Source organism: Hymenobacter sp. HSC-4F20, from assembly GCF_019599275.1.
Taxonomy (GTDB): domain Bacteria; phylum Bacteroidota; class Bacteroidia; order Cytophagales; family Hymenobacteraceae; genus Hymenobacter.
In genome coordinates this window covers 57,672-173,014 of sequence record NZ_JAHZTD010000001.1, presented here as the reverse complement: position 1 = coordinate 173,014, position 115,343 = coordinate 57,672, and the positions used below count along the sequence as shown (strand labels likewise).

General features: G+C 60.0%; 102 protein-coding genes (2 of these 102 cut by a window edge). 68 read left to right on the top strand and 34 right to left on the bottom strand.

What is annotated here, in order from left to right; translation table 11 throughout:
- From ychF to K3G63_RS00740, 3 genes are all read left to right on the top strand, one after another.
- Positions 1-145: the end of a redox-regulated ATPase YchF gene (ychF, locus tag K3G63_RS00750; protein WP_220612193.1), read on the top strand. It extends 953 nt beyond the left edge of the window; the window shows 145 of its 1,098 coding nt (coding positions 954-1,098); its start codon lies beyond the left edge, outside the window; it ends in the stop codon at positions 143-145.
- Positions 146-167: 22 nt separating this feature from the next.
- A complete protein-coding gene (locus tag K3G63_RS00745; RefSeq protein ID WP_220612192.1) occupies positions 168-377 on the top strand; it encodes an alkylphosphonate utilization protein in 210 nt (69 codons plus the stop codon).
- Between the two features lie 81 nt (positions 378-458).
- A complete protein-coding gene (locus K3G63_RS00740; RefSeq protein WP_220612191.1) occupies positions 459-917 on the top strand; it encodes a hypothetical protein in 459 nt (152 codons plus the stop codon).
- A 24-nt stretch (positions 918-941) separates the two neighbouring features.
- Here the strand turns inward: K3G63_RS00740 and K3G63_RS00735 are convergent, their stop codons facing one another.
- Together K3G63_RS00735 and K3G63_RS00730 are read right to left on the bottom strand one after the other, a co-directional pair.
- Positions 942-2,393 carry a M48 family metalloprotease gene (locus K3G63_RS00735; protein ID WP_220612190.1) on the bottom strand — a complete coding sequence of 484 codons (1,452 nt, stop codon included), beginning with the start codon at positions 2,391-2,393 and terminating at the stop codon, positions 942-944.
- Between the two features lie 138 nt (positions 2,394-2,531).
- Positions 2,532-3,812: a sodium:proton antiporter gene (locus K3G63_RS00730; protein ID WP_220612189.1), complete on the bottom strand. Its 1,281-nt coding sequence runs from the start codon at positions 3,810-3,812 to the stop codon at positions 2,532-2,534.
- 184 nt (positions 3,813-3,996) lie between these two features.
- On the opposite strand from K3G63_RS00730, the gene K3G63_RS00725 reads away from it, so the two are divergent.
- A complete protein-coding gene (locus K3G63_RS00725) occupies positions 3,997-4,947 on the top strand; it encodes a hypothetical protein (protein WP_220612188.1) in 951 nt (316 codons plus the stop codon).
- A 78-nt stretch (positions 4,948-5,025) separates the two neighbouring features.
- On the opposite strand, the gene K3G63_RS00720 is transcribed toward K3G63_RS00725, so the two are convergent.
- Positions 5,026-6,372: a DUF5103 domain-containing protein gene (locus tag K3G63_RS00720; RefSeq protein WP_220612187.1), complete on the bottom strand. Its 1,347-nt coding sequence runs from the start codon at positions 6,370-6,372 to the stop codon at positions 5,026-5,028.
- A 250-nt stretch (positions 6,373-6,622) separates the two neighbouring features.
- On the opposite strand from K3G63_RS00720, the gene K3G63_RS00715 reads away from it, so the two are divergent.
- The 3 genes from K3G63_RS00715 to K3G63_RS00705 are packed head-to-tail and all read left to right on the top strand — an operon-like array spanning position 6,623 to position 11,045.
- Positions 6,623-8,302, top strand: coding sequence for an alkaline phosphatase PhoX (locus tag K3G63_RS00715; protein WP_220612186.1), 1,680 nt, complete (start codon positions 6,623-6,625; stop codon positions 8,300-8,302).
- Positions 8,303-8,331: 29 nt separating this feature from the next.
- The gene (locus tag K3G63_RS00710) at positions 8,332-9,225 is read left to right on the top strand and encodes a leucine-rich repeat domain-containing protein (RefSeq protein ID WP_220612185.1); all 894 of its coding nucleotides are present in this window, start codon (positions 8,332-8,334) and stop codon (positions 9,223-9,225) included.
- Positions 9,222-11,045, top strand: a complete 1,824-nt coding sequence (locus tag K3G63_RS00705; protein ID WP_220612184.1) for a cytochrome-c peroxidase — start codon at positions 9,222-9,224, stop codon at positions 11,043-11,045. Before K3G63_RS00710 ends, K3G63_RS00705 begins: the two co-directional genes overlap by 4 nt.
- A 95-nt stretch (positions 11,046-11,140) precedes the next feature.
- Here K3G63_RS00705 and K3G63_RS00700 read toward each other — a convergent pair whose 3' ends face one another.
- A complete protein-coding gene (locus tag K3G63_RS00700) occupies positions 11,141-13,072 on the bottom strand; it encodes an ABC-F family ATP-binding cassette domain-containing protein (protein WP_220612183.1) in 1,932 nt (643 codons plus the stop codon).
- Between the two features lie 247 nt (positions 13,073-13,319).
- On the opposite strand from K3G63_RS00700, the gene K3G63_RS00695 reads away from it, so the two are divergent.
- The 6 genes from K3G63_RS00695 to K3G63_RS00670 all read left to right on the top strand — a co-directional run bounded on the left by K3G63_RS00695 (position 13,320) and on the right by K3G63_RS00670 (position 21,440).
- On the top strand, positions 13,320-14,039 hold the full coding sequence (locus tag K3G63_RS00695; protein WP_220612182.1) for a hypothetical protein: 720 nt from the start codon (positions 13,320-13,322) through the stop codon (positions 14,037-14,039).
- Positions 14,040-14,057: 18 nt separating this feature from the next.
- The gene (locus tag K3G63_RS00690; RefSeq protein ID WP_220612181.1) at positions 14,058-16,832 is read left to right on the top strand and encodes a TonB-dependent receptor; all 2,775 of its coding nucleotides are present in this window, start codon (positions 14,058-14,060) and stop codon (positions 16,830-16,832) included.
- 1 nt (position 16,833) lies between these two features.
- Entirely contained in the window at positions 16,834-17,988 is a 1,155-nt protein-coding gene (locus K3G63_RS00685; RefSeq protein ID WP_220612180.1) for a DUF4249 domain-containing protein, read from the top strand.
- A 100-nt stretch (positions 17,989-18,088) separates the two neighbouring features.
- Positions 18,089-20,482 (top strand): hypothetical protein, encoded by a 2,394-nt coding sequence (locus K3G63_RS00680; protein ID WP_220612179.1) that lies wholly within the window; start codon positions 18,089-18,091, stop codon positions 20,480-20,482.
- A gap of 68 nt (positions 20,483-20,550) precedes the next feature.
- Entirely contained in the window at positions 20,551-21,096 is a 546-nt protein-coding gene (locus K3G63_RS00675; RefSeq protein ID WP_220612178.1) for a hypothetical protein, read from the top strand.
- Between the two features lie 104 nt (positions 21,097-21,200).
- Positions 21,201-21,440 (top strand): hypothetical protein, encoded by a 240-nt coding sequence (locus tag K3G63_RS00670; RefSeq protein ID WP_220612177.1) that lies wholly within the window; start codon positions 21,201-21,203, stop codon positions 21,438-21,440.
- Positions 21,441-21,580: 140 nt separating this feature from the next.
- On the opposite strand, the gene K3G63_RS00665 is transcribed toward K3G63_RS00670, so the two are convergent.
- From K3G63_RS00665 to K3G63_RS00650, 4 genes are all read right to left on the bottom strand, one after another.
- The gene (locus K3G63_RS00665; protein WP_220612176.1) at positions 21,581-23,590 is read right to left on the bottom strand and encodes a carbohydrate-binding protein; all 2,010 of its coding nucleotides are present in this window, start codon (positions 23,588-23,590) and stop codon (positions 21,581-21,583) included.
- Between the two features lie 89 nt (positions 23,591-23,679).
- Positions 23,680-25,215, bottom strand: coding sequence for a glycosyl hydrolase (locus K3G63_RS00660; RefSeq protein WP_220612175.1), 1,536 nt, complete (start codon positions 25,213-25,215; stop codon positions 23,680-23,682).
- A gap of 57 nt (positions 25,216-25,272) precedes the next feature.
- The gene (locus K3G63_RS00655; RefSeq protein ID WP_220612174.1) at positions 25,273-28,149 is read right to left on the bottom strand and encodes an RICIN domain-containing protein; all 2,877 of its coding nucleotides are present in this window, start codon (positions 28,147-28,149) and stop codon (positions 25,273-25,275) included.
- 513 nt (positions 28,150-28,662) lie between these two features.
- Positions 28,663-30,300: an amidase gene (locus K3G63_RS00650; protein WP_220612173.1), complete on the bottom strand. Its 1,638-nt coding sequence runs from the start codon at positions 30,298-30,300 to the stop codon at positions 28,663-28,665.
- A gap of 312 nt (positions 30,301-30,612) precedes the next feature.
- Between K3G63_RS00650 and K3G63_RS00645 the strand changes: the two genes are divergently transcribed.
- Together K3G63_RS00645 and K3G63_RS00640 are read left to right on the top strand one after the other, a co-directional pair.
- Positions 30,613-31,014, top strand: coding sequence for a hypothetical protein (locus K3G63_RS00645; protein WP_220612172.1), 402 nt, complete (start codon positions 30,613-30,615; stop codon positions 31,012-31,014).
- A 99-nt stretch (positions 31,015-31,113) separates the two neighbouring features.
- Positions 31,114-32,121: a gluconolaconase gene (locus K3G63_RS00640; RefSeq protein WP_220612171.1), complete on the top strand. Its 1,008-nt coding sequence runs from the start codon at positions 31,114-31,116 to the stop codon at positions 32,119-32,121.
- An 88-nt stretch (positions 32,122-32,209) separates the two neighbouring features.
- On the opposite strand, the gene K3G63_RS00635 is transcribed toward K3G63_RS00640, so the two are convergent.
- Positions 32,210-34,345 carry a DUF748 domain-containing protein gene (locus K3G63_RS00635; RefSeq protein WP_220612170.1) on the bottom strand — a complete coding sequence of 712 codons (2,136 nt, stop codon included), beginning with the start codon at positions 34,343-34,345 and terminating at the stop codon, positions 32,210-32,212.
- Positions 34,346-34,617: 272 nt separating this feature from the next.
- Between K3G63_RS00635 and K3G63_RS00630 the strand changes: the two genes are divergently transcribed.
- Both K3G63_RS00630 and K3G63_RS00625 read left to right on the top strand, forming a co-directional pair.
- The gene (locus K3G63_RS00630; protein WP_220612169.1) at positions 34,618-35,196 is read left to right on the top strand and encodes a 2'-5' RNA ligase family protein; all 579 of its coding nucleotides are present in this window, start codon (positions 34,618-34,620) and stop codon (positions 35,194-35,196) included.
- Positions 35,197-35,316: 120 nt separating this feature from the next.
- Positions 35,317-35,790 carry a hypothetical protein gene (locus tag K3G63_RS00625; RefSeq protein WP_220612168.1) on the top strand — a complete coding sequence of 158 codons (474 nt, stop codon included), beginning with the start codon at positions 35,317-35,319 and terminating at the stop codon, positions 35,788-35,790.
- A gap of 80 nt (positions 35,791-35,870) precedes the next feature.
- On the opposite strand, the gene K3G63_RS00620 is transcribed toward K3G63_RS00625, so the two are convergent.
- Entirely contained in the window at positions 35,871-36,632 is a 762-nt protein-coding gene (locus tag K3G63_RS00620; RefSeq protein ID WP_220612167.1) for an SDR family oxidoreductase, read from the bottom strand.
- A 72-nt stretch (positions 36,633-36,704) separates the two neighbouring features.
- On the bottom strand, positions 36,705-37,130 hold the full coding sequence (locus K3G63_RS00615; protein ID WP_220612166.1) for an AraC family transcriptional regulator: 426 nt from the start codon (positions 37,128-37,130) through the stop codon (positions 36,705-36,707).
- Between the two features lie 197 nt (positions 37,131-37,327).
- Here K3G63_RS00615 and K3G63_RS00610 point away from each other — a divergent pair, with 197 nt between their 5' ends.
- From K3G63_RS00610 to K3G63_RS00595, 4 genes are all read left to right on the top strand, one after another.
- Complete coding sequence (locus K3G63_RS00610; RefSeq protein ID WP_220612165.1) at positions 37,328-38,227, top strand: AraC family transcriptional regulator; 900 nt, start codon at positions 37,328-37,330, stop codon at positions 38,225-38,227.
- 82 nt (positions 38,228-38,309) lie between these two features.
- A complete protein-coding gene (locus tag K3G63_RS00605; RefSeq protein ID WP_220612164.1) occupies positions 38,310-39,149 on the top strand; it encodes an oxidoreductase in 840 nt (279 codons plus the stop codon).
- Positions 39,150-39,302: 153 nt separating this feature from the next.
- Positions 39,303-40,160 carry an SDR family NAD(P)-dependent oxidoreductase gene (locus K3G63_RS00600; protein WP_310794545.1) on the top strand — a complete coding sequence of 286 codons (858 nt, stop codon included), beginning with the start codon at positions 39,303-39,305 and terminating at the stop codon, positions 40,158-40,160.
- A gap of 209 nt (positions 40,161-40,369) precedes the next feature.
- On the top strand, positions 40,370-41,431 hold the full coding sequence (locus K3G63_RS00595) for an N-acetylmuramoyl-L-alanine amidase (protein ID WP_259404223.1): 1,062 nt from the start codon (positions 40,370-40,372) through the stop codon (positions 41,429-41,431).
- Between the two features lie 69 nt (positions 41,432-41,500).
- Here the strand turns inward: K3G63_RS00595 and K3G63_RS00590 are convergent, their stop codons facing one another.
- Positions 41,501-41,830 (bottom strand): hypothetical protein, encoded by a 330-nt coding sequence (locus tag K3G63_RS00590; RefSeq protein WP_220612162.1) that lies wholly within the window; start codon positions 41,828-41,830, stop codon positions 41,501-41,503.
- Positions 41,831-42,340: 510 nt separating this feature from the next.
- On the opposite strand from K3G63_RS00590, the gene K3G63_RS00585 reads away from it, so the two are divergent.
- A complete protein-coding gene (locus K3G63_RS00585) occupies positions 42,341-43,285 on the top strand; it encodes a DUF3667 domain-containing protein (protein WP_220612161.1) in 945 nt (314 codons plus the stop codon).
- A gap of 114 nt (positions 43,286-43,399) precedes the next feature.
- Here K3G63_RS00585 and K3G63_RS00580 read toward each other — a convergent pair whose 3' ends face one another.
- The 6 genes from K3G63_RS00580 to K3G63_RS00555 all read right to left on the bottom strand — a co-directional run bounded on the left by K3G63_RS00580 (position 43,400) and on the right by K3G63_RS00555 (position 51,993).
- Entirely contained in the window at positions 43,400-44,371 is a 972-nt protein-coding gene (locus K3G63_RS00580) for a deoxyhypusine synthase family protein (protein ID WP_220612160.1), read from the bottom strand.
- A gap of 133 nt (positions 44,372-44,504) precedes the next feature.
- Positions 44,505-45,041 carry an ATP-dependent protease subunit HslV gene (gene hslV, locus K3G63_RS00575; RefSeq protein WP_220612159.1) on the bottom strand — a complete coding sequence of 179 codons (537 nt, stop codon included), beginning with the start codon at positions 45,039-45,041 and terminating at the stop codon, positions 44,505-44,507.
- A 161-nt stretch (positions 45,042-45,202) separates the two neighbouring features.
- Complete coding sequence (locus tag K3G63_RS00570; RefSeq protein WP_220612158.1) at positions 45,203-47,758, bottom strand: TonB-dependent receptor; 2,556 nt, start codon at positions 47,756-47,758, stop codon at positions 45,203-45,205.
- A gap of 263 nt (positions 47,759-48,021) precedes the next feature.
- Complete coding sequence (locus K3G63_RS00565) at positions 48,022-48,885, bottom strand: methylated-DNA--[protein]-cysteine S-methyltransferase (RefSeq protein ID WP_220612157.1); 864 nt, start codon at positions 48,883-48,885, stop codon at positions 48,022-48,024.
- A 373-nt stretch (positions 48,886-49,258) separates the two neighbouring features.
- Entirely contained in the window at positions 49,259-51,016 is a 1,758-nt protein-coding gene (locus K3G63_RS00560; protein WP_220612156.1) for a pyruvate dehydrogenase complex dihydrolipoamide acetyltransferase, read from the bottom strand.
- A 353-nt stretch (positions 51,017-51,369) separates the two neighbouring features.
- Positions 51,370-51,993 carry a histidine phosphatase family protein gene (locus tag K3G63_RS00555; RefSeq protein ID WP_220612155.1) on the bottom strand — a complete coding sequence of 208 codons (624 nt, stop codon included), beginning with the start codon at positions 51,991-51,993 and terminating at the stop codon, positions 51,370-51,372.
- 202 nt (positions 51,994-52,195) lie between these two features.
- On the opposite strand from K3G63_RS00555, the gene K3G63_RS00550 reads away from it, so the two are divergent.
- The 8 genes from K3G63_RS00550 to K3G63_RS00515 all read left to right on the top strand — a co-directional run bounded on the left by K3G63_RS00550 (position 52,196) and on the right by K3G63_RS00515 (position 58,988).
- Positions 52,196-52,627, top strand: a complete 432-nt coding sequence (locus K3G63_RS00550; RefSeq protein ID WP_220612154.1) for a hotdog fold thioesterase — start codon at positions 52,196-52,198, stop codon at positions 52,625-52,627.
- On the top strand, positions 52,624-53,865 hold the full coding sequence (locus K3G63_RS00545) for a chorismate-binding protein (protein ID WP_220612153.1): 1,242 nt from the start codon (positions 52,624-52,626) through the stop codon (positions 53,863-53,865). The genes K3G63_RS00550 and K3G63_RS00545 overlap by 4 nt, the downstream gene beginning before the upstream one ends.
- Before the next feature lie 32 nt (positions 53,866-53,897).
- Entirely contained in the window at positions 53,898-54,224 is a 327-nt protein-coding gene (locus tag K3G63_RS00540; RefSeq protein ID WP_220612152.1) for a hypothetical protein, read from the top strand.
- Between the two features lie 74 nt (positions 54,225-54,298).
- Complete coding sequence (menD, locus tag K3G63_RS00535) at positions 54,299-56,254, top strand: 2-succinyl-5-enolpyruvyl-6-hydroxy-3-cyclohexene-1-carboxylic-acid synthase (protein WP_220612151.1); 1,956 nt, start codon at positions 54,299-54,301, stop codon at positions 56,252-56,254.
- Between the two features lie 14 nt (positions 56,255-56,268).
- Positions 56,269-57,093 carry a 1,4-dihydroxy-2-naphthoyl-CoA synthase gene (gene menB / locus K3G63_RS00530; protein WP_110977904.1) on the top strand — a complete coding sequence of 275 codons (825 nt, stop codon included), beginning with the start codon at positions 56,269-56,271 and terminating at the stop codon, positions 57,091-57,093.
- 191 nt (positions 57,094-57,284) lie between these two features.
- A complete protein-coding gene (locus K3G63_RS00525) occupies positions 57,285-57,803 on the top strand; it encodes a hypothetical protein (RefSeq protein ID WP_220612150.1) in 519 nt (172 codons plus the stop codon).
- A gap of 37 nt (positions 57,804-57,840) precedes the next feature.
- Positions 57,841-58,194, top strand: a complete 354-nt coding sequence (locus K3G63_RS00520; RefSeq protein WP_220612149.1) for a DUF6370 family protein — start codon at positions 57,841-57,843, stop codon at positions 58,192-58,194.
- A gap of 122 nt (positions 58,195-58,316) precedes the next feature.
- On the top strand, positions 58,317-58,988 hold the full coding sequence (locus K3G63_RS00515) for a DUF1266 domain-containing protein (RefSeq protein WP_220612148.1): 672 nt from the start codon (positions 58,317-58,319) through the stop codon (positions 58,986-58,988).
- Between the two features lie 66 nt (positions 58,989-59,054).
- On the opposite strand, the gene K3G63_RS00510 is transcribed toward K3G63_RS00515, so the two are convergent.
- Entirely contained in the window at positions 59,055-59,294 is a 240-nt protein-coding gene (locus tag K3G63_RS00510; RefSeq protein WP_220612147.1) for a hypothetical protein, read from the bottom strand.
- A gap of 162 nt (positions 59,295-59,456) precedes the next feature.
- Between K3G63_RS00510 and K3G63_RS00505 the strand changes: the two genes are divergently transcribed.
- From K3G63_RS00505 to K3G63_RS00495, 3 genes are all read left to right on the top strand, one after another.
- Positions 59,457-60,173 carry a DUF1266 domain-containing protein gene (locus tag K3G63_RS00505; protein WP_220612146.1) on the top strand — a complete coding sequence of 239 codons (717 nt, stop codon included), beginning with the start codon at positions 59,457-59,459 and terminating at the stop codon, positions 60,171-60,173.
- A gap of 215 nt (positions 60,174-60,388) precedes the next feature.
- Positions 60,389-61,504 carry an AMP-binding protein gene (locus K3G63_RS00500; protein ID WP_220612145.1) on the top strand — a complete coding sequence of 372 codons (1,116 nt, stop codon included), beginning with the start codon at positions 60,389-60,391 and terminating at the stop codon, positions 61,502-61,504.
- A gap of 284 nt (positions 61,505-61,788) precedes the next feature.
- Complete coding sequence (locus K3G63_RS00495) at positions 61,789-62,214, top strand: hypothetical protein (protein WP_220612144.1); 426 nt, start codon at positions 61,789-61,791, stop codon at positions 62,212-62,214.
- A 143-nt stretch (positions 62,215-62,357) separates the two neighbouring features.
- Here K3G63_RS00495 and K3G63_RS00490 read toward each other — a convergent pair whose 3' ends face one another.
- Entirely contained in the window at positions 62,358-63,017 is a 660-nt protein-coding gene (locus tag K3G63_RS00490; protein ID WP_220612143.1) for a hypothetical protein, read from the bottom strand.
- Positions 63,018-63,224: 207 nt separating this feature from the next.
- Between K3G63_RS00490 and K3G63_RS00485 the strand changes: the two genes are divergently transcribed.
- The 3 genes from K3G63_RS00485 to K3G63_RS00475 are packed head-to-tail and all read left to right on the top strand — an operon-like array spanning position 63,225 to position 66,087.
- The gene (locus K3G63_RS00485) at positions 63,225-63,686 is read left to right on the top strand and encodes an ABA4-like family protein (protein ID WP_220612142.1); all 462 of its coding nucleotides are present in this window, start codon (positions 63,225-63,227) and stop codon (positions 63,684-63,686) included.
- A gap of 12 nt (positions 63,687-63,698) precedes the next feature.
- Complete coding sequence (locus tag K3G63_RS00480; RefSeq protein ID WP_220612141.1) at positions 63,699-64,565, top strand: hypothetical protein; 867 nt, start codon at positions 63,699-63,701, stop codon at positions 64,563-64,565.
- Positions 64,566-64,623: 58 nt separating this feature from the next.
- A complete protein-coding gene (locus K3G63_RS00475) occupies positions 64,624-66,087 on the top strand; it encodes a carbon-nitrogen hydrolase family protein (protein ID WP_220612140.1) in 1,464 nt (487 codons plus the stop codon).
- Here K3G63_RS00475 and K3G63_RS00470 read toward each other — a convergent pair.
- Entirely contained in the window at positions 66,071-67,615 is a 1,545-nt protein-coding gene (locus K3G63_RS00470) for a hypothetical protein (RefSeq protein ID WP_220612139.1), read from the bottom strand. The two genes, K3G63_RS00475 and K3G63_RS00470, sit on opposite strands and share 17 nt — an antisense overlap.
- Positions 67,616-68,126: 511 nt before the next feature.
- Here K3G63_RS00470 and K3G63_RS00465 point away from each other — a divergent pair.
- The 10 genes from K3G63_RS00465 to leuB all read left to right on the top strand — a co-directional run bounded on the left by K3G63_RS00465 (position 68,127) and on the right by leuB (position 80,977).
- On the top strand, positions 68,127-69,032 hold the full coding sequence (locus tag K3G63_RS00465; protein WP_220612138.1) for a branched-chain amino acid transaminase: 906 nt from the start codon (positions 68,127-68,129) through the stop codon (positions 69,030-69,032).
- Positions 69,033-69,231: 199 nt separating this feature from the next.
- Positions 69,232-70,956: a dihydroxy-acid dehydratase gene (gene ilvD, locus K3G63_RS00460; protein ID WP_220612137.1), complete on the top strand. Its 1,725-nt coding sequence runs from the start codon at positions 69,232-69,234 to the stop codon at positions 70,954-70,956.
- Positions 70,913-72,676, top strand: a complete 1,764-nt coding sequence (gene ilvB, locus K3G63_RS00455; protein ID WP_220612136.1) for a biosynthetic-type acetolactate synthase large subunit — start codon at positions 70,913-70,915, stop codon at positions 72,674-72,676. Before ilvD ends, ilvB begins: the two co-directional genes overlap by 44 nt.
- A gap of 205 nt (positions 72,677-72,881) precedes the next feature.
- Complete coding sequence (ilvN, locus tag K3G63_RS00450; protein WP_220612135.1) at positions 72,882-73,487, top strand: acetolactate synthase small subunit; 606 nt, start codon at positions 72,882-72,884, stop codon at positions 73,485-73,487.
- Between the two features lie 55 nt (positions 73,488-73,542).
- Positions 73,543-74,631 (top strand): ketol-acid reductoisomerase, encoded by a 1,089-nt coding sequence (gene ilvC / locus K3G63_RS00445; RefSeq protein ID WP_220612134.1) that lies wholly within the window; start codon positions 73,543-73,545, stop codon positions 74,629-74,631.
- Positions 74,632-74,783: 152 nt separating this feature from the next.
- Positions 74,784-76,055: a threonine ammonia-lyase IlvA gene (ilvA, locus tag K3G63_RS00440; RefSeq protein ID WP_220612133.1), complete on the top strand. Its 1,272-nt coding sequence runs from the start codon at positions 74,784-74,786 to the stop codon at positions 76,053-76,055.
- A gap of 352 nt (positions 76,056-76,407) precedes the next feature.
- The gene (locus K3G63_RS00435; RefSeq protein ID WP_220612132.1) at positions 76,408-77,574 is read left to right on the top strand and encodes a 2-isopropylmalate synthase; all 1,167 of its coding nucleotides are present in this window, start codon (positions 76,408-76,410) and stop codon (positions 77,572-77,574) included.
- Positions 77,575-77,724: 150 nt separating this feature from the next.
- The gene (gene leuC, locus K3G63_RS00430; RefSeq protein WP_220612131.1) at positions 77,725-79,122 is read left to right on the top strand and encodes a 3-isopropylmalate dehydratase large subunit; all 1,398 of its coding nucleotides are present in this window, start codon (positions 77,725-77,727) and stop codon (positions 79,120-79,122) included.
- 143 nt (positions 79,123-79,265) lie between these two features.
- Positions 79,266-79,865 (top strand): 3-isopropylmalate dehydratase small subunit, encoded by a 600-nt coding sequence (leuD, locus tag K3G63_RS00425; protein ID WP_220612130.1) that lies wholly within the window; start codon positions 79,266-79,268, stop codon positions 79,863-79,865.
- Positions 79,853-80,977 carry a 3-isopropylmalate dehydrogenase gene (gene leuB, locus K3G63_RS00420; RefSeq protein WP_220612129.1) on the top strand — a complete coding sequence of 375 codons (1,125 nt, stop codon included), beginning with the start codon at positions 79,853-79,855 and terminating at the stop codon, positions 80,975-80,977. The genes leuD and leuB overlap by 13 nt, the downstream gene beginning before the upstream one ends.
- Before the next feature lie 28 nt (positions 80,978-81,005).
- Here leuB and K3G63_RS22665 read toward each other — a convergent pair whose 3' ends face one another.
- On the bottom strand, positions 81,006-81,128 hold the full coding sequence (locus tag K3G63_RS22665) for a hypothetical protein (RefSeq protein ID WP_259404222.1): 123 nt from the start codon (positions 81,126-81,128) through the stop codon (positions 81,006-81,008).
- Between the two features lie 177 nt (positions 81,129-81,305).
- On the opposite strand from K3G63_RS22665, the gene K3G63_RS00415 reads away from it, so the two are divergent.
- The 5 genes from K3G63_RS00415 to K3G63_RS00395 are packed head-to-tail and all read left to right on the top strand — an operon-like array spanning position 81,306 to position 85,199.
- Positions 81,306-82,262 carry an alpha/beta fold hydrolase gene (locus K3G63_RS00415; protein WP_220612128.1) on the top strand — a complete coding sequence of 319 codons (957 nt, stop codon included), beginning with the start codon at positions 81,306-81,308 and terminating at the stop codon, positions 82,260-82,262.
- Between the two features lie 3 nt (positions 82,263-82,265).
- Positions 82,266-83,321 carry a sensor histidine kinase gene (locus K3G63_RS00410; RefSeq protein WP_220612127.1) on the top strand — a complete coding sequence of 352 codons (1,056 nt, stop codon included), beginning with the start codon at positions 82,266-82,268 and terminating at the stop codon, positions 83,319-83,321.
- Between the two features lie 24 nt (positions 83,322-83,345).
- Positions 83,346-83,810 carry a DoxX family protein gene (locus K3G63_RS00405; protein ID WP_220612126.1) on the top strand — a complete coding sequence of 155 codons (465 nt, stop codon included), beginning with the start codon at positions 83,346-83,348 and terminating at the stop codon, positions 83,808-83,810.
- A gap of 36 nt (positions 83,811-83,846) precedes the next feature.
- A complete protein-coding gene (locus K3G63_RS00400) occupies positions 83,847-84,374 on the top strand; it encodes a flavodoxin family protein (protein ID WP_220612125.1) in 528 nt (175 codons plus the stop codon).
- A gap of 54 nt (positions 84,375-84,428) precedes the next feature.
- Positions 84,429-85,199 carry a LytTR family DNA-binding domain-containing protein gene (locus tag K3G63_RS00395; RefSeq protein ID WP_220612124.1) on the top strand — a complete coding sequence of 257 codons (771 nt, stop codon included), beginning with the start codon at positions 84,429-84,431 and terminating at the stop codon, positions 85,197-85,199.
- A gap of 170 nt (positions 85,200-85,369) precedes the next feature.
- On the opposite strand, the gene K3G63_RS00390 is transcribed toward K3G63_RS00395, so the two are convergent.
- The 5 genes from K3G63_RS00390 to K3G63_RS00370 form a co-directional block, all read right to left on the bottom strand.
- Entirely contained in the window at positions 85,370-86,164 is a 795-nt protein-coding gene (locus tag K3G63_RS00390) for a LytTR family DNA-binding domain-containing protein (protein WP_220612123.1), read from the bottom strand.
- Between the two features lie 194 nt (positions 86,165-86,358).
- A complete protein-coding gene (locus K3G63_RS00385) occupies positions 86,359-87,480 on the bottom strand; it encodes a sensor histidine kinase (RefSeq protein WP_220612122.1) in 1,122 nt (373 codons plus the stop codon).
- 414 nt (positions 87,481-87,894) lie between these two features.
- Entirely contained in the window at positions 87,895-88,584 is a 690-nt protein-coding gene (locus tag K3G63_RS00380; protein WP_220612121.1) for a hypothetical protein, read from the bottom strand.
- Positions 88,585-88,827: 243 nt separating this feature from the next.
- A complete protein-coding gene (locus K3G63_RS00375) occupies positions 88,828-89,601 on the bottom strand; it encodes a phosphodiester glycosidase family protein (protein ID WP_220612120.1) in 774 nt (257 codons plus the stop codon).
- 94 nt (positions 89,602-89,695) lie between these two features.
- Positions 89,696-91,894: a TonB-dependent receptor gene (locus tag K3G63_RS00370; RefSeq protein ID WP_220612119.1), complete on the bottom strand. Its 2,199-nt coding sequence runs from the start codon at positions 91,892-91,894 to the stop codon at positions 89,696-89,698.
- Positions 91,895-92,038: 144 nt separating this feature from the next.
- On the opposite strand from K3G63_RS00370, the gene K3G63_RS00365 reads away from it, so the two are divergent.
- The 7 genes from K3G63_RS00365 (at position 92,039) to K3G63_RS00335 (ending at position 99,385) form a co-directional block, all read left to right on the top strand.
- Positions 92,039-92,887: an HNH endonuclease gene (locus K3G63_RS00365; RefSeq protein ID WP_220612118.1), complete on the top strand. Its 849-nt coding sequence runs from the start codon at positions 92,039-92,041 to the stop codon at positions 92,885-92,887.
- Positions 92,888-93,011: 124 nt separating this feature from the next.
- The gene (locus K3G63_RS00360; protein ID WP_220612117.1) at positions 93,012-93,662 is read left to right on the top strand and encodes an HAD family phosphatase; all 651 of its coding nucleotides are present in this window, start codon (positions 93,012-93,014) and stop codon (positions 93,660-93,662) included.
- A 128-nt stretch (positions 93,663-93,790) separates the two neighbouring features.
- Positions 93,791-94,672: a pirin family protein gene (locus K3G63_RS00355; protein WP_220612116.1), complete on the top strand. Its 882-nt coding sequence runs from the start codon at positions 93,791-93,793 to the stop codon at positions 94,670-94,672.
- 87 nt (positions 94,673-94,759) lie between these two features.
- Positions 94,760-95,134 carry a hypothetical protein gene (locus K3G63_RS00350; RefSeq protein WP_220612115.1) on the top strand — a complete coding sequence of 125 codons (375 nt, stop codon included), beginning with the start codon at positions 94,760-94,762 and terminating at the stop codon, positions 95,132-95,134.
- Positions 95,135-95,295: 161 nt separating this feature from the next.
- Positions 95,296-97,023: a PQQ-dependent sugar dehydrogenase gene (locus K3G63_RS00345; RefSeq protein ID WP_220612114.1), complete on the top strand. Its 1,728-nt coding sequence runs from the start codon at positions 95,296-95,298 to the stop codon at positions 97,021-97,023.
- A 186-nt stretch (positions 97,024-97,209) separates the two neighbouring features.
- On the top strand, positions 97,210-98,031 hold the full coding sequence (locus K3G63_RS00340; RefSeq protein ID WP_220612113.1) for an aldo/keto reductase: 822 nt from the start codon (positions 97,210-97,212) through the stop codon (positions 98,029-98,031).
- A 154-nt stretch (positions 98,032-98,185) separates the two neighbouring features.
- Positions 98,186-99,385 (top strand): Gfo/Idh/MocA family protein, encoded by a 1,200-nt coding sequence (locus K3G63_RS00335; RefSeq protein ID WP_220612112.1) that lies wholly within the window; start codon positions 98,186-98,188, stop codon positions 99,383-99,385.
- Positions 99,386-99,544: 159 nt separating this feature from the next.
- Here K3G63_RS00335 and K3G63_RS00330 read toward each other — a convergent pair whose 3' ends face one another.
- The 3 genes from K3G63_RS00330 to K3G63_RS00320 form a co-directional block, all read right to left on the bottom strand.
- Complete coding sequence (locus K3G63_RS00330) at positions 99,545-100,501, bottom strand: glycoside hydrolase family 43 protein (RefSeq protein ID WP_409070862.1); 957 nt, start codon at positions 100,499-100,501, stop codon at positions 99,545-99,547.
- Between the two features lie 512 nt (positions 100,502-101,013).
- Positions 101,014-101,313 carry a hypothetical protein gene (locus tag K3G63_RS00325; protein ID WP_220612111.1) on the bottom strand — a complete coding sequence of 100 codons (300 nt, stop codon included), beginning with the start codon at positions 101,311-101,313 and terminating at the stop codon, positions 101,014-101,016.
- A 118-nt stretch (positions 101,314-101,431) separates the two neighbouring features.
- On the bottom strand, positions 101,432-101,986 hold the full coding sequence (locus K3G63_RS00320; protein ID WP_220612110.1) for a DUF4136 domain-containing protein: 555 nt from the start codon (positions 101,984-101,986) through the stop codon (positions 101,432-101,434).
- A gap of 331 nt (positions 101,987-102,317) precedes the next feature.
- On the opposite strand from K3G63_RS00320, the gene K3G63_RS23000 reads away from it, so the two are divergent.
- Positions 102,318-103,190, top strand: coding sequence for a DMT family transporter (locus tag K3G63_RS23000; RefSeq protein WP_220612109.1), 873 nt, complete (start codon positions 102,318-102,320; stop codon positions 103,188-103,190).
- A 12-nt stretch (positions 103,191-103,202) separates the two neighbouring features.
- Here the strand turns inward: K3G63_RS23000 and K3G63_RS00310 are convergent, their stop codons facing one another.
- Positions 103,203-104,183, bottom strand: coding sequence for an aldo/keto reductase (locus tag K3G63_RS00310; RefSeq protein WP_220612108.1), 981 nt, complete (start codon positions 104,181-104,183; stop codon positions 103,203-103,205).
- A 163-nt stretch (positions 104,184-104,346) separates the two neighbouring features.
- Between K3G63_RS00310 and K3G63_RS00305 the strand changes: the two genes are divergently transcribed.
- From K3G63_RS00305 to K3G63_RS00280, 6 genes are all read left to right on the top strand, one after another.
- Positions 104,347-104,796: a GNAT family N-acetyltransferase gene (locus tag K3G63_RS00305; RefSeq protein ID WP_220612107.1), complete on the top strand. Its 450-nt coding sequence runs from the start codon at positions 104,347-104,349 to the stop codon at positions 104,794-104,796.
- Between the two features lie 232 nt (positions 104,797-105,028).
- Complete coding sequence (locus tag K3G63_RS00300) at positions 105,029-106,324, top strand: PAS domain-containing protein (RefSeq protein ID WP_220612106.1); 1,296 nt, start codon at positions 105,029-105,031, stop codon at positions 106,322-106,324.
- 42 nt (positions 106,325-106,366) lie between these two features.
- Positions 106,367-106,726: a hypothetical protein gene (locus K3G63_RS00295; protein ID WP_220612105.1), complete on the top strand. Its 360-nt coding sequence runs from the start codon at positions 106,367-106,369 to the stop codon at positions 106,724-106,726.
- Positions 106,727-106,844: 118 nt separating this feature from the next.
- Positions 106,845-107,600, top strand: a complete 756-nt coding sequence (locus K3G63_RS00290; RefSeq protein ID WP_220612104.1) for a hypothetical protein — start codon at positions 106,845-106,847, stop codon at positions 107,598-107,600.
- A 41-nt stretch (positions 107,601-107,641) separates the two neighbouring features.
- On the top strand, positions 107,642-109,303 hold the full coding sequence (locus K3G63_RS00285; protein WP_220612103.1) for a M28 family peptidase: 1,662 nt from the start codon (positions 107,642-107,644) through the stop codon (positions 109,301-109,303).
- 180 nt (positions 109,304-109,483) lie between these two features.
- The gene (locus tag K3G63_RS00280; protein WP_220612102.1) at positions 109,484-110,098 is read left to right on the top strand and encodes a hypothetical protein; all 615 of its coding nucleotides are present in this window, start codon (positions 109,484-109,486) and stop codon (positions 110,096-110,098) included.
- 54 nt (positions 110,099-110,152) lie between these two features.
- Here the strand turns inward: K3G63_RS00280 and K3G63_RS00275 are convergent, their stop codons facing one another.
- On the bottom strand, positions 110,153-111,694 hold the full coding sequence (locus tag K3G63_RS00275; RefSeq protein WP_220612101.1) for a glycosyltransferase family 39 protein: 1,542 nt from the start codon (positions 111,692-111,694) through the stop codon (positions 110,153-110,155).
- Positions 111,695-111,768: 74 nt separating this feature from the next.
- Positions 111,769-112,014 carry a hypothetical protein gene (locus K3G63_RS00270; RefSeq protein ID WP_220612100.1) on the bottom strand — a complete coding sequence of 82 codons (246 nt, stop codon included), beginning with the start codon at positions 112,012-112,014 and terminating at the stop codon, positions 111,769-111,771.
- 271 nt (positions 112,015-112,285) lie between these two features.
- On the opposite strand from K3G63_RS00270, the gene K3G63_RS00265 reads away from it, so the two are divergent.
- Entirely contained in the window at positions 112,286-113,797 is a 1,512-nt protein-coding gene (locus tag K3G63_RS00265) for a YfcC family protein (protein ID WP_220612099.1), read from the top strand.
- 107 nt (positions 113,798-113,904) lie between these two features.
- Here the strand turns inward: K3G63_RS00265 and K3G63_RS00260 are convergent, their stop codons facing one another.
- Entirely contained in the window at positions 113,905-114,306 is a 402-nt protein-coding gene (locus K3G63_RS00260) for a DUF6960 family protein (protein ID WP_220612098.1), read from the bottom strand.
- Positions 114,307-114,555: 249 nt separating this feature from the next.
- Here K3G63_RS00260 and K3G63_RS00255 point away from each other — a divergent pair, with 249 nt between their 5' ends.
- Together K3G63_RS00255 and K3G63_RS00250 are read left to right on the top strand one after the other, a co-directional pair.
- On the top strand, positions 114,556-115,248 hold the full coding sequence (locus K3G63_RS00255) for a YetF domain-containing protein (protein ID WP_220612097.1): 693 nt from the start codon (positions 114,556-114,558) through the stop codon (positions 115,246-115,248).
- A gap of 92 nt (positions 115,249-115,340) precedes the next feature.
- Positions 115,341-115,343, top strand: partial view of a DUF421 domain-containing protein gene (locus K3G63_RS00250; protein ID WP_220612096.1) — the 5' portion only. Its footprint extends 702 nt past the window's final position; the window shows 3 of its 705 coding nt (coding positions 1-3); it begins with the start codon at positions 115,341-115,343; the stop codon falls past the right edge of the window.

The window sequence follows — 115,343 nt, the reverse complement described above, 5'->3', positions numbered from 1 at the left end:
CATCCGGGCCGAGGTAATCAAGCTGGCCGACTACCAGGAGTACAAGACCGAGGTAAAGATCAAGGAAGCCGGCAAAATGGCCGTGGAAGGCAAAGACTACGTGGTGCAGGACGGCGACATTATGCACTTCCGCTTCAACGTCTAGTCACGCATTTCTTGCCTCTCTCATGGAAGTAAAAGATAGCAACGGCAACCTGCTTGCGGAGGGCGACTCGGTTACCATCACCAAGGACCTGAAGGTGAAAGGTATGGCCCAGGCCCTGAAGCGCGGTACCGTGGTCAAGAACATTCGCCTCACCAGCAGCCCCGCCGAGATTGAGGGCAAAGCCGCGGGTAGCCTGCTGGTGATTAAAACGGAGTTCGTGAAGAAAGCCTAGCTCTGCATCTGCAGCCGCTTAGTACCTTAAGCGCCCCGGTCGAATGGTTCGGCCGGGGCGCTTTGTTATATACGCTTGATTATGGGGTTCAACGTGGCTGTGCTCAGGGCAATTGATTCGGAATATGAAGACAGTGGCGTCTTCATAAACAGATCATACTACAACTTCGTCGCCAGCTATGATTTGTTCGGGGAAGAGTCTGTAATTATAAGTGTTGGCAACTACTTAGGACTTGATCTGCATCCTCTAGTTAAGCTAACTTATCTGGATAGCCTGGAAGAAGAATCTGAAGAAGATGAAATTGTCGTTAAACAAAATGTAGATGAACTGCTGACGCTTGTCAAGACTGTTGCCGAAAAGATGCAGAGTCAACCGAACATGCTTAATGAAGTTACCTACAAGGCGAAGCCCTTTCAGTATAGCATGTGGGAAGATTACTTCAAATCAGGACAAATAACAGAAGATCTTGAGGCCGTCATTGAAAGTCTTACTCATCATAAGAAAGCCGGAGCAACTGATGTAGTGTTTGGAGTTCTTTAATTGTCTTTTACATCAATTGACATTCTACTTCCCTACCACCTTAAACAGTTGACCGGCCGTTAGCTTATCCGTGGTTTTCATACCGTTCACGATGGCCAGCTCCTCGTGGCGCTTGGCGGGCACGCCATTGGCAGCAAGGGCCTGGGCCAGCGTCTGACCGGCTTTGGCGGTTTTGATGCGGATACGCTCGGGCTGCTTGTTGAGCTTGCTGGCATCGGTGAGGCGACGGTAGCCCTGGGCCGTGCGCTGGAACTGCGGGGCGTAGGTGCTGAAAGCCGAGGGCGAGGTCAGGCCCACGAAGGCGTACAGGCTCTGGCCATCCTGGATGATGTAGGTCAGGGTGCGGGCCGTGATGCCCTGCTGGCCAGTTTGCTGGTCCTGCCCTACCTGGTCGCCCTGGATGGCTACGGCCGGGAAACCGTTGATGGTAGTACGGCTGGCCTGGGCGTTTTGCAGCTTTAGCTGCTCGGCGAGGCTTTGGGCCGTGGCATCGAGTGCCCCGCTGCCGGCCGGCAGCAGCACAATAACGGCTTTGCCGCTGGGCTCGGCCATCTGGAACTGGCTAGGCGAGTTCTGCGACTTCCAGCCCGAGGGCACTGGAAACTGGAATTTCAGGTCAGGGTGATAGAACATGCTACTTTCCACGTAGCCCTCGCGCGGGTTGTCGCCGTAGGGCAGGCCCTCAATCAGGCGCAGGTACTGGTCGCGGTTGACGGCCAGCTGGCGGCCGGCCTGCTGCTCGGCCTGCTGGGCCAGCTTTTTCACGTTGGTGTAGCGGTCGGCGGAGTTAGGGTGCGAGGACAGGAAGGTGGGCACGGTGGCCGCGCCGCTGCTCTGCTCGGTGCGCGCAAGGGTCAGGAAGAAATCGGCCATGGAAGCCGGGTCGTAGCCGATTTTACTGGAGTATTTCACCCCCAGCTTGTCGGATTCATTCTCATCGTCGCGGCCGTATTTGAGCAGGCCCAAGCCCACTACCTGCGAGGCGGGCTGCGCAATAGAGGCTACCCGCTTCGAGAGAATGGAACCCAGGATAAGCGCCCCGTTGGCAATGGTGGAGCGGGTCTGCTGCTTCTGGCCGTGGCGGGCCGTGATGTGGCCGATTTCGTGGCCGAGTACCCCGCTGAATTGGGCCTCGTTGTTGAAATGCGCCAGAATGCCGCGCGTAAAGTACACGTGGCCGTCGGGGGTAGCAAAGGCATTGATGATGGGCGAATCGACGATGGTAAAGCCCTTTACGTCGGCTGGCCGGTCAGAAATGCGCCCCATTTGCATGCCTTTCTCGTCGATGTAGCTCTGGAGCTTGGCGTTATCGAGCAGGCCAAACTGGGCAATTACCTGAGGGTCGGGCTGAGCGCCTTGCACGGGCAGAACGGGGCGAGGAGCCGGGGTGGGCACAGCTGGCTGCGAGCCGCTTAGGGGAAGTAGTAAGGCCAGCGTGGCACTGGCGTGCAGAACAGAGGTGAGTGTGGGAGACATAGGGAGAGGGAGCTAGGTACAGCTGCCGAGGCAGAATAGGCCTGCAACGAGGCGCAAGGGCCCGAAGGTTACAGGGGTCCAGTGCCACAGACCAATTCTGTGCCGAATTTACGGCCTACCTCCCGGCGGGGGCTTGCGCTACCCCTCGGCTTCTTCTCGCAACTGCTCTTCCAGCTCCACGGCCGTCGGGCGGCCGTGGCGGCGGTCCAGCCAGTCCATGACGGGGGTAGCCAGCACGCCATGCAGGATGATAGAGGTGAGTACCGTGAAGCCCGTAATAGCCCACAACTGGCGGCCATCGGCCAGTGGGGTGGCGTGCATGGCATAGGCCAGGTAGAAGAACGAGCCGATGCCGCGGATACCGAAAAAGGAAATGACCAGCCGCTCAGGCCAGGTTACGCGGCTGCGCCCCAGGGTAAGAATACCGCCCAGCGGCCGCAGCACCAGCAGCAGAAACAGGCCCAGCGCCGCCCCGCCCCAGGTGAGGGGGGCCAGCAGCCCACGCGCCAGGGCTCCGCCAAACAAAATCAGAATCACGACAATGAACAGGCGCTCCAGCTGGTCGGTGAATTCGTGCATTTCGGTGTGGTACTCGTGGCTACGCTCGTGGGCGCGCAGGGTAACGGCAGCCACAAACACGGCCAGAAAGCCGTAGCCGTGCAGTAGCTCCGTTACTCCGTAGGCCGTGAGCGTAACGGCCAGGGCCACGAAGCCATACGCCTCGGGGTTGATGCGGACGCGGTGGGGCAGATCAAAAATCAGGAAGGACAGCACCCGGCCCGCCAGCCAGCCGGCCAGCACGCCCATGCCCGTGCGGTAGAGCACGTCCATCCAGGCCCAGTGCAGCAGCCGCTCAGACACGGGCAAGGCAGCCGCGGGGAGCAGGGCCAGGGCCAGATATACGAAGGGAAACGCCAGTCCGTCGTTGAGGCCGGCCTCGCCGGTGAGGGCAAAGCGCACGGTATCTTCCCTACCCTCGCCGGGCTTGCCCACCTGCACGTCGCCGGCCAGCACGGGGTCGGTGGGGGCGAGCGTGGCGGCTAGCAGCAAGGCCGAGGCCGGGAGCAGGCCGCCCAGACGCCACGCTACCACCGCAAAAATGCCAATGGTAATACTCATCAGCACCAGCACCAGCTGCAGTGGGGCTCGCCAGCGAATAAGGGAAAAGCGCCGGTCAATCTTGAGGCCCGTGCCCGTCAGGGCCACCGTGACGCAGATTTCCGTCAGGTGCATGGTGAAGGCGGAGTGTTCCACCGGATCGGGCGTGGGCAGGCCCAGGGGCAGGCTAAACACCAGCGCGCCCAGCCCCACGAACAGAATGGGGTAGGACAACGGGTACTTTCTCAGCAGAGACGGCAGCCAAGCAACGCCCAAAATGGCGACGCCCAGCACGACCAGGATAAGGTTGTAAAGCGACATGGCTACAGCGGAGGGCAGATCAGAAGCCTACGAGAAGTAGCACCGTTTCGCTGTTAAAGGGAGTCAAGACGCTCAGGCAAAACACGGAAATCACCTACGTCCTCACACATAGCAAATATTATTATTTATATAATAAATATAATTCATTATATAGCATTATCAATTCACCTCTCACCTCTCTTCTATGAAAACAGTACGTATACCCATGGCCTGCGCCCTGATGGTGCTGCTGGGGACGGGCGCGGCCCGGGCTCAGAACAACCGCGCCACCGTGCAGCAGGTCGGCAATGAGCACACGGCCACCGACACGCAGATCGGCAGCCGCAACGTTATTGACGTTAGTCAGGCCGGCACCTCCAACGAAGCTACCGCCACCCAGGCGGGCAACCGCAACAGTACCAGCCAAACCCAAAACGACCGGAATGCGCAAGCTACCGCCTACCAGGTTGGCAACCGCAACATCATCAGCCAGTCGCAGGAAGGCCGGGGTACCTTCACCACCAGCGACGCTACCGCCATCCAGATCGGCAACGACAACCTGATTTCGCAAGCCCAGGTAGGAAATGCCGTGGCTACGGCCACCCAGGCCGGCAGTCGCAACTCCGCCCAGCAGAGCCAAACCGGTCGTTTTCTACAGGCTACTGTTACCCAAGTTGGCAATAACAACACGGCCCAGCAGGAGCAGATTTCCAATTCTCATCAGGCTCTCCTGACTTCCGTCGGTAACCGGAACGAGTCCTTGCAGCGCCAGACCGACATCGGCAATACGGCGGTGGGCCAGCAAACCGGCAACGACAACCAGCTGACTCAGATTCAGACGGGGTCAAGCAGTGTAGCCTCTGCCGCGCAGGTTGGTAACCGCAACCTAGCCGATCAGCGCCAGAACAGCTCTTCCAACCAAGCCGTCATCGAGCAGTCGGGTAACGACAACCGCGCTTACCAGGTACAGGCCGCGGGCCTTTCGGCCGGCAACCAGGCCCTCATCGACCAGGATAGCCAGAACAGTTTCGCCAGTCAAAGCCAGAGCGGTTTCCTGAACCAGGCCCGCACCTACCAGGGCCTGTCCGACCAAAGCAGCACGGTGGTTCAGGAAGGTAACTCCAACGTAACAACAGTGCACCAAAATCATCCATAGCACTCCCCTCCGCGACCTACCAACAACGGCGCTCTAGCAGTAGAGCGCCGTTGTTGGTACAAGAAACCACGGATAGAGTTAGGGCTGGCGGCCGTTCACGTCGATGGTCTGGTAGCCAACGAGCAGGTCGGTGCGGGTGCCGGGCGGACGGTAGTACACCAGCAGGTCGTAGCGGTTTTCGGTTTCCTGGTGGCTGCCTTCCCAGTACACGCTGTTGGGGCCCTGCGGGGTCTGCACGGCGTAGAGGTAGTTGTAGTAGCCTTGCTTGAGCAGGGCATGGCCGGTATACTGCTGGGCGGCAGCATCGTAGGTGAGCTTGAACTCGTCCTGGAACTGCCAATCGGTGAGGGCCCCGAGGACGTAGACCGGGCCGGGGGCAGGCTGCGCGGCCCGGAGCTGGAAGGTCACGTCGAGGTAGTCGGCGTTGGTGGCGCCGTTGCCGTACTCGCGGCTTTCAATCACACGCTGCCCGTTGATGTCGTCGTACTGGGAGTAGCTCTGGCCGTTGCGGGTAGCTTCGGGCTGAAGCAGGGCGGCGCGGGGGGTAGCTTCGGCCTCAATGCGGGCCACGCCCACGCCCAGGGAGCGGAAGGTGCGCAAATCGAAGAAGCGGAATTCGCTTAGGGCCGGAAAGGCGTTTTCAAAGTTGAAGTACTGGTAGTCGAGCTGGCGCTCGGCGTCGCGCACGAAGGTAGGGCGCAGGTTGTAGTGGGCGTTATCCCAGCGGTAGTTCTGGCGCAGCACCACTTTCACTTCCTGGGCCGGGTTTACCAGCTGCATGGTGTAGCGGATGCCGAAGTCAAGCTGCTGCAGCGTGTAGCGCTCCTGCCCGGCCACCGGAATGCCCTGGCGCAGGTACACCTGCACGCCGCCTTCCTCGAACACCAGCACCCGCCGGCTCAGCAGCGGCGTGCCGCCCGGCCCCTGCACTACCCAGAGGTAGTTGCCCGAGAGCTTCACCCGCGGCATTTGCAGGCGGTAGTGGTAGTAGGGCACCTTGGTACTCACAGAGGCCTGGTAGTCGGTAATGGTCTGCTCATTGATTTCTGAGAGGAACTGCATATCCGTCAGCACGGAAGGCTGCCAGTTCAGGTCGCAGTGAACCAGTTTGGCCGTAAGGCGCTGGCCTTGCCCGCCCAACACATCAAACTCCAGCACCGGCGACTGGCCCTGAGCCAGGGGCACAATGGGCGGGTTGAACACCTCATTGGCCTGCCCGGTGGGCACGTAGCACTGCACGGTGCGCACGTTGGGATTGTAAATGGCGTCTTCGTAGCGCAGGGTTTTATTGGCGTAATACTCGGGTGCCTGCTGGCCAGGAGTGGCGGGCCGGCGGGCGGCGTTGGGGTCGGTGATGGGCGTGCCCAGCGGCACGCAGGCGGTGGCCGTCAGCAACAGTACAGCGGGAAGAAGAAGGTAGCGCATAAAAGCGAATGTAGGCGATACAAGGCACTTGTGGCTTAGTGAGGCCCGTTGGCGGTATACCAGCAGGCCACCCGAAGCCGGGAAGATGAGGTAGGCCTCCTTGCTGCGGCCCGCTAAGGCGGGAGCAGCAGCGGTAGCCACCAGGGCGGACGTAACACTACGTTCATCATGGCTTTACGAACTCTTAACTTGGACGTAAACCACACGCAATAGTGAATTTCGTACTTGCGGCGCAATTCAACCCCTACCTATGAAACCTACTTCTACCACCCTTCTAACGGCCGTTTTGCTGAGCGGCAGCGCCGCTGCTTTGGCCCAGACGCCCTGCCCTACCTTGCCCCAGGACCACATTAGCCGGTTCACGTCGGTGCAGCCTTCCAACCAGCCGCAAGACCTGCGCATTCCGGCTACCCACACGTTCCAGATGCTGGTGCAGGGCGGCGAGGCCTACTCCACCGCCGCCGATGGCAATCTGAAAGAAGCCTTTGACTTTACGGGCTACGTGCCCATCAGCGGCAGCAGCGCCAACGGCTACCTCTCCATCAACCACGAAGGCTCCTCTGACGCCACCTCGGGCGTGAGCATGCTCAACCTCAGCTTCGACGCCACGACCAAGCTCTGGAAAGTAAACGCCAAGAACCCGGTTAACTTCCAGCCCGTGGTAGGCACCTTCAACAACTGCTCGGGCGGCGTAACTCCGTGGAGCACCATTATTACCTGCGAGGAGAACACGCCCACCGCCCCCACCGACAGCAACAACGACGGCTACCTCGACTATGGCTGGAACGTGGAGCTGGACCCGGCTACCCACACGGTGAAAGACCAGAACGGCGACGGCACGCCCGATAAGCTCTGGCGTATGGGCCGCTTCAAGCACGAAAACGTGGTAGTAGCCCCCGACCGCCGCACGGTGTACGAAGGTGCCGACGAAGGCTCGACCCTGAGCTTTGTGTACAAGTACGTAGCCAACACGGCCGGCCAGCTGGCCAACGGCACCCTGTATGCCCTGAAGCTGGACGGCGCCATCGGTACGGCCACCACCGGCACCTGGATTCAGATTCCGAACACTACCCCCGCTGAGTGCAGCAACACGGCCGCCGCGGCGCTGGCCCTGGGCGCCACCAGCTTCAACGGCGTCGAGGACCTTGACATCAGCCCCGTAACCGGTCAGATTTACTTTACAGCCAAGGGTCCCGGCACCACCTACCGCTTCACCGATGCGGCCACCACGGTTAGCGCCTTTGAGGTGTTCGTGGGCAACTCGCCGGGCGTTACCAACCGCACCTACCCCATCAACTACGGCACTACTACGGTGCAGGAGGCCTGGGGTACCGGCAACGACAACCTGACCTTCGACTCGCACGGCAACCTGTACGTGCTGCAAGACGGCGGCCGTAATCACGTATGGGTGGTGCGCCCCTGCCACACCCAGGCTAACCCGGCCGTGGAGGTATTCGCCGTGACGCCCGCCGGCTGCGAGCCCACGGGCATGACGTTCTCGCCCGACGAGAAATTCATGTTCATCTCCATGCAAAGCCCCGACAGCAAGAACACCCTTGCTACCACCGACGCGGCTGGCAACCCGGTGGTGTTTAACAAATCAACGGCCCTCGTAATTGGCCGCAAGGGTACGCTGGGTACGGCTACGGCTCTGGCCACAACCAAAGGCAAGCCTGAACTCAGCAAAGTGGAGCTGTACCCGAACCCGGTGGAAGGTGCGGAACTGACCCTCACCCTGGCTCACACCCTGCGCGAATCGGCCACTGTGGAAGTGTTCAACAGCGTAGGTGCCCGCGTACTGGGCGTGCCCGCTACCCTAACGCCCGGCGCGAACACCCTGAAAGTGCCCGTAGGCAAGCTGCACGCTGGTTACTACCGCCTGGTTATTAAGACAGCCACCACTACCACCACGCGCGCCTTCGTTAAGTAGTGAGAGTACGCTTCTTTTTCCTGATAGGATTGTGTGTTGCTCTGCAGGCGGTTGCCCTGCAGAGCAACATTTGTTGGGCCCAGTGCGCCTCAACGGTAGCCTTTGCCCTGCCGGAAGCCCTGAGTCGCCCTACCTGCGTGCGCGAGCTGAACCTGCGCGACCAAGACCTGGAGCAACTGCCGGCCAGCGTGGCCCAACTGCCGCGGCTGCGCTACCTCTACGCCCATGAAAACCACCTGCGCCACTTGCCCGAAGAAATTACCCGGCTCGACAGTCTGCGGGTGCTTTTCGTGAACAAGAACAGTTTGCTGGATTTGCCCCCTACCCTGGGCAACCTGCGCCACCTCCAACAGCTCCAAATCGACCAGAACTCCCTCTCGGAGCTGCCGCCCAGCATTGGCCGCCTCGACAGCCTGCGCTTCCTGCTCACGGCCTGGAACAACTTCACCTCCCTGCCTGAGCAACTCGGCCAGCTCACGCGGCTGGAACACTTCGACAGCTCGCACAATCAGCTGCTATTTTTGCCCGAAGGCATCGGGGGGATGCGCGCCCTGCGCTACGCGTACCTCAACGACAATAAGCTGCAGCGCCTGCCCGCCCGCCTGGGCCAACTCACGCGGCTGCAGGAGCTGAACGTTTCCAACAACCAGCTGGAACACTTGCCGGAAAGCCTCGGCAAGTGTCAGCAGCTCAAGGTGCTGATTTTATCCGGTAATCAGCTAAAAGCGCTGCCCAACAGCCTGGGCAAGCTGCAGAACCTGGAAATGCTTATTGCCAACGACAATCAGCTAACGGCCCTACCCAAGAGCCTGGGCAAGATGAAAAAGCTGAAAACCGTCATCGTGCGCAACAACGCCTTTTCTCCGGAGGCCCGCCGCGAGGCCGAAGCCCGCCTGCCTGGAGCCAAATTCTATTTCCAATGAACGCCCGTTCACTCCACCTTTCGGCCCGCTGGGCGCGCACCCTGCTCCTGGGGCTGGCAGGCCTGCTTTTCTCGTTTGCTGTGCTGCACCAGCCACCGGGCGCCAAGGTGAAAGAGTACTATACCCTTCACTTGCAGCAGTTGCACACTACCCTGCAACGCTTTCAGGAAACTGCCTACACGGCCGACATTACCAACCTGCGCCAGCAGTTTGCCGCCTGCCGCGCGGAGTACAAGTGCCTGGAGTTTGCGGTGGAATACTACTACCCCCACGCGGCCCAGCGCATCAACGGGGCAGCCCTGCCCGAAACGGAGCCAGGCGAACCGGGCGAAGTAATTCCGCCTTCCGGCTTTCAGGTGCTGGAAGAGTACCTGTTTGCTACCCCCGACACGCACGCCAACCGGGATTTGGTGTACCAGGAAATCGACAATCTGCTTTATCAGATGCGTTACCTGGAGCAGCAAACGCCCCTGCTGCTTTTCCCCCAGGAAGAGGTATACGATGCCCTACGCCTGAACCTGTACCGGCTGGCGGCCAAAGGCATTTCGGGCTTCGACTCGCCGGCGGCCCACGCCTCGCTCCCCGAAGCAGCCGTAACGCTCCGGGCTACCAAGGAAGTACTTACCCTGTGTAGCGCCCCGGCTTCCCTTCCGCAACTGCTGGAACGGTGCGCCACCGCTGTGGCCCGTCCTGGTTTGGACTTCAATAGCTTCGACCGGGCTCACTTTCTCGTGCGTTACTTCAACCCCGCGCTAGCCGCCCTGCGCCAGGCACAGGTAGAGCAGCATATTCCTTTCGTGACCACGCGCCGCGCCGTACGGCCCGATGCCGCCAGCTTCTTCGTGGCAGATGCTTTCGACGCCGGCTTCTTTGCCCCCGCCGATGCTGCTCCCACTACGCCGGCTGTACTGGCCTTGGGCGAAGCCCTGTTTTATGAGTCGGCCCTGTCCGGCAGCGGTGGCCGCTCCTGCGCCAGCTGCCACATTCCGGCCCGGGGCTACACCGATGGTCTGCGCGTGAATAGCTCCTTGCTGGCTTCTGCCGCGCTGGAGCGCAATACGCCTACCCTGCTCAACGCCGCCCTCCAGCCCGACCAGTTCTACGACAGCCGGGTCCATTTTCTGGAAGATCAGGTGCACGCCGTCGTGACAAACAAAGCCGAAATGGGTGGACAGCTTAGCCAGGCCCCGGCTCTATTGCGCCGCAAGGGCTCTTACTCCAAGCTGTTCGCCCAGGCCTTCACCGCCGAGAAGCAGCCCGTTACGGAGCGTAACATTCGCCGCTCCATTGCCACCTACGTCCGCTCCCTGGTGCGCCTCAACAGCCGTTTCGACCAGTTTCTGCGCGGCGACACGGCCATTCTGAGCAACCGGGAAATTCTGGGATTCAACCTGTTTATGGGGAAGGCTCAGTGCGGTACCTGCCACTACATGCCCTTGTTCAACGGCACCGTGCCGCCCCTCTACGACAAAACCGAAAGTGAAGTGCTGGGCGTACCGGCTACCGCTGATGCTGCGGCGCTGAAGCTGGATGCCGACCCGGGCAAGTTTCTGCTCTATGGCATCGCCCACCAGCAGCACGCCTTCAAAACGCCTACGGTGCGCAACGCTGCTCTCACCGCCCCCTACATGCACAACGGGGTGTACCAAACGCTGGAAGAGGTGCTGGATTTCTATAACAAGGGGGGCGGTGCCGGCATGGGCCTTCCCGTACCTACCCAGACTCTGGCCGAAGACAAGCTGGATTTGACCACCGCTGAGCAGCAGGCTATTATTGCCTTTATTAAGTCCCTCAGCGATACGCCAACGGCTATTTACTAACGACCTTTCCTATCACACCGAAGCCGTGGGGAAACAGCGCCAATTAAGTTGGTACTGTTTCCCCACGGCTTCGGTGTGATTCAGGGGGTAGGGCCTTACGCTTCGAGTTCCTCTACCCGCTCGGCCAGCTTTTCCCACTGGTCGTTTACGCGGTTGAGTTCCTTTTTCACCTGCTCAAACTTCACCGTGGCGTCTTTCAGCTGGGCGGCGTTGTTGTAAATGTTGGGGTCGGCCAGTTGCTTTTCGTACACGGCCAGCTCCTGCTCCAGGGTAGTAACACGGGCCTCAATTTCCTTGAGTTCCTTGCTGGCTTTGCGCAACTCCTGCTGGTTGGCATCGCGCTCCGCGTTAGAAAGCGGCTTTTTCTCCTCTTTCGGGGCGGGCTTGGGGGTAGTTGGCGAGGCCAGGCCCGCCTTCTTGGCAGCCTTTTCCCGATCTTCCTGCCACTGCTCGTACTCGTTGTAGGTGCCAGGGTACTCCTTCAGCTGGTAGTCCTCGATGTACCAGATTTTGTTGGCCACGTTCTCCACGAAGTACCGGTCGTGGCTAATCACGATGTAGGTACCTTCGTACTGGTCCAGAGCCTGAATCAGGATGTTCACCGACTGCATGTCCAAGTGGTTGGTCGGTTCGTCGAGGAGCAGGAAGTTGGCTTCCGAAATCAGGGTTTTGGCCAGGGCCACGCGGCTCTTTTCGCCCCCGGATAGCACCTTGATTTTCTTGTACACATCGTCGCCCGTGAACAGGAAGGACCCCAGCACGGTGCGCAGCTCCATTTCATTGCGCTTGGAGCCGGCCTCTACCATTTCCTGCAGAATCTCGTTGTCCACGTTCAGGCTTTCGAGCTGGTGCTGGGCGTAGAAGGCCATAATCACGTTGTGGCCGAGCTGGTGGTTGCCGGTGGTAGGCGCTTCGGTGCCGGCTACCAGGCGCATCAGCGTGGATTTACCCTTACCGTTGGCTCCAATCAGGGCAATTTTGTCGCCACGCTCAATGTGCACGTGGGTGTCGCGGAAGATGAGCTTCTCGCCGTACTTCTTGCCCACGTGCTCCATGCGCAGGATGTGGCGGCCGGGCGTAACGGTGAAGTTGAACTTGATGTTCACGCGGGCATCGTCCTGGGCTACGTCGTCGATGCGCTCCAACTTGTCGAGCATCTTCACGCGGCTCTGGGCCTGCTTGGCCTTCGAGGCCTTGGCCTTGAACCGCTCAATAAAGCGCTCGGCCTGCCGAATCTGGGCCTGCTGGTTTTCAAAAGCGCCTTTCTGGATGGCGTTGCGTTCCTCCTTTTCTTCGAGGTAGAACGAGTAGTTGCCGGCGTAGGGCACCAGCTTGCCGCCCGTCACTTCCACCGTGGTATTGGTGGTGCGGTCCAGGAACTCCCGGTCGTGCGAGACGATGATAACGGCGCCTTCGTAGCCAGCGAGGTAGTTTTCAATCCACTTAATGGAGGGCAAGTCCAAGTGGTTGGTTGGTTCGTCGAGGAGGAGCAGGGAAGGCTGCTGAAGCAGGATTTTGGCCAGCATCACGCGCATGCGCCAGCCCCCCGAGAACAGCTTGAGGGGGCGCTGCAGCTCCTCGGTAGTAAAACCGAGGCCTTCCAGAATTTCTTCGGCGCGGGCCTGCATGGTGTAGCCGCCCAGCGCCTCGAAGCGCTCCTGCAGGTTGGCCAGCTTTTCTACCAGGTCGTCGGTGTAGTTGGTTTCGAACTCCAGCAGCACCTCGTCAATCTTCTTCTGAATCTCCAGCGCTTCCGAAAAAGCCTGCATGGCCACTACCAGGATGGACTCGTGGGAGTCGTAGCTGAGCAAATCCTGGTTCAGGAAGCCCAGACTTACATCTTTGCTCATGGAGATGCTGCCGCCATCAGGCTTGTACTCGCCCACCAGAATGCGCAGCAACGTGGACTTGCCCCGACCGTTCAGCCCAATGAGGCCGATCTTATCCTTGGGCTTGATATGTAGGTTGGCCTTGTCGTAAAGGGTACGGGAGCCGAAATGAAAGTCGAGGTCGGTAATGGAAATCATCCTACTTTGCGGGCGTTGAAGCTGCAAAGGTACGGGTTTGAGCGCCACGATGGTGTGCGAACTGATCATGCCGAGGCTGTTACCTTTTACCTCAGCAGTAAAATTCAGCAAGGCGCAACGTTCTCCGCTAAATGAACAGCGGTAATAGCTCCGCCGTCATGATGCAACTTTCAACTCGTGCAACTACCCATCTATAGGCTGCATTGGCATAACTTACTCCGAATTACTTTTTTATCTCCGCCGTAGGATGAAAAATATCATATTGCGTCTGGCAATACTGTGTAGCTTGCTCGGGGCCAGAGTCTGCTTCAGCCAGAATGCGTCTTCTGACTCAACTACAAACGACCATTTAACCGCTATAAGGCGAGTAAACTCTCAACTTTATAACGGCCCTGAGTATGCGAATATGCTTGCTGCCAGCATGCAAGGGCATCCCTTTTTTCTAAGCAACCAGGAGCAGATCGGAAGCATCCGGTACAATGACGGCACTTACTCGCAGGTGCCGCTGCAGTACGATATTTACCACGACCAAGTAGTTATTACGCATCCCACTTCCTCGCTAAAAATAAAATTGATTAATGAGAAGATAGACAGTTTCACAATTGCAAATCATCCATTTATTCGAATTACACATGATTCTAGCCAAAGCTCTGCTTTACAGGCGGGTTTTTATGAAATCTTACTTCGCAATCAGCTCACAATAGTGGCTAAGAGAAGCAAGCATCTGCGCGAAACCCACCACCAACGGGCAGTAATCAAGACGTTCGATTCTGTAAGTAGCTTGTACCTGTACGACGGTCACTCTTACCACGAAATAACAGGTGAAAGATCTTTTACTGCTTCGTTCAAGCAGCACAAATCTGCATTACATAAATACGCTGCAACACATAAGCTAAAATTCACCAGAGCCAGCCGCGAACAGGATACTATAGAGTTAGCCCGCTACTATCTCACCCTTATTCACTAAGCCCTTGCCTACGCGAGCATGAAACAGTTGTACCGCAGCGCCTACCTCCTATTCTTTCTATTTACATTTTCTAGGGCCGCCAATGCGCAGCAGGTAGCTACGCCTACGGTGGATGTTACGCTTAAGCAAGTACCCCTGCCTGCTTTTATTCAGGAGCTAGCGCGGCAAACTACCTACTCGTTTTTCTATAATCCCGCCGACGCCGATAGCGTGGTGGTTACCGTAGCGGCTACGCAACAACCCCTGGACACGGTGCTACGGCGAGCCCTGGCACCTACTCGCATCCGGTTTGCTATTGATCCTGAACGCCGGGTGTATTTAACTAAAAATCAGCCTATTCAAACTCAACTACCCTTCGGAGCCAGCGCCGCTCCCCTCGCCGATGCCACCATCAGCGCGCCTAGTAGCACTAAGCTGGTTGGGACGGGCAAACCTGGGGCCGCTGGCCAATCGGTGCTGAAGCGGCAGGAAATCGGCGAGCGGGGCGCCCCGGCGGCCACCCGGCTTACCCTGGCGGGCCACGTTCGGAATCTTGCATCGGGCGAGCCGGTGCCGGGGGCTACCGTATTCGTGGATGCCCTATCCGTGGGAACGGCCACCGACCAATTTGGCTACTACTCCCTAACCCTACCCAGTGGGCAACATACGCTGGGCATACGGGGCGTGGGTATCAAAACAGCCAAGCGCCACGTGTTGCTGCACAGCAGCGGGCAACTGGAAATAGAGGTAGAAGAAGGCGTAACCTCGCTGCGGGAAGTGGTGATTTCGGCCGGCAAGGACCGCAATGTGGCCGGCATGCAGATGGGCCTGGAAAGGCTTGATATCCGCACAATGCGCCAGATTCCGACGGCTTTCGGCGAGACGGACGTGTTGCGGGTGGTGCTCACGCTGCCGGGCGTGAAATCGGTGGGTGAGGGTAGTACGGGCCTGAACGTGCGCGGGGGTGGGACAGACCAGAATCTGATTCTCTTTAATGACGCCACGGTGTATAACCCCTCCCACCTATTTGGCTTCTTCTCGGCGTTCAACCCCGACGTTATCAAGTCGGTAGAGCTGTATAAAAGCGCCATTCCGGCCAAGTACGGCGGGCGCTTGTCGTCGGTGCTGGACATTACCACCCGCGACGGCAACAAGAAGAAATTCTCCGGCTCGGGGGGCATTGGACTGCTGACCAGCCGGCTTAGCGTAGAAGGGCCTATTCTGAAAGACAAGGCTTCCTTTCTGGTGGCCGGGCGCAGCTCCTACTCCGACTGGCTTCTGCAACGCATACCCAACAAAGGCTTTCGGGAAAGCTCGGCCTCGTTTTACGACCTGAATGCGCACCTGAGCGCCGACGTCACCCCGCATAACAGCGTGTATGCCACCGGCTACCTCAGTCGCGACAAATTCCGCTTGTCGGCGGATACCGTGTATCAGTACCAGAACCTGAACGCCTCCCTGAAGTGGAAGCACATTTTCAGCAACAACCTATACTCGGTGGTTACCGGGGCAGTTAGCCGCTACCAGTACAACATCACAAACACTAAAAACCCGGTTAATGCTGCCCAGCTAGCTTACGATATCAACCAGGCGACCCTAAACGCCGACTTTTCTTACTTCCGCAGCAATAAGCACACGCTGGAATTTGGCGTCAATTCTTCCTTATATAACATTCAGCCGGGCAGTTTGCGGCCGGTGGGCCCGGAGTCGTTGATCAAGCCGGAAGTACTGAGCCGGGAGCAAGGGCTGGAAAGTGCGCTTTACCTTGCCGACCGCTACGACATAACCGCCCGCCTCTCGTTGTCGGTAGGGCTGCGCTACTCGCTTTACTACAGCCTGGGGCCGCGCACGATAAACCAATACCAGCCGGGCCAGCCTAAAACCGAGGGCACGGTCACCGACACGCTCAGCTACCGCGCCGGGCAAGTGGCCGCTACCTACCACGGCCCCGAGTACCGGGCCACCCTTAAGTACGCCCTCACCGACCGCGCCTCGGTAAAGGCCAGCTACAACCGCACGCGTCAGTACATCCATATGCTGTCCAACACCACGGCCATATCGCCCACGGACATCTGGAAGCTGAGCGACCCGAACGTACGCCCTCAGGTGGGCGACCAATACGCTCTGGGGTACTACCGTAACCTGAAGAACAATACAATTGAGTCGTCGGTGGAGGTGTACTACAAATCGATGCGGGACTTTGTGGATTACAAGGGCGGGGCCGTGCTGCTGCTGAACCGCCACATCGAAACGGATATTATCAACGCCTACGGAAAGGCCTACGGCGTGGAGGTAATGCTCAAGAAAACCACCGGTAAGCTGAACGGGTGGGTGAGCTATACCTATTCCCGCTCGCTGGTCCGGGTGAACACGGGTACGCCCAGCCAGCAAATCAACAACGGCCGTTACTACCCCAGCAACTTCGACAAGCCCCACGACGCGACCCTGATTGGGAACTACCGGTTTAGCCACCGCTTCAGCACCTCGCTGAACATAACCTACAGCACGGGCCGCCCCATCACGCTGCCGCTGGCCCGCTACTTCACCGATGGCGCCATGCGCGTGTATTACTCGGAGCGCAACGCCTACCGCGTACCCGACTATTACCGGGCCGATTTTGCCATGAACATCGAAGGCGGGCACAAAGCGAAAAAACTTGCCCACAGCTCCTGGAGCATTGCGGTATACAACCTCACGGGCCGCCGCAACCCGTACTCGGTTTACTACAAAGTGGAAAACGGGCAGATCAGGGGGTATAAGCTGTCGATTTTCGGTAGCCCTATTCCTTCCGTCACTTATAACTTCAAGTTTTAGGATGAAACGTGCACTCCGACTTCTGCGGGCGGGAGGACTAAGTAGCCTGCTGGCACTGGCAGGCTGTATTGATACCTTTGAACCAGATATCAGCACTACGCCCCCGGCGTACCTGGTGGTAAGTGGGTTCATTAACAGCAAGGGTAGCACAACCATTACGCTTTCCCGGGCCATCAGCCTAGGGCAGGCCGCCACCGTACCGGCCGAGCAAAGGGCTAAAGTATACGTGGAGGATGAGCAGAACACACGCTACCCTTTGGTAGAGGGCGAGCCTGGCACGTACTCGTCCGCGGCTCTTACACTACTGCCCGGCCGCAACTACCGGCTTCACTTGTACACCGCGGCGGGCCGGGAGTATACCTCGGATTACACCCCCGTGAAAAGTACGCCGCCGGTAGATTCCGTAGCCTGGGCCACTACAACGGAAGGTGTGCAACTCAGCGTTTCGACCCACGACGACCGAAGCCAAACTCGCTACTACCGTTGGCAGTACGAGGAAACCTGGGAGTTTACATCTGCCTTTCGCTCCTACATAGAATACAAAGGAGGCGGTAAATTTGCACCACGTACCCAGGATATTTACCAGTGCTGGCAATCCGAAAAGTCGACGGCCATTAAGCTGGGCAACTCTGTCCGCCTTAGCCAGGATATTATTGCCGACTATCCTTTGCTAAGCGTTCCGGCCTCTTCGCCCAAGCTTCGCCGCAAGTACAGTCTACTAGTAAAGCAGCAGGCCCTAACGCAGGAGGAATACGACTACCTCGACCTACTGCGCAAGAACACTGAAAACATAGGAAGCCTGTATGATCCGCTCCCCAGCCAGCTTACGGGTAATATCCATTGCGTGAACAGCCCCGAGGAAGTAGTAATTGGGTTTATCGGAGCGCACTCGGTGGAAGAGAAAAGGATTTTTATTCGCTACGACGAGTTGCCTACTACCTGGCGCCCAAGCTCTGGCTACGAGGGGTGCGGCTTCGAGCCCGACACACTGCTGCCAGACAGAATATCACTTCTCGACGCCAAGCCGCCATTATACATTCCTCTGGAACCCCAGGTAAACGGACGGCAGGACACGGTATCCTTCACCTATTTCACCATCGACTGCGTGGATTGCCGCCTGCGCGGTACTAATATTCGGCCGCCTTTCTGGCGGTAGTAGCCGCTATTTGTGTGTTTGCGTTATGAAAATCAGGTGTTTCTCCGCGGCAATACGGGCGTGTAGCTGTGCAGCTCAGCGCTACGCGTTGCGGCTTAGTATGCTGTTGATTTATGGGGTAAGCGTAGCAGCCCCCTCCCGCTCGTTGGGTCAGGCGGCGCCTCTGCCACTTCCAGAGCAACTAAAGGCATATGCCCGGCAGAACGTTACCGAAAAGCTTTTTCTCCACCTCGATCAGCCTACTTATCTGAGCGGCGAAACGCTGTGGTTCAAGGTGTACGCGGTGGAAGGCACTCGCCACACTCCAGCGGCCCTAAGCAAGGTAGCCTACGTGGAGCTGCTGAATGAGCGTCACCAGCCGGTGGCTCAGGTCAAAGTTGCCTTGCACCATGGCGCGGGCCAGGGGTCAGTTCTGCTACCCAGGACCCTGGCTTCGGGCACTTACACAGTGCGGGCCTACACCAACTGGATGCGAAACGCCGGGCCCGCCTTCTATTTTCAGCAGCCCGTCACTGTTATTACTCCCAGCCGGCTCCCTGTTTCGGCGGCCTCAGCTGCTGGTCCAGACCGCTATGACGTACAATTCTTCCCGGAAGGCGGCAGCTTAGTGCAAGGTGTACGCAGCACAGTTGGCTTTATGGTAACTGACCCCACCGGCCGGGGCCTGGACGCCAAGGGCGTGGTACTAGACCAGCAGGGCCACCCGGTGGGGTCGCTCAGTACGTTGCGCTGCGGTATCGGAAGCTTCACCATGCTGCCGGCGGTAGGGGCCGGGCCGTATTCTGCAGTTATTACCCTGCCTACCGGTCTCAGCCTTACCCGGCAGCTGCCGGCAGCTTTATCCGCGGGCTACTCCTTGCACCTAGCAGATACCAGTGCTACTGCGCTTACCATTACGGTGACAGCCAAGGGCCCCGATACCGATACGGTACCCGTAACGCTGCTAGGCCACGCCCGGCAGCACCCTTTCGTGTTTACGACAACGTCTCTGCTCCACGGCCAAGCGGTCTTCACGATACCAAAGCCGATGCTACCCGAGGGCATTACGCACTTTACGGTGTTTAATCAGCGGCGGCAGCCGGTAGCAGAGCGGCTATACTTTCGCCCTCCGGCCCGTCACCTTGGCCTAGTAGCCCGGACCAGCCAACCTCGGTATGGCACCCGCCAGAAAGTAACCCTTCACCTCAGCACTACTGCTTCCGGGCAGCGGACCGCCCCAGTTCAGGCATCGGTGGCAGTGTACCGGCTCGATTCCTTGAGTGCGTCCGTTGGCCCGGATATCAACAGCGTATTCTGGCTCACCTCAGACCTGAAGGGCACCGTGGAGCAGCCCGCCTACTACTTAGGCAACAGCCCTGCGGCGGCCGCGGCGGCGGATAATCTGATGCTCACCCACGGCTGGAGTCGCTTTCGATGGACTGATGTGCTGACGGGCACGCCACTCGGCCCGGCCTACGCGGCCGAAACAAACGGGCTCTTGGTACGGGGGCGGGTAACCCACCGCCTGACCGGGGCCGCGGCGCCGGGCATCATAACTTATCTATCGGTGCCGGGGCGGCAGATTCGGCTGTACGTGGACCAAAGCGCGGCCGACGGCTCAGTGGAATTTGAGGTGCCAGCGCACTACGGCCCCAAGGATATAGTGCTGCAAACCAATACCCAGACCGACAGCCTATACCAGGTAGAACTGCTCCCGGCATTTGCCCCTGCTGCTGCTGCCCACCCTTCCCCGCTTTCCCCGCTGGCGGCAGCCCTGCTCCCTTCCCTAACCCGGCGCTACATCCAAGCGCAGGTCCGGCAGGCCTACTTTCAGCCCCTGACGGAAGGTCGGCTCGCCGCCCGCCCTACCTCCGCCGATAGCGTAGCATTTTATGGGCAGCCCAATGAGCGGTATCTGCTAGACTCCTATACCCGGTTTCCGACCATGGAAGAAGTGCTGCGCGAATATGTACCGGGCGTGCAGGTACGCGGCCGCAAAGATGGCTTTCACCTGAGGGTGCTGGATAAAGTGAATGGCACCGTTTTCAACGAAAATCCGCTGGTGCTGCTGGATGGAGTGCCTGTATTCAACATGAATCAGGTAATGGCCCTTGATCCGCTTAAAGTTCAGCGGTTGGATGTGGTAACCAGCCGCTACGCCCTGGGGCCGTTGCTGGCGAAAGGCCTGGTCAGCCTTACTACTTACCGGGGCAACCTCGATGGGCTGCAGCTGCCAGCCCAAACGCTGTTACAGGAGTATGAAACGTTGCAGTGGGAGCGAGAATTTTATGCGCCCCGCTACGATTTGCCCCAGGAAAAACAAAGCCCCTTGGCTGACCTGCGGCAACTGCTGCACTGGCAACCCACGGTCCGTATCGACGCCACCGGCCAAGCGCAGTTGGAGTTTTACACTTCTGATCAAACTGGCCGCTACCGCGTAGAGGCTCATGGTTTGGCTTCGGACGGAACAGCGGGCAGCAGTTCTTTCACCTTTGATGTACTGCCGGCCCAGTAGCCTGTCTCGTACTCGCAGCTTAGGCACAACGCCGTCAACCGCCCTCTTCCTACCTCGTACACGCCTGCATGAACTCTCGCTCCCTCCTACCCTTCGCTGTTCTTTTACTCCTAACCGCCGCCTGCCGCTCCTCGGAGCAGGAAGGTACCGTAGCGGAAGCCCGCGACAACGTGCCATCCACCATTGAAGGCGAGCAGTCGACGACGGAGAAGGTGGGCGCTACGGGCCGCAACCACGGCTACATCCGGCGCTTCTACCAGCAGAAGGGCCAGTACTACGTGGCCGTGGACTACATCCAGTTTCTGAAGGGAGCCGATGCCGTAGCCGCCGCCCAGCGCAAAGGCGATGCGGCCATGGACGTGCAAAACGGCGACACCATTTACTCCGTGTTCAACGATTACTACATCGTGAACGACAACCCGCAGCAGCGTACCTTACGCGTCAGCCCCACGGCCGTAGTCACGCTCTGGGACAAAACTGCCGAGCTGCGCCAGTACCGCACTACGCCCGCCGAGGTGCTGGCTAAAGGTACCGAAGTGTTTCGCTACGCCCCTTTCGTGGTTGAATCCCGCCAGGGTACGGTTACCAGCCTTACCGAGCAGTTCGTGCCCTAGCTGGCAGCCAAGCCGTTCGGGCAGTTTTCCGGCCGAAAGTTGGCTGTATACGATGCAGTAGCCGTATACAACAGCATCTGTTCATGTAACTAACCCTTACTACCATGGCAACCAACGCCTCTAACGATAACGTAACCGAAAACGACAACTTCGCAGAACGCGCCGCCCAAGGCCGCCAAGACGGCAGCCCGGTAGGCCAGTCCTCGGGACGCCCAACCTACGGTGTAGGCGGCTATGAACTGAACCTGGATGCTGAAGCCGGCGACGAAGGCGGCTCAGGCTCCGCTACCTCGGCCAACGAGCGTACCAGCCGCGGCCGCAACGAGGAAGACGAACAGCGCTAAGCGGCTACCCCGCTTCTTAACCCAAAGCCGCCCCGCAACCAGTCATAACGACTAGTTGTGGGGCGGCTTTTTTTGAGTATTTAGGGCCGCATTGAAAGCACCCCACTGGGGATGTGTTTCGGAGGTGGCCGCAGCGGAGCTTATTCCACTACCAGTTTCTGCCTCAGGCTGGTCTGCTCATTGGCAACCTGAATCAGGTAAAGACCCGGAGTTAAGCGGGCAGTTGGGGGTAGCACCACAGTGTGTTGCGAAGTAGTCTGGCGGAACACTTCCCGGCCGCTCGCATCCGTAACGAGTACCTGAAGGGGTGAAGTGCTGCTACCTCCTGCCAAACGCAACGTTAGCGCCTGGCCGCGAGGGTGCGGGTTAGGATACACCTCTACTGCCAGTGGCCCGGCGGCACCCGCAGCAGCACTAGCCACCGTAGCCGCCGGGCGGGCTGCGGCGGCTTTGGTAATGCGCACCCAGTTGAAGTTCCAGCCCCCGGTTTGGGCAAACACCCCGAAGCTATAGGTGCCCGCGTTAATGGTCACGGTTTTCGATACGGTCGTCCAGTTTTGCCAGCCGCCGGTAGCCGGAATGGTGGTGTTGCCCAACTGAATGGAACCCGCGTTGAGGTCCGAGGACAAGGTGCCACCCGAGGGGCTGGCCACGCGGTACTCAATGGTATAGGCGCCCGTAGTGGGGAAGGTAACGTTGCTGTAGGCCATCCAGTCGCCGGCATCAAGGTAGCCCACGTTCTGGCCGCCGCCCGTGTCGGTGGTGGTTTCCACCTGCACCCCGTTCATGGAGCTGTAGCTTTCGGCCTGGAGAAGGGTAGTGAAGGAAGAGGATGCCGTGCTAAAGTTGAGCCAGTTGACGTTGCAGCCGGTAGAGGCCGCCGCGTACAAGCGCAGGGTTTGGCGGCCGGCGGGCAAGCTCACCGTGGTGTTGATGGTTTGCCAGCTCTGCCAGCCGCCCGTGTTGCCCACATTGATACTGCCCAGCACGGCGCCCCCGCTGTTGCGCAGTTGCAGGGTAGCGCCGCCATTGGCGCTGGCCACGCGGAAGCCTACCGTGTAGCTGCCCGCTGTTGCTACGTTTACGCTGTAGTCCAGCCAATCACCGGTTTCAAACCAATCCACGTTCACGCCCCCGCCGGTATCAGTGGTGGGCTCCGTTTGCGTGCCCGATTGGGCCGCAAAGCTCTCGGCCTCCAGCTTGCCCGGTACCGCCTGCGCAGGCGTGGTGCTTCCGCCCCGTTGCAGTACTACCTGGTTGATAGCGGTAAGCAAGGAGTTAGCCCCCGTAGCATCCTGCGACAACTCCCAGATCATGATGCCGCTGGCTTGGTCGAAAGCCAGGTTGGTTTTGCTTTTGATGGTCGGAATGCCGTTGTAGCCTACTCCGTTAAACACATCGGCGTTGGGGCTGGCGCCGCGGGCCAGTAGCTGCGCGTATGATTCCCAGCTGGGGCGGCCATAGAACGGAACGCCCAGCACGGTTTTGCTGGCGGGCAGCCCGCGCCCCTTCCAGTAGTTAATCGACTGCACGGCATAGTCGTAGGTGGAGTGGTCGAAGTTGTTGGCGTCGTAGGCCATCAGGTTCAGGAAGTCGACGTAGCCGAACACGCTGTTGAGTACGCCAGCGCCACCCGTTGCTACCACGGCCGCCGTGAGCAGCTTGCCGCGGTTATGCATTTCGGTGGAAAGCTGCTGCATGAGGGCCGCATAGTTGGTAGCCGAAGCGCCGGCATCAGGGTACTCCCAGTCAATGTCTACCCCATCGAGGTTGTACTGATTGGCGAAGCTCACCAGGTTGGCCACGAAGGTGTTGCGGTAGGTGGCGTTGCCCCCAATGGTTTCAAAGGCGCTGTCGTCGCCGTTGTTCCAGCCGCCCACCGAAATCAGTACTTTCACCCCGTTGGCGTGGGCGGCAGAAACCAGGCTTTGCAGCTTCGCGGGGTTTTCAATGGGCTGCAGTCCGCCCGTGGCGGTGGGCAGCAGAAAGGCATAATTAATATGCGTGAGCTTGCTGTACTGCACGGCATTCACGTCGCCGGCCCAGGAGGGCACGTACCCAATCACCCGAAACTGGGCAAATACGGGGGCCGAAGCCAGCAGCAACAGCAGAGCCACCAGGGCCCTTTTCAGTAAAAAGTTGGTTTTCATAGGGTAGGAATTAGTGATGGAAACGAACAGGTGAACCGTATGCGAAGCACAGGAATACCAGCGCCTGGCAGGGCGGCAGCTCCTCCCACTCAGCGCTTAGTGAAGCGTTGCGTAAGCGTTTGCTGGTCGGAGGTAGTGGCGCGAAGTAGGTAGATACCGGCAGGCAACTGGGCAATGTTGAGGGTACCGGCGGGGCGGACAGCCGACAGCACCGTGCGCCCGAGGGCATCGAGCACGGCCACCTGCTGAAGCGGCACGTTACTGGCCGTGGCGAGGCGCAACTGGGCTTCGGCGGGGTTGGGGTAGAGAAGCAACGCCGGGGAAGTATCAGCAGCAGCTCGCGCCCCCAGCGGAGCCGCCATGGGCCGGCCAAACACCTCCAGCTCGTACAGCGAGTAGCCATAGGTAGTAGCGCGGCGCGTGCCGTACAGCCGTAGGTAGCGCCCCTGCCCGCTGAGCCCCGTGAGGTTGTCCAGGCCCCCATCGGAGTTGGTTACCGCCCGGATGGTTGTCCAGGTGCTTCCGTCAGCAGAGGTTTGCAGCTGGTAGTCGCGGGCGTAGGCGGTTTCCCAGCTCAGCTGCACCCGCGAGAAGCTTTGCACGCTACCGAAGTCGAGCATAAGGAATTGGGGGTCGGTGAAGGTGCTGGCCCAGCGGGTGTTGATGTTCTCATCCGTGGCGTTTTCGGGGCCGGTGGCGCTGCTTTCCCGAGACGAAGCCGTTACCGCTTGGGGTCGAATACGCCCTGGCTCCCACCCTCCGGGCAAACCTACATACTGCTGGCCCAGGGCCGTTAGCTGGCCCGAGTTACCCAGCAAGTTGATGTTAGGAATTTCAGCATTGCGCCCCGAAAACCAGGAGTAGCGGAACACGGCCGGTTCCTTTTCGAGGTAGTTCACCGCGTCCAGCATATATTTCTGCTGCACGGCGGCAGTAATCTGGCTGGCAGGCATGTCGCCGCAGGCAAACTCCGTCAGCCAGATGGGTTTGTTGTACTTCTTCAGCTCCGCAATCTTCCCGCGCAGCCACTGCTCCTCACACACGTAGGTGTGCACGGCAATGTAATCGACCTGGCAGTTGGGGCAGGCGGCAAAAAACGCATCCAGGTACTGGGTGGGCGTGTAGTAGGTCGTGCCGTTTTCAGCCACGCAGTCGCCACAGTAATTCACGGCGGGCGCTACCAGCTTGAGGTTTTTGCGCCGAGCTACGTCTTCCAGAACTGGCCAGAGGGCCGCGGCCTGGCGGGGCGTCAGGTTGGCCTGGCTGCGGAAGTTGGGTTCATTGAACCCCAGCAGGTAGCGCGCGTTGTTCGGAATGTTGCCTGCCAGTTGGGCGGCCGTTACGGGTCCGCCGTCCAGGTTTGCGCCCCACTGCATGGGCACGTACTCCACGTTCAGACCCGAATACACCCCCGCGGCGCCGGCATCGGGCTTGGAGTACCAGTTGTACCACCAGCTGATGCCCGGGGCCAGCACCTGCATATCGGCCGCCGAGTGGTAGCCGTACGCTACCCCGCGTTTGGCGCTCTTGGTCTGGGCCTGCGCGGGCCCGAGGGCTGCGGCTGCCCAGACCAATACGGCCCAACCAAGCGGTGCTAAATGGCTTCTTCTACTGATGCGTACCATATGCGAGGGGTAGTAAAGCAGAAGGCGGAACCACTTGGCTCCGCCTTCTGGCAAGATTTATTTCACAAACCGACCCGTCGTCCGGGCTTTGCCATCGGCGGCCGTAAGCTCCAGCAGATACACACCCGAGGTTAAGGCAGATACATCGATACTCCCCGCTGCTCCTGAGCCCGTAGCTACTGTGCGGCCTACCCCGTCCAGAATCCGGTAGTGGCTGCCGGCCAGGCTGTGCGCAGCCCGTACTTGCAGGCGGTCGGTTACGGGGTTGGGGTAGAGTTCGAGGGTAGTAGTTGAAGCTGCTATAGCTGCCGTCTGCGCTACGCCGGCGCCGGCGGCTTTGCTAATGCGCAGCCAGTTGAGGTTCCAGCCACCAGCCTGAGCAAACACCCCTAGGTTATAGGTCCCGGCGCTTAGGCTGACGGTGTGGGAGATGGTCGTCCAGTTTTGCCAGCCGCCCGTGCTTGGCACATCCAGCATACCCAGCACGGTAGCGCCAGCATTCAGGTCAGAAGAAAGCCGGCCTCCTCCGCTCAGGCTGGCTACCCGGTATTCGATGGTATAGCTGCCCGAGCTGGGAATGGTGATGCTGTTGTAGGTCAACCAGTCGCCGGCATCCAGGGAGCCTACGTTCTGGCCCCCACCGGCATCAGTAGTCGTTTCGGTTATTACTCCGTTCATGGCACTGTAGCTTTCAGCCTGAATAAGGCTGCTGAAAGCTGAGGTGGCCGGCGTTAGGCGCCACTGCTGGGTAGCCGAGTTGTTGTCGGTCCATTGCTGTATGGCGGCCGAGCCAGCGGTAGACGAGCCAGCCACTTCCAGCAGCTTGCTGCTGTGTTTGGCAATGAGCTTGTAGTACCCGTCCCCGGTGCTTTGGGCAATAAACTGTTGGTTGGCACCACCTGAGTAGGTCCATTGCTGCACTACCGCTCCATCGGCCGTGCTCACGTCCCGGATGTCCAAAGACTTGCCGCTGTGCACGGCCGTAATCTGGTATACGCCGCCGCCCAGATGGGTAAACTGGAACTGCTGGCAGGTGCAGCCATTGCCGGTCCACTGAATCAGGGCCGTACCATCGGCGGTGCTGGCGCTGTTTACATCGAGGTTTAGGCCGCTATTGCGGTTTTGCAGGGTGTATACTCCGCTCAGGCTGGTTACGCCAGAGGTGCGCACTCTCAGGGAGGTAGTGCGGTCGTTCCAGCTGTTACTCACCAAGCAGGTATTGCTGGCCGTAATGACCACTGAGGCCCCACTGAAGTTGTCGTTTTCGAACAGTTGCACCTCGTAGCCGCTGTTCACTTTCAGAGAAGAAATGTCATCGTTCAGAATGCCGCGGGCCTGCAGCGCACCCAGCGTATAGTCACCGGGGTCCAGGCCAGTGGCAGTGCCCGTATAGTTGCAGTCCTTGTAGAGGGTAGCCACGCCGGCAGAGGTAGCCCCGGCCGGAGCGGTGCCGGAAATCGAGAAAGTACCTAATGAGCCGTAATCAGAGTAGCCATCGGTGGCCGGATTGCCCGAGCTGGTACCGTCAATCTGCACGTAGTAGGTGCCCGCGCTCAGGTTGGCGCTGATGGTGGTGTTCAGGTTGCCACCGCCCCCGGTGTCGAAGGTGCCAATCTGGGTGCCGGTGCTGGTAAACAGGCGCGCCACAATATCGAGGTTGCCGTAGCGGCCCACCGTATTCACGTTCAGGCTCACGGCCCCACCCGCGGTAGTAAAGGCGAAGTAGTCCTGGTCGGAGGTGCGCTCAATAATACCCGAGCCCGACAAACTATTTCCATTGCGCGACAATGCCGTGGCTCCGGTAGTGCTGTTGCTATGGTCGTCGTTGCGGTAGCCTACGTTGTAGGTGGCGCTGGCCATAATGCTCAGGTCGTCTTGCTGGTTGTTGGCCCGGTTGTACTCGCCCCGGCTCCAGTGCGTCACGGGCTTGTAATACCCTGCCCCCATAATAGGCGCCCAGGGCCCGGCATTATCCTGGCCAGTGTAGTATCCTTCGTCGGGATTCAGGCGCCCGTCGTGGCCCAGGCCCAGCGTGTGGCCAACTTCGTGCGAAGCTGCTTCCCCAGCCGTTTTCGGGTCATCTGACATAAACACCCAGCAGGGCGTATCATCATTCCAGTTGAAAGATTGAATGTAGGCTACCCCTCCCGCCCCCGGCGCCGCCGTATTCGTGGGCGTGATGATGCAGCGCATCCGCATGTTTTTGGGGTAGGAGTTGAACACGGCCTCATCGGTGGTTACGTTGAGGCTAAAGGGCCGGAAGTCTTCGCTCACCAGTTCCCACAAGGCCTGCACCTTGGCGTTGTCGTTTACCATTTGGGCGGGTGCGGCACTGATGGGGTTGCCGTTGTTCCAGCCGGTGCCCGCTACGTACTGCCCATCCAGGTCGAGCATGATGCAGCCCCGGGCGCCCGGGTAGCTCTGCAACGACAGCACCGCGGCGCGGTTGGCCGTGGTGCCCCGGTTGGGGGCCGGACTTTGGTAGCCCACGGGTTTATTGTAGTCGATGCAGATAACCTTGTTGATATCAACCTCCTGCACCGAGGCATTTCCTTGCGCATCAGCCGAGTAGCGGTACGCCCGGCGGGAGTCGCGCAGGATGATGTTGCCCTCTACTCTTGGCCCCTCAATACGCACCTGAAACGAGGAATTGGGCACGCCCTGAATTTCCCCCACTACCAACTCCCCGGTAGCCAGCAAATCTTCCCGGTAGTTGACCTTGCCCGCTAACACCTGGTTTGCTGATACGCGCAAGGCTACTACAGGGGCTTGGCGGCGGGCCGTACCTGCCGCTACCTGGGCTTCGAACTGACGGACGAGGGTTTGGGTGGAGCCCAGGGGGTAGGCCGGGCCTGCTGGCTGGGTTTGGGCTGGTGCGCTTAGCCCCGCCAATAGCAGAGCTGCACTCATCCCGCAGGAATAGAGTTTTTTCATGGGTGTAGAAAGTGGTTGTGGTAGAAATGGCCACGAAGGCCGGAGCAGAGGCAACGGAGCTACTATGCCACAACAGAAGGTTGGGCGGGTAGCAGGGCAAACACAAGAGGTGTGCTGAGGCAGCGAGCTGGCAGCAGTCAGAAAGCTGCGTAACCAGGAGTAGGAAGGAGGTCCGCACGGCTGGCGGACGGTAGCGCGTGGGTCAAAGAAGCGGCCTTCTTCGCGAAAAAACAACAGCCAATGCGCTACTTATCACGGCGTTTTGCTTTCGCCCTACCCCCAAATAGCGCTTAGGGCACACGGCCAAAACCTAGCTACATTGGCGTATCTGGTGCCTGCTGCCCGATGGCTACTCAGTAGGGTAACCGCTTAAAAAACAATTAAGGAAACAGCCTTGCCGCCTACTTTTTCTGAAGACCTACCCCCTATCAACGTTCAACGGCGGACCTGCCGCCTTAGCCGTAGCCAAAGCAGCAAGTCCGCCGTTGGGTTAAGAGAAGGTAACGGGGTAGCTCAGCCCACAAACGGAGCTTTAAACGCCGGGGCCGCGCGCTTCTTAGAGGCTTGCTCATAAGCATACGCCAGGGTTAGCAGGGGGCCTTCCTGGTAGGCACCACCTACAAACGATAAGCCTACCGGCAACCCATGCACCTGGCCCATAGGCACGGTAATGTGGGGGTAGCCCGCCATAGCGGCCGGCGACGAGAAGCCCGGACCGCCGCCCGAGTCGCCGTTAATCAAATCAATGCAGCGGGCCGGGGCGTTGGTAATGGCTACCAGCCCGTCGAGCTTTTGCTCACGCAGTACCGTGTCGATGGCGGTGCGGGCGCCTTGGTGCGACTTGCGCAAGGCTGCTTGGTACTTGGCGCTTTGGAGGCCCTCTAGCTTATCGGAAGCTTCCAGGATTTCCTGCTGGAAGAAGGGCATGGCCTTGGCCTTGTTTTCGGTGTTGAAGCGAATCACGTCGGTGAGGGTTTTCACGCCTGCCCCGGCCGTAGCCAGGTACTTATTTACGCCATCCTTGAACTCGTACAGGAGCACGTCGTACTCGGCCTCGCCGAGCGGGTCAGTCTGCTTTTCTACTTCTACTTCCACTACTGTAGCACCTTGAGCTTTCAGCAGTTCCACGGCCTGCTTGAGCAGCGGAATGGCATCGGAGGCACCCGAAAGGTGGCCTTTCTCTACGCCCAGCCGTTTGCCTTTCAGGCCGTTGGCATCCAGGAAGGTGGTGTAGTCGGCCTGAATTTTACCGGTGCTTTCCTTGGTCACGGCGTCGGCAGCATCTTCCCCAGCCAGGGCCCCGAGCAGAATAGCCGCGTCGCGGACGGTGCGGGTCATGGGCCCAGCTGTGTCCTGGGTGGCAGATATGGGAATGATGCCGGTGCGGCTCCACAAGCCCACCGTCGGCTTGAACCCAACCAGCCCGCTGCACGAGGAAGGCGACACAATGGAACCATCGGTTTCGGTGCCAATAGCTACGGCGCAGAGGTTGGCTGCCGCCGCCGCGCCCGAGCCGGCACTGGAGCCGCTGGGTGTGCGGTCGAGGATGTACGGGTTTTTGGTTTGGCCGCCCCGGCTGCTCCAGCCACTGGTCGAGCGCGTGGAGCGGAAGTTGGCCCACTCGCTCAGGTTGGTTTTGCCGAGCACAACGGCTCCGGCTTCGCGCAGCTTCTTCACGATAAAGGCATCCTGAGCGGCTTTGTGGCCGGCCAGGGCCAGAGAGCCGGCCGTGGTCTGCTGCTTATCCGCCGTGTCGATGTTGTCTTTAATCAGGACCGGAATGCCGTGCAGGGGGCCGCGCAGCTTGCCGTCTTTGCGCTCTTTGTCGAGGGCATCGGCAATGCTGAGCGCATCGGGGTTGGTTTCGATGACCGAATTGAGACGGGGGCCGGCCTTATCAATCTGCTCGATGCGCTGCAGGTACAGCTCCGTGATGCGGCGCGAAGTCAGCTGGCCGCTTTTCATTTTTTCCTGCAAGTCGGCTACGGTGGCTTCGTGCAGCTCGAAGCTGGTATCCGGGCCGCCCTCAGCAGAGGCATCTGCGGCTTGGTTTGCGCTGTTGGTGGGGGTAGTAGAGCAGGCTCCGAGGGAGAAAGTAGATAGGGCAAGGCCGGCCAGGGAGCCGTTGCGCAGAAAGATTCGGCGGTTCATGAAAGGTCAGGTTTAAGCCTTCAAGATAGAAGGGAATCCGACGCGTGGTATACGCTGCCCTAGCCCAGCCATAAATTAAAATCAGCCGAGTAAAGACGCTACAGCTTATACACTGAGCGTTTCCTGTTTTCTTGCAATGGAATTATGTTACTACATAGATTGTGGTACGATAAGCAGGGCTGCCAAGGTACCTGGCTTTGCTACACGAACTCTCTACCAATACCGGACTATCACTAGCCCTTTGGAGCCACTGAGCAGGTCGTATTTCAGACTGGCATAGCTTCCCTTGCGATTTTTTAAGTTTAGTACAGTATGCAGCAGATCATTATTGATCAACCAGCCCTGGCCATTAGTTATGACTATACCTATCAGTGGCTGTACGTGAATTGGCGCGGCCCCCACAACCAGGAATCTACGCGAGCAGGGTGCGCAATTATTTTGGAAGCACTCAGTCAGTGGCCCACGGCAAAAATCCTCAACGACAATACCAATATCACCCGCGCCTCCTTGCAACTCACGGAGTGGGGCGTAGCCTGGCTTCGGGATATGTACGCTGCCGGCCTTCGCTACCTGGCCTGGGTATACGCCGCGGACTTTGATGGCCGGCAGGCATCAGAACAGCTGGTTCGCCTGATGACGCACCCGACGGTTGTATCATTCGATGATATAGAGTCGGCCCAGGCATGGCTGATTCAGCAAAAATCCACACACTAACTACCTGTCTGTCAGCTTATTTTTAGATCCACAATTCTACACATCCTTGGGGCAACCGCTACCGTATGCCTCGCTACACGCTTCCTTCTCCTCCGCGCCATGCGTATTGCTTTCTTCGCTTTGCTACCTCGTCGGGTAGCCCCGGCGCTGCTGCTAGCCGTGCTAGCTACGGCCTGCTCCAACGACGATGCTACGGACTCCTCCCCCGCCGCGCCCACCCGGGTAACGTTCACGCAGGCCGGGCTTTACCCCGAAGGGGTGGAGTATGATGGCACCGGGCAACGTTTTCTTGTGAGCTCCCAGACCCGCGGCGCCGTGGGCCAAGTGAAAGATGACGGCACGTACACCGTGTTTGCCGACGACCCGGCGCTGGTGTCTACTATTGGCCTGCGCATCGATGAAAACCGCCGCCAGCTGTTAGTGGCCGTTTCAGACCCCGGTTATAATGCGTCGCGCACCAGCCTTCCCACCCAACGTAAGACGGCTGGGCTGGCCATCTTTAACCTGAACAGCGGGCAGCGCGTGGCCTATCTTGACTTAGGCGCCCTCAGGCCGGGACAAAACCATTTCGCCAACGATATTGCCGTGGACGCGCAGAATAATATCTACGTCACGGACAGTTTTTCGCCGGTTATCTATAAAGTTGACACGCAGGGCCGGACGTCGGTTTTTCTGGAGGATGCCCAACTGGGGGCACCCGCCGGGGCCTTCGGCCTTAATGGCATAGCCTACCACCCCGAAGGCTACTTGCTGGTAGCCAAGTCTAATGAGGGGGCGTTGTTTAAGGTGCCCGTAAACAATCCGACGGCTTTTACCAAAGTAGCAACCAGCCAGAGCTTGGTGGGCGCCGATGGCCTGCTGCTGCAGGACAATACCACCTTGCAGGTCGTAACCAACGCCCAGGCCAAGGTGTATCGCCTCACCTCCACCGACGCCTGGGGCTCGGCCACCGTATCGGGCACGTTTACTACCCCACCACAGTACCCTACTACCCTGGCCCGCCGCGCCGGGGCCGACAGCTACGTGCTGTACTCTAACCTGAATGCTCTGCAAGCCAACCAGAGTCCACCTGTTTCGCAGTTTAGCATTACGCGCGTCACCTTCTGATTTACTGGAGCTGACGTACTGCTCGCTACCCAGTGCACACAGCAGCCTGTTGGCAGAAATTTCTGTGTAGCGTTGCGGAGGGGTGCGGCTACTCGGCTTCGCTGAGTTTTTTAGCCAGAGCAGCAGGTACCCCGGCGCTATTAAGCAGGCCACTGACAATGCCCTGCCGCCACAGCGAAAACACGGAGTACCGCCGCTCCCGCGTAGAAGTCATGCTACCGGGCTGCAGGGGCTGGCCGGGTTTGCGGGGGTTATGGTCGCGGATGAAGACGCCATTGACGACGGATGTTTGCAGCCGGTGAAACAGGCCGGGCCGCTCCTGCTGGTTGAGCAGTTGCAGCTTCAGGTTGGCGTAGCGGCCCCACATCCTACCCCGCGCCCCGGCCTGGTCGAGCTGCATCTGAAACCGAATGCTATGTACCTCGCCGCTGCGGATGCCGATACCTCGGGTAGGCACCAGCATGGGGTTCAGAATAGAGAGGGAAGCCGGCCCAAAGGCCCCGACGAGCGTGTGACGCCCGGTTGCATCCAGCAGGTTAGCCCGCAGCTGTAGCCGTACCCCGCACTGGTTTTGCAGCCAGCCAGTAGCCTCGCCAGTTAAGGGGGTAGCCGCACTCATACGGCGCGGGTGGTTGGTGAGGTTGCGCAGCCTCACCTGGAGGCGGTCAATGGTCATCAGCCCCGGCTCTGGTTCGCGCGGGGAGCGGTAACTTAGGTGCACGGTGCCTTCCTGCAACCGCACCCGTGCTATCTGAAAGCGAAACGGCAGGCGCCCCAGCGCTTCGGGAGTAACCGTAGAAACCCGGGGGTTACTAGTAAAACGACCGTCGCTGCGGGTGCTTACTTGTGGGCGAAGTATGAGTAAATCGTGGGCTTGCAGTTCCTGCCGGTTGGCAGCGGCCCGAAAATCGAGGCCCGTTAGGCGCACCTCCGGCAGCCGGGCCGTGATGTGTGCCGCCTGGTGGCCTTTAGCCCGCGCCAGGGCCTCAACACGGAGCGTAGGCACCAGGAGCACCTGCCGAAACTGGGCCTTTCCGGTCTGGCTGTCGGCTTGCAGGCTTTGCCAGGAAAGGTGGTAGTACGGTGCATCGAGCGTAGCGGTAGCCCGGCCCGTTTGCAGCCGCCACGCCTGGGCGTAGAATATGTTTTGGGCTGCACGAAGGGGTAGTACCTGCACCTGCGTAGCCGCCACGGTCACGTTCGAAAAAGCGGGCTCTACCTCCAGACCCGCTACCCGCAACTGCCCTTCTGCTACGGCTAGATGCTGCAAGCGGCATTCGGCCAGGTAAGGACGCAGCACTTCGGCCAGGGCGGGTGGTGGCTGACTAGGTAGCGTAAGAGCCAGGCGGGGCCGGCTCACCCGCAAGGTATCGGCGCGAAACCGGCCCCGGCTTAGCCGGGCTGCATCAAGCCCCGCCAGCTCTAATCGGGGCACGGCCAGGCTCACACGCATAGCTTGGCTGCGGACGTTGCTGATGGGTTGCTGCGGGCGGAGCAGCACCGAATCAAGTTGGAGCCGCCGGCTGCCCGATGAAAACGCGGCGCCCACTACCTTCACTGTGTGTCCTGGCACCTGTAGGGCGGCTCCCCTGATTTGCATTGCTACCCCGGCCGCGTACCCGATACGAGCAGAGTCGGCCGCGCCAGCCGCACTTATCCAGACATCTTGCAATACCAGCGCTGTCTGGCCCAGCTGGAGGCTAGGCTGCGGGCCAGGGCCATAGGTTGCGCGGGCGTGCCGCAGGGCCATGCTCCCTACCCGCACCCCTTCCAGAGGGAGCTGCTTGTGTAGGGGCTGGGGAGTAGCCGGGCGCGGCAGCGCTGCCAGGTGCACCCTCAGCGAATCCAGCGTAATACTATCGACAGGCACTTCCTGGCGGCGGAGCAAGGCTAGCAGCCCGATACCATTTACCTGCACCCGCCCCAGGGTTAGGCGCAGGTGGGGTAGCGTGGCCGTGTCGGAGGAGGTAGCGGGCAGGGTGCTCAGTTGCAGGCCACGGAGGGTAAGCCCGCGCCGCCACAGATGGGTGCGCAGCTCGGTAATGTGCAGGTGGTAGCGGCCGTGGCTGCTGGTAGCTACCTGTTGCTCCAACGTTCGGCGCAGCCAAGGGTCCAGGAAAAACGTAAGCCCTACCCCCAGCAGTCCGCCCAACAGCACCAGCAGCAGTAACAGCCCCCGCCCCCACCGCCGGGGCGGCGCCGGGGGTGTTGTAACATCAGGCAAATACGTATCAGAAACCGGCACAGCTCGCTTACGGCTAACTCCTGGCCTAAGGTTCGGCAGGGCCGCGAGCTGGACCGTAGTTATTCTGGCAGAATGTGCGTAAATGCGGCATTTCAGGCGCTTTTGCTTGTCGTATGTGGCGGGCCTTGTATTTTGCTGCCGCTACCCTTCCTCACGGGCCTACGCCAGCCGGCAGCCGGTAGCACGTCGTAATTCATTTCCGTGCGGCAGCGCGGCCCAACCAATCCGCAGTGCTTTCAGTTAAAGAACCAATGCTTGCCATCACTTCTCTTCTGAACCCGCAAAATGCGGAGCGGATTAACCGGCTCATCAAGAGTCTGGAGGCCGAGTTTGGCCTCGACGACGTGCAGGCCACGCCCGATCCGCACATTACCTACCAGTTGGCTGGGGTGCGCAAGCTCTCCGCCCTGAAACAGGTACTCCGCGACGTGGCCCGCCACACTCAGCCGTTTGCCGCCTTCACTACCGGCCTGGGCGTATTTCCGGGACCCAACCCGGTTATTTACATTCCGGTGCTGCGCTCAGATGTGCTCAATAATTTGCACCAGCGCATTCTGCGCGCCACGGCGCCGCTGTGTTTGCGCACCGACAAGTTCAGCGGGCCCGACTGCTGGCTTCCCCATATTTCGCTGGCCCTTCATGATACTACCCCCGAGTTGCTGGGGCCCGTCATGCAGTACCTTAATCAGCACACCTTCAACCTGAAACTCGGCATTAACAACATTGCCATTCTGCGTCAGGAAGGCGAGCAGTTTGTACCGGAAAAGATTTTCACCTTCGACGGCTACAAGCACGAGCCGGCGCCGACACTGTTCGAGACGGAGGCATAGCGGGGTAGCCGGGCCCCTACCCCGCTGAGGTTTCTGAACCCTTCGGAACCAGCAGGGCGGGCTTGCAATTCCCGGCCGGGCTCCGACCTTTACGGCTTCCAACTCACCTTTTTTTCTTGTATGAATACCTACTCTGTAGTTCTCGCCTTGCACTCCTGGACGCGCTGGCTGGTGCTAATTTTTGGGCTGATTGCGGTGTTCCGCGCTTTCACGGGCCGCCAAGGCCGCCCCTGGACCGGCGCCGACAATGGCATGGGAGCCGCCTTTGTGGGCTCCATGCACCTGCAGCTGCTGCTGGGCCTTATCCTGTATTTTGCCCTGAGCCCTTACGGAGTAAAGGCGTTTGAAACCCAGGGAGGAGCGGTTATGAAAGACGCCGGCAGCCGCTTTTTCGCCGTAGAGCACCTGGTAGGAATGGTTCTGGCCGTAGTAGCCGCCCAAATCGGCCGCACGCTCTCCAAGAAAGCTGCCGACCCCATCGTGAAGCACAAAAAGGCCTTCACCTGGTTTCTGATTGCCTTGCTGATTGTACTGGTAATGATTCCGTGGGGCATCTGGAACCCGGACCGCCCCGAGTTCCGCCTGCAGTTCTAGCCCGATTTAACTAACCACAAAACGCCTCCCGAACTCAGGTCCGGGAGGCGTTTTGCTTGTGTGCTCTACGGGAAAGTTGCTTAGAAGAACATGCCGCCCGAGGCTTCCAGGCGCTGGGCATTTACCCAGCGCCCTTCTTCGGAGCACAGGAAGGCTACTACCCCACCAATGTCCTCGGGCTGGCCTACCCGGCCCAGGGCCGTTTGTGAGGCGATGAACTGATGCAAGTGCTCATCGTCGCGCACCCGGCCGCCGCCAAAATCGGTGGCAATGGCGCCGGGCGCTACCACGTTGGCCGCAATGCCGCGGGCTCCTAGCTCCTTGGCCTGGTAGCGGGTCAGCACCTCAATGGCGCCCTTCATGCTGGCGTAAGCCGAGGAGCCGGGCAGGGAGAAGCGCGCCAGCCCCGAGGAGATGTTGATGATGCGCCCGCCATCGGCCAGCAGCGGCAAGGCTTTCTGCGTGAGAAAGAAAGGTCCTTTTAAGTGCACCGCTACCATCTCATCAAACTGCTCCTCGGCGGTATCCGCGAAGGGGGCGTAGAGGGCCACGCCGGCGTTGTTGACGAGGAAGTGGAACTGCTCGGCCTGGAAGGTATCGTGCAGGGTAGAGCGCACCTGCTCAAAGAAGGCACCGAAGCTTTTGCTGTCGGCTACATCCAGTTGCAGCGCGGCGGCTTGCCGGCCCAGGCCCTGGATTTCGGCTACCACGGCATCGGCTTCGTCCTTTTTGCTGTGGTAGGTAAACAGTACGTCGGTGCCTTTGCGGGCCAGGCTCAGGGCCATGTCTCGGCCGAGGCCGCGGCTGCCGCCGGTAATCAGGGCTATTTTGTTGCTGCTCATACGTTTCGGGGTTGAAGTGAACACTGCAAAGGTGCACCCCCTCCGGCCCGGAAGTATGGTGAGTAGTTCAGTTTAAATGGTGACAGTTTCCGAACCTAGGGCCGCCCGCTGCTCAGCCCACACCTGCTCGCGGTACTGCTTGGGCGTGCATCCCTGGAAGCGCTTAAAGAACTTGGTAAAGTTAGAGGGGTCATAGGTGAGGCCAGTGGCAATATCGGCCACGGACCGGCGCGGGTCGTGGAGCTGCTCGCGGGCAATCTCCAGGATGCGCGCCTCAAAATAGTAGCACGGCGAGTGCCCAGTGGCCAGCTTTATGGTATTGCTTAGGTGGGTGGGGTGAATGTGCAGTTGAGCGGCCAGGTCCCGGACTTCCAGCATTTCCGTGGCGCGGCCCGTCACAATATCGTCAAGGTGCTGATCGATGGCCCGCAGGAAATCGGCGGTTATTTCGTGCTGGCGGGCCAGAATTTTCTTGGGAATAGAAGTTGTTGTTGGCATAGAAGAGACAGAAGTCGAGGAAAAGTAGAAAAGCGCGGGCGAAGCGGCCGGAGCCACAAAGCCCCTACCCTTCCCGAAGACGCAAAGGCCATGCATTTCCTTTACGCCTGGGCTTAATCAGCCGTTTTACGGGCTGTGCCTATGGACAGGCAAAGTATAGCATTATCCCCATCGTTTGAATTACGTAACTTCGGAGCATGGCAAAGCTGCAGACGCTCGAAGACTTTTACCAGCAGAAAATCCACTGGCTGCCCGATAACCTGCAGCAGGACATCGGCCACTTCAACGTGTTCCGGCTGGATGACTACGTGGGACCCAGCGCCTGCCACCTGCCCTACAGCCGCAAGGATTTCTATAAAATTACGCTGGTAACGGGCCGCAGCAACTACCACTACGCCGACAAAACCATCGAAATCCGGGGCAACGCGCTGCTGTTTGCCAACCCCATGGTGCCCTACGACTGGGAGCCGCTCGACGACCAGCAAACCGGGTACTTCTGCATTTTCACCGAAGCATTTCTGCAGCGCCACCTAGCCAACAGCCTTGAATTACCTATGTTCCGGCCCGGCGGGCAGCCCCTGTACTCCCTCACCGATGAGCAGCTAGCACCGGTAAAGCAGCTGTTTGAGAAGATGTTCACGGAAATACGCTCTGATTACGCCTTTAAGTATGATTTGCTGCGTAACTACGTGTTTGAGCTGGTGCACACGGCCCTGAAGCTGCAGCCGGCCACTACCCTCTACCGGGAAGCCAATGCCGCCACGCGCATAGCCTCCTTGTTCACGGAGCTGCTGGAGCGCCAGTTTCCCATTGAAACGCCCGGGCAGCAGGTGCGCCTGCGCAATGCCAACGCTTTTGCCGGACACCTGGCCGTGCACGTCAACCACCTGAACCGAGCCCTGAAGGAAGTAACCGGCAAAACCACCACCGAGCTGATTGCCGAGCGCCTGCTGCAGGAAGCCCACGCCCTGCTCCGGCATACGGCCTGGAACGTGTCGGAAATCAGCTACTGCCTGGGCTTCGAGGAGCCGGCCCACTTCAACAACTTTTTCCGGAAGCGGGCAGGCACTACCCCTACCGCCGTGCGCACTGTTTGATTTTCGCAAGCATCTGTTTGATTGCGGCAAGCGCCTGGGCCGGCCGCTGCTCTAGTTTTGCACTGTACCAACAGAGCATACCATGAGCAACCCTACTACTTGGTTTGTCACGGGGGCCTCGCAAGGGCTGGGGCTGGCGCTGGCGAAACAGTTGCTGGCCACCGGCCACCGCGTAGCCGCTACTTCCCGCCGAGGTTCTAGCCTTACCCAGGCCATCGGCCCGGCTTCCGCCCAGTTCCTACCCCTCGAAACCGACTTAACCTCCGAGGCCAGCGTGCAGCAGGCCGTAGCGCACACCATTGCCACCTTTGGCCACCTGGAGGTGGTAGTGAACAACGCGGGCTACGGCATTGGCGGCAGCCCGGAAGAGCTGACGGACGCGGAAACCCGCCAGGCCTTCGACGTGAATGTGTTCGGCACCCTGAACGTGATTCGGCAGACCATGCCGCATTTGCGGGCGGCGCAGCGCGGGCACATCATCAATATTTCCTCTATTGCCGGTATGGCGGGGGCTACGGGCTGGGCCGTGTATGCGGCTACCAAAGCCGCGGTGCAGGGCCTCTCGGAAGTGCTGGCGCAGGATGTGGCCCCGTTCGGGATTAAGGTGACGGTAGTAGCGCCGGGGGCCTTCCGCACCAACTTTCTTACGCCCGAGTCGCTGGTGCTGGCCCGGCAGCCCATTGCTGCTTACCAGCAGGTGCGCGCCTCCCACGAGAAGTACCTGCAACTAAACGGGGCCCAGGCCGGCGACCCGGACAAAGCCGCGGCCGCCATCATCGGCCTCGCCGCCGAACCCAACCCGCCCGTGCACCTGCTGTTGGGCCAGGATGCCTACCAGCGCGCGACGCAGAAGCTGGCCGAGTTGCAGCAGGAATTCCAGGCCTGGCACCCCCTGACGGTTTCAACGGACTTCACGGGCTAGTCTGGCTATGTTACCATTTCGTTTCCGAGTACGGTAAAAGGCAGCGTGGTGCGTCTGCCTAAGTAGTTGTCCACCTTTTACCCCCTGTTCTTATGCTTTACTTATTCGGAAGCCTGGCATTACACGATTCTCTTTCCTACCACGAAACGCAATATGAACATGACAACCAAGAATATATGGTTTGTAACCGGCGCCTCGAAGGGCCTCGGCCTGACCCTGGTACACCACCTGCTGGCCCGCGGCTATGCAGTAGCAGCCACCTCCCGCAACCTGAGCGAGCTGAAACAGGCCGTGCAGCCTGAAGACCCTACCCGCTTCCTGGCCCTGCACATGGACCTCGGCAGCGAACCAAGCGTGCAGGCGGCCATCAACACCACCATCAGCACCTTTGGCCGGCTCGACGTGGTAGTCAACAACGCGGGCTACGGCCAGCTGGGCGCCCTCGAAGAACTCACCGATGCGGAAGCGCGCCGCAACTTCGATGTGAATGTGTTTGGGCTGCTGAACGTGTTGCGCTACGCTACCCCACATCTGCGCCAGCAGGGCTCGGGGCGCGTGTTCAATATTTCCTCCGTAGGGGGCTTTACCGGCAACTTCCCGGGCTGGGGCGTGTACTGCGCCACCAAGTTTGCGGTGGCCGGCCTCACCGAATCGTACGCCGCCGAGATAAAAAATTTTGGCCTACAGGCCAGCGTGGTGTACCCCGGGTATTTCCGCACCAACTTCCTCACGGCCGGTTCCCTGGGCACGCCCCAGCAGCCCCTGGCCGCTTACCAGTCGGTGCGGGACTCGCAGGCCGCGCACGAGCAGCAAATCAACGGCCACCAGCCCGGCGACCCGGAAAAAGCCGCTGCTACCCTTCTGCAGCTCAGCGAAGCCGAACAGCAGCCCCTGCACCTATTCCTGGGCGAAGACGCCTACCACATGGCTGAACAGAAAATAGCCACGGTGCAGCAAGACCTTCAGCAGTGGCAGCACCTAGCTACGGCTACCAGCCTGGCAGAAGCCTAACAACCCTTTCTGCCAAGCAAGTAAAAAGGCCCGCGGCATAGCTGCGGGCCTTTTTTGTTCGTATTCTAAAGATTTACTGCCTTTTTTGTGAAATGATACCGTAGTCGCTCGGCACGGCCGTCCTGGTTTTACCGCTCTATGGTGCTTTGATGCTTCTGGTTCAAAGCATTAGCTGCTCTCCTACTACTCTCACCAGATTTTCTCTGCTTTTGCGCACAGCTGTTCTCTTCGGTCTGCTTTTTCTGATTTCCACGCTTGCCTTCAGCCAGAGCAAGTACCGGCGGGCACTAGCCAAGCCGGGCGACGGAGTGAACACGCTGCTCTACCGCAACGGCCTGAATCCGAGCCAGCATCTGCGCCAGTTTCAGCAGCTCAACCGGGCCAACCTTACCAAGCGCAACGGCCTTATCATCGGGCGCACGTACTTACTACCCCACCGGACTACTCCGAAAACAACCGCCGGCAAAACCGCTAGCCGCACCAAAACTGTGGCAGCTACCCGCGCCGCTACCTCGCACGGTATCAGCACTACCCCCATGCTGCCCTCCAAGCTCTTTGGGCCGGCTTACGGTGCGGTGCCAGTACGCGACCGGGCTTTGCGCGGGGCCGTGTATTACCTCTCGCCCGGCCACGCCGGCCCCGACCCCGGCGCCATTGGCCAGTATGGCACCTATAAACTGGCCGAGGACGAGTATGCTTACGACGTGACCATCCGGCTGGCTCGGGTGCTGATGGAGCACGGCGCCACGGTGTACATGATGGTGCAGGATCCCAACGACGGTATCCGCGACGAGAGCGTGCTGAAGATGGACTACGACGAGCTGACCTACCCCCAGCAGCGCATTCCGCTGAGTCAGCTGGGCCGCCTGCGCCAGCGCATGACCCAGGTAAACAAGCTCTATGCCCGCCACAAAGGCGCCTACCAGCGCCTGCTGAGCCTGCACGTAGACAGCCGCAGCGCTGGCCAGAACATTGACGTGTTCTTCTACCACCACCAGAACAGCCAAGCCGGTCTGCGACTGGCCAAGAATATCCACAAAGTATTCACCGCCCGCTACAAGCGCGCCCAACCTACCCGCCCTTACAAAGGCAACGTATCGGTGCGCAGCAGCCTCTACGAGGTGCGCACCAGCCACGCCCCGGCCGTATTCATGGAGTTGGGCAACATCCGCAACAGCAAAGACCAGCGCCGCTTCGTAGTGGCCGATAACCGCCAGGCCCTGGCCAACTGGATTTACGAGGGCCTGCTGGCCGATTACACGGGTCGTTAAATTAGGTAACTGGTGATGGAGTAAACAGTGACAGGTAATAGTGATGTAATAAATTCACCCTATCACCAATTACGGGTTCATGAGCAGGAAGAGCAGGTTATGATACAGAATGCCCTGCTCGCCGTCGTGGATACCGTCGAGGCCAGCGTCTTCCATCAGGGCTTCTACTTCTTCATAGTCCGTTAAAAAGTCTACTTCCGGTTCCTCTTCACCTGGCACCTCAGTATGCACCAGGTAGCGGCGCTTAGGCTCCAGCGTAATAAAGAGCTTACGGTAGCGTGTTTGGGCAATGAGCAGCGCCTCGTAGGAAATGATGGTCTCCTCATCGGTGTGCAGATAAATAACCGTTTTCTCGCTTACGGGCGTGTGGTGCAGGAAGCTGGCAAGGTCGAGGGGCATAACGGAGGAAGCTGATGAGGAACGCACGAAGGTACGGCTTGCAACGCTGTCAGAGCTGCCTCCTGGTTCGCAAGAAAGCGACCTTCACAAATCCAACCTTTCTCCCACCCTACCCCTTCCATCACGACGGACTATCACGGCCACGCCAGCATCAGCGGGCAGCGCCTCCACCCAAAAGCCAGGCCGAGGACCCCGCCACCATAACCCATTCTGACATCCCCCCGCCGACCGGCTCGAAATGGACATCATCCCCGAATGATCCACAATACTTGGGAGCTAGACTGCAGGCACGGGCACAAATGCCCCCCGGATAAAGCAATCAGAGTTTACAAAGCTGGCTTGCTTAGTGGATGCTCGCCGCAAGAAACATAGATGGTATAATCAGTAAAACTCATGGTGCTGGAAAAGGAATAGCAAGTAAAAGCCCGCCGCTGAGGCCTCAGCGGCGGGCTTTTACTTGCTATTCCTGCAATAAATTCCTTTATTTCAACTACATCCACTACCCCCTATATGAAGTCAGTTGCTACCTCAACTATAACCATTGACCCCGCACTGGCGCACTCGGTGCATGGCGTGGCGGCCCACGCATCGGAGCACGCTCCGGCGGCCTGTTTGAACTGCGGCACCCTGGTGGCAGACCGGTTCTGTGGTCATTGCGGGCAGGACGCCCACCATACTCACCGTCTCACCCTGCGCTTTCTGCTGCTGCACGATTTGCCCCACTCGATCTGGCACATTGATAAGGGTATTGGCTACACGTTCCGGCAGATGATAACGCGACCAGGCGCTACCCTGCACGCGTACATGGCCGGCCGCCGGGCCCAGCATTTCCGGCCTATTTCCTACCTGCTCCTGATTTGCGCCGTGTGCATGCTGCTGCTCTCGGCGGTGGGCATGAACCCCATGTCGGCCAGCCAGCAGGCCGACATGCCGCAATTGGTGCAGTTGACTATGGAGCGCTACCTGCAGCTCTACACCAAGTACCCCACCCTGATCTACATTGTTCTGCTGCCCGGCAACGCACTACTGGCGACGTGGCTGCTACGCCCGGCGCGGTTCAATTTCGCCGAGATGCTGCTAGGCCAGGCATTCGTATCGGGTACCACTACTGTTATTTCCACAGTGGTGATGCTTCCAATGATGCTGTTAACCCCGTATTTTCCGGTTCTGCAGCACTATATGGTACTCGGCATGCTGCCGTATATGGTCTATACCGCGTGGGTGTACCGCCAATTGCTCGAACCAACCCGTATGCCCGTGGAAGACAAATGGGTGCGCAGCATCGGCACCGTGGTCCTACAAACGCTGTTGCTGTTTGCCAGCATTGCAGTGGTGTACGTGGCCATCATTTTTTCACTTGTCCGTCAAGACCCTACCTTGCTCAAAGAACTTCAACAGAAAAAGGCCCCTAGCTCTGCCGCCAGGCACGCCCCGGCGCCCCAGCCCACTAGGTAGTTCATAAGCTTGATCTACCCAGTGGTGCAGTGCTGTTCCTTTGCTAAGCGTTTTTACAAAAAAGCCCGCCGCTGAATCCAGCGGCGGGCTTTTTACTTACTGGTTTGGCAGCAATTACTGGCCTAGCACCATGGCAAACACCAGCGGGGCTACAATGGTAGCGTCCGACTCGATGATGAACTTGGGCGTGTCCTGGCCCAGCTTGCCCCAGGTGATTTTCTCGTTGGGCACGGCGCCGGAATAGGAACCATACGAAGTGGTGGAGTCCGAAATCTGGGCGAAGTAGCCCCACAGCGGCACGCCATGACGGCCCAGGTCCTGGTGCAGCATGGGCACTACGCAGATCGGGAAGTCGCCGGCAATGCCGCCGCCAATCTGGAAGAAACCAACGGTGCTTTCGTCCGTGGCCTGCTGGGTGTACCACTCGGCCAGGTACATCATGTACTGAATGCCGGTCTTCATGGTGTGCACGTTCTTGATGTCACCCGAAATAACGTGGCCAGCGTAGATGTTGCCCAGGGTAGAATCTTCCCAACCGGGGCACACGATGGGTAGGTTTTTCTCGGCCGCGGCCAGCATCCAGGAGTCCTTGGGGTCAATCTGGTAGTACTGCTCCAGCTCGCCCGACTTCAGGATCTGGTAGAAGAACTCGTGCGGGAAGTAGGCTTCGCCCGCCTGGTCGGCCTGCTCCCAGAATTTGAGCACCGTATGCTCAATGCGGCGCATGGCTTCTTCCTCCGGAATGCAGGTATCGGTCACGCGGTTCATGTGGCGCTTGAGTAGGGCGTGCTCGTCGGCAGGCGTCAGGTCGCGGTAGTTGGGCACCCGCTCGTAGAAGTCGTGGGCGACCAGGTTGAAGATATCCTCTTCCAGGTTGGCACCCGTGCAGCTGATGATTTGCACCTTGTCCTGGCGGATGAGCTCGGCCAGCTGGATGCCCATTTCGGCGGTGCTCATGGCGCCGGCCAGGGTAATCATCATCTTCCCACCTTCCGCCAGGTGCTTGTTGTAGCCTTCGGCGGCATCAATCAGGGCAGCGGCGTTGAAGTGGCGGTAGTGGTGCTTGAGGAAGTTCGTTACGTTCATCGAATCGAAGATCAGAAGGTAGTGGGGTTCGGTGTTCTATCAAAAAAAGGCTGGGAATCGTTCAATACGGCAGGGCTATATCAAAGATTCTGAATAAGGTACCATTGCGCCTGGGTTGCTCACAAAAGCTACCCTAGCTAGGCTGCTCAATCATCAGGTTATGATTGGTGTAGATGCAGATGTCGGCGGCAATGTGCAGGGCGTCCTCTACCATCTGGCGAGCCGTGAGGTGGGGGGCGTGCTTTTTCAGAGCCAGGGCCGCAGCTTGGGCAAACATGGCGCCCGAGCCAATGGCAGCCACGTCGGAGTCGGGTTCCAGTACGTCGCCGGTGCCGGCAATGATGAGCAGTTCGTCGCGGTCGGCTACCACCATCATGGCTTCCAGCTTGCGCAGGTACTGGTCTTTGCGCCACTCTTTGGCCAGCTCAATGGCGGCGCGGCGCAGCTGGCCGTTGTAGCTGCCCAGCTTCTCCTCAAACTTATCGAGGAGCATGAAGGCATCGGCGGTGGAACCGGCAAAGCCCGTTACTACTTTGCCGTCGTGGAGCTTGCGCACCTTGCGCACGTTGCTCTTGGCTACGTGCTTATCCATAGTGGCCTGGCCGTCGGCGCCGAGGGCAATTTCGCCGTTGTGGCGCACCCCGAGGACGGTAGTGGAGCGGATTTTCATATCAAGGGATGAATCGTCAGGTGGTACGGCCGCTCTGCCGGTATCAGAGAAAACACCGGTCATCCTGACGAAGGAAGGACCTCTACCGCCGGCAACCCAAGTTACCTTCAGCAGAGGTCCTTCCTTCGTCAGGATGACAGATAGTAGCAGCTGACACCTACTCAGAAACGGGCCTGCAATTTAGCAAAGTAAAACCGGCCGTTCGAACCCATCTGCACTGGGTCCCAGGCACCGCCGGTTTCCGTGCGCTGGGGGTCGAACAGCGTGGGGTAGCGGTTGAACAGGTTGGAGCTGCCCACAATGAACTGCAACTGATTGGTTAGCGCGTAGTTCAGGGTGAGGTCGGTGGTAATGCGCGGGTCGTACTCCATTAGGGCACCGTCCCAGTCGATGAGCGTAATCTTATCGAAGCGCACAAAGCGCACCAACGCCCCGAAGCGCCCTACCTGGTAGTCGAAGGTGAGGTTGATTTTGGAGGGCGGGGCTGAGGCTTTCACGAAGGCTTGCTCTCGGGGCCCAAAAAATTCTTCCTCTCTACCCGTCAGGCGGCCCGAAGTCTGTACCCGGTCAATCCGCAGTTGGTTGAAGTTGGCAGCCAGCGTGGAGTTCAGCCGACCTGCCCCCAGCGTAGCCGTGTGGCTTACTACCACATCCAGGCCCAGAGAGCGGGTGTCGGCGGCATTAGCGAAGAACTGCGCCTGGTCTACGTTCAGGGCCTGCAAATCGGGGCCGATGGTGGGGTCGTCGGCCGAGAACTGGCTGGTGAGCACCACCCGGTCCTTTACTTTGATGTAGTAGCCATCCAGCGTCAAACTCAGCGAGGAGCCAATGCGGCTGGTGAGCCCAATGTTGGCATTCTGGGAGGTTTCCTGCTTCAGGCTGGGCACGCCCAGCTTCTGGGTTACGGCGCTGTTGTTGCGGGCCAGCAGCACTTCTACCGGCTCACCGTTGATAAAGTTGGTGAAGGTAGAATTGAAGTTTACCTGGGCCAGGGAAGGCGCCCGAAACCCGGTGCTGTAGGTGCCACGCAGCGTCAGAAACTCCGTGAGGTTGAAGCGGGTAGCCACCTTATAGTTGAGGGTGCTGCCGAAGTCGGAGTAGTGTTCGTAGCGCAGGGCCCCGGCCAGCAGCCAGCGTTGGGTTACGCTCAGCTCGGCATCGGCGTAGGCCGCCACGTTGTCGCGCTGGGCCTTGATGGCGTCGGTGGGCTGGAACCCAGGGAAACCCTGAGAGCCGCTGGCCGCCCCGGATTGGGGGTCGTAGTTGGCGTAGGAAGCTTCTTCACCGGCAAACAGCGAGTACCATTCCCGGCGCCACTCGGCCCCGGCGGCCACGTTCAACCCCTGCAGTACGGTTTTGTAATTGCGCGTCAGGCCCAGGTTTACTACGTTCTGCTGGAGCTGAAACCCTCCCGCGTAAAACGAGGTAGGTGAGCTGGCGCCCAACGAGGAATTGAGCGTGTTCTTGACCCCGTACTCAAAGCGGTTGGAGCCGAAATTATTGCTCAAATCCAGCTCCCACTCGCCCAGGGGCGTGCGCAGACCCGCCACCGCCGAAGCATCCCAAATGTCGCTGCTGATGATGGGGTCGAAGCCGTTGGGGTAAATAGCCGGTACGTTCCGGTCGTCGTCGGCGAAGCGCGTCCAGGCGTAGGCGTCGCCCTTGCGCTTGTTGCCGCCCCCGAATACGTAGAAGTACGACCGGTCGCTGAGCGCAAACCGGGAGTTGAGGTAACCCGAGAGGTTGCGGATTTCCGGGTCGCCGTACTCGCGGCGGGCCAGCCCATCGGCATTGGGCACGTTGGCCCGCTGGGTATGCTCGCGCAGGTTGTAGTCGACGGTGGCATTCACAAAGCTACCCCCCTCCCCCAGCCCGATGCCGTAGTTAAGATTGGCGTTGAAGTTGCCGCCATCAAAATTCTCGTCATCGAAGCGGTATTTGGCGTCGTAGGCCCCGTAGTTGACGTTGGCGGTTAGCTCCTTCACCGAGCTTTTCAGCACAATATTGATAACGCCGGCAATGGCATCGGAGCCGTATTGGGCCGAAGCACCGTCGCGCAGAATCTCAATCCGCTCGATGCTGGCGGCCGGTATCACGTTCAGGTCGGTGCCGGTGTTGCCGCGGCCGCGGGTGCCAAACAGGTTCACCAGGGCCGACTGGTGCTGGCGCTTGCCGTTTACCAGTACCAGGGTTTGGTCGGGGCCGAGGCCGCGCAGGGTGGCGGGGTCTACGTGGTCGGCGCCGTCGGAGCCGGTTTGGCGGTTGGAGTTGAACGAGGGTGCCACGAACTGCAACAGCTGATTCACATCGAGCTGGCCGGTTTTAGTGGTTACTTCCCGCAAATCAATGATATCCACGGGTGAGGGAGAATCCGTAACGGAGCGGTTCTGGCTGCGGGAGCCTACTACCTGCACCTCGCCCAGGCCGGTAGAGGCATCGGCCAAGGTTACGCTTACCTCCCCGCCGCTGGCTGCTACTTCCTGGGATGCATAGCCAATGGAGCTTACCAGGAGCCGGGGGGTAGCGGTGCGAGCTTTCAGGGTGAAGCGGCCGTCGTTGCCAGTAGCGGTGCCGTTGTTAGTCCCCTTTTCTACCACTGTAGCCCCAATAACAGGCTTACCTGCACTATCCACTATCCGGCCGCTCAGCGTTTGTCCTTGCGCAAAGGCGCTGGCGCTTGCTACGCACAGCGTTGCTACCAGTAAATTCTGCTTCATACCCTTACTCGATTGAAAGATTCACAATCGGGTGCCGCCGGCGTGGCTCCCACCGCCGGTAAGTATAGGGCATTTGCAATAAAGTTGTGCTGTTGGTTTGCCCACTAAGCCATTGGGGGCTTAAAAATCAAGGGCAACTGACACTCTATAGACCTTTCATTTGCTCATCAGGGTGGCAGCAATGGGTAGGCCTGAGCATTTTTTAGTGAGTTTCCTGAATCTTGCCTTAGAAACAGAAGGCTATCTAAACAGCCGCCTACCCCTTACTTTTCCACGAACCGCTTGAAGCGGGCAGCCTCCCAGCCCAATAAGGCCTGCTTTCGCGCGCTACCCCAGCGGTATCCTCCTGGCCCGCCGTGCTGCTGAATAACGCGGTGGCAGGGTATCAGGTAGCCGATTCCGTTGGCTCCTATAGCGCCGCCTACGGCCTGGCTGGCACCCGGCTGCCCAATGGCCGTTGCCAGGTGGCGGTACGACACCACGGCCCCGGCCGGAATCCGCAGCAGTGCTTCCCACACCTTAATCTGAAAGTTGGTTCCTTTCAGCAAGAGGGGTAGTGGCTTCACAACTCCAAGGCTGGCGGAACCGAATAGCTGCTCCACTATTGTTGCCGTTTCGGTTTCGTTGGGTTGCAGGACAGCACCGGGCCAGGTAGCCTGCAGCTGGCTTAGAGCCGCTGCCCGCTCCGACGAAGGCTGAAACGTCAGGCCGCAGATGCCCCGGTCGGTGAGGCTAAGCAGGCATTCCCCGAAGGGCGTGGGGTGAAAGCCGTAGCGAATCAGCAGGCCGGCAGCCTGAGTTCGGTACTCGGCTGGGGTCATGGCCTCGTAGGTCACGAATAAATCGTGCAGGCGGCTGGTACCCGACAGGCCCGCTTGGTACGTAGCCGCCAGCACATTCCCCGATTCTCGCAGCACTTGCTTGGCGTATTCCTTGGTCAGGAACCGCAGGAACCGCTGCGGACTGGTACCGGCCCAGCGCGTAAACAGACGGGTAAAATGAAACGGACTCAGGTGCACATGAGCCGCAATATCGTCCAGGGAAGGCTGCTCCGTGAAGTGCGTGGCAATGTATTCGATGGCCTGCTCCACGCGGGCATAATCCAGCTCAGCTTGCGAAGGTTGCATAACGAGGAAGGGGTAGTACTGCCTCAAAAGTATCAGCCCGTTGGCCCCGGTTCAATCCGAATCTTGCGCAGTTTGCGAATATGGCAGAAACCGCAGCAACAGTCCTGCTACGCGGACGCGAAGCATTTTCACTGCTTAAAATTAGACGTTCACTGGCCTCAGGTTTAAACCGTGGGGTATGGAGCGGTTGCTAGTACTACCCCCTTGATTAGCCAGAAGTAGAGATGCTTCGACTTCGCTCAGAGCATGACACATTCTTATAGCAAAGTCCGCGTAGTACTCTCTCGTTGCAGCTACCGACTGCTACCCCTTTGGCAACAAAAAAGCCGGCCCTAGTGGGCCGGCTTCTCTGGTCTTATGCTGCTCGCACTGATCAGATGAGCATGCGCATGGGGTCTTCCAGCAAGCTCTTCAGTGTCTGGAGGAAGGCGGCGCCGGTGGCACCGTCTACTACCCGGTGGTCGCAGCTCAACGTCACTTTCATCACGTTGCCGATGGCCAGCTGACCGTCTTTTACGACAGCCGTTTGCTTGATGCCACCCACGGCCAGGATGCAGGCATCCGGGGGGTTGATGATGGCGGTGAACTCTTCAATGCCGAACATGCCCAGGTTGGAGATGGTGAAGGTGCTACCCTCCCACTCGCTGGGCTGCAGCTTCTTGCTCTTGGCTTTGCCGGCCAGCTCTTTCACCTCGGTAGCAATAGCCGAGAGGCCTTTGCCGTCGGCGTTGCGCACTACCGGCACCAGCAATCCTTCGTCCACGGCCACAGCCACGCCAATGTTCACCACCTTGTTCTGGCGGATTTTGTCGCCGAGCCAGGAGGAGTTGATGGCGGGGTGCTGCTTCAGGGCCACGGCCGATGCCTTGATAACCATGTCGTTGAACGACAGCTTCACCGGCGACAGGGCGTTGAGCTGGGTGCGAACTTCCATGGCGCGGTCCATCAGGATTTCCATCGTCAGATAGAAATGCGGAGCCGTGAACAGGCTCTCGGACAGACGGCGAGCAATTACCTTGCGCATCTGCGACACCGGCGTATCGGTGTAGGTGCCTTCGGCAGCGGCTGGCGCTGCAGGGGTAGCCACCGGAGCCGGAGCGGCTTTGGGCTGCTCGGGGAGGGCGGCCTGAATGTACTCCGACTGCGTGTTGGCCGCCTGGGCGGGCTGGGAAGGAGCGGCAGCAGGTTGCGCGGCCGGAGCAGTAGCAGCCGAGGGTTGGGCTTTTTCCAGGTCGCGGGAAACGATGCGGCCGTTTTCACCCGAGCCTTTGATGGTACTCAGGTCAATGCCTTTGTCTTTGGCAATGCTTTTGGCCAGGGGCGAAGCGAAGATGCGGCCGCCGTTCTGGGCCGGAGCTTCCTCGGCAGCCGGAGCCGGAGCCGACGAAGTAGCGGGGGCCGGAGCAGCTTCCGCAGCCGCCGGAGCGGGTGAGGCGCTACCGCCCGACTGGCCGCCAAGCAGGGCCTGTACATCAGCGCCCTCTTCCCCGATGATGGCCAGAATGCCGTCTACCGGAATAGCTTCGCCTTCTTTCGGGCCTACGTAGAGCAGGGTGCCGTCTTCGTAGTTATCCAGCTCCATGGTTGCCTTATCGGTTTCCACTTCGGCCAGAATGTCGCCGGATTTTACTTTGTCGCCTACTTTCTTGAGCCAGGCAGCGATGGTGCCTTCCGTCATCGTGTCGCTCATTTTGGGCATCCGGATGATGGTGGCTTTCTTGCCGTTGCCAGCCGGAGCGGCTGCGGGTGCAGGAGCCGGGGCCGGAGTAGTAGCCGGAGCGGGTGCGGGGGTAGGCGCGGGGGCCGGAGCTGGCGCAGCTTCCGCTTTGGGAGCTTCGGCCACAGGAGCCGGAGCCGCTCCGCCACCATTCAACAGCGCGGAAATATCTTCGCCTTCCTTGCCAACAATGGCTAACAGACCGTCTACGGGTACGGCTTCACCTTCCTTCGGGCCGATATGGAGTAGGGTGCCGTCCTCGTAGTTTTCGAGTTCCATCGTGGCCTTGTCGGTTTCAACTTCGGCCAGGATATCCCCGGATTTCACTTTGTCGCCTACTTTTTTGAGCCACGAAGCAATGACCCCTTCGGTCATCGTGTCGCTCATTTTGGGCATTTTTATGAGTTCGGCCATCTGCGTCTTCGTTGGGTTGAGTGGGGCCAAAATTAGCCCGAATTTTTGGGGGTGCAAACTAAAGCCGTTCTTCTATGAAGAGGCCTAGAACAGCGAATTTTCGCCTTTGCTCTTCGGCTCGCAGAACGCTACGCCTTCTACGGTCGAAACATCCGACTAAACTTACCCGGCCTGCTTATACGCCACCCCCAACGGCCCTAGGAAGGCACAGGGTGGGGTTGACTAGGTACTACTACGGTTGGTTATGCCAAACGAGGCAAATCGTTTACGGCGGGGGCACGGCTACTTGCCTGCACAGCTTTTCCATAATTGGTAGTGCTAGCCGGCATGAGGGCAAGCTGCCCCACCGGGCGCTACACGGCCTCCTGCAGGTGGCGCACGTCGAGGAAGCTGCGGACGGTGAACATAGAGCCGGTATAATCGAGCTGGTAGAGGCAGAGGTTGTGGTGCTCGAAGGAATCCATCTGGCTGAGGGGGTAGCCCAGCAGCTGGCAGAGCAGCACGCGCATAGCCCGGCCATGCATGCACACCAACACTGTTTTCTCCTCGGGGCGCGAGGTAAGTAGCTCAATTACGGGGCGTTGGCGAGCCGCTACGTCGTCGGGGCTTTCGCCGCCTTCCATACTTACGTGCGTGCGGCCGGCCTTCCAGTCTTGCAGCACCCGGTGGTATTCCTCGTCTTCCTCGGGCGTGATGCGCGTACCCTCGCGGGTGCCCCAGCTGATTTCGTTGAGGCCGGCGTGCTGCTCGTGGGGTAGGCCCAGCTCCAGAAAGCCCTGCACCGACTGGTGGGTGCGCTGGAGCACGGAGGTGTACACCTTATCGAAGGGAATATGACGGTAGGCCGCGAAAAAACGCGCCGCCTGCCGACGCCCAGCCTCATTCAGCGAGGAATCGACGCCACTGCCCTGTACAATTCCGCGCACGTTGAAATCGGTCTGTCCGTGGCGGATGAGGTAGATTTTTTTGACGCTCACTTTCCCGCTAGTTTTGCTGTTTCTGCTTTAAAGTACGGTCTTTTCGCTGGAAAGGACGTGTCAGAGGGCAGAGTTTGTTCTTCTGTTTTACGTATACGCAGGGCGGGTCGGCCCGGAACATCAAGCGCCGACTTTGTTATAACGGAAGAGAGGCAACATCCTTTTTCCGGGAAACACCGCCTCTTCCACCCCGCCCCTATCCATGACGCTGGAGCAAATTAAACAGTGGGTCAGCACCCGCCCTACCCTGGCCGACTCCCTCGGCATTGAACTGACCGCCCTCACCGACGAGTACCTGGAAGGGCGCATGCCGGTAGATGGGCGTACCCACCAGCCCATGGGCCTGCTGCACGGCGGCGCCTCGGTGGCCCTGGCCGAAACCCTGGGCAGCGTGGCCGCCGCTACCAAGCTCGACCCCACGAAGCAAGCCTGCGTGGGACTGGAAATCAATGCCAACCATATCAAAGGCGTGCGCGACGGCTACGTAATTGGGCGGGCCACGGCGCTGCACGTAGGGCGTAGCACGCAGGTGTGGGAAATCCGGATTACGCACGAGGAAACCGGCGCTTTGGTCTGCATCAGCCGTATCACCATGGCCGTCATCGACCTGCCTTCAGCAAAACCGCAGGCATGAGCAGCCTGCAGCGCATTTCCTGGAAGCCCGAGCTGCCTGTAGCCGAACGGTTGCGGCGGCTGGTGGCGCTGGCCCTCACCAGCGGCCGACCGGTGGCCCTGTGGCGGCTGCCCGGTACTGAGCAGCCCCGGTTGTGCCTGAGTCTGAAAGTCGATTCGGCGTATGTGGGGTTGCCGCCCGCCTTGGAGCCCACGGCTCCGGCCGGTTTTGCCTTCTTTCCCTTTCGCGACTCCGACCACAACCCGCCGCTCTTTTTGCCGGCCGACCTGTTTTTTGATCTGGCGCAGCCCGAGGAAATTCAGGTGAGTGCCGCGGCGGCGGCGCGCCTACCGGAGCTGCGGCAGCGTTTTGCTACCCTCCCCGAAACTGCGGAACTGCCCTGGCACCTGAGCCGTCAGCCGGTGCCGGCCACGGCTTCGCAGGCCGAGTACGAGGCGCTGGTAGCGGCCGGGGTGGCCGCTATTGAGGCCGGCACGGTGCAAAAAGTAGTATCGAGCCGGGCAGTACGCCGGGCGCTGCCCGCTGGGTTTGATGCGCTGGCAGCCTTTGCTGAGCTGCAGGAGCGTTACCCCAATGCCTTTGTATCGTTGGTGAGTGCTCCGGGGGTAGGAACCTGGCTGGGCGCTACACCCGAAGTGCTGGCCGAAATAGATGAGAACCAGGTATTCCGGACGATGGCGCTGGCAGGCACCCAGCCCCTGCTGCCAGGCATGAAGCCGGCTACAGCCAAATGGGCCCATAAAGACCTGGAGGAACACGCCATGGTAGCCCGCTACATTGTGAACTGCTTTAAGCAGCTGCGCCTGCGCGAGTACGACGAGCGGGGCCCGCGCACCGTGGCCGCCGGGCAGCTCCTGCACTTGCGCACCGATTTCGCCGTGCACCTCACCCAGGTTCCTTTCCCGACCCTCGGCACCGATATGCTGCGGCTGCTGCACCCTACCCCCGCCGTGGGCGGCGTACCCAAGCAGCCCGCCCTGGAGTTTTTGCGCCGCCATGAGGGCTACGACCGGGCATATTATGCAGGCTTCCTGGGTCCCGTAAACCTACCCGATGCCGGCGTGGCCCGCCTCTACGTAAATCTCCGCTGCCTGCAGCTGCGCCTCCAAGAAGCCATCCTCTACGCTGGCACTGGTCTCACCATCGACTCGGACCCCGCCCGTGAGTGGCAGGAAACCGAATTGAAGTTGCGCACCGTAGGGGCTATTCTGCAGGAACCTTCCCCGGCTTCAGCGTAAACAAAGCTTCGTTATTTACTTGCCCTTCCTCCATGAGCACTACCATCCATCAGCAGCTCGAAGCCTACGTCACTCGCAATAATTTTTCGGCGGAGAGCTGGGAGGCCCGCGGCCTGCGCCCCTCCGACGACGATGTGCAGCAAGACATGCAACAGGCCATTATTGGCTTCGTGCGGCATTTGCAGAGCGCTCTGCGCAAGGCCGCACCGGGCAGCCCGGAGTTGACGGCTGCCACCCAGTCGTTTTTGGAGGAGTGGGATACCGACGATTTTGATACTGAGGAACGGGACTTTCTCTACGATGTAGCCTGCGACATTATGCGCGAAGCCGGAGTAAAGCCTGAAGACATTCACATCTAGCCATCGGTTATAGCCTCGCTTATACACTCGTTCTGACGTAGCTGAATTCAGCTCCTGCCTCTATTTCCTACCCCATGTCTTCCCTCCAAGCTGTTCATAACATCCCTGAAATCTGCGCCCGGCTGGGTGTTACGGATGTGGTGCTGTCGCCGGGTTCCCGGTGCGCGCCGCTGACCATTGCCTTCGCGCGCCATCCAGAAATCAGGGTACGAACGGTGCCCGATGAGCGGGCGGCGGCCTTTATTGGGCTGGGGCTGGCCCAAACGCAGCGGCGGGCCGTGGCCTTGGTGTGTACCTCGGGCACGGCGGGCCTGAACTATGCGCCGGCCGTAGCGGAGGCCTACTTTCAGCAGATTCCGCTGGTAGTATTCACCGCCGACCGGCCCCCGGAATGGATTGACCAGCTGGACGGCCAAACGGTGCGGCAGACGGATTTGTATGGGGCGCACGCCAAGGGCTCTTTCACTTTCCCTACTGATACTACCCACGCCGATGCGCAGTGGCACGCCACCCGCCTAGTGTCGGAAGCTATTGGGCTGGCTGAGCAGTTTCCGGCCGGGCCGGTGCAGGTGAACGTGCCGCTGCGGGAGCCCTTCTACCCCAAGGCCGGCGAGGAGCTGACATTTGGCCCAGTGAAAGTAACCCGCGAGCTGCCGGGCCGGCCCCAGCTGCCAGGCCCTACCCTCACGGAGCTAGCCGAAGCCATCCGCAACACCAGCCGCGTGCTGGTGGTAGCCGGTCAGCACCCGGCCGATATGGACTTGCTGCTGGCGTTGCGCCAGTTCGCGGCAGCCTATCAGGTGCCGGTAGTAGGCGACCTGATTGCCAACCTGCACCTGCCCGCCGCCCCCGGCTACGACCAGCGCCTGCGGCCCCTGGGCCGCCAGGATATATTTATGGCCGTGCCGGAGCCGGGCCTGAAGGAAGCTCTGAAACCGGAGCTGCTCATTACGTTCGGCCAGTCCCTTATTTCTAAAGCCCTCAAACTCTACCTGCGCAACGCCAAACCAGCCCAGCATTGGCACATCCAACCCGTGGGAGTAGTAGCCGACACGTTCCAGTCGTTGACCAAGACCATCCGCATGGAGCCGGCTGATTTCTTTGCCGCTCTGTTGATGGAGAACATGCGTAGTACAACGGATAGTATAGGTGCCTCAGAAGTACTTGATGCAGGTTCGATTACTGGCGCAACCACAGCTTCTAAAGGCCCGATTTCAATTATTACCGCGCCTAGCCACGCCGCTGCCCAGGATGCCACCCGCGTAGCGGTAGTTCCTACCCCTACCGGCACGCCAAGGCTTACTTGGCCGGGTAGCAGCGGACAGCTCAACGAAGCGCAGACGACCACTAAAGCTGCTTATCTGAAGCCCTGGTTGGCTGCCGAAAACTGGGCTACTGGCTTCCTGCAGGAGTTCATGCAGCAGCCCAACCAGCCGTTCAACGAGTTTACGGCCATCTACCAAGCTCTGCAGCAACTGCCCGACCATGCCGCGCTGCACCTGGCCAACAGCATGGCCGTGCGCTACGCTAATATTTTGGGATTACCGACGGGCCGAAACATCGAGGTATTCGCCAACCGGGGTACTAGTGGTATTGATGGCTGCAACAGCACGGCCGTAGGTTCGGCCCTGGCCCAGCCGGAGCGGCCCGTAGTGCTGCTCACCGGCGACGTAGCTTTCTTCTATGACCGCAACGCCTTCTGGCACAACTACCCTACCCCCAATCTGCGCGTCATTCTGCTCAACAACCACGCGGGCGGCATTTTCCGCCTCATCGACGGGCCGCGCCAGCAGCCGGAGCTGGAAGAGTTTTTCGAGACGCGTCAGATGCTGCGCGCCGAGAATACGGCGCGCGATTTTAACCTGCGCTACTTCGCCGTTTCGTCTTTCGCTGAACTAGAGTCGGCGCTACCGGTTTTCTTTGCACCCGAATCCGGCGCCAGTCTGCTCGAAATTACCACCGACAGCCAGACCAACGCCCAGTTCTTTGAACAGTACCGGGCCGCGGTCCGGACCTCATTTTCCTCCTAACTACTGCCCACCTTATGGCCGAACAACTTACCTGGACCCCGATTAAGGAGTTCCGCGAAATTCTTTTCACGCAGCACGGCGGTATTGCTAAAATCAGCATCAACCGCCCGCAGGTGCACAATGCCTTCACGCCCCTCACGGTGCAGGAGATGATTGAGGCCATGGACATCTGCCGCAACCGCACCGATATCGGCGTTATCATCCTGACGGGTGAGGGCGGCAAAGCCTTCTGCTCGGGCGGCGACCAGAGCGTGCGCGGCCACGGCGGCTACGTGGGCGAGGACACCGTACCCCGCCTGAACGTGCTGGATCTGCAGAAAATGATTCGCTCCATCCCCAAGCCCGTGGTAGCTATGGTGGCCGGCTGGGCCATTGGGGGCGGCCACGTCCTACACGTCGTCTGCGACCTGACCATTGCCGCTGAAAACGCCCGTTTCGGCCAGACTGGTCCCAACGTAGGTTCGTTCGACGGCGGCTTCGGCGCTAGCTATCTGGCGCGCATTGTGGGGCAGAAAAAGGCCCGCGAAATCTGGTTCCTCTGCGACCAGTACAATGCTCAGGAAGCCCTCGACATGGGCTTGGTAAACAAGGTAGTGCCGCTGGAGCAGCTAGAGGAAACCACCGTAGCCTGGTGCCACAAAATTCTCGAAAAGAGCCCCCTGGCCCTGCGCATGCTGAAATCAAGCTTCAATGCGGAACTCGATGGTCAGGCTGGTATTCAGGAGTTGGCCGGCAACGCCACCTTGCTCTACTACCTCTCCGAAGAAGCCAAAGAAGGCAAGAACGCCTTCATCGAAAAGCGCAAGCCTGACTTTTCGAAGTTCCCCAAATTCCCGTAAGCGTATTCTCTATAGCTACAAAAAAGGCCCGTGCAGCAATGTGCGGGCCTTTTTTAATGGGAAGCATAGAAAAGCACTACGTTACCAGCATACTGAATCCTGCTATATTGGCCCCGTGCTACGGCCTGACAAACAGCCGGGGCGTAGTGGCCTACCCCTCTAACTGCTTTCTATCTTCCGATACTACTTCCATGGCTGAATACCAGGTTAAATCAATGGAAGCCCGCACGTTTACGCTGCTAGCTGAGGCCGCGCCGCTGGGCGAATTGAAGTACATGGAGTGGTACTCGTTTAAAGCGGCGCTGACCCTGGCCGATGGTACTTCCTTACGCGTTGAGCCCAAAGGGTTTTGGGGCACTACCATTGAGGTGAAAGACCAGGAAGCGGTACTACTCAGCTTCACGATGCACTGGAACGGCAACATCGTGCTGAAATCCAAGTTGGGTGGCGAGAACAGAGCGTTGGTCCTGAAAAACCAGAGCCTGATGAAAAACACCTACGTGCTACAGGACAAGCACGGCCAGGAGCTGCTCACCATCCAGCCTGATTTCAAATGGAGCACAGCCAAGCACGACTACGCCATTCGTAGCACCGAGCTTTTCGAAACCTTTGAGGCCAGGCACCTACTCATTCTGGTAGCTATTCACTGCACCAACTACTACATGGCTATGTCGGCCGGCGCGGTAGCTACTATGGTGGCCGCTACGTAAGCTGCGTATTCGGAACATTCTCGCCTTTCCCTACCCCATGAAACCGTTGCTATTTCTGCTGCTGACCAGCGCCGCTACCGTATCGGCAGCGCAGGCCCAGACCACCACCACAACGGCGGCTCCTGACCCCAAAAAAGACGTGCGCGTGGTGCAGGCCGCCTGCGGGCAATGCCAGCTGGGCCTACCAGGCAAAAGCTGCGACCTGGCCGTGCGCTTCGATGGCAAAGCTTATTTCGTGGATGGCACCACCATCGACTCGCACGGCGACGCCCACGCCAAGGACGGATTCTGCCAGGCCATTCGGCGGGCGGAGGTACAGGGCGAGGTAGTCGACAACCGCTTTAAGGCCACGTATTTCAAGCTGCTGCCTGAGCCTGCCAAAAGCAGGTAATAGGTGCCGGATAGGCCTATCTGCTGAGGTAGTCATTGCCTAGGGCAGCTGTTACACAGTAGCTTTTCCTAGTAGTATAGAATCGAGTTCCAGTTATTCATATTACTCCCACCAGCTTTCTTATGACAGAAGATCAAGAGGAAAACATCAATGATTATGGGGTCCCGGACCCGTACGATTACAAGATTTCCGGAGAGCAGATTGAGCTAAACCCCGGCCCGAAACGGGCAATAGCGACTGGCGCTATTCTCTTTTACAACGGCGACCAACCCATGAAAAGGCTGGTTCCTATCAAGAAGAAAAGAAGGGAAGAATCCCGCCGTTCGTTGGCCCAATGGTGGGGCATCCAAACGCCCGCCGACGCGCTGCAGTGCCTGCAGGATTTGCACACTACCGGCCACCGGGCCAAGTTGCAGCCCCGCCTCAACAGCGACCCGGCCCGCTGGCGCCCGCATTTTGATGAAAGCGACTTTCTCCGTCATCGGCAGGTAGGCTCCATTGCCGGCTGGGATTACGCCCGCATCGTTAATCTGGCCTACTGGACCCGCGATGTAGGGCTAATTGACGATGACACGGCATTTCACTATTTCAACGTAGGCGCGAAGCTGGCACTACGCGAGTTTAACTCGTGGGAGGAGCTGGCCACTAGCTTTTTGGCGGGTCGCGTAATGTGGAGCCCCGACGATATTGAAGGCCACCAGATCCTGGGGGGCTTCGCTGAGTACCTGCTCACGGCCCAAAACAACGTTTGGGTAGAGTGCCCTTGGCATGAATACGAAGAATGGTGGGACTAACCTTCTGTAAAAACAGCAGCGCTACCTTACTTGGGTAGCGCTGCTGTTTTTATGCCTTGTTTAACTTTAGAAGATAGATCCATACGCAGCGCAGCCTTCGCACCAACCAAAGAAGTTACGCAGCCGCTCGTGCTTGATGCGTTTCTTCAGCAGCTTGCGCGCTTGGCGGGCGGCATCCTTGACGGGGGCAGCAATGGGTACCGTTACGTGGTTGCGGAAGGTGAGGTAGCGCCGGAAAACACAGGTTCGGGCCAGAACAAACGGACTTGGGGCGGTGGGCTGCATGGCGTTTGGTGGTTGGTGCATACTTAAGATACAGCGTTTACACCACGAAAGTCAAGCACAACTAGGGTTACTAGCTATTCAGGAAGCCAGTAAGCCCATCCATAAGCCCAAGTAAAATCAAGGAAGTTTACTCTATATATAGGGGCCGCAATAGGTTTATCACCTTCTTATCCCTTGCTGCTTATGCGTGAATTGCTTCGCTCTATCTCCATCTTCTTCAGCAACAAGAAACAGGCTGCTATCCAGCTAGAGAATGACAACCTACGGCAGTACGGCGCGCGGGACCTAGCGGACTTCGACCTTACGCAGCCCGTACGGCAACCATCGAAAACGGAGATACGGGGCTTGGCTACCGGCGCCATTCTCTTCTTCTACGGCGACAACCCCATCAAAATTCTGCCTCAGCTTAAGCCTGACCGGCTAGAAGAAAGGAAGGAAACTATAGCCCAATGGTGGGGGATTTACGACACCCAGGATGCGCTGGAAATACTGCAGTGGCTCCGCGAGGAGGGACACCGCCAGAAGTTTCAGGGCCAGCTAAAGCAGAACCCGCTGCACTGGCGCACTCAATTTGCCAATAACCCATTTCTTAAAAAGCGCGAGGTTGGGAAGGTAGGCGCCTGGGATTATGCCCGCTCCGTGACCGTGGCCCGCTGGTGCTACGACTACGGTTACCTTACCTGGGAACAGGCCTGGCCCTTTATTGATGCCGCCACCCGGCACGCCCTGCGCGAGTATGATTCGTGGGAGAGTTTTACCACGGGTTTCGTGGCGGGGCGTATGATGTGGGATTTGCCCAATGAACAGCACGGGGATATTGCCGATATAGCCCGCTACCTACTAGAATCACGGGTAAGCCTGTGGCGCGACATTCCTTGGCAGGTTTACCCCGTAGAATAAAGCCGCTAGCACCACCCTTCGGTACGGCCAAGAATACCGGATTTAGAAGGCGCTTGCAGCTCATGCTGTTTGCTCAAGGTCGCCTCTTGCCCTACCTGTTCAGTCACCGTAAATCATCTGGCAGGGCGCCGCAACGGAGCTTTATGCCGGGAGCTTCGTATGTAGTTGCAGTTTGTATTACTCCATCTTTGCTGCTGGTCTCTCTTTCTTCTGAAATGTCTGCCTCTGAATCTGCCCTCCTGCCCGACTCCTTGCTGCTCAACGGCCGCGAATTCCGCTACCCCGATGTACAGCAGTACCCCGCCAACTCGCCCACCGACCTGAATGGCTACGAGGCTAGAGTGCTGGACTTTTGCCGGCAGTGGCTGAATGGCGCCCAGGAATTTACGTTGCACACCTCTGGCTCTACGGGCACGCCGCAATCCGTGACCATGACGCGCCAGCAGCTGGAAGCTTCGGCCCGCCGCACCGGCGACTACTTTGATCTGGGTCCCGGCGAGCGGATGCTCGTGTGCCTGAACTGTGAGTACGTAGGCGGCATCATGATGCTGGTGCGGGCCTTTGAGCGGCGTATGCACCTGACCATTGTGGAGCCGCAGGCCGACCCGTTCGCGCTGGTGCCCGCAGAGGCTGACTTCGATTTTACTTCCTTCGTGCCCTTGCAGTTGCGGGCGATACTGGCGGCTGGCCACGCGCCACGCCTCAGCCGCATGAAAGCAATTCTGGTGGGCGGCGCCGCCGTGGAAAAGGGCCTGGAGCGCGACATTCAGCAGCTGACGGTGCCCGTGTACCTAACGTACGGCATGACGGAAACGGCTTCCCACATTGCCCTACGCCGCCTTAATGGCCCAAACCCTACTCCTACCTACCGGGTGCTGCCTGGTATTGAGGTAGGCCAGGACGAGCGCGGCTGCCTCACCATCCAGGCCGACGTAACCCGCAATGAGCTCATTACCACCAACGACCGGGTAAACCTGCTGGATGCGCACACGTTCGAGTGGCTCGGCCGGGCCGATTTTGTCATTAACAGCGGCGGGGTGAAAGTGCAGGCCGAGAAAGTAGAGCAGGTGCTGGAAATGGCCCTGATGGAGTTGGGACTCACGACGCGCGCCTTCGTGGCCGGCCGACCCGATGAGCGCCTGGGCGAGCAGGTAAGCGCCTTTCTGGAGGGCCCTGCACTGCCCGCTGCGCAGCAACAGCAGCTTCAGGCGCTCCTGGGTCAGCGCCTGGGCAAGTATGAGGTGCCGCGGGAACTGGTATTTGTACCGCAGTTCAGCACTACGGCCTCCGGCAAGCTCGACCGTCGGGCTACCATTCAGAGCGCCCCATAAGCTGCCGGCACCCCTTTTACCTGCGAGACAAGCATGGATTGGGCTGTCCGCATGATTTATGGTTGAGGTACGCTAACGGTTATTGGTTTTGTTAAAATATCCGTTGTTTTGTACAAACTTTTTGCTCTGACCATCAGGCGCTACAGCGGGGCCAAGTTCGCCCTGTAATTCATTGTACCGACTTCCGTAGCCTACCCCCTCAAAACCGGTTAACCAAAGCAGATGCCGGCCTTGGGCAAGCACCTCCATTCCTTCGCTACCTCTCTTTTTATTCACAACCGCACATGAAGCATTTCTTCTCCCTTTTAGCCCTGATGCTTATCCTGGCCTCGGCCAGCCGGGCCCAAACTCCATCGGTAGTGCGCCCTCTGCAGGCAGAGCCCATCCGCTACGAATTTTGTGAACTGATGCGCACGGGGGCCGTCAATCTGGGTAAGCCGGAGAAAGAAAAGAGCGGCGACATTTACGTGGATTTTGGGTATGGCTACGAGAAGCTCGGTGGCTCGGAGCAGGTAGTACGCGAGGCCGGCAAGATTCAGGTGTTTGCTACCACTATCAGCGCCCTTAATTACATGGGCAGCCGGGGCTGGGAAATCGTGCAGATTCTGGAGCAGCCCATCAACTACACCAAAGGCGAGCCCAGCGAGTACGTGCGTCGCTACGTGCTGCGCCGTCCGCTGTCGGCGCAAGGGGTAGCCAGCCCCCGCTAGCACCCTCTCCTAACAGGCTACGGCAGAAAACCTCTACCCCCGCTGTAAACTGCTACCCCTTGATGCTTCTTTCGCTTGCATCAAGGGGTAGGTTTTTTGCAGCCTATGGGCAACAGGGGCTAGCCCTGCAGAGCCTGAGCTTCTTACTGGGGGGCTTTGGTGCTATGAAGTCCTTGCTGGGAAAACAGCCGTTCGTGCCCGCGCACTACCTTAAGTAGGTCGCCAAGAAACAGCTTGACGCGGCCAAAGAAAATGACGCCGCTCATTTCGTCCTGGGGCTGCTTGCCCGCCGCCATTACTTGCCGGTAGCCGGTGCCAGCACCCACCCCAACCCAGCGAAATATGCGGTAATGAGCGGCAATGGAGGGCTCAATAACAAACAGAAACTGGTTGTTAGTCCGTTGGATTCCGCCATCCGGGAAGTAGTATTTGGTGTAGTAGCTCCCGCCGCCCAGTTGCAGCGGCGTGCTTAGCTCCCAGCGCGGGTTGCCAATAAACACGTACTCGCCGTAGGCTACCAGGTAGCGGAACCGGACTTCGTCGCGGGTGCCAGCGGGTGTGCCTTCGGGCTGGGCAATGCGGGTAGGTACGCCGCCCGAAAGGCGGTACACCCCAAGGCCCGCGCGCCAGCGTCCGCGCCACTCAATGCCGCCTTTCAGCCCGTTAATTCCTACCACCTTGCCGTTGAGAATGGAGAAGCGCTGATCGAACTGAAAGACGGCGCGGCGGTGGGCTTGGCGCACAAAGGTGCTATCGTAGGCAGGCGCACTGGTAGCCCAGCCGGGCAGGGCAATAGGCAACAAGACGAAACACGTCAGCAAACGGAGTAGACAGGCAGTTTCCACAGGTCAAAAGTACGCCCGATACCAGGGTAAGTTGTATCACTGCCTTACGCTTCGCCTGGCTTTTGATGACGGCTCACCGGTTTGGGTTGCTGCTTCGCCTGGTTTAGAGGTGCACGGGTCCGGGTATTGCGGCAAGTTTGCAAGGTCACTAACGCCCAAACGGCCATGGCTCTCACCCCAGATTTTCTGTTTTCCCTGGCAAATCCGGCCGCACTGCTGGGGTGGCTGTTGCTGCTGCTGGCGCCGCGCTGGGCCGGTACCCGCCGTGTAGTGCTCAGTGGCGCTCTACCCCTGGTGCTGGCCGGAGCCTATGCTGTGCTCATTGGCAGCCACTACCTAGGCGCTCAGGCCAGCCAGGGCGGGTTTGGCTCCCTGGCAGAGGTAGCGGCGCTGTTCCAGGACCCCTGGGCTTTGCTGGCCGGCTGGGTGCATTACCTCTGCTTTGACCTGGGCATTGGCGTCTGGGAAAGTCTGGACGCCCGGCGCCGCGGTGTCCCCCACCTGCTCTTAGCGCCCTGCTTGGTACTGACGTTCATGCTTGGGCCGGTGGGGCTGCTGCTCTACTGCCTGGTGCGGCGCTTCTACGGCCGCGCTGATACTGCTTCTGTTGCTTCTGCCACGCTTTAGTTGCTCGTCGCCATGTCTGCTGCCCTACCCCTGAAAACAGCTTCCCCCTCCACTTCTCAGCTTGATAACCGGCAGCCGGCGCCCGTAGCCGTGGTAACCGAGTGGCTGCGCGTGCTGCACCGCGTCAATCCGGTGCTGTCCCGGACCGGCTGGGGCCACGGTGCCCTGTTACTGCTGGCGTTAGGGCTGCTCCTCGTCGACCAACGCATGGTTACCGGTCAGCTGGTGTGGGTGAAGCCGGCTAAGTTTGCGCTGTCGGCCCTGCTCTACCTCTGGACGCTGGCCTGGCTGCTGGCCGATCTGCCCGCTCCCGCGCAGCGAGGCGTGCGTCGCATCAGCCGCGGAGTGGCCCTGAGCATGGTGGTGGAAACGGCGTGCATTGTAACTCAAGCGGCCCGCGGAACTACCTCGCATTACAACATCGCCAGTGGCTTCGATATTCTGGTGTTTAACCTGATGGGCGTATTCATTCTGCTGAACACTGTGCTCACCATCTGGGCTGTGTGTCTGGTGTGGCGGCACCGCCCGCACGGCACCGCCGGCTACGTATGGGGCGTGCGCCTGGGCCTGCTGCTGTTTTTGGTAGGCAGCGTGCTGGGCGGCATGATGATTCACCTCAACCAGCACACGGTGGGCGCCCCCGACGGTGGCCCCGGCCTGCCGGGCCTCGGGTGGAGCACCCGCGCCGGCGACCTGCGTGTTGCCCACTTCCTGGGTCTGCATGCCCTGCAAGCCGTGCCACTGCTGGGCTGGTTTCTGGGCCGGACCTTACCGAAACAGGCAACCGCTCTGACGTGGCTAGGGGCGGCGCTGTATGCGGGGGTAGTTGGGCTGCTGTTTGTCCAGGCCCTGGATGGCAGGCCGCTGATAATCCGGTAATCCTTTTATATTCAGCCGATGCCGCTTGCTCTCCCGAGCCCATTCTCCCCGGAATACCATGACTTCCCAGCGTTCGGCTTACCCCTTCCTGCTCAGATTTCTCAGCTATTTTATCACGGGCTTACTGCTGCGCTTGGCCGTCGGGCTTCAGCCGGTGTGGTGGGCGGCGTGGCTGGCACCGGCCTTGCTGCTGGGCCTGGCCTTCCGGACGCCGGCTGGGTCGGTGCGCTGGCTGGTGGCCCTGGCGGCGCTGGTGGGGGTCAGCACCAATTTTTCGTACTACCAACTGGTGATGCCGGGGCCGGCGGCCGTAGCCGTGGTACTGGCGCAAAACCTGCTGTGGACCTTTATCGTGACGACAACCCGCCGCCTGGTAGTGCGCTACCAGGCCGGGTGGACGGTTTTGGTGTATCCGGTGCTGTGGGTGATGCTGGACACGCTGATGGCGGCTTTGCTGCCGGACGGCAACTGGGGTAGTCTGGCCTATTCACAAGCCGCCCAGTTGCCGCTGCTGCAGCTTACCTCCTTGTGTGGCGTAGCGGGCCTGCTGTTTCTGGTTGCGCTGGTACCGGCGGCGCTGGCCGTGGCCGGTACGTACGGCTGGCGCCTGCGCGGGGCGGCCAGTGTTTACGCCACTACGGCCCTGCTGCTGATAGCGGCGCTTAGCTTCGGGGTGTGGCGCCTGCAACGCCCCCTCACGGGCCCGACAACAACTTTTGGCCTCGTTGCCATTGATGATGCTATTGGCTTCCGGGCCTCGGTAGCCTACGGGGCTAACATCCGGCGCCAGTATGAGCAGCACGTTGCCACCCTGGCCGCGCAAGGCGCCCAGGTGGTGGTACTACCCGAGAAACTAGCGGTGCTGCCTCCGGCTCAGGCCCGGCAGTGGCAGCAGCAATTCGGGGCCCTGGCGGCCCGCCACCACGTATGGCTGGAAGTAGGCGTAGGCACCGACGACGGTCAGCAGCGCCGCAACTTGCTGTGGCTGTTTACCCCCGCCGGCCAGCTCAGCGCCTCCTACCAGAAGCACTACCTGGCCCCACCGGAGCGCGAGTTCAGCGCCGGCCGCGCCTACGACGTACGCCTGATTAAGGGGCAACCCTATGGCCTCGCCATTTGCAAAGACATGCACTTTGCCGCGCTGGGCCGCGCCTATGGCCTCCGGCGGGCGGCCGTATTGCTGGTGCCGGCCTGGGATTTTACCCTGGATGGCTGGCTTGCCTCCCGTATGACGGCCACCCGGGGCGTTGAAAACGGATATACCGTGGTGCGGGCCGCGCGCGAAGGCTGGCTAACTGTCAGTGATGCCTACGGCCGCGTGCTGGCCCAGCAAGTCAGCCACTCCCTGCCGGGCAGCACCCTGCTGGTAAGCGTACCGGTAGCTGCGCCCGTGGCTACCCTCTACACCCGCGTGGGCAATGTGCTGGGCTGGCTCTGCGTGGCCGGTGGCACCGGCTTTCTGCTGCTAAGCCTACGCGCCAGACGTAGCCCTGACCGGTACATCGTTACTTCAGCTGCCTGAACTTGCGCCGGATGACTTCCTGCACGGGCACGTTCTCAATCTTGCTTTCCAGCCAGGAAATGATGTCGAGGTAGAGGAAAGGGCGACGCTCGTAAGGGTTTTCGGCAATGCGAATCAGCTGGTTTTTGAGCTTGCTGAAAGCGTCTTTCACCTGAGAAGGAGCCACGTCGCCGAGGGTGCGCAGAAACTGGAAGATGGCCTCCTGCATCTGCTGCTGGTCGTTCATTTTGCCCAGGAAGCGGTACACCGAGCGAATCTGGTAGTCCAGGGCCTCGTCGCGGCCGGCCTCGTAGTGGGCAATCAGGTTGAGGATGCGGGCAAAGCACTGAATGTCTTCGCGCAGGCTCATTTCCTTAAAGTAAATCACCTTGTTAAGGTACTCAATGGCCTTGTCGGGCTGCCCGCTGCCGAAGTAGAGGCTGGCAATTTTGTAGTAGAACACCAGGCGCCGGTGCGAATCAAGCTGAATGCGGAAGTAATCCAACTTTTCCAGCAACTCCGGAATAATGGTAAGGCCTTCCGTGAACTGCCCGCGCATGAAATACCCGTTGAGCCGATTCGTGTAGATGTACAGAAACAGCAGCATTTCAATGTTGGGGCTGGTACGCCGGTCGGGGTCGGCGGCGTAGGCTTCCAGCTCCGCCAGCACCTGCTCAAACTTGCTATAATACAACAGGTTGTGGGCCGTAATCAGCAGATTGTGCAGGCCTTTGATGTAGAGCATCGGCTGCTGTTCGCGCATCAGCAGGTTGTTCTCAAACAAATCCACCCACTTCTGGGCATAGCGGAAACACAGGCGAAAATTCTGGGTGATGGTGTAGTACCAGACGTGGGCCTGGTAGTAGTACAGCTGCTCGTAGAAACCGGCCTGCCGGGGGTCTAGCACGGGCAAACCCTCGCGGAAGTACGCCGTGATTTTGTCGTAGTCCTGCTGGTTGCGGGTGTGCCCAATTTTCAGGTAGCGCCCGTACATGCGCAAGGCCAGGTTCGAGAGCTCATGCTCGCGCGCAACGTGCCGCACCGTATCCGTGGCCTCATCCGACAGCTCCCGGGCCCGGCCGCGGAGGCTGCGCGTGATGTACTGACCCTCAATCAGCTTCTCGAAATCCAGCGCCAGCAACACAATATGTTTCATTTCGGCCTGCTGGGCCGTGGCCTTCACCTTTTCCAGCATGCGCAGGCTCTGCTGGTACAAGCCGCGGTTGTAAAGCACGCGGGCGTAATCAAGCTGCTCGTGAAGCTGAATATCGAGGTTGTGGCCGGCGTGGTACATGCGCAAACTGGCCAGCAGCTGCCGGTAGAGGTTGGCCTTGAGGTTGGCTACTTGTACTTTTTTGATGGCCGGCACCTGGGCCAGCACCCGCTCCTCATCGTAGCGTTCCTGCCCATCGAGGGCATCGAAAAGCTGCAGAAACTTCAGCCCGTCAGAGGAGCCCTGCCGGTTGGCAAACAGGCGGAAGTGCCGCTTTTCGGTGCGGGTCAGGGTCTTGATGAGCTGAAAAACCGGGTCGGTATTTTCGTTGGGCATTGTAGTTAGCCAAAAGTCAAATTATTGGTTATAAATTACTTACAATCATTATATAAAGATTTTGAAATAGTATCTAAGCAAGAAAAAAGTTTTACTCATGCTTACCAGCTGTGGTACTTGCAGGCATCCTAGCGCTGTAAAGATGATATGCCCGAGCATTTTTCCACCTCCTGGTCTGGACTATTTCTTCCGCTAGCTGCCCCAGGGCGGCCAGCTACCCGCCCTGGGGCAACGCCCGCCGGACGCACCAGCAGCGGCCGGCACGCCCCGAAAAGAATAGAACCCAGCCAAGTCGCCGCCGAGCTTTCGTTTTCCGCTTGTACTACCCCTGCTTTCCCCTGTTGCCTGCCATGAAACCTGCTGTTCTTCTCGTGCTATCGGTCATTATGCTGCCGCTTCCAGGCTGAAAGAAACTGCGTGTTCATCATCACAGCAAGCCTTTCTTAGCCTGGTGCTGAGGAAGGCTTTTTTCATAGCTGACACTTATTCTCTCCCTACCCCCTCTACCTCTATGTACTACACCAGTAACACCGTTGCCTTTCTGGATGGCGAGTTTGTATCGGCCGAGCAGGCTACCTGTGGGGTGTATGCCCAGTCGCTGCACTATGGCTACGCCGTGTTTGAAGGCATCCGGGCGTACAACACCCCGGCCGGGGCGCGCATCTTCAAGGCCGAGGAGCACTACCAGCGGCTGCACTACTCGTGCAAGTGCGTTGGCTTGCCCCTAGAATACTCGGTGGAGGAGCTCACGCGCATCAGCTACGAGGTGCTGGAGCGCAACAACCTGACGGACGCCTACATCCGGCCGCTGGTGTACGCTGCTACCCCCAACATGAGCCTGAAAGCCGCCAACAGCAGCAACGTGCTGATTGCGGTGTGGGAATGGGGCAAGTACCTCGGCGACCAGCTGCTGCGCTTGACCATCTCGCCCTACGAGCGACCGAACCCCAAGGCCGTGCCCATCGAGGCGAAAGTAGCCGGCCACTACGTCAACTCCATCATTGCCAGCACCGAGGCCAAAGGCCGCGGCTACGATGAGGCCCTGCTGCTGGACATGAACGGGTACGTAGCCGAAGGCCCCGGCGCTAACTTCTTCTTTGAGCGCGACGGCGAGCTGTACACGGCACCCCAGGGCAGCATTCTGCGCGGCATCACGCGCAATACCATTATTGATCTGGCCCGGGAGGCCGGCATCACGGTGCACGAAAAGTTTTTCACGCCCGAGGAGTTGCGCACGGCTTCGGCTGCCTTCATGACGGGCACTGCCGCCGAGGTCATCGGCATTGCTTCGGTAGACGACATCAGCTTCAACACCCCCTTCCAGCAAACCATCGGTGGCATGCTTGCCAGCCACTACCAAGCGCTGGTAACGGGGCAAGCCGTGAGCCGCAACGCCAGCTTCGCAGAGCAAGCTTAGTAGTGGCCTACCACAATACTACCTATCATGCTGAGCGCAGTCGAAGCATCTCTACCGTTTTATCAGAATGTCATGTCGAGCTTGTCGAGACATCTCGCGTGCTGACGTTGTGGTACTAACCCAACGATTCGAGCGAGATGCCTCGACCAGCTCGACAGGACGGCCTATTCCTCCCCTACAGTAGTACAACCACCACCCAATGACCCTGAACAAATACAGCCGCATCTACACCCAGGACGACAGCCTGCCGGCGTCCCAAGCCATGCTTATTGGCTCGGGCCTCTCGGATGCTGATTTGCACAAGCCGTTTGTAGGCATTTGCTCCACGGGCTTCGAGGGCAACACCTGCAACATGCACCTGAACGGCCTGGCCGACCAAGTGAAGGTAGGCGTGCAGGAGCAGGGGCTGGTGGGGCTGCGGTTTAACACCATTGGGGTGTCGGATGGCATTACCAACGGCACGGCCGGCATGCGCTACTCCCTGGTTTCCCGGGAAATCATTGCTGATTCCATTGAGGCCATGGCCGGGGCGCACAACTACGATGCCCTGGCCTGCGTGATGGGCTGCGACAAGAATATGCCGGGTGCCCTCATTGCCATGGCGCGCCTGAACCGCCCTTCCCTGATGGTGTACGGGGGCACGATTAAGGGCGGCACGTTCAAGGGCCAGCAGCTCAACATTGTGTCGTGCTTTGAGGCCTACGGCAAAAAGCTGCAGGGGCAGATATCGGACGAGGATTACCGGGGCATCATCCACAATGCCTGCCCCGGGCCCGGCGCCTGCGGCGGCATGTACACGGCGAATACCATGGCGGCGGCCATCGAAACGCTGGGCATGAGCGTCCCGTTTTCCTCGTCCTCCCCGGCGGTTAGCCAGGAGAAGCAGCAGGAGTGCCTCACGGCCGGCGCCTACCTGCGCCGCCTGCTGGAGCTTGACCTCAAGCCCCGCGACATTCTGGTGCGCGAGGCCTTTGAAAATGCCCTGGTGATGACCACCGTGCTCGGCGGCTCTACCAATGCCGTGCTCCACCTCATTGCCATTGGCCACGCTGCCGGTGTGCACCTCACGATGGAGGACTTTCAGGCCGTGAGCAACCGTACGCCGGTTTTGGCCGACCTCAAACCCAGCGGCAAGTACCTGATGGAAGACCTCTCGGCCCTGGGCGGCGTGCCCGCCGTGATGAAAACCCTGCTGAACCTAGGCCTGCTCCACGGCGACCTGTTGACGGTAACGGGCCAAACCCTCGCCGAAAACTTGGCCGACGTGCAGCCTTTGGGCGCCGAGCAGGATCTGCTCCGCCCCCTCAGCAACCCCATCAAAGCCGACGGTCACATTCAGATTCTGTATGGCAACCTGGCCGAAAGGGGTGCGGTGGCTAAAATCACGGGCAAGGAAGGCCTACGGTTTGAGGGCCCGGCCATTGTATTCAACTCCGAAGAAGAGCTGAACGAAGGCATCACGCAGGGCAAGATTCAGCCCGGTCAGGTCGTCGTGATTCGCTACGTAGGGCCCAAGGGCGGGCCGGGCATGCCGGAAATGCTCAAGCCTACCTCGGCCATTATTGGAGCTGGCCTGGGCGACAAGGTAGCCTTGATTACCGATGGCCGCTTCTCGGGTGGCACGCACGGCTTCGTGATTGGGCACGTCTGCCCCGAGGCCTACGACGGCGGCACCATTGCGCTGGTAGAAAACGGCGACTGGATTGTGCTGGACGCTGGTGCCAATACCATTGACGTGCAGGTAGATGACGCCTTGCTGGAGCTACGCCGCCAGCAGTGGCAGCGGCCCCGGCCCAACGTGCAACAAGGCGTGCTGCTGAAGTATATCCGCACCGTGAGCGACGCGAGCCGCGGCTGTATCACCGATTACCAGGAAGACCATGTACTTAAACCTACCACCCCAGCCCGTGCCAACCTCGCCTGAAACGGCCGTAGCCACGGCGGAGCCGGCTACTCAGACGCTTTCGGGAGCCCAGGCCACCCTGCATGCCCTGCTGGCGGAGGGCGTGGACACCGTGTTCGGCTACCCTGGCGGCGCCATCATCCCGATTTATGATGCGCTCTACGACTTCCAGGAGCAGCTCAACCACGTGCTGGTGCGCCACGAGCAGGGCGGCATTCACGCGGCCCAGGGCTACGCGCGTTCGTCGGGCAAGGTGGGGGTAGTGTTTGCCACCAGCGGCCCCGGCGCCACCAACCTCGTGACGGGCCTGGCCGATGCCCAGATTGACAGCACGCCGCTGGTGTGCATCACCGGCCAGGTTTTCGCGCATTTGCTCGGTACCGATGCCTTCCAGGAAACCGACATCATCAACATCACGACCCCTGTTACCAAGTGGAACCACCAGGTGACGGATGCCAGTGAAATTCCGGAGGCGCTGGCCAAAGCCTTCTACATCGCGCGCAGCGGCCGGCCCGGTCCGGTCCTGATCGACATTACCAAAAACGCCCAGATGCAGAAGGCGGAGTTTGCGCCGTACCAGCCCTGCACCCACATTCGCAGCTACCGGCCTCGGCCACTTGTGCGCCCGGAGTACGTGGCGCAGGCGGCGGCGCTCATCAACCAGGCCAAGCGCCCCTTGGTACTGTGGGGCCAGGGCGTGTTGCTGGGCCAGGCGGAGCAGGAGTTCAAGCAGTTCATTGAGAAAAGCGGCATTCCGGCGGCCTGGACCATTCTGGGCGCGGGCGTGCTACCCACCGGCCACCCCCTGAATGTGGGCATGCTGGGCATGCACGGCAACTACGGCCCCAACGTGCTGACCAACGAGTGTGACGTGCTTATTGCCATTGGTATGCGCTTCGACGACCGGGTAACCGGCCGCCTCGACAAATACGCCAAACAGGCCCAGGTGATTCACCTCGACATCGACCCCACCGAAATCGACAAGAACGTGAAGGCCACGGTGCCGGTGTGGGGCGACTGCAAGGAAACCCTACCCCTGCTCACGGAGCTAGTGGAAGCCCGCACGCATCCTGAGTGGCGCCAACGCTTCCAGGACCACGACGCGGAGGAAATAGCGGCCGTTATTCAGGATGAGCTGTTCCCGACCTCCGACGAGCTAACCATGGGCGAGGTGATTCAGCAGTTGAATGAGCTGACCCAGGGCGAAGCCATCATTGTAACCGACGTAGGCCAGCACCAGATGGTGGCTTGCCGCTACGCCAAGCTCAACCACACCCGCAGCAACATTACCAGCGGTGGCCTGGGCACCATGGGCTTTGCCCTGCCCGCCGCCATCGGGGCCAAGTTTGGCGCCCCGGCGCGCACGGTAATAGCCGTTATCGGCGACGGGGGCATTCAGATGACGATTCAGGAGTTGGGCACCATCATGCAAACGGGCGTGAACGTGAAAATCCTGCTGCTCAACAACCAGTTTCTGGGCATGGTGCGTCAGTGGCAGGAGTTGTTCCACGACCGGCGCTACTCCTTCGTGGATATTGCCAGCCCCGACTACGTGACCGTGGCCCGCGGCTACCGCATTGCCGGCCGCCGCGTCGACAACCGCCTGGCGCTGCAACCCGCCCTGCGCGAGATGCTGGAACACCCCGGCTCCTTCCTGCTGGAGGTGATGGTGACCCGCGAAAACAACATCTTTCCCATGGTGCCCCAAGGCTGTGGCGTGGGCGAAATCCGGTTGCGGTAAAGCGGTGATATCCCCCCAATAAGGCCGTCATGCTGCGCGCAACCGAAGCATCTCTACCTCTGGCTACTTAACGGAGGTAGCAACGAGAACCGCTCCATAGCCCAGGGTTTAAACCCTGGGCTAGTGAACGACCAACGAAGCGGGAGAGCTGCTTCGACAAGCGGACGCCAGAGTCAGCGTGACGTTCTAATTAGTAGTCAATACCATGCACCAGCAATCCATCGACCAGCGGGAGTACAACATCACGGCCTACACCGAGAACCAGGTGGGGCTGCTGAACCGCATTGCCATCATCTTCTCGCGGCGCAAAATCAACATTGAGAGCCTCAACACGTCGCCTTCGGAAATCGAGGGGATTCACCGCTTCAACATGGTGGTAGTGGAAACCGAGGAGGTAGTGCGCAAAATTGCCCGCCAGATTGAAAAGCAAGTGGAGGTCCTCAAGGTCTACTTCAACCCGAACGAGGAAGTCATCTGGCAGGAAATGGCCCTCTACAAAGTGCCCACCGACATCATTGCCGATCGGGCCATTGTGGAGCGGCTGCTGCGGGAGCATGGCGCCCGCGCCGTGGTTATCCGCAAGGACTATACGGTGTTTGAAACCACCGGCCACCGCGAAGAAACCGACAAGCTCCTGACGGTGCTCCAGCCCTACGGCCTCATCGAATTTGTTCGCTCGGCGCGCATTGCCATCATCAAAAACAGCCAGGGGTTCCACCACAAGCTCCGCGAGTTTGAGCGCACCGAGCCCAGCCCCGAGGTCCGCGAAAACGACTACCTCAACAGCCGCGACAAGGTCTTCACCATGTAACCCTACCGCTCACCACAGCAACTCAAATTCATCTTCCAACCCAATACTCAACATCATGGCAACCATCAACTTTGGCGGCGTAGAAGAGCACGTAGTTACCCGCGACGAATTTCCTCTGGAGAAAGCCCGCGCAATTCTGAAAGACGAAGTTATTGCCGTGATTGGCTACGGTGTGCAGGGCCCCGGCCAGGCGCTGAACCTGCGCGACAACGGCTTTAACGTCATCATCGGGCAGCGCCGCGACTCCGCTTCCTGGAGCAAGGCCGAAGCCGATGGCTGGGTAGAAGGCGAAACCCTGTTTGACATCGAAGAAGCCGCCGAACGGGGCACCATCATCGCCAACCTGCTCTCCGATGCCGGCCAGATTGCAGTGTGGCCTACCCTCAAAGCCAAGCTGACACCCGGCAAAACGCTCTACTTCTCCCACGGCTTCGGCATCACCTTCAACGACCAAACCGGCATTGTGCCGCCCGCGGATATAGATGTAGTGCTGGTAGCGCCCAAGGGCAGCGGCACCAGCCTGCGCCGCCTGTTTGTGGCCGGCGGCGGCCTGAACTCGTCGTTTGCCGTGTTCCAGGATGCCACCGGACAGGCCTACGACAAGGCTATTGCCCTGGGCATTGGGGTAGGCTCGGGCTACCTGTTTGAAACCGACTTCAAGCGCGAAGTGTACTCCGACCTCACCGGCGAGCGGGGCGTGCTGATGGGTGCGTTGGCCGGTATCATCGAGGCCCAATACCAGGTGCTGCGCCAGCGCGGCCACTCCCCTTCCGAGGCCTTCAACGAAACCGTGGAAGAACTTACCCAGAGCCTGGTGCCGCTGGTCGGCGAAAACGGCATGGACTGGATGTTCAGCAACTGCTCCGTAACCGCCCAGCGCGGCGCCCTCGACTGGAAAGGCCGCTTCCGCGAGGCTACCCTACCCGTACTAAATGAGCTATACGACAGCGTGGCCTCGGGCAAAGAGGCGGCCCGCACCATCCAGCGCGGCTCCACGCCCGGCTACCGCCAAGAGCTGGAAGCCGAGCTGAAGGAAGTACGCGAGTCGGAGCTGTGGCAGACGGGCGCCATCGTGCGCGAGCTGCGCTCCAAAGCCACTGAGAAAGTAGAGGAAGGCTTCGCGCTTTCCGCGGATACAAACTAGCGGATGGGCTAGTTCTTCCCGCTTGTCAGCCTGAGCGGGAGCGAAGGACCTTTACCCCTGACTACTGTTTGGATTAGTACGGCGGTAGAGGTCCTTCGCTCCGCTCAGGATGACAAACGGAGGAAGCTTATCTGTCTTACTCCCTACCCCTTATGGAATCAGAAACCCTTACCTCCGCGCCAACGGTACGGCTGGAAAATGTGGAACGGGCCGCGCGCACGCTGGATGGCGTCATTTATAAAACGCTGCTGCAACATAACCTAGGCCTATCGGAAGCTTATGGCGCGCAGGTGTACCTGAAGCGGGAAGACCTGCAAGTGGTGCGTTCCTACAAAATCCGGGGGGCGTATAACAAGATGGCCGGGCTGAGTCAGGGGCAGTCGGGGCAGGATGTGGTGTGCGCCAGCGCGGGCAACCACGCGCAGGGAGTGGCCTACGCCTGTCAGCTGCTAGGGCTACGGGGCCACATCTTCATGCCCGCCCAAACTCCGGCGCAGAAGGTAAGCAAGGTGCGGTTGTTTGGGAAAGAGCAGGTAGAAGTCATCCTGACCGGCGCTACCTTCGATGACACCTACCAGGCAGCCAAAGACTTCTGCGACCAGCGCGGCAGCACCTTCGTGCACCCCTTCGACGACCTGGCCATTGTAGAAGGCCAGGCCACCGTGGGCCTGGAGATTCTCCGCGACGCCCCCGGCCCCATTGACTATTGCTTTATGCCCATTGGTGGCGGGGGCCTGGCCTCGGGCGTGGGCAGCGTGTTTCGGCAACTGAGCCCCCGCACCAAGCTCATTGGTGTGCAGCCGCTGGGCGCGCCCTCCATGCAACGCGCCATCCAGACTGGCTTACGCCAACCGCTGGAGCACATCGAGAGCTTCGTGGACGGCGCCGCCGTGAAGTGCCCCGGCGAACTGACGTTTGAGCTGTGCCGGGAACTGCTGGACGAGGTGACCTTGGTGCCGGAAGGCCAGGTGTGCGAGGACCTGCTGAAGATGTACAACGAGGAAGGCATTGTGCTGGAACCGGCGGGCACGCTCAGCGTCTCGGCCCTGCACCAGTACGCCGACCAGATCCGGGGCAAAACCGTAGTGTGCGTGCTCAGCGGCTCCAACAACGACATCACCCGCATGGAGGACATCAAGGAGCGCGCCATGCGCCACCAGGGCCGCAAGCACTACTTCCTGGTGACCTTCAACCAGAAGCCCGGCGCCCTTCGCCGCTTCGTCAACCACGTCCTCCACGAAGGCGACGACATCATCCAGTTCCAATACATCAAGAAGAACAACAAGGAAAAAGGCCCCGTCTTTATCGGCCTCGAGGTCCAGCGCCCCCACGACATAGAAGGCATCCGGCTGCGCATGGTGGCTGAGGGGTTTTCGTACGAGTATCTAAACGGGAAGCAGGATTTCCTGAGTTTGTTGGTGTAGGTAGATAGTTTGGTTAAAGCACGCAGCATATTGCGCGCTACGTGTTATCAACTGTAGAGACGCGACACTTCGCGTCTCTACAGTTGCTGATGCTGTTTATCCGGATGGTATCGACCTGGCGCTGAGACGCAAACCAAAGGTCAGCGGAGCTAAGGGCAGCGTCTCTACAAGTGACGTTCTACTTGGTGTTGGCAATTGTATTTTGTTTGAACATAAATTTCTTTCTGTCAAGCATTTACAAAACAAAAGTCAACTTTTAGAAATAGTAGGCGTGCCGATAGGTGGTTTTCACTGCCACGGCGGGGCCATGTACTTGCGGGCAGCAACTTTCGCTGACTGAACCCTACTGAACATGGCAACTCAGAAAATCCACATCTTCGACACAACCCTGCGCGACGGGGAACAGGTGCCGGGCTGCAAGCTGAACCGGGACGAAAAACTGCTGATTGCCCGCCAGCTAGAGCTACTGGGCGTAGATGTGATTGAGGCCGGTTTTCCGGTGTCGAGCCCCGGCGACTTTGCGGCGGTAGCGGCCATTGCGGCCCAAACGCGCTACGCTACCGTCTGCGGCCTTTCCCGGGCAGTGGAGAATGACATTATTACGGCGGCCGAAGCCTTGAAATCGGCCAAGTACCCGCGCATTCACACCGGTATCGGCACCTCCGATTCGCACATCCAGTTCAAGCTGTGCACTACCCCCGAGAAAGTGCTGGAGCGCGCCGTGGCCGCCGTGAAACTGGCCAAGTCTTTTGTGGAAGATGTAGAGTTTTACGCCGAAGACGCCGGCCGCACCGATAATGAGTTTCTGGCCCGCGTCTGTGAGGCCGCTATTCGCGCCGGCGCTACCGTGCTCAACATTCCGGATACTACCGGCTACTGCCTGCCCAGCGAGTACGGAGCCAAGATTAAGTACCTGGCGGATAACGTGCGCGGCATTGAGCACGTGCGCCTTTCCACCCACTGCCACAACGATTTGGGCATGGCCACGGCCAATTCCATTGCGGGTGTGCTGGGCGGCGCCCGGCAGGTAGAGTGCACCATCAATGGCGTGGGCGAGCGGGCCGGCAATACGGCCCTGGAAGAAGCCGTAATGGTGCTGCGCCAGCATCCCTACCTCAACTTCGAGACGGGCATCAATACCAAGCTGCTCGCCGAAACCTCAGCCATGGTGTCGCACCTGATGAGCATGCCGGTGCAGCCGAACAAGGCCATTGTGGGCGCCAACGCGTTTTCGCACTCCAGCGGCATTCACCAGGATGGCGTCATCAAGCACCGCGAAACCTACGAAATCATCGACCCGCGCGAAGTGGGCATGCCCGATTCGGCCATTGTGCTGACCGCCCGCTCGGGCCGCGCCGCCCTGGCCTACCGCCTCCAGAAAATCGGCTACGACTTCGACCGTACCGCCCTCAACAAAGCCTACGCCTCCTTCCTTATCCTCGCCGACCGCCAAAAAGAGGTGGTAGACGAGGATTTGCACGTAATGGTGGAGCAGGAGCAGTTAGTGGCAGTAGGGTAGAATTAATACGAGAAGTACCGTCATGCTGAGCAGAGCCGAAGCATCTCTACCTCTGGCTAGTCAACTGGCTTAACTCCTACTCAACGAAGCGGGAGAGATGCTTCGACAAGCTCAGCATGACGTTCCGATTAACCACCCCACCCCTCTCTCATGTCGTCTAAAACCTTATTTGATAAAATTTGGGATGCGCACGTGGTGCGTGAAGTAGCTGGCGGCCTCACGGTGTTCTACATCGACCGTCACCTGATTCACGAAGTCACCAGCCCCCAGGCGTTCGACGAGCTGACGGCCCGCGTCCTTACGCTGCGCCGCCCGGAGCAGATTGTGGCTACCGCCGACCACAACGTACCCACGCGCCACCAGGACCAGCCCATTCAGGACCCGCTTTCCCGCTCCCAGGTAGATAAGCTTACCGAGAACTGCGCCAAGTTTGGGGTGGAGCTCTATGGTTTGGGCCACCAGTACCAGGGCATTGTGCACGTCATCGGGCCGGAGCTGGGCATCACGCAGCCGGGCCTGACGATGGTGTGCGGCGACAGTCACACCTCCACGCACGGGGCCTTTGGCACCATTGCCTTTGGCATCGGCACGAGCCAGGTGACGCAGGTAATGGCCTCCCAGTGCCTGCTGCTGGACAAGCCCAAGCGCATGCGCATTACCCTGGATGGCGACCTGCGGCCCGGCGTGACAGCCAAGGATTTGATTTTGTACGTCATTTCTCAGCTCGGCACTGGCGGGGCTACCGGCTATTTTGTGGAGTACGCGGGCAGCGCCATTCGAAGCCTGAGCATGGAAGGCCGCATGACGGTCTGCAACATGAGCATTGAGATGGGCGCCCGCGGCGGCCTCATCGCGCCAGATGCTACCACGTTCGAGTACCTGAAAGGCCGCCGGTTTGCCCCCCAGGGCGAGAACTGGGACCGGGCCGTAGCGCACTGGCAGACCCTGTACTCCGACGAAGATGCCGTGTTTGACGCTGAATTGCAGTTCGATGCCTCGGCCATTCAGCCCATGATAACCTACGGCACTAACCCCGGTATGGGCATTCCGCTCTCGGCCAACATTCCGGTGCTTAACGGGGGTAGCGAGGCTACCAGCTTCGATAAGTCGTTGCGCTACATGGGCTTCCAGCCGGGCGAGTCGTTGCTGGGCAAGCAGATCAACTACGTATTCATCGGCAGCTGCACCAACTCGCGCATTGAGGATTTGCGCACGGTAGCGGCCTACGTGCGGGGCAAGCAGAAGGCCGCTCACGTGGAGGCCATCATCGTGCCCGGCTCCAAGCAAGTGGAGCAGCAGGCCATTGCCGAAGGCCTCGACAAAGTACTATCCGATGCCGGTTTCGAGCTGCGCGAACCGGGCTGCAGCGCCTGCCTGGCTATGAACGACGACAAGATTCCGGCCGGTGCCTACTGCGTGTCTACCTCCAACCGCAACTTCGAAGGCCGCCAGGGCCCCGGCGCCCGCACGCTGCTAGCGTCGCCCCTGGTAGCTGCTATTACGGCCGTGGAAGGCCGCTTGGTAGACATCACGCAGTATTTGAACTAGCACTAGAATGAACTCACCTGACCGTCATGCTGAGCTTGCCAAAGCATTCCTACCTCTGACTAATCAAGTAGGATAGCAACGAAGCGGTAGAGATGCTTCGGCAAGCTCAGCATGACGGTTAGTAATACATAATCCCTGCCCCCATGGAGAAATTCCAGACGCTGCGCTCCGGCGTGGTGCCGCTTCCGATAGAAAATGTGGACACGGACCAGATCATTCCGGCGCGCTTTCTGAAGGCGACGACCCGCGAAGGATTTGGTGCCAACCTCTTTGCCGACTGGCGCTACACTGCCGACGGGCAGCCGAAGCCGGATTTTGTGCTGAACGATGCCCGTTACCAGGGCCACCAGATTCTGCTGGCGGGCAAAAACTTCGGGTGCGGCTCTAGCCGGGAACACGCCGCCTGGGCCTTGTATGATGCCGGCTTTCGGGTAGTCATCAGCAGCTACTTCGCCGATATTTTCCGGGGCAATGCCCTGAACACCGGGCTGCTGCCCCTGCAGGTTTCGGATGAGGTGTTGCAGGGTTTGTTTGACGTGGTAGCGCAGGACCCGCAGGCCGCCTTAACGGTGGATTTGCAGGAGCAAACCCTGACAGTACCCGGCTGGGCTGAAGTGATTCACTTCGAGCTGGACCCCTACAAAAAGGAGTGCCTCATTAATGGGTACGACGACATCGATTTTCTTATTAGCCAGGAGGCGGCCATCACGGCCTACGAACAGCAACGGTCATGGGTATTTTAAGCAAACGCATTGTAGTGTTGCCGGGCGACGGGATTGGTCCGGAGGTGTGTAGTGAAGCCGTGCGGGTGCTGCGAGCCGTGTCCAGCCGCTTCGGGCACGAGTTCGAGTTTGATTACCAGCTGATGGGCGCCTGCGCTATTGATGCCACCGGCTCGCCCCTCCCCGACGCTACCCTGGCCGCCTGCCGCCAGGCCGATGCCGTGCTGCTCGGGGCCATCGGCGACCCGAAGTACGACAACGACCCCACGGCCACGGTGCGCCCCGAGCAAGGGCTGCTGGGCCTGCGCAAGTCGCTCGGGTTGTACGCCAACATCCGTCCCATCACGGCCTACGACCAGCTGCTGGAACATTCCCCGCTGAAAGCCGAACGGATTCAAGGCACCGACATTCTTATTTTCCGGGAATTGACCGGTGGCATCTACTTCGGGGAGAAAGGCCGTTCGGAGGACCGCACCTGGGCCTACGACCACTGCACCTACCACCGCGACGAGATTCTGCGCATCGCGCACCGCGCCTTCAAAGCCGCCGAAACGCGCCGCCACAAGCTCACGCTCGTGGATAAGGCCAACGTGCTGGAAACCTCCCGCCTCTGGCGCGAAACCGTGCAGAGCATTGCCCCCGAGTACCCCAGCGTAGCCCTCGACTACCTGTTCGTCGACAACGCGGCCATGCAAATCATCCTGAATCCCAAGCAGTTCGATGTGATTCTCACGGAGAATATGTTCGGGGATATTATTTCGGATGAGGCCTCGGTTATTGCGGGCTCCCTGGGCCTGCTGCCGTCGGCTTCCGTAGGCGATGGAGCGGCCCTGTTCGAGCCTATCCACGGCTCCTACCCCCAGGCTAAGGGCAAAGGCATTGCCAACCCCATTGCTACCATTCTCTCGGCCGCCATGCTCCTCGACCACTTCCATCTTCAGGAGGAAGCCGACTGTGTGCGCGACGCCGTGCAGCACGCCCTCGACCAGGGAGTAGTAACGCCCGAGCTGAACCCGACCACGCTGTACAGCACCGAGCAGGTGGGCAACTTCATTGCCTACAGCGTGCTCGACATTGCCGACTGTGAGGTGCACCGCAACAACATCAAGCTCGGCATGAGCACCATTATTTAAAGAAATACTAGAGGATTGGGTGGGGACCCTAGCCCAGGCGGCCGGCAGCAGTGCCGACGCCTGGGCTTTCTTGTTGCAGCCAGCCAGTGGCGCAGAGCACTTGCTGTGGGTAGCGCTGCTGATGCTGAACCGCCAGCAGAGAGTCGTGCAACAACCCGCGAAGCAGAACCGTTGCGCTCCGGCTCGGGGCGCACCTGACCGGAGCATTTCTTCCGTTTCGCCCCGCCACGGCGGCACTTCGCCCGGATTGCGCTGGAAGTGAAGGAGAGCTTTTCAGAAGTTTGACGCAGTTACTTCGCTCGTCTTATCTCTCCTACCTCCTTCTGCCATGACCAGTTCCCGCTTCCGCCTCGTTCTCATGTTGCTCACCTGCTTTCTATTCCTGACCGGCCAGCGCCGAGTGCAGGCCCAAAGCAACCCAGCGGCCCTCGCCAACGGCACTACCACCCTGCTTACCTCCGACTCGGTGCAACTGTTTGTGCAAGTGGCGGGCAAGGGCACGCCCTGCGTGTTTGTGCACGGCGGACCGGGCGCGGGCAGCTACTCCTTTGAGAAGCTGGGCGGCAACCGGCTGGAAGACCAGCTGCGCATGGTGTATTTCGACCAGCGGGGTAGCGGACGCTCGGGCAGTTCGGCCCGCAAAAACTACTCGATGGCGCGTATGGTGCAGGACCTGGAAGAGGTGCGCCAGCATTTGGGCCTGGAGAAGTGGGTGGTCATGGCGCACTCGTTTGGCGGCACCATTGCCACGGCCTACGCCACTAAATACCCCCAACGGGTGCAGGCGCTGGTGCTGGTAAACAGCGTGCTAAATCCTGCGGCCTCGCTGGAAAGCATGCTGCAATACGGCACCTCCCTGCTCCCTGCCGCCGAGCAGCCCAACGCCTCTATCCCGATGATGCAGCGCTTCGGCCTGGTGATGGGCGCGCTGCAGCAGAAGAAAATAGCCTACCAGCTCCAGTTCTCCGCCGACTCTTTGGCCGCCCGCGCCAGCCGCACCGTTCGTGCCGTGCCCGCGAACCAGGACTTTGCAACCCAGGTGTTCAGCGGCCGCCTGCCCGACTACGGCCAGGATTACGTGCCCGCCACGGCCGCGCTTACTATGCCTACCCTGGTGATTGCAGGCCAAGATGACCAAACCACAGGCGCCACGCCCCAGTCGTTTCGGTTTCCGCGGCAGCAGGTGGTAGTGCTGCCGGGCAAGCACTATTCCTTCCTGGAGCAGCCGGCGCGGTTTCGGCAGGCGGTGGTTAGCTTCGTGCAGCACCTACCCCGTAAGTCGTAACTGATGCCCCTACCCACCGCCGAGCGTCCCAACCCCATCCGCGTAAACGACCGGTGGTTTCTGCTCATCGGCATTCCGGTGCTGGCGCTGCTAGTGCTGCTGCCTCGCGGCATTCTGCACGTGCGCTCCGTGCCTATTTTTCTGCTCAACTGGGTTATTTCGATTGGCTTTACTTGCGCCTTCTGGCTCACGGGCCGGGCGTTGTGGATCGGCTTGTTCCGGCGCTTTCCACGGGTTGAGCAAACCACCCGCCGCCTGTGGCTGCTGGCCAGCATCAACACCCTGATTACTGCCGCCGTGACGCTGGTACTGGGCAGCATTGCCGGCTTGCTGCAGGGCGGGCACCTTAGCTGGTCCACGTTCTGGTATGAGTTCGGGCTGAATATGGTGCCCACGGTGGTAGTGCAGCTCATCTACGAAAGCTGGAATTTCTTCCGGCAGTGGGCCGAGAACGTGCGCCGCGCCGAGCAGCTTCAGAGCGCCGGCGTGCAAAGCCAGCTGGAGGCCCTGCAGAGCCAGCTCGACCCGCACTTTCTGTTCAACTCCCTTAATACCCTCTCGGCCCTCATCGAGCCCGAAAACGAGCCCGCCCAGCAGTTTGTGGAGCAGCTCTCCGACGTGTACCGCTACGTGCTGCTGGCCCGCGACCGGGCTACCGTACCCTTAAGCGAGGAACTGGCCTTCGTGGAAACCTACCTGGCCCTGCACAAAGCCCGCTTCCGCGACAACCTGCGGGTAGCGCAGCAGATTCCGGCCGCTGCCCTGGTCCAGCACGTAGCCCCGCTCAGTATTCAGCTGCTGGTAGAAAATGCCCTGAAGCACAACGTGGCCTCCCGGGAGCACCCCCTGAAGCTGCGCCTCACGGCCGACCTGGCGGCGGGCTATTTCACGGTAGAAAACACCCTGCGCCCGCGCACGGCGGGCCTGGCCCCCGGCACGGGCACCGGCCTCCGCAACGTGCGCCACCGCTACGAGCTGCTTGGCGCACCGCAGCCGGTAGAAGTCAGCACGGCGGCAGGGTGGTTCCGGGTGCGGCTACCCCTGCTTTTGGCGCAGTAAATCTATCAGTTTACCTGGCACACTATGAAACCACTACTTGTGCTGCTGGCCGTTTTCGGGCTGCTGGCAGCGGGCACGTATTTCTTCCAGGGCCAGGTGAACTACCTGCTGGCAGGCAACGGGGCTATGGCGGCCATGCTGGTTTTCACGGCCATCGGGCACTTTGCTTTCACGGCCCCCATGATGCAGATGCTGCCGCAGGTTCTGCCCGCCAAAAAAGCCTGGGTGCTGGCTACCGGCGTGCTGGAGCTGGCCGCAGCGGTAGGGCTGCTGGTTCCGAATTTGCGGCCGAGCACGGCGGGGTTGCTCATTGCTTTCTTCCTGCTGATTTTGCCCGCCAACATCCTGGCCGCCCAACGGCACCTCAACTACCAAACCGGCACCCTCGACGGGCCCGGCCCGCGCTACCTCTGGTTTCGGGTGCCGCTGCAGCTGTTCTTTATAGCCTGGACGTGGTACTTTGGCGCCTATCTACCGAGCCTGTCGTAGGTTCCGGAGCATTTTCTGGCTTTTCCGCTTATTCTAATGTCTGCCCTAGCTTCTTCCCATACGCCCCTGGTTATTCTGGGTAGTGCCCGCTCCGATGGCAATACCCGCCGCTTAGTTTCCCAGGTGCTAACTGAGGTTCCTCACCAACTGCTTGATCTGCAGAAGTTACCCGTGGCGGCCTACCGCTACACGCAGGACTACGCCCCCGACGACGCCTTTCTATCCATCGTTGAGCAGATGCAGCGGCACTCCGTTCTCGTGTTTGCCACCCCCGTGTATTGGTACAGCATGAGCGGAATCCTGAAAGATTTCTTCGACCGCCTGACCGACCTGACCGAAGAACCGCATAAGCGGCTAGGGCGGGGGTTGAGCGGCAAGCACGTGTTCCTGCTCGCGGTAGGCTCCGACCCGGAGTTGCCCGAAGGATTTGAAGTGCCGTTTCGCCGCACGGCGGAGTACTTCAAGATGACGTTCGAGGGCGTGCTCTACCAGTCGCTCAAACAGCCTTTCCCGGTTGAAGAAGCCCAGCAGCTAGTCCAGAAAATCAATTCCGCGGGCCAGTAAGCGCGCCTGATTGGCCGTTTCATAAGTTCACAACTTCACCATTTCACCGCTGGCATGACCGTTTTGCTGCTCGAAGATGAATACCCCGCCGCCGAGCGCCTCCAGCGCCTGCTCCAGCAGGCCGCGCCCGAAGCCCAGGTGGCAGCCGTGCTCGACAGCGTGGCCAGCGCCGTGCAGTGGCTCAGCACCCACCCCGCCCCCGACCTTATCCTTTCCGATATTCAGCTGGCCGACGGCCTGAGCCTGGAAATCTTCGACCAGTTGCTGGTGCGCAGCCCGGTCATCTTCACCACCGCCTACGACGCCTACGCCATTCGGGCCTTCAAAACCAACAGCGTCGACTACCTGCTGAAGCCGGTGAAGCTGGCCGAGCTGCAGGCCGCCCTAACCAAGCTGCGCGAGTGGCGCGCAGCCCCAGCCGCTTCCCCAGATTCTGCCCGCCGCCTGGAGCGCCTGCTCGACGCGCTTCCCCGCCCCGACCGCCAGTACAAAACCCGCTTCCTGGTGCGCAGCGGCGAGCAGCTCCTACCCCTGGCCGTGAGCCAGGTGGCCTGGTTCCAGAGCCGCCACGAAACCACTACCCTCGCCACTGCCGACAACCGCCGTTTCGTGGTCGACTATACCTTGGAGCAACTGGAAAGCCTGCTGGACCCAGCGCAGTTTTTCCGCCTCAACCGTCAGTTCATTGCCCAACTGCCCGCTGTGCAGCGCCTGCACCCCCACTTCAACGGCAAGCTGCTGCTGGAGCTGCAGCCGGCCCCCAGCGAGGAAGTGCTGGTGAGCCGGGAAAAAGCAGCAGCCGTGAAAAGCTGGCTGGAAGGGTAGAGCAGTGTGATACTCAACTGAACGTCTGCTGAGCGCAGTCGAAGCATTTTTACTGCTAGCTAATTAACCGGCCTCACCTTCTGCAACGAAGCGGTAGAGATGCTTCGACTGCGCTCAGTATGACGTTCTTTCACTTTACCGGCTTACTATATAACTACTTAATTACTATATTATCTATCCAGCCACGCTTTGAAGGCGGCTACTTTTTCCCGGCTCACCAGCACGGTGTCGTTGTCGGGGGCGGTGGGCTTGAGGACGGTTTGGAGGCGGGAGTTGGTGTAGTGGATAATGTCGTGGATGGCTTCGGCGTGGGCCAGGTAAGCGCGGTTGAGGCGGAAGAACTCCGTGGGGTCGAGCATGCCTTCGAGCTGCTCCAGGGTGTAGTCGACCACAAACTTGCGGCCTTCGCGGGTGTGCAGCAGGGTCACTTTTTCCAGGCTGGCGAAGTAGGCAATCTGCTCGACGGGAATGGCTTTCAGATGCTCGCCTACCCGCACCACAAACCGTGATTTGTACTCCTTGGCCGGCTGAGCCTGGCGCAGCACCTGGGCCAGCAGGTTGGCATCGAAGGTGGGGGTAGCGGCCTGGCGCTGGCGCTCCAGCTTGGTTAGCGCCGCCGCCAGCTCCTCCGGGTCGATGGGTTTGAGTAGGTAGTCGACGCTGTTCACCTTGAAGGCGCGCAGGGCATACTTGTCGTAGGCGGTGGTAAAGATGACCGGGCTACTGATTTCCAGGCGCTCGAACAGCTCGAAGCTCAGCCCGTCGGCCAGGTGAATATCCAGAAACAGCACGTCCGGGGCGGGGCGCAGGGCGTGCAGCAGAGCTTCGGCCTCAGCCACCGATTCGGCCGTGCCTACTACCTCTACCGGCTGGGTTTGCTTGCGCAGCAGCTCCGCAAGACGGCGGGCGGCCAGGGGCTCATCTTCAATAATCAGGGCACGAAGTGGGGTAGTAGTTGCAGGCATTGGGGGTAAGTAAGAATTCTGGCGCTAAAGCTAGCTGCCAAACGGTGTTCGAAGCGGCTTCCGGCTGGGTGTAGCGACGCCCTACTTGGCGTCTTGCCGTGGCTGACGTTGGTTCTGCTGTGCTGTTCCGGGCCAGTCGTTCGGGCGGGAGGCGCGATACTTCGCGTCTCTACAGCGCCCGACAGCCACTAACCTCACCGCAGCTCCAGCACCGGCAGCACTACCCCAAACTCCCCGTCGGACTCCTCCACCCGCACCGGCTGGCTGGTGAGGAAGGCGTAGCGGGCCCGCAGGTTTTTCAGGCCCAGGCCCGTCGATTCGCCATCGGGGAGGCGGCGGGGGCGGCGGATGTTGCGCACGGCCAGTGTGCGGGCCGTTTCATCTAGCTCTATGCGGATACGGAGTGGGTCGCGCTGGGAGGTGGCGTTGTGCTTGAGGGCGTTTTCGAGGAGGAGCTGCACGGCCAGCGGGGGCACAAACAGGGTGTCCAGCGCGGCGGGGGGTAGGCGCATTTCCACCTGCACGCCCTCGCCCAGGCGGGTGCGCTGCAGAAACAGGTAGGCTTCCACGAAGCGCATTTCGTCGGCCAGGGGCACTACTTCCTGGTCCTGGCTATCGAGCACGTAGCGGTACACCTGGCTGAGCTGGCGGATAAAGCGGGTGGCCCGGGCGGGGTCGTTTTCCTCTACCAAAGAGGTCAGGGCGTTCAGGGAATTGAACAGGAAGTGTGGGTCGAGCTGGCGGCGGAGGCTGTCGGCCTGGGCCAGGGCGTTTTCCTTCTGCAGGCGCTCGGCCTGGGTGGTGGCATCGCGCCAGCTCAGCAGAAACGAGCGGCTGTGCAAAAACAACGACACCACCACCGTAATGAGCAAGGGCATCACGAAGGGCCGCCAGGTAATGGAGCTGAGGGGGCGGTGGTGGTAGAGCACGTTGAAGCTCGTCGTGACAATGAAAATCACGATGAGCGACAGCACCAGCGACATAGACAGCGTAATGAGAAAGCGCTTGATGGGCTGAATTGTCCAGTCGACGCGGCGGTTAAGCCACTCGCTGGGGAAGCCGTTGGCCAGCCACAGGCCGGTGGTATAGAAAAAGTTATAGCCGAACGTGACCAGAAAATCCTCGCTCCCCACGGAGCACTTCCGGCAGAATACGAAGCTCATCACTACTGATAAAATCAGCATCAGGCCCAGCATGAAGGCCCACTTGCGGTGCGGGTAGTGGCGGCCCAGGTTGGTGAGGGAAGTTTTCCGCACCTGCAGGGCATCTTCGGTAGCTGGGGCCGGGTGGTTTGTTGGCAGGGCAGATTCAAGCATAGCATGGAGCCCCGACGGGCAGATAAGGCAAGCGAAAAGATAAGGAAAGCTGGCGGCACCGGTGGGCAGGCGTCGTGGCGCTTGCCGTATGGATTGGTTTTGGTTAAGGTGGGCGCGGTGGTTTGCCCAAAGGCCGTGTCCTGCTTCAGCTGGCGGCCACCCCGCGCAGCATCTGGTAGGCTGATGGTAGACGATGCAGAGGCGCGTACGGGCGGCGTCTTATTGCCAGAGCCATAGGCCATTGTAGTCAACGACTGACCGAGAACAACATGCCTGGCGGGGCACCTAAACAACGCCGCACGCCGCAGACGCGAATACGCCCCCCCATTGTTCAACACCAGCCCAAGCCTGACGTTCTATTGCTTGCTTGTTGAGGCTTAGCTTCGGGAGCCACGGCAGAGCGGCCCCGGCAACTTACTTAACCGATGCCGTTTCGTAGCTTTTCAACCGGCCTTTCACCTGCCGCTCGCCCCAGTTGGGAGCCAGCACCGAGCTGGGCTTGAAGGCCACGAACCGCGTCTGGGCTTCCTGGAAGAGGGGCTTAGCTACCTCGGCCCCACCCCCGAACATGGCAGGCGTGTAGTACACGTTGTTGGCCTGCACCAGGTAAATGCGCGGGTTGGCAGGGTTGGCTTTTTTGGCGGCGGCCAGCGTTTCCGTCACCATTTTAGAGTACTTCATGGAGCGCAGCATAGGCGAAATGCTCAGGCGGGCCTGGTAAATGTAAGCCTGCACTACCAGCAGCTCCGATTCCTCGCCGCCCAGCTTGCGGGCTTGCGCCAGAGCCGTTTCGGCCTGGTCGAGGTACTTGTCCTTGGCGTCGTCTTCCTCCTTGCTTACGAAGGTGGTAATCACGCGGGCGTAAGCCTGGTAGTAGCGGGGCAGCCAGTCTTTGGGGGCTACCTGGGCGGCGCGCTCCAGCTTGGCATCAGCCTGCTTTAGTTTGGCCGGGTCGCCGGTGCTCATCAGGTCCTGAATGGTTGTGGCCATCATGCTGGTGTAGGCATCGGCATGGGTAGTAGCGGCGGGGGTAGCAGCGGTGGGCTGGGCTACGGCGGCAACGGAAGCGGCTACCAGGGCGAGGGTGAACAGGGCTTTTTTCATGACGAGGAAAGGTTTGTGGTGGTTGATGAGTCAAAGGTGGGCTAGCCGCGGCTCCGAAGAAATTTGCCCTCACCGAACCGTCGGATTTTCAGGATGAAGCGTAGCCAGCAGCCCCCGAGAGAAAAATCAACGGTGGGCTTTTCCTCACCCCTATCCCCCAAGCCCCAAACGACACCGGCCAACGCTTTTCAGCGTTGGCCGGCGCGCTACTGATAAGGCAGCCCTGCACCCCAATAAGAAAGCTTAACGGGCAGGCTCAGTGACGCCGATAATGACGCCGAAGTCTCCATCTGTCTGGACCCATTGCTTCTCGGGCAGATAGGTGCGCGACACAAACCCATCGAGGTAGAGAGCCGTCTGGCAGCCTTGTTCCCGGAAATAAGCGGCCATGTCGTAGAAGCGGACCTTCTCCCTGGACATGGCAAATAGCACGGTTCCATCGGGCAGAATGCCCACGCCATTCCGAATATGCAGATTGGTGGAGTTGGCCCGGAAAGCCGGGTGAATCTGCCCATTCAGCACCAGCAGCGGCCCCGACTGCGTAGCGTACCGAACACGCCTGACGTGGGGAAAGGCCGCCGTAGGAACGATGCCGGCTTTGCCCTCGGCCGTTAAATAAAATACGCCGTTGGGCTTCAAGTAAAAATTGCCTACCCCCTGGGTCGTATCCAACGGCGTACGCACTACCCCCTGCTCCAGCAGCAGCCCCAGCGGAACATTGCCGGCCTTGTACATTCCGCCGTTGGTTGCAAATACTAGCCGCTGCTGGTGGGCCGTTGCCCATTCGCGTAGGCGCTGAACGCTACGAAAGGGCCTCCCCTGCTCATCCTGCCAGTACAGGCGCAAAGCCTGCCGGCGCGGATTTACCTGGTAGCTGATGTAGTGGTCGGCCGCGGGGGTGCGGCCCTGGTTCCCCGGTCCGCACTGCGTACAGCCCAAGGCGGCAAGCCCGGCCGCCCACCACAGCAGGCGACGCTGCAACTGAGGCCGGATAGAAGGTGGTGCCTTTCGGAGCATAGCGGAGGGTAGTAAGGCCGCAACTTACGCTACTGTCCTCATTGCAGCTTAACGGCTGGTCCTACCCCCAGCCCTGCGCTTGCAGCTTGCCTACTTACTCCGGCCGCTCGTCCAGATCCAGGGCGCGTTTCTTGTTGATGGAGATGAACAGGCCCACGAACAGCATGCGGGGCGCGGTGGGCGTTATGGCTACGCGGTTGAAAGTGCCCGCCGCATCGGGCTGGGAAGCATAGCGGTAGCCGAACACGTTCTGGCGGCCCAGCACATTGGTAGCCGAAACGTGCAGCACCGTGTATTGCCCAAACAGGCGGGTAACGTAGCTGGCATTCAAGCTTACGTCTTGGTAGGTGGGTAGCACCCCTTGGTTGTAGCCGTGCTCGGGGTCGTTGAGGTCGTGGAAGCGACGGGGGCTGCCGAAGCTGTAGGTAGCGCCCAGCAGCGTGTGCAGGGGCTGCACCCAGTACTTGCCTACCACCGATACGCTGTGCCGGGCCGCAAACGTGGGTACGGCCGCTACGGGGTCTTGGCGGTACTGGCGCTTGGTGTCCAGAAAACCGTAGCTGACATAGTATTCCAGGTTTTTGATGGTTTTCCGGTCGCGCCACAGCACATCCAGGCCGCGGGCGTAGCCGGAGCCGCCATTGTCGTAAGCCCAGGGGTTGCGCGGGTGTAGGCCATCGTAGCGGGTGAGGTGGCGGTAGGTTTTGTAGTAGGCCTCTACCTGCAGCAGCTGCCGGTCGTGGGTGTACTGGTAGGTAAGCACCGAGTGGGTAGCTTGCTCGAACCGCAGGGTGGGCTGCACCAGCAGCAGGGCGTTGTCGGGGGTTTGGTAGAAGCGGCCGTAGGCAGCGGAGAGGGAGCTGCTTTCGGTGGTCTGATACGCCAGGGCCAGGCGCGGCGCGGCGTTCCACTGCTGTAGCAGCGCCGAGTATTCCGCGCGTCCGCCCACGCGGCCAGCCAGCCGGTCATTCAGTTGGAAGTCTGATTCTACAAAAGCCGCTGCCCGTTTTTCGGTGAACTCCGGCCGGTACATCGTGCTCAGGGCGGCGTTGGGCTGCACCAACTGCTGCACGCTCTGAGCCAGCACTTCGGCCCCGATTTTCACGTTCCAGCGCGCCGCGGCCGAGTCGTTGATGAGCACCAGCCGGGCGGTGAGGGCCTGTTCCAGCGTCTGGATGCGTAGCGTATCGGGGGCCACGCGCTGGTTGTCGCGGCTCAGTCCTACCCCCGACTGCAGGCTCCAACCCCGGCGTAGGGGGCTGCGGAAAGTGGTGTTGAGGTAGCCATTGCCAGCGCGCAGCGCTACCGTTTGCCGGCCGCTGGGCTCGGGGCTGGGCTGCCCAATCCGCATCTGCTGCTGGCTCCAGGTGCCGTACACTTTCAGCATGCCCGCCTGCCCGGTGCGGTGGCGCAGGGTGAGGGAGGTAGTCAGCCCGCGCGGCGACACTGGCCAGGTCACGTTTTGGGGCAGCAGGTGCTGGTAGGGCTGCAAGTTGGTGTAGTCGAGGGTAGCAGCTACGGACGTACGCTCCCAGCGCTGCGTGCGGGCCGCGCCCAGAAACACCGAGGTAGCCGATACGCCGGTTTCCGTTTCCGGGGCCAGGTCCGTCGAGTTCAGCAGCAACACCCCCGACAGGGCCTGCCCGTACTGGGCCGAGTAGCCGCCGGTGCTGAACACGGTGCCTTTAAACAGGCTGGGCGAGAAGCGCCCCCGCGCCGGCACCGCGGCTACCGTGGCGTTGTAAGGGTTTTGAATGGGTAGGCCATCCAGATACACTTTGGTTTCCGAGGCCGCCCCGCCCCGCACGAACAGCATGCCATCCTCGCCTACCCGCGTGGTGCCGGGCAAGGTGTTGAAGGCGGCGGCCACATCGGCCAGGGCTCCGGCCGTAGTTTGGATGTCGCGGGTGGTGAGGGCGGCGCTGCGGTGCTCGTCGCTGGCCTCGAAAGAACCGGCAGTAATTACCACCGAGCCCAGGGCGTGGGGCGTGCTTTTCAAGGTAAGATCAAGCCGCAGGGGCGTCCCGCTGAGCGTAACCTGGCGCTCCACCGTCACGAACCCGAGCAGACTGGCTTGCAATACGTAGGAGCCGGCAGCTTGCTGGGTTTCAAAACGAAACCGCCCCAGCGAATCGGTGCTGGCCCCGTCGAAGGTGGTTTTCAGGAACACATTAGCGCCCGGCAGGGGCTGGCCGGCGCCATCCCGAACGGTGCCGCTGAGCATGGTAGTGGGTTGGGCCAGCGCGCGAAGGGCGAAAACCAGCAGCAGGACAAGGAGTAGCAGACGTTTCATGGGGGTAGCGGCGTAGGGTTGGACCAAAAGTGGCCCGCTACTGCAGCCGATGAAACTTGCCGTTACCGAAGCGTCGGATCAGGTAGATGAAGTGTATATTCCTATATCCTTCAAGTATACCTCCTCACACAATTCCTTCACACGATGACATCTTCTAGACAAAAGGTTACTCCCGAACAAGTGCATTTAGCATACGACAAAGCGAAGTATGTTTATGAAAATCCCGGCACTATCACCAAGGCTGCCGCAGCAAATGAGTTACATTCAGAGCACAAGATCAATGAAGGCACGGCAAAGGATTTCATAAGAATTTTTCAGCACTTGCGAAAAGGCAGTGTGTTTAAAAGGGCATTAAGTGAGTACGCAATGGATTATTTCCTATTCAATATCAACAGAGATTATAGCAATGATGATTTACAGACATCACTATCCGCATTAATGAAGCATATAGTATATAGAGAGGAAGGAAACCCTAAGACTGGCAGAAAGCCAGTTAGCCAACATGCGATGAGGCGACTACACAGAAAATATTTAATGATCATTAATAACAGTAAATCAGAAAGCAGCCAATTATCTGACGAGGCTGAGCAAGAAGCCGTCCATGAGAAAACCTATAGTACGTATAGAGATAAAATTGATCTAAAGCGAGCTATTGAGGAATATGCCAACTACCCTTTAGAAGTTATAACTATTTCAAACACTTTGTTTAAAAGAAACAATGTAGCTATAGCACTAATAAAGAGATACAGAAATTATAAATGTCAGATCTGTAAAATCAGCATAAAGAAAGCTGATGGTAGTGAATACATAGAGGCCGCACATATTGAACCTCACAGCCAAGCAGGTAGAGCTACCCTTCACAATATCATTCTCTTATGCCCCAATCATCACAAAGAATTTGACTTAGGTAAAACAGATGTACGTTACGCGAACAACAGAGATTTTGTAGAAATTACATTAAACGGCAAAACTCACAAATTGCTACTGCATTAATTGCTATTCTGCCTTGAGGAAGGCGCTATCCCATTATTGAAAACTGAGTTGAGTCGTAAACAGCCGACATTTGCGGTTTCTGAACCTTACTTCAGCCACCTCATTTCTCTATCCCCTTCTCCTTATGAAAGCCTTTCTCTTCGACCTCAACGGCACCATGATTCACGACATGGACTACCACACCAGCGCCTGGCAGCACATCCTGAACCACGAGCTGGGCGGCAGCTTCAGCTGGGAAGAGCTAAAGCCGCAGATGTACGGCAAAAACCAGGAAGTGCTGGTGCGCGTGTTTGGGCCCGACCGGTTTACGGCCGAGGAAATGGACGAGCTGGCCGTGCGCAAGGAGCAGCGTTACCAGGACGAGTTTCGGCCCCACTTGCGGCTGTTGCCGGGCTTACTGGAGTTTCTGCAGCAGGCCCACGCCCGCGGCATCCGGCTGGCTATTGGCTCGGCGGCCATTCCGTTTAATATCGATTTCGTGCTCGATGGCCTGGACATTCGGCGCTACTTCTCGGCCATCGTCAGTGCTGATGACGTGCAGCTGAGCAAGCCCCACCCCGAAACCTTCCTGAAAGCCGCCGAGAAACTAGGGGTAGCCCCCTCCGACTGCCTCGTGTTCGAGGACGTGCCCAAGGGCGCCGAAGCGGCTTTGAATGCTGGTATGCAAACCGTTATCCTCACCACCACGCACCAGCCCGCCGAGTTTAGCCACCTGCCCAACGTGCTGCACTTCGCCCCCGATTTCAACGACCCCTTCATGCAAGGCCTACTGTAAGCCGGGCTGCCCCGCAGCCGCAGTGGTCTGCTGCGCCGCTAAACCCTGGCGGGGTTGGGCGGTTGCAAAGGGGTAGTAACCGGGTGCTACTCCCCGCGTATGTGCTTTCCCTACCCCTTCTTTCTGCTATGACCCAGTCCACCGGCCGCCGCATATTTCAAGTTATTGATGGCAACAAGAAGTTTGTTGGCGACGGCTTCGACGTGACCAGCCCCATGCCGGGGCCGCGCATCCGTCAGCTCAGCCCCTTCCTGCTCATCGACCACACCGGCCCTATGCCGGTAGCGCCCACCGAGGCCCCCCTGGGCACGCCGCCCCACCCTCACCGCGGCTTCGAGACGGTTACGGTGATGTACGAGGGCTACCTGGCCCACCGCGACACGGCCGGCCACACCGGCGCCCTCGGCCCCGGCGACGTGCAATGGATGACCGCCGGCGCGGGCCTCCTGCACGAGGAGCGCCACGAGCGGGAATTCTCCCGCCGCGGCGGCACCCTGGAGCTGCTGCAGCTGTGGGTAAACGTGCCCGCCCGCGACAAAATGGCCCCGCCCCGCTACCAGAACATTCGGGCCGAAGCTATTCCGAAAGTGCTTACTGCCAATGGGCGCGGCCGCATCCGGGTAGTTTCGGGCACGTACGAAGGGGTAACCGGCCCCGCCGACACCTTCTCCCCCATCACCCTGCTTGATGTGCACCTGCCCACGGGCACCGAAACCACCCTGCGCCTCCCCGCCGACTACAACGTGGGCATTTACGTGGTGAAAGGCGCTATTACCCTGCACGGCAACCGCCCAGCCGCCACCAAGCAGCTTGTGGTGTTCGGCTGGGATTCTACCGACGTGCACGTAACGGCTACCGAGGATACCGTGCTGGTGGTGCTGGCCGGGGAGCCCATTGAGGAGCCGCTAGCCACCTACGGTCCCTTCGTAATGAACACCAACCGGGAGCTAGTGCAGGCCATTGCCGACTTTGAAAGCGGCGGCATGGGTCAGTTTCCGGAGGATGAGTAGGTAGCGGCTTACTATCGGGAGCAGGAATCTGAACGTCGTGCTTTTTGCATAGCTTGTACGACCTATCGGCTTTCATCATTGCCTAGCATGTTTTCGTTTATTCAACGCTACTATTTCACCCTGTATCATGTAATTAAAAACTTTCGCGTTAGGTTAATCCCGGGCAATATGCTTGGGGTGTCCAAAGCAGTTGATGCTAGTATATACCTGACTGCTTTACAGGTGCTAAATGTGCGCTTTCTGCTGGCTCATGTATTTTATGCGGACGCACGCGGATGTCATTATTGCACGGAGTTCACCCGCCGGGGCCTATTGGTTGTTATTGGCGTCGGACTCGCTATGTTTAATACGGTGGTATTCTGGGGTGAACATGAGGGTCGGGTTGCCGTTGCTCATGAGCATATTGCCCAGCGTGTAGTCCTGGCATACGCCGTAGCCTCTGTTATCCTGGGGTTTGTCTAGCCTCTACTCTAGGCTTGCTGGGAAAGTACCGGGCCTTTCTACTGCCTATTACACAAGGCAAACTCTCTCAAATCTGCAAGGTCAACTATAACCCGCCGCCGCGCCGGTAAGTAAGGATAAACCGCCATGAGGCGCGTTTTTCCAACCTGAACTTATCTATCGTGCGGTTTTCCTATTTCCTTGGCTGGCTTGCTTTAGTAGCTCTATCGGGGCCGGCATTGGCCCAAACCGTGACCGGCCCCCTGGGCGAGCAGTTTACCCGGCGTGTTATCACCGAAAAGCTCAGCGACCCGTGGGAAGTCGCCTATGGCCCCGACAATTTTTTGTGGACTACCGAAGCCCGGGGCTACCGCGTCAGCCGCATCAACCCAGCCACGGGGGCCCGGCAAATACTCCTCGACCTGAGCAAAAACCGTGAGTTTCCGCGCTACGACAAAGTTCCGGACTCTGTGGATGGGGGCAAGCCCTGGCCCCAGGGTGGGCTGATGGGCATGGCCCTGCACCCGCAGCTGCTCACGGGCAAGCCCTACGTGTACCTGACCTACATCTACCGGTTTGCGGGAGCTGGGCAGCCCGGCAAGGGTAGCGCGCCCAATTTCGGGGGCAATTTTTTCACGGCCCGCCTGGTGCGCTACGAGTACGATGCTGCCCAGCAGCAGCTTACGCGCCCCCTTATCCTGTGCGACTCCATTCCGGCCAGCAACGACCACAACGCCGGCCGCCTGCTGATAGCCCCCGTAGCGGGCCGCGACTATCTGTTTTATTCCGTCGGCGACCTGGGGGCGGGGCAGTTTGAGAACGGCGGCCGTGCGAACCACGCGCAAAACCCGGCTTCCTACGAGGGCAAAGTATTGCGCTTCAACCCCGAACCCGATACCGACCTGGGCCAGTACGACCGGTGGATTCCGAACGATAATCCGTTCAGCCAAGGGCGGCAGAGCGCCGTCTGGAGCCTGGGCCACCGCAACGCGCAAGGGCTGAGCTATGCCGTAGTAGGCGGCGCGGGCCGACTTTACACCTCCGAGCACGGTCCGTTTTCCGACGACGAAGTAAACCTAGTGGAGCGGGGCAAAAACTATGGTCATCCGCTGGTTATTGGCTTTGCTGACGGCAACTACAATGGCCTGGCCGCAGCCGCCTCTGAGCACGCCACCCTGCCCGGCCCCTGGCACACTACCTACCCCACCATCGGGACCGAACAGGCCAACGCCGCCCGGTTGGGCGCTGCCTACCGCAACCCCATTGCCTCGCTCTACCCGCTAACGCAGCAGTTCCTGACGACGGTGCTCACCCGTACCCGCGACCATAGCCCCGACGAGCCCACCTGGAACTCCGAGGCTCCCAGCAGCCTAGCGGTGTACACAGCCACGGCCATTCCGGGCTGGCAAAACTCCCTGCTGATTCCGACCCTGAAAAAAGGCAAGCTCATCCGCCTGAAGCTTACCGACGACGGCACCGCCGTGGCCTCCGACACCCTGATGTACTTCCGCGGCCCCGTCCGCTACCGCGACCTGGCCATGTCACCCGATGGCACCAAGCTCTACCTGGCCACCGACAGCGCCTCCATTACGTCGGGCCCTTCGCAGGAAGCCCCGAAAGGCACGGCCTGCCAGGGCTGTATTATTGAGTTCAGCTACGTGAGCGGCGGGCAGGCTACTACCCCACCCCGCGGCAGCAAGCCGGCCCCCAGTCCGGAGCAAGCCTTGCAGCAAGCTACTACCCTGGTAAAAGCCCTGAAGCCCAAAGACCAGCGCGTAAAGCGTGCCGGCCTACCCGCAGCTCAGCAGCCCATCTTCGACTTATTGCTGAAACCCACCCTTACGCCCCAGGAAAAAGCCCGCGCTCAGCGCAACGCCCCGGCCCTGCTGGCAGGGCTGCGCCAGCAATAAGAGTAGCTAGCGGCAGTAGAGTACTGTAAGAACTTCGTCTTGTTGCGCAAAGTCGAACTATCCCGCGCTTCGCTTTTATGTCCCTGAGTAGCCACAGATAGGTAGCGATGCGCCAACTCCGCCCAGCACACCAGTGGGTTGGCACCATTACTATCTTCTTCCACCACTTCATCCTAACCGTTCTTCATGCTTACTCGCCTGATTCCTTCCAGCCAGGAGCCGCTACCCGTTGTGGGGCTGGGAACCTGGCAGACCTTCGACGTGCGTGGTGCCGGGGCGCACCCGCAGCTACGACACACGCTGGAAACCTTGCGCGCGTCGGGGGGCAGCGTTATCGATTCGTCGCCGATGTATGGGCGGGCCGAGGAGGTAGTGGGCGAGCTGACCAGTGAGCTGCCAACCCAAAACGAGTTTTTCTACGCCACCAAAGTCTGGACCCAGGGACGGGAGGCCGGCATCCGGCAGATGGAGGAATCCCTGCGCAAGCTGCGCCGCACCAGCCTGGATTTGCTGCAGATTCATAACCTCGTGGATTGGAAAACTCACCTGGCAACGCTGCGCCAGTGGCAGGCTGCGGGCCGAGTGCGCTACTTGGGCATTACGCACTATACCGACGCCATGCACCCCGAACTGGAGCGGGTGCTGCGCCAGGAAAAGCTGGACTTCGTGCAGTTCAATTACTCTATTCTGGACCGCCACGCCGAGCAGCGCCTGCTCCCGGCCGCGGCGGAGCTGGGCGTGGCCACGCTCATCAACCGGCCCTTCACGGAAGGCAGCCTGCTGGCGCGGCTGCGCGGGAAGGCGCTGCCCGCCTGGGCTGCGGAGCTGGGCATTACGAGCTGGCCGCAATTTCTGCTCAAGTTCATCCTTTCCCACCCCGCCGTTACGTGCGTAATACCCGGCACCAGCAACCCCGCCCACCTGGCCGACAACCTGCGGGCTGCCCACGGGCCGCTGCCTGATACGGCCACACGAGAAAAAATGGCCGCGTACGTGCGCGGGTTGTAGGGGATGCCCGGGGGTAGAAACGTAAAGTAGCGCGAAGCACCGGGTTGCGGTGAGTAGCAGCTTAACACCTTGCGCTACCGCTTTTTCCGGCTACCCCTCGTAACCCACAGCTACTGAACCCGGTACCTATTCCTGTAACTAACCTGCTTGGGCTATGAAACCATTGGATGTGAACCCGGCCGGGCGCCGGGAATTTATGCGCACGTTTTCGCTGGGGGTGGGGGCTACGCTGGTGGGCGCGTCGGCGGTAGGCGGGCCGCTCTCGTGGCTGGAAGAAATCAGCTACGGTCCTGCCAGCCTGGAGGCTTTGCAAAGCGGCCGCCAACTGGGAGTGGCGCTGGTTGGCCTGGGCAAGTACAGCACGGGGCAACTGGCTCCGGCCCTGCAGCAAACCAAGCTCTGCAAGCTGGCGGGCATCGTAACGGGCTCGCCGGAAAAAGCGGCTAAGTGGAAGCAGCAGTACAACCTCCCCGACAAGAACGTCTACGACTACAAAACCTTCGACCGCATCGTCGATAACCCCGACGTTGACATCGTGTACGTGGTGCTGCCCGTGGGCATGCACGCCGAGTACGTGGAGCGGGCGGCCCGGGCGGGCAAGCACGTTATCTGTGAGAAGCCCATGGCGCCTACTGCCGAGGAGTGCCGCCGCATGATTTCGGCCATGCAGAAGGCCGGCAAGAAGTTCAGCATCGGGTACCGGTTACACTTCGAGCCCCACCACCAGGAAATGATGCGCCTGGGCCAGCAGCAAACGCTGGGGCCCATCAAGCGCTTGGTGGCCGACAACGGCTTCCGCTTCAACAACGACACGCCCTGGCGCGTGGATAAAGAGCTGGCCGGCGGCGGGCCGCTCATGGACATGGGCATTTACTGCGTGCAGGGCGTGATTTACACCAAAGGCCAGATTCCAACCTCCGTGACGGCCAAGCTGGCGCCCAACCCCGACCCGAAGGGGCTGTTCAAGGAAGTAGAAGCCGGCGTGAACTGGCAAATGCAGTTTGCCGACGGCTCCGTGGCCGACTGCCGCACCAGCTACGCCGAAAACCTGAACAGTTTGCTCCGGGCCGAAACCACCAAGGGCTTTATGGAGCTGCAGCCCGCCTTCGGCTACGGCGGCTTGCAAGGCCGCACCAGCCAGGGCCCGATGAACATTGAGAACGTGCCCCAGCAGGCCCGCCAAATGGACGACTTCGCCGACTGCGTACTGAACAACAAGCCCACCCGCGTGCCCGGCGAAATGGGTCTGCGCGACATCCAGCTATTACAAGCCATTTACAGAGCCGCCGCCACCGGCCAAAAGGTGTCTACCAAAGATGTGGTAGCCGTGCTCGACAAAACCAACAGCAAATAGCGAAACTGCTTCGCCCCTGCATGTTACCTTTCTGGCACCCTCTACCCCGCCCTTCATCTTTCCCCGCGCTTAGGATGACGGATGGTTTGGAGGTGCAGGCCAACGAAAAGGCCCGGACCTGCAACAGGTTCGGGCCTTTTTTAGGGGTAGGAAAAGGGCTTACGGGTTGATGGTTTCGAAGCCGCCGTCCGGGGTGCGCTTCAGCTCGGTTACCTTCACGTTGCGCAGCCAGGTTTTGCCAGACAGCTCGGTATCGTGGTAGAAGATGTACCACTTGCCGTCTTTCTCGATGATGGAGTGGTGGGTAGTCCAGCCCTGCACGGGGTTCATGATGACGCCCTTATACGTGAAGGGGCCGTAGGGCGAGTCGCCGGTGGCGTACACCAGCAAGTGGGTGTCGCCGGTGGAATAGGAGAAGTAATACTTGCCGTTGTACTTGTGCATCCAGCCACCCTCGAAGAAGCGGCGCTTGTTGTCGCCGGAAAGCAGGGGCTTGCCGTTTTCGTCGAGGATCTTCACCTCTTTCACCGGCTCGGCGAAGCTGAGCATGTCGTTGCTCATTTTGGCTACGCGCGGGCCTAGGGCTACCTCGTTGGGGCCAGGCTCAGGCTTCACGCTGGCGTCGTACGTGCCGGTTTTCCAGCGCTGCAGCTGCCCGCCCCAAATGCCGCCCACGTACATATAGGAGGCGCCGTTGGTGTCCTGGAACACGGCGGGGTCGATGCTGAAGCTGCCCTCGATGGGCTTGGGCTGGGCCTTGAAGGGGCCCGTAGGCGACGTGCTGGTGGCCACGCCAATGCGGAACACATCCTGCTTATCCTTCACGGGGAAGTAGAGGTAGTACTTCCCGTTTTTGAAAGCGGCATCGGGGGCCCACATCTGGCGGCCGGCCCACGGCACATCCTTCACATCCAGGGCCACGCCGTGGTCGGTTACCTTGCCGCCTACGCTGTCCATGGACAGAATGTGGTAGTCGCGCATGGCAAAATGGTCGCCGTTGTCGTTTTCCGGCATCCCCGTCTCGATGTCGTGCGAGGGGTAGATGTAGATGCGGTTGTTGAAGACGTGGGCCGAGGGGTCGGCGGTGTAAATCTCTTTAATCAGGGGCTTGCTCAGGTACTTCTGCCCGCTGCCAGCCGTGCCTGCTTGCGCGGTAGCCGCCGGCGCCGTGGTGTCGGCAGCGGCAGAGCCGGTTTCGTTGGTAGTGGCGGTAGTAGAAGTGTTGCTTTGGCAGGCGCTGCCCAAAGCCAGAGGCAGCAGCAAGGCTAAGGTTGGTTTGAAAGAGCGGGGTAGGGTTTTCAAGGAGACTGGGGGAATTTAAGGTGAGAAGTAACTGCTACGGAAAGCGCCGGGCCCGGCTCACAGCCACGCCCGACGTGGCGGGCCGGGTGCATTTTGGGCGGCTGCTTAGCTACCAGAAGGCCGCTATCGTCACCAAATATAGATACCTCCCCTACCCCCTAGCCTGCTTCAAAACCCCATTTCCCGAAGAAAAACTATCCAATCGTTTGCGGTAGCAACCTCGACTCTAGTTTTTGAAATAGAAAAGAAAACGGCCCCAGCTAGTGTAGCCGGGGCCGTTTCAACTCAGCATACAGGGCTTACGAAAACGCAGCCAAAGCCAGCAGTTAGTCGGCGTTGCCGGTAGCGCCATCGTCAGTGAAGTCGCCGGCGTTGTTGGGGTTGTGCTCCGTGTAGCTGGCTACCTCGTTGGTGAGGGCCACATCCACGTCAGCGCCTTGGCCCGTAGCGGCACCTGCGCTGCTTTGCTGGTCGCCTTGCGGTTGAGAATCGGTATTGGCTTCCTCTTCGCCGCCTTGCTTGCTGGCAAAAGGCCAGCTGCCCTGCGAGTGGCTAATGTACACGGCAGCCGCCAGGCCGGCCAGCGAAGCCCCGATGAGGGCGGTGAGGTTGGACTTCTTAGACATGGAAGTAGTAGGGTTAGATGTGCCGGCTAGCCGCTTGCAGGTGGGCTAGGCAACGGGTTGATAGGGTAGTACGAGCCGTACCGTCATTTGGTGACTCGGCAGTGAAATTTCCGCAGGATTACTGAGCCCGCACCGGATACTTTTCGAACATGGTGGCAATGCCCTCGTCAATGCGGGCGGCCAGTTTTTCGGGGTCTTTGGAAAGTGTGCTGGCGGCTACGCCCTGCCAGATTTGGGTGTTGCGGGCGGCGTCTACCACATCTACCGTGGCCGTGCCATACTTGTAGGTACCTACGGGCACTTGCTGGCTTTCCCAGTGGTAGCGGCGCTGCCCAATGTAGCGCGGGCCATCAAACTGAATGTTGGTTTCGCGGGTTTGCACCTTTTCCTCGGTTACTACCCCAATGTTCACCCATAAGTCCGGCGACTCGGCGCGCTGGTAGCCGCGGTTTTCCATCTCGCGGGCTACGGCACGCTTCAGCTCCTCAATGCCGACTGCTCCGCCGGCAAAAGCGGCTTCATTGCGCGCCGTTACATCCATGAAGTTATACGTTTTGTAGGCCGAAAAATCGGTTCCGGGGACCTGGGTTGATGTTTCTACCCGCACGGGCGAGCAAGAAGCCGCGCCCACGGCCAGCAGCAAGACAAGCAGAGTGGTTTTCATAGGAATCATAGGCAAAAGAACGGTGAGCCGGAACGGCCGCCTGGGGCGCACCGGTCGCCCCTCCTTCCGTGGCGAAGGGCGTGGTTCGGCTTCTTTGTACGAGTAAACCGCGAAGCCGGCAGCAACTTTCCCGTGAACACTCAAAATTTCAGGGGCCAAATGGTTTCGTGTGCACCTATCGGGAAAAGGTATTCGGGTTGCTAGTTATTCTTGGCCGACCTTTGCAGGAAGCTTCAAGGGGTAGCCCGCACGACGCCGCGCTCAGGCTACCTTCGGTTGCGTCCTGAGGCACCGCTCCATCATCGGGTGGTTTGGCTTCCAACTTCTTACTTCGTTTTCCGTGAACTCCTCCTCTCGCCTTACGCTACCGCCCCTACCGGCCGTGCTCCTTTCCATTGTAAGCGTACAGGGCGGCGCGGCCATTGCCAAGGGGCTGTTTCCGGTGCTGGGGGCGGCAGGCACGGCCAGTTTGCGCATAGGCTTCTCAGCCCTGCTGCTCCTGCTGGTGGTGCGGCCCCGACTCGGGCAACTACAGCCAGCGCAGTGGCGCGCTGTGGTGCCCTACGGACTGGCGCTGGGCATCATGAACTTTCTGTTTTACTGCGCCCTGGCTCGTATTCCGCTCGGGCTGGCCGTCACGCTGGAGTTTGTGGGGCCGCTGGGCCTGGCCCTGGCTGGTTCGCGCCGGAAGCTGGATGCCCTGTGGGTGGTGCTGGCGGCGGCGGGCATTGCCCTTATTGCGCCCTGGCGCGGCCACGGCATTGATATGCTGGGGGCGGGCTTTGCCGTGGCCGCGGGCGTATGCTGGGCGCTGTATATCGTGCTGGGCCGCCGCACGGCGGCCGTGCTACCCGGCCAGCTGGCCGTAACCGTAGGAATGCTGTTTGCAGCCCTGGTGATTCTGCCTTTCGGGGCTGCCGGGGGTACGTTTTCCTTGCTAACACCTCACCTGCTGCTCTTGGGTGGGCTGCTGGCCTTGTTTTCCAGTGTACTGCCTTTTTCCCTGGAAATGCAGGCCCTGAAAACCATGCCCACCCGCACGTTCAGCATTCTGATGAGCCTGGAACCCGTAGCGGCGGCCCTTTCCGGGTGGCTTTTGCTGGGCGAACGGCTCACGGCCAGCCAGTGGCTGGCCGTGGCCTTCATTGTGGTGGCCAGTGCCGGGGCTACGCTTACTACCCCCGTGGCCGAGGCGGCAGTAGGTGGGGAATAGCCCGGCGCGGCATCAGGAAAAGCCCAGTACCGGGTGGGGCTGATAGGGCTCTTCCAACCGCTTGATTTCTTCTTCCGAAAGCGTTACGCCCACGGCGGCCACGGCATCTTCGAGGTGGCCGGGCTTGCTGGCGCCCACAATAGGGGCCGTAATGCCGGGCTTGCTCAGCATCCAGGCCAGGGCAATCTGGGCGTTAGGCAGGCCGCGCTCCTGCGCAATTTCCGTTACGCGGTCGGCCACGGCAAAGTCGTCGTCGCGGCCGTAGAGGCTTTTGCCGAAAGCATCCGTTTTGGCCCGCTCGGTTTCGTTGCGCTCCTTGGTGCGCCCGCCCGTGAGCAGCCCCCGCGCCAGCGGCGACCAGGGAATCACGCCAATGTTCTGGTCTTGGCAGAGGGGTAGCATTTCGCGCTCCTCCTCGCGGTACACCAGGTTGTAGTGGGGCTGCATGCTCACGAAGCGCGTCCAGTTGTGCTTATCGGCCAGGTACAGGGCCTGCGCGAACTGCCAGGCAAACATCGACGACGCCCCGATGTAGCGGGCCTTGCCGGCCTTCACCACGTCGTGCAGGGCCTCCAGCGTTTCCTCAATGGGCGTATCGTAGTCCCAGCGGTGAATCTGGTAGAGGTCTACGTACTCGGTGCCCAGGCGCCGGAGGCTGGCATCAATGGCACTCATAATGTGCTTGCGCGAGAGGCCCCGCTGGTTGGGGCCGGGGCCCATGGGGTTGTACACTTTCGTGGCCAGTACTACCTCGTCGCGCTTGGCGAAGTCGCGCAGGGCCCGGCCGACCACTTCCTCGCTGGCACCGTTGGAGTACACATCGGCCGTGTCGAAGAAATTGATGCCCAGCTCCAGGGCTTTTTGAATGAAAGGGCGGCTCTGCTCCTCGTCCAGAGCCCAGGGCCACCGGTCGGTGGGGGTGCCGTAGGTCATGGTGCCCAGGCAAATGCGCGAAACCTTGAGGCCAGTAGCCCCCAAGCGGATATAGTCCATGCTGAGTAATTGAATGAAGGCCGCACCTAGCGGCGCAGGTGTGGTGGAAGTATACGCGGCCAGGGCGCAAAATGCCGTGGTGGAGCTTGCCGGCCACGGTAGCACACCGCACTTCTGCCGGCTACGCCTCATCTTTGCACCCATACTTTTTGCCGCATTCCCCATGACCCTGACCTGGACCACCAACCCTTTCGCTGCCCTCACCCTGGCCGAACTCTACGACCTGCTGCAACTGCGCTCAGAGGTATTTGTAGTGGAGCAGACCTGCGCTTTTCAGGACATTGATGGGCAAGACCAGGCCGCTCATCACCTGCTGGGCTACACCCCCGCCGGCGAGCTGGCCGCCTACAGCCGCCTCTTTGGAGCCGGCATCAGCTACCCCGAGGCCAGCATCGGGCGGGTGGTCGTGAGTCCGAAGTACCGGCGCTACGGGCTGGGCCGGGAGCTGCTGCGGCAGTCTATTGGAGCAGTGGAAGGCCTGTTCGGCGAGCAGCCCATTCAAATAGGCGCCCAGCTCTACCTCCAGAAGTTCTACGAAAGCTTTGGCTTCCGGCAAGTAGGCGAAGGCTACCTCGAAGACGGTATTCCCCACATCCACATGATTCGGGCCTGATGGGCTGAGCCATGGCAGTGAGCTAGCGCCTAACGGGCCCGCTTGCCACTACGCCGCTAAGCTGAACCATAAGCTTCCCAACTTTGTAAACTTACTGCCGAGGTAGTGGTATAACATTTCGGATAGTCTGCCTTGTTTACATACAGCCGCGCTTTTTTGCCGGAGTATTGGCGCGTAGCTTTGTTGTTGTTCCGGCCTGCGTACGCGCCACTTTTACCTGCCCATCCCAACCATGCCTGTTCCTGCTTTCCCGGTTAACTACCAGAAACTTTTCCACTCTCTACCCGACAGCTTCCTGCTTATTGCGCCGGATGAGGCCGCGACCATCGTGGACAACACAAACAGCCACGTTGGAGTGTCCATGAAAAGCCGGGAGGAAGCCGTGGGTAAACCTTTCTTTGAAGCCTACCCTTCTTCCGACGAGGAATCTGCCAACATCATCCGCGAATCGCACGAGCATGTGCGGCGCCATCACCAGCCGCACACCATGCCCCTGATTCGCTACGACCTGGAGCGGCCCACAGAGCAGGGCGGCGGCCTGGAGGAGCGTTACTGGGAGGCCACCCACTATCCCGTTCTGGACGAAAACGGGACCCTGGAGTTTATTCTGCAGCGCACCCAGGACGTGACGGAGCGCCACCGCGCCGAGCAGCTGCGCCTGCAGGTGCAACGTGAGCTGGCCGAGCAGCAGGAGCGCACCCGCTTTATTCTGGAGTCCTTACCCGTGATGGTGTGGACCAACCTACCCACGGGCGAAACCGACTATTTCAACCCGCGCTGGCTGGAGTTTACCGGCCGCTCCCTGGCCGAAAGCATTGGGCTAGGCTGGGTGGCCGATATTCACCCCGACGACGTGGCGGCCACTACCCACCTCTGGGACCAGGCCCGCGCGCAGGGCTCGGAGCTGCAGCTGGAGTACCGCCTGCGCCGCCACGATGGGCACTACCGCTGGGTGCTGGTACGGGCCGTACCGCGCCGCAATGCGGAGGGCGAAGTAACCATGTGGGTAGGCTGCGGCACCGACATTCACGACCAGAAGCTGATGGTGCAGGAGCTGCTGGAGCAGAACGAGCAGCAGGCCCTCCTTTCTGACCAAGCTTACCAGGCTTTCCAGGAGGTGCAGCGCCAGCGCGAAACGTTCTTCAATTTGTTTATGCAGACGCCCGCTCTCATCTGCATTCTGCGCGGCCCGGAGCATCGCTTCGAGTTTGTGAACCCGCCCTACCAGCGCCTGTTCCCCAACCGCCAGCTGGTGGGCCAAACGGTGGCCGAAGCCCTGCCCGAAGTTATTGACCAAGGCTTCCTGAATCTGCTGGACGGCGTGTATAGTACCGGCCAGACCTTTGTGGGCAATGAAGTGCAAATCGACCTTGACCACGATGGCAACGGACGGCTGCAGCGCAGCTACCTCAACTTCACGTATCAGCTCTTCGAAGAACAAGGTCAGAAAGCCGGCATTACCGTTTTCGCCTACGATGTCACGAGCCTGGTACAGGCCCGGCAGGCGCTAGAAAATGCTGGTCGCTAATGCCCTTTTCCTTTTTCTCCTTCTTAGTACATCCCGTCCGTTATGGAGTTAACTAACCTCGATTTTCAGCAGGCCCGCATCAAGCAGGTGCTGTTTAAGTCGCGGCTGCGCTCCGTGCTCTACGGCGTGCGGGAACCCGACCCCGACATGTTCTCCTTACCGCTTAACCCGCTGGGAGAATGGCTCAATACGGTGGTGAAGCCCCGCTACGGCTCGGCACTACCCGTACAGCGCCTGGAGCAGGAGCTGGTTCGTATGATTCATACTGGCCGCAGCTTGGTGCAACAGTATCAGCGTGGCGAGCTGGAAGAAGCCCGTGCGGGCCTGGAACGCCTCGACGCCCACGCTGCCCGCATCGAATCTTTGCTGCAGGAGCTGGAGCAAACGCCGGCCGCTGCCTAAACCACGTACAGTTTTCACTTACGATTAGCACCGTTTCGGATCTTGGCCGAAGCGGTGCTAATTTTGTTTTTGCCTACGGGCAGGCAGCGCAGAACGACACTACCTACTACCGCGGCGTATGAGAATACTTCTATTCCTACTCTTACTGGGCAGTACGCTCAGGGGCTTTGGGCAAACACAGCCGCGCTCTATCTTTCTACAGATTCTGACTCCCCACGCAGAACTCTTTCTCTCCGAGTACTCCGATTTAGTCACCTTGCGCCAGCTGATGGCCGATCAGCTGACCTCCATGGGCTACCGCGTAGTACACGACCGGGAGGAGTTTGCCCGATTAGCCGCCACGCGCTACCCCGATTTTCTGTACGCCGATGTGATATGCTCCGCCCCCGGAGGCGGCAAGCCCAACGTAACACTGCTGGTGCGCGACAGCCTCAACAACGTTTGGTATCAGCACACCGAAGACAGAACGGGCCTCTCGCTGGGCGCCACCGCAGGCAGCATCACGGCGGCCCGGCACTTGGTGCGGCTGCTGCCCACTCGGTTTTCGCCGCGCACGCTCATTGGGTCCGTTGAGACGGAGGCGCCCCCTAACTTTTTGACTTTCGGTGAAGTTGGGTTTTTCGCTTATCTGCACCACGCGCTTAGCCAAACGGAGCTGCGGCGCAAGCTAAAGGCGGAAGGCTTGCAGGCCCAGGTACAGATTGACGCGCTGGGGTTTGCCTCGCTGCAGCGCGTTGTGCTGCCTGCCACGCTCACAGACGAGGAAATCGACCTGCTGGAAAGGCTGGTTCTGGCTTCTCCGCGGTGGAGGCCTGCCTATGCTGGGGGCCGGCGCGTGGCCACTACCCTAACCTTTCGCTGGAACCGGCCCTAAGAGAAACTGAATGAATGTGGGCAGCTGCGTAATTTGGACCGATGAAACAACTGCCCCTGCTGCTGGCCGCTGGTATCTTGCTTACCGCCCCGGCTTCTGCTCAAACCGCTGCCCCGGTGCCCAAACCGGTGGCCAAAGCCCTGACCAAAGTAAAGCCCGAGGACATCAAGGCCCATATTCAGTACCTGGCCGATGACCGGCTGCTGGGTCGCAAGCCCGGCACGCCGGGCTACCAGATGGCCGTTGATTACGTAACCAGCCAGCTCAAGCGCTTCGGCGTGGAGCCGGCCGGCGAGGATGGCGGCTTTACCCAGCGGGTGCGGCTGCGGCGCGCTACCACCAAGCCCGGTGCTACCATCACCTATCAGCCCACCGGGGGTAGCCTACCGCTGGCCCCAGCCGAGGTACACCTCTACCCTCACCCCGAGCAGCCCAGTTCTCGCCTCGCGCCCACGGGGCTGGCTTTCGCCGGCTACGGCATCTCGGCCCCCGACCAGGGCTACGACGATTACCAGAGCCTCGACGTGAAGGGCAAGGTAGTGGTGATTGTACGCGGTGCCCCCCGCAGCTTCCCGAGCACAGTCGCCTCGGCCAGCCAGGATCAGACCTTGCTGGTGCAAACGGCCGCCCGCCACGGCGCGGTTGGGGTGCTGTTCGCTTCGGCCCGCCCAGTTCCGGCGGCAGCAATTGCTGCCACCGCCCGGCCCATTACCACTACCAGTGTGCTGGGGGCTGATGGCAAGGTGGCCGCCGCCCGCGGGTTTATCAGCGGCTCGGGGGTAGGCATGACGGGCACCCTGTCGGCGGCCGGGCTGCAGGCACTGCTGCTAAATGCCGCTTCCGATACGGCCACCGTAATGAGCAGCCTCCGCCAGGGGCAACCCGCGCCGGTGGCGCTGCGCGGTACGCTGGCCGCCAGCTGGGAATCGGGCTACCAGGACTTTGAGAGCTACAACGTGGTCGGGAAAATTACCGGCTCCGATGCTACCCTGCGCCAGGAGTACGTGGTACACTCGGCCCACCTCGACCACCTGGGGGTAGGCGCGCCGGTGAAGGGCGACTCCATTTACAACGGGGCCCACGACAATGCCTCCGGGGTGGCCTCGGTGCTGGAAATTGCCCGCCTGTACTCCAACCTCAAGCAAAAGCCCAAGCGCAGCGTGCTGCTGGTACTCCAGACCGGCGAAGAGTTGGGCCTGCTGGGTTCAGCCTACTTTGCGGCCCGTCCCACGGTGCCTAAAACCGCGTTGGTGGCCGATGTAAATACCGATATGCCCACCATTATTGCGCCGCTGCTGTCCGTAGTGCCGCTGGGAGCCCGCCACTCCACGCTGGCCCAGCCAGTAGAGGACGCGGCCCGCTACCTGGGGCTGACGGTGGAAGAAGACCCGGAGCCCGACCAAAACCGCTTCATCCGCTCCGACCAGTACAGCTTCGTGGCGCAGGGCATTCCGGCTCTGCACATCAAGTACGGCAACCGCACCCCCGACGGCAAAAACAACCTCAGCGAGCAGGTACAGAAGTGGCGGGCCCTCACCTACCACAAGCCCCAGGACGACATCAACGGCACCTTCGACTTTGAAGCCGGCAAGAAATACGTGCAGCTGAACTTCCTCATTGGCTACCTGGTAGCCCAGAACCCCCGGCGCCCCACCTGGAACCCCGGCGACTTTTTCGGTCAGCGGTTCGCGCAACAGCCTTAACCTCTGTTTTTCGCGCTTTGCGTTGCACGGCTAGCTACCAGGAAATATTTTTCTGGTAGCTAGCCGTTTGTATTGTACATAAAGAATATACTATAAATTTCCCGACCAGTACGAGCCGCCCGGTCAGGGCTGCCGGGCCACTGGATATTTTCTTTTACCGCTACCTTCTCTTTCTAGCCAATGATTATTTACGGGTACCGCTCTTCTCACCTCCGGACCGAGCCCATTGCGGGCAGTTGCCCGGCCTGTGCCACTCCGGACAGCTTGCACGCCAGCGTATTCGGGCGCTACGCTCATATCTACTGGATTCCGCTGTTTCCTATCGGGAAAACTGGTGGTTCGCAGTGCGGGCACTGCCAGTTTGTGCAGCAGCCCAAAGAAATGGAACCGGGCTTGCGGGAGGCATTCAGCGCCGTGAAGCATAGCGCCCGGGTGCCGTGGTGGCACTTTGCAGGCCTGCTGCTGCTGGTCATTGGTATTGGCTGGGCGCTGGTGCAGAACAGCGACGCGCAGCAGGCCAGCCAGCAGTTTATTACCGCGCCCCACAAGGGCGACCTTTACCACGTGCGGACGGAAAACGGGCGCTACTCGCTGCTGAAGGTGCAGGAAGCGGCCGGCAACAGCGTAAAACTGCTGCCCAACACTTACGAAATGGACCAGAACTCCGGCCTGGACGAGTTGAACAAGCCGGAGAACTTCGACACGGTAGCTCTGGAGCTTACCCGCTATGAGCTTAAGCTCATGCTCGATAAAGACCAGATTGTGAAGGTAGAGCGCCCTGACGCTGCCAAGTAGCTGTGGCCGGAAAGCCAAGCAAGGCCCTCGGTACGGATAACGGGGGCCTGCTTGTTAAAAGCGGCCCCAGGTGGCCAGAGCCTGCCGGTGCTCGGTGCTAATTTGGCGCAGGATGGCGGAGTCGGGCCCAGAGCCGGCGGTAATGGCAGTGCCCTGTTCGCGGGCGTACGGGTTTTGCAGCTCCGCTACCCGGTGCAGCTTCCGGAAGTGGGCACCCAGGGTTGGGTCGGGCTCGTCATCGATAAGGAGGATGTGCTGCCAGCGGCGAGCCGCGGAATCCGGAAACCAGAACAGGTAGCTGCCATTGAAGCTGTGAGCCGGCGGCAGCGCACGGTGGCGGTTGTAGTAGTTGATGGCCCCGGCCTGCCCGTAGTTGGCCGCGAGAATGAGTGTTTGGGCACGGGTGGCGGCAGGTAGCGCCTGGTAGGCCCGCCAGGTTTTATCGGCTAGTTCCTGCCAGCCCAGCATGTCAGCAAAATCCTGGGGGAGCGGGTGGTCCTGGCCGTCTTCCCAGCGCAGCGCCCCCGTGCCGCGGTAGCGCCGGCCCACTTCCACCATTCGGGCCGGCGAGTTGACGGTGAACAGCACGGGTAGCACCGGCAGGCTAATGAGCACCGGTAGCGCCAGCAGGGCGGGCCGCAGCCGCCGGCCCGCGCGGGGCCAGCGGCTTAGCTGGCTTTCCCACCACACGGCCCCGGCCGCAAACAAGATGGGGTAATACCCGAGGGCGTAGTAGCTTTTGCCGTGCAGCAGGGTCAGAATCAGCAGTCCGCCGCAGTACACTAGGCCCACTACCCGGTAGGTCCGCAGCGCCCGGCCCGCGAGCAGGGCCCCCAGCCCCGGCACCCACACCCACAGCGCCGGCAGGCACGTCAGCAGCTGGTCCTGCCAGAAATCGGCCGGCGAGACGTGTACCAGCTGAGTATCGTGCAGTTCCTGCATGTGGTGTCGGAACGGGATGCCGTGCCCTAGCTGCCAGAGCAGGTTGGGCAGCCACAGCCCCAGGGCCAGCGCGGCGCTCAGCCACAGGGCCCGCGTGACAAACACCCGCCGCAATGGCGTGGCAAGCAGGGCCGCGCCCAGGGCCGCAATAAAAAACAGGGCTGAATACTTGTTCAGCAGCGCCAGGCCCAGCCCTACCCCTAGCACGTAGAGGTAGCGGGGCAACGGCCGCTGCTGATAGCGCACCAGCTGGTAGCAGGCCAGGGTGAAGGCGAAGACCTCGAACGAGTTGGGCTGGAACAGAAAGTTAAGGCGGGCAAAGCCGCTGACCAGGTAGCAAACACCCGCCAACAGCACGGCCCAGGTGCCCCCGCCCAGCCGTTGGGCAGCCCGGGCCACCAAGTACACCGTCAGGCTACCCCACAGAATAGGCCAGAACTTCACCCAAAACCAGCTGCCGCCCAGGGCCAGGGTAATCCAGCTTTGCAGGGCCGTGAGCGGGGGCACTTCCAGGTAGCCCCAGGCCAGGTGCTGGCCGTAGTTGAGGTAGAGGTATTCGTCGCGGTGCAGCTCGTAGGCTTGGCTGGCCAGGCCGTAGCTGGTCAGGGCTTTGAGCAGGGCAAGCAGAAACGCAAGGAGCCGGGAAGGTTTCACAGCTCAATATACATAAAGCAATATATAACAGCCTCTCCTTGGTGGCGGGGTCTCCGCCACACGTGAGCAGGCCGCTATAACTCCTCGGGCAACCGAATGCCTTCCAGATAGTCGTGCAGGCCGGCGGGATGCAGGAAGAGGTGAATGAAGAGAATATGCTCTTCTCCCCACGGGCACCACTCCTCGGCGTAAAAGTCGGCGGCAGCAAACAGGCGCAGGCGGAAGCTATCCTGGCGCCGCTCAGCCAGCAGGTGACCGTGGCGGCGCAGGTGCTCGGCCTGCCGGTGCATGTGCAATCGTTTAAACTCGGCGTATTTCATCAGCAGCACCAAAACCCCAAGATACAACAGCCGGGTTCCAATGGCGAAAAGCGAAGAGGGTGATGTAGTGAGGCACTTGGAGAAACAGGAGCCTGGTGCCTGCCGCACCTTCTTTGCCCAAGTTCTAGTACACGGGTAGGCCCCTGGCGTTCAGCGTGGCCCTTTGGGTAGCTCTTTCGCAGAGGTTCTCCTGCGTGCAAGTCGTCATCATCACGGCAGCCCACTATATCACGAAGAACTCGTTACACCACCATTTTCCCATCTTCGCGGCATGAAGACAATTCGCTTTCCGCATCCGCTGGTACTGTTGGTGGGGTTTATTCTGCTGGCCTGTCTGCTGAGCTACGTGCTGCCGGCCGGCATATTTGAGCGCCACACCGATGCAGCTACCGGCCGCGCGGTAGTGGTAGCCGGCTCTTACTACCGGGTAGCCCCTACCCCCGTTAGTCCTCTGCAAGCCCTGGTAGATATTCCGAAGGGCCTGGTAGATGCGGCCTCCGTGATTTTCCTGGTGTTTCTGGCCGGCGGGGCCTTTACCGTGGTTGACCTCACGGGCGCCCTACGCCGGGGCGTGGACTGGCTACTGGTGAAGTTTCAGGGCCGCGAGGCCCTCGTGATTCCCATTATTTCGGTGCTGTTTGCTACCATGGGTGCCCTGGAAAACATGCAGGAGGAGATTGTGCCCCTGGTACCGGTGCTGCTGATTTTGATGCGCCGCATCGGCTACCCCACCGTTACGGCCGCGGCGGTCAGCATCGGCTCGGCGGCGGTGGGCGCGGCGTTTAGCCCCCTGAACCCCTTTCAGGTGGGCATTGCCCAGAAGCTGGCTCAATTGCCGCTGCTCTCGGGCGGGGGCTTCCGCTTGGTGTTTCTGCTGCTGGCCCTCGCCATCTGGATTGTGGGCACCGTACGCTACGCCCTGCGCCACCGCGTGCAACCTGAAATGATTGCAGCAACAGCAGTGGAAAGCAGCAGCCTTCCCAGGAGTATCGGTGGCTTACTGTTGGCAGCTAGCGCTTTGCTACTGTACTACTTGTTAAAGCCTTATTTCACTATTTCACTCTTGCGCACTGATTTCGACCTGGTTACTGCAGCAGCTTTTACTCTAACTCTTCTTATGGGCCTTTACATTCTGATGCGAAGAGTGAGCCGAGAAGCCTTTGTACTGCTGCTTTTATTCATCGGCTTTGGCTTCTTTGCCTACGGGGTGCTGGAACTAGGGTGGGAGTTTGAGCAGATGGCGGCCTTGTTCTTTACTCTGGGGGTAGTGGCCGGCCTGGTGGGCGGGCTGGGCCTGACGGGCACCGCCGAGGGCTTTATTGCCGGCTTCCGCGACATTGCCTTTTCCGCCCTGCTCATTGGCTTTGCCCGGGCCATCTTCGTGGTGCTGGAGCAGGGGCAGATTGTGGACACCATTGTCAACAGCCTCTCGGCGCCGCTGGCCGGGTTGCCCGCCTGGACGGCCGCCCTGGGCATGATGGGCGTGCACACGGCCCTGCACCTGCCCGTGCCCAGCGTCAGCGGCCAAGCCGTACTGACCATGCCCCTGCTGGTTCCCCTCTCCGACCTCATTGGCCTCTCCCGCCAAGTAACGGTGCTGGCTTACCAGTACGGCGCCGGGCTCTGCGAGCTGATAACGCCCACCAACGGCGCCCTTATGGCTATTGTAGCAGCCTGCGGCGTGCGCTTTGATGAGTGGTGGAAGTTTGCCTTTCCCCTATACCTGAGCCTGCTGGCCCTGGCTGCGGCAGCCATTATTACCGGCATTGCCGTGAAACTCTAGGCGGGGTAGTGGCGAAACGGTACCTGATAAGCTTGCCAGAAAAAAGCCTGTCATACTGAGCAGCACAGAGAACGTGCATATTCCTTCACTGCTTCACAGCTCCATCCTCAGGCCAGGCGCAGTTCCTCGGCTTCGAAGATGCGCTTTAGCTTGCGCTTTTTTTCCACAATTTGGAAGCGGGCCTTGTCGGCGGCTTCGTCCCAGAACACGTCGGAGATAAGGCCGCGGTGCGCGGAGCGGCCCGCCTCGGGGGCTGCTTCCTCTACCACATCGCCGAAGCTGAACGGGGGCTTGACGTACAGCTCTTTAAACAATTCGCGGCTGACTTTAAACTGCTGCTCATCGTAGCGCAGCAAAATCCAGTCGTCGGTTTCGTCAATCTTCTCGAAGACTTTGCCCAGCGGCTCCAGCCACTCAAAGGAGCGGCGGTTGGCCGGGTGCACGTAGCTGAAGCCGTACTCCGGAGTCCAGGAGTAGAGGCCATACACAACGGGTTTAGGACGGGGCACGGAGTAAAAACGTAGGAGTACAACAACTTACCCGGCAACGCCCAGCCGTACAACAACCGGCCGCGGCAGCGCCAACCGGACCGCCTGAACCAGCCTGTACTACCGGGCTAACCGAATTTATACGGAGGCAATTTCCTTCTTTTCGGTATAACTACCGCACTGGCCTCTTCGTTCAGCAGGGCTTACACGCTTACGCGCCCGAGTGTCCTTTTCCGGAAACTGGTGGCCGGAAGCCGCGCAACCTTGAATATGAAAAAGGAAGACATCCATCTCGGCGACTGGCAACGGATTTTGTTTGGGGATGCGCCCGCCGCGTTTACAGTGGAAGTGCTGGTGCGCACCCTGCTTATCTACGTCATCTTTCTGCTGATTATGCGCCTGATGGGCAAGCGCATGAACGCCCAGCTCACCATCACGGAGCTGGCCGTAATGGTTTCGCTCGGGGCCATCGTGTCAGTGCCCATGCAGATTCCGAACCGGGGGCTGCTGCCGGCAGTAGTACTGCTGCTGGTGGTGCTGTTTTTCCAGCGCGGCCTCAACTGGCTGGCCCTCAAGAAACGCAAAACCGAGGTGCTGCTGCAGGGCGACGTGACGCTGCTGGCCAAGAACGGGGTACTGCAAGTGGAGCAGCTGCGGGCCGAAAGTGTGTCGCATGAGCAGCTTTACGCCCAGCTGCGGGCTAAGAAAATCACCCACCTCGGGGAAGTGAAGCGGGTGTACATGGAGGCCGACGGCTCGTTCAGCGTTTTCCGGCAGGACCCACCCCAACCCGGCCTGAGCGTACTGCCGGAGCAGGACCAGAAGCTGCGCGACTCTCAGAGCCAGCCAGCCTCCGCGCCGCAGGTCTGTAACTACTGCGGCCATCTGGCTACCCCCTCCGACCACTCCGGCCGCCGCTGCCCTACCTGCGGACACGAAGACTGGGTAGCAGCCGTCTGCTAGCTCTGCGCCCGTGGCGCCTTCCGTTTTGCCGCTTCTGCGCAACCAGGTAGCCGCCTGGTTTTTCACCGTTGCCATGTCTTGATTTGTGTGTTATG

Coding starts and splice junctions, on each gene's coding strand:
- K3G63_RS00735 (WP_220612190.1), bottom strand. CDS start 2,393: ATGTCTCCCACACTCACCTCTGTTCTGCACGCCAGTGCCACGCTGGCC.
- K3G63_RS00615 (WP_220612166.1), bottom strand. CDS start 37,130: ATGCCAACAACAACTTCTATTCCCAAGAAAATTCTGGCCCGCCAGCAC.
- K3G63_RS00590 (WP_220612162.1), bottom strand. CDS start 41,830: ATGCCCCTCGACCTTGCCAGCTTCCTGCACCACACGCCCGTAAGCGAG.
- K3G63_RS00685 (WP_220612180.1), top strand. CDS start 16,834: ATGAAACGTGCACTCCGACTTCTGCGGGCGGGAGGACTAAGTAGCCTG.
- ilvD (WP_220612137.1), top strand. CDS start 69,232: ATGACCCTGAACAAATACAGCCGCATCTACACCCAGGACGACAGCCTG.
- K3G63_RS00690 (WP_220612181.1), top strand. CDS start 14,058: ATGAAACAGTTGTACCGCAGCGCCTACCTCCTATTCTTTCTATTTACA.
- leuC (WP_220612131.1), top strand. CDS start 77,725: ATGTCGTCTAAAACCTTATTTGATAAAATTTGGGATGCGCACGTGGTG.
- K3G63_RS00255 (WP_220612097.1), top strand. CDS start 114,556: ATGAAAAAGGAAGACATCCATCTCGGCGACTGGCAACGGATTTTGTTT.
- K3G63_RS00495 (WP_220612144.1), top strand. CDS start 61,789: ATGAAGCATTTCTTCTCCCTTTTAGCCCTGATGCTTATCCTGGCCTCG.
- K3G63_RS00565 (WP_220612157.1), bottom strand. CDS start 48,885: ATGCAACCTTCGCAAGCTGAGCTGGATTATGCCCGCGTGGAGCAGGCC.
- K3G63_RS00435 (WP_220612132.1), top strand. CDS start 76,408: ATGGCAACTCAGAAAATCCACATCTTCGACACAACCCTGCGCGACGGG.
- K3G63_RS00510 (WP_220612147.1), bottom strand. CDS start 59,294: ATGCACCAACCACCAAACGCCATGCAGCCCACCGCCCCAAGTCCGTTT.
- K3G63_RS00280 (WP_220612102.1), top strand. CDS start 109,484: ATGATTATTTACGGGTACCGCTCTTCTCACCTCCGGACCGAGCCCATT.
- K3G63_RS00475 (WP_220612140.1), top strand. CDS start 64,624: ATGACTTCCCAGCGTTCGGCTTACCCCTTCCTGCTCAGATTTCTCAGC.
- K3G63_RS00355 (WP_220612116.1), top strand. CDS start 93,791: ATGACCCAGTCCACCGGCCGCCGCATATTTCAAGTTATTGATGGCAAC.
- K3G63_RS00650 (WP_220612173.1), bottom strand. CDS start 30,300: ATGAACCGCCGAATCTTTCTGCGCAACGGCTCCCTGGCCGGCCTTGCC.
- K3G63_RS00550 (WP_220612154.1), top strand. CDS start 52,196: ATGACGCTGGAGCAAATTAAACAGTGGGTCAGCACCCGCCCTACCCTG.
- K3G63_RS00470 (WP_220612139.1), bottom strand. CDS start 67,615: ATGCCCAACGAAAATACCGACCCGGTTTTTCAGCTCATCAAGACCCTG.
- K3G63_RS00640 (WP_220612171.1), top strand. CDS start 31,114: ATGCGTATTGCTTTCTTCGCTTTGCTACCTCGTCGGGTAGCCCCGGCG.
- K3G63_RS00680 (WP_220612179.1), top strand. CDS start 18,089: ATGCTGTTGATTTATGGGGTAAGCGTAGCAGCCCCCTCCCGCTCGTTG.
- K3G63_RS00375 (WP_220612120.1), bottom strand. CDS start 89,601: ATGCTCCGAAAGGCACCACCTTCTATCCGGCCTCAGTTGCAGCGTCGC.
- K3G63_RS00695 (WP_220612182.1), top strand. CDS start 13,320: ATGAAAAATATCATATTGCGTCTGGCAATACTGTGTAGCTTGCTCGGG.
- K3G63_RS00570 (WP_220612158.1), bottom strand. CDS start 47,758: ATGAAGCAGAATTTACTGGTAGCAACGCTGTGCGTAGCAAGCGCCAGC.
- ilvN (WP_220612135.1), top strand. CDS start 72,882: ATGCACCAGCAATCCATCGACCAGCGGGAGTACAACATCACGGCCTAC.
- K3G63_RS00325 (WP_220612111.1), bottom strand. CDS start 101,313: ATGTCTAAGAAGTCCAACCTCACCGCCCTCATCGGGGCTTCGCTGGCC.
- K3G63_RS00485 (WP_220612142.1), top strand. CDS start 63,225: ATGGCTCTCACCCCAGATTTTCTGTTTTCCCTGGCAAATCCGGCCGCA.
- K3G63_RS00335 (WP_220612112.1), top strand. CDS start 98,186: ATGAAACCATTGGATGTGAACCCGGCCGGGCGCCGGGAATTTATGCGC.
- K3G63_RS00340 (WP_220612113.1), top strand. CDS start 97,210: ATGCTTACTCGCCTGATTCCTTCCAGCCAGGAGCCGCTACCCGTTGTG.
- menD (WP_220612151.1), top strand. CDS start 54,299: ATGTCTTCCCTCCAAGCTGTTCATAACATCCCTGAAATCTGCGCCCGG.
- K3G63_RS00740 (WP_220612191.1), top strand. CDS start 459: ATGGGGTTCAACGTGGCTGTGCTCAGGGCAATTGATTCGGAATATGAA.
- K3G63_RS00745 (WP_220612192.1), top strand. CDS start 168: ATGGAAGTAAAAGATAGCAACGGCAACCTGCTTGCGGAGGGCGACTCG.
- K3G63_RS00400 (WP_220612125.1), top strand. CDS start 83,847: ATGTCTGCCCTAGCTTCTTCCCATACGCCCCTGGTTATTCTGGGTAGT.
- K3G63_RS00525 (WP_220612150.1), top strand. CDS start 57,285: ATGGCTGAATACCAGGTTAAATCAATGGAAGCCCGCACGTTTACGCTG.
- K3G63_RS00545 (WP_220612153.1), top strand. CDS start 52,624: ATGAGCAGCCTGCAGCGCATTTCCTGGAAGCCCGAGCTGCCTGTAGCC.
- K3G63_RS00300 (WP_220612106.1), top strand. CDS start 105,029: ATGCCTGTTCCTGCTTTCCCGGTTAACTACCAGAAACTTTTCCACTCT.
- K3G63_RS00270 (WP_220612100.1), bottom strand. CDS start 112,014: ATGAAATACGCCGAGTTTAAACGATTGCACATGCACCGGCAGGCCGAG.
- K3G63_RS00350 (WP_220612115.1), top strand. CDS start 94,760: ATGTTTTCGTTTATTCAACGCTACTATTTCACCCTGTATCATGTAATT.
- K3G63_RS00515 (WP_220612148.1), top strand. CDS start 58,317: ATGACAGAAGATCAAGAGGAAAACATCAATGATTATGGGGTCCCGGAC.
- K3G63_RS00405 (WP_220612126.1), top strand. CDS start 83,346: ATGAAACCACTACTTGTGCTGCTGGCCGTTTTCGGGCTGCTGGCAGCG.
- K3G63_RS00500 (WP_220612145.1), top strand. CDS start 60,389: ATGTCTGCCTCTGAATCTGCCCTCCTGCCCGACTCCTTGCTGCTCAAC.
- K3G63_RS00295 (WP_220612105.1), top strand. CDS start 106,367: ATGGAGTTAACTAACCTCGATTTTCAGCAGGCCCGCATCAAGCAGGTG.
- K3G63_RS00365 (WP_220612118.1), top strand. CDS start 92,039: ATGACATCTTCTAGACAAAAGGTTACTCCCGAACAAGTGCATTTAGCA.
- K3G63_RS00655 (WP_220612174.1), bottom strand. CDS start 28,149: ATGAAAAAACTCTATTCCTGCGGGATGAGTGCAGCTCTGCTATTGGCG.
- K3G63_RS00725 (WP_220612188.1), top strand. CDS start 3,997: ATGAAAACAGTACGTATACCCATGGCCTGCGCCCTGATGGTGCTGCTG.
- ilvB (WP_220612136.1), top strand. CDS start 70,913: ATGTACTTAAACCTACCACCCCAGCCCGTGCCAACCTCGCCTGAAACG.
- K3G63_RS00560 (WP_220612156.1), bottom strand. CDS start 51,016: ATGGCCGAACTCATAAAAATGCCCAAAATGAGCGACACGATGACCGAA.
- ilvA (WP_220612133.1), top strand. CDS start 74,784: ATGGAATCAGAAACCCTTACCTCCGCGCCAACGGTACGGCTGGAAAAT.
- K3G63_RS00620 (WP_220612167.1), bottom strand. CDS start 36,632: ATGAGCAGCAACAAAATAGCCCTGATTACCGGCGGCAGCCGCGGCCTC.
- K3G63_RS00520 (WP_220612149.1), top strand. CDS start 57,841: ATGAAACCGTTGCTATTTCTGCTGCTGACCAGCGCCGCTACCGTATCG.
- K3G63_RS00645 (WP_220612172.1), top strand. CDS start 30,613: ATGCAGCAGATCATTATTGATCAACCAGCCCTGGCCATTAGTTATGAC.
- K3G63_RS00465 (WP_220612138.1), top strand. CDS start 68,127: ATGTACTACACCAGTAACACCGTTGCCTTTCTGGATGGCGAGTTTGTA.
- K3G63_RS00540 (WP_220612152.1), top strand. CDS start 53,898: ATGAGCACTACCATCCATCAGCAGCTCGAAGCCTACGTCACTCGCAAT.
- K3G63_RS00700 (WP_220612183.1), bottom strand. CDS start 13,072: ATGATTTCCATTACCGACCTCGACTTTCATTTCGGCTCCCGTACCCTT.
- K3G63_RS00505 (WP_220612146.1), top strand. CDS start 59,457: ATGCGTGAATTGCTTCGCTCTATCTCCATCTTCTTCAGCAACAAGAAA.
- K3G63_RS00265 (WP_220612099.1), top strand. CDS start 112,286: ATGAAGACAATTCGCTTTCCGCATCCGCTGGTACTGTTGGTGGGGTTT.
- K3G63_RS00305 (WP_220612107.1), top strand. CDS start 104,347: ATGACCCTGACCTGGACCACCAACCCTTTCGCTGCCCTCACCCTGGCC.
- K3G63_RS00605 (WP_220612164.1), top strand. CDS start 38,310: ATGAGCAACCCTACTACTTGGTTTGTCACGGGGGCCTCGCAAGGGCTG.
- K3G63_RS00580 (WP_220612160.1), bottom strand. CDS start 44,371: ATGAACGTAACGAACTTCCTCAAGCACCACTACCGCCACTTCAACGCC.
- menB (WP_110977904.1), top strand. CDS start 56,269: ATGGCCGAACAACTTACCTGGACCCCGATTAAGGAGTTCCGCGAAATT.
- K3G63_RS00630 (WP_220612169.1), top strand. CDS start 34,618: ATGCTTGCCATCACTTCTCTTCTGAACCCGCAAAATGCGGAGCGGATT.
- K3G63_RS00410 (WP_220612127.1), top strand. CDS start 82,266: ATGCCCCTACCCACCGCCGAGCGTCCCAACCCCATCCGCGTAAACGAC.
- K3G63_RS00720 (WP_220612187.1), bottom strand. CDS start 6,372: ATGCGCTACCTTCTTCTTCCCGCTGTACTGTTGCTGACGGCCACCGCC.
- K3G63_RS00625 (WP_220612168.1), top strand. CDS start 35,317: ATGAATACCTACTCTGTAGTTCTCGCCTTGCACTCCTGGACGCGCTGG.
- K3G63_RS00395 (WP_220612124.1), top strand. CDS start 84,429: ATGACCGTTTTGCTGCTCGAAGATGAATACCCCGCCGCCGAGCGCCTC.
- leuD (WP_220612130.1), top strand. CDS start 79,266: ATGGAGAAATTCCAGACGCTGCGCTCCGGCGTGGTGCCGCTTCCGATA.
- K3G63_RS00290 (WP_220612104.1), top strand. CDS start 106,845: ATGAGAATACTTCTATTCCTACTCTTACTGGGCAGTACGCTCAGGGGC.
- K3G63_RS00600 (WP_310794545.1), top strand. CDS start 39,303: ATGAACATGACAACCAAGAATATATGGTTTGTAACCGGCGCCTCGAAG.
- K3G63_RS00285 (WP_220612103.1), top strand. CDS start 107,642: ATGAAACAACTGCCCCTGCTGCTGGCCGCTGGTATCTTGCTTACCGCC.
- leuB (WP_220612129.1), top strand. CDS start 79,853: ATGGGTATTTTAAGCAAACGCATTGTAGTGTTGCCGGGCGACGGGATT.
- ilvC (WP_220612134.1), top strand. CDS start 73,543: ATGGCAACCATCAACTTTGGCGGCGTAGAAGAGCACGTAGTTACCCGC.
- K3G63_RS00390 (WP_220612123.1), bottom strand. CDS start 86,164: ATGCCTGCAACTACTACCCCACTTCGTGCCCTGATTATTGAAGATGAG.
- hslV (WP_220612159.1), bottom strand. CDS start 45,041: ATGAAAATCCGCTCCACTACCGTCCTCGGGGTGCGCCACAACGGCGAA.
- K3G63_RS00675 (WP_220612178.1), top strand. CDS start 20,551: ATGAACTCTCGCTCCCTCCTACCCTTCGCTGTTCTTTTACTCCTAACC.
- K3G63_RS00610 (WP_220612165.1), top strand. CDS start 37,328: ATGGCAAAGCTGCAGACGCTCGAAGACTTTTACCAGCAGAAAATCCAC.
- K3G63_RS00415 (WP_220612128.1), top strand. CDS start 81,306: ATGACCAGTTCCCGCTTCCGCCTCGTTCTCATGTTGCTCACCTGCTTT.
- K3G63_RS00730 (WP_220612189.1), bottom strand. CDS start 3,812: ATGTCGCTTTACAACCTTATCCTGGTCGTGCTGGGCGTCGCCATTTTG.
- K3G63_RS00360 (WP_220612117.1), top strand. CDS start 93,012: ATGAAAGCCTTTCTCTTCGACCTCAACGGCACCATGATTCACGACATG.
- K3G63_RS00585 (WP_220612161.1), top strand. CDS start 42,341: ATGAAGTCAGTTGCTACCTCAACTATAACCATTGACCCCGCACTGGCG.
- K3G63_RS00310 (WP_220612108.1), bottom strand. CDS start 104,183: ATGGACTATATCCGCTTGGGGGCTACTGGCCTCAAGGTTTCGCGCATT.
- K3G63_RS00715 (WP_220612186.1), top strand. CDS start 6,623: ATGAAACCTACTTCTACCACCCTTCTAACGGCCGTTTTGCTGAGCGGC.
- K3G63_RS00670 (WP_220612177.1), top strand. CDS start 21,201: ATGGCAACCAACGCCTCTAACGATAACGTAACCGAAAACGACAACTTC.
- K3G63_RS00320 (WP_220612110.1), bottom strand. CDS start 101,986: ATGATTCCTATGAAAACCACTCTGCTTGTCTTGCTGCTGGCCGTGGGC.
- K3G63_RS00385 (WP_220612122.1), bottom strand. CDS start 87,480: ATGCTTGAATCTGCCCTGCCAACAAACCACCCGGCCCCAGCTACCGAA.
- K3G63_RS00370 (WP_220612119.1), bottom strand. CDS start 91,894: ATGAAACGTCTGCTACTCCTTGTCCTGCTGCTGGTTTTCGCCCTTCGC.
- K3G63_RS00660 (WP_220612175.1), bottom strand. CDS start 25,215: ATGGTACGCATCAGTAGAAGAAGCCATTTAGCACCGCTTGGTTGGGCC.
- K3G63_RS00380 (WP_220612121.1), bottom strand. CDS start 88,584: ATGAAAAAAGCCCTGTTCACCCTCGCCCTGGTAGCCGCTTCCGTTGCC.
- K3G63_RS00705 (WP_220612184.1), top strand. CDS start 9,222: ATGAACGCCCGTTCACTCCACCTTTCGGCCCGCTGGGCGCGCACCCTG.
- K3G63_RS00665 (WP_220612176.1), bottom strand. CDS start 23,590: ATGAAAACCAACTTTTTACTGAAAAGGGCCCTGGTGGCTCTGCTGTTG.
- K3G63_RS00480 (WP_220612141.1), top strand. CDS start 63,699: ATGTCTGCTGCCCTACCCCTGAAAACAGCTTCCCCCTCCACTTCTCAG.